Origin of the sequence: Pontimonas sp. (assembly GCF_031581085.1) — a bacterium.
Classification (GTDB): domain Bacteria; phylum Actinomycetota; class Actinomycetes; order Actinomycetales; family Microbacteriaceae; genus Pontimonas.
The window spans coordinates 1-115,343 of sequence record NZ_JAVLBO010000001.1 but is presented as its reverse complement, the minus strand read 5'-3'; the positions used below and the strand labels follow the sequence as shown (position 1 = coordinate 115,343).

The following is a 115,343-nucleotide window of genomic DNA, read 5'->3' as shown; positions in this document are numbered from 1 at the left end:
TTTTGAGAACGAGGCTTTATGCGCATTCACCTCGCAACGGACCACGCCGGGCTCGAATTATTGCGCGATCTCGCGGAGCATTTGGACAGTCTTGGCCACGAGGTGGTCGATCACGGGCCGCAGAGCTTCGATGCACTCGATGACTATCCAGGCTTTTGTATTGCGGCAGCACAAGCGGTCGTGGCCGATCACGAAGCAGGTGTGGACGCCGTCGGAATCGTCCTCGGCGGGTCGGGAAACGGCGAGCAAATTGCCGCGAATAAGGTGCCCGGGGTGCGCGCGGCGTTGATTTGGAATCGCGACACGGCTGTGTTGGCCCGCGAACACAATGACGCCAATGTGGCGGCAATCGGCGCCAGGCAGCACGGTTTCGATGAAGCGGTGATGCTCATCGAGGCTTTTGTGGCGACGCCCTTTAGTGGTGATGAGCGCCACGCCAGACGGATTGGTCAGATTCGCCACTTTGAACACACCGGACACATTCCCGCATCCGGTCAGACCTTTTAGGCCATGCCGGAGGGTCACACCGTTCACCGGGTCGCCGGTCTTTTTCGACGTGTCTTTGTGGGGCAGGTCGTGGCAGCGTCATCGCCCCAAGGGCGCTTCAGTCAGGGTGCCGCCATGCTCGATGGCCTGGTCGTCGATGACGCCTGGGCGGTCGGTAAGCAGTTTTTTGCGGGTTTCGGCGGTGACTGGGTGTTGCGGGTGCACCTGGGAATCTACGGCGCCTGGAGTGTCCACGGCGTTCGGCAGACCGATTCGCTAGGAGCTCCTCGGAAAAAATCTCCCGCCGAGGAGGGTCTTCGCCAATTGGCCGTCGATCAGTTCCCTCCCGAACCGGTGGGGCAGGTGCGGCTGCGGGTGATGAGTGACACCGTCGTCGCGGATTTGCGTGGCCCGACGGCCTGTGAGGTGATCAGCCACGAAGAGGCCGCGACGCTGGCCCAGGCGCTCGGTCCCGACCCACTCGTGGGCGACGACGTAGTCAACCGAGAGCGCTTCATCGAGCGAATGTCGAGAACGGCCACCCCGGTGGGAATCGCCCTGATGAATCAGAAAATTGTCAGTGGAATTGGAAACGTGTACCGGGCGGAGCTTCTTTTTCGCCACCGCCTCGATCCCTTTATCCCGGCGCGCTCAATCAGCACAGACCAGCTCGGAAGCCTCTGGGACGACTGGGCTGTGCTGCTTCGCCGAGGGGTGAAAACCGGTGTGATGGTCACCCGAGATGACCTGAGTCCCGCCGGGGCAAAAAAAGCCCTACGCGATCGAAAGCTTCGCCACTTCGTCTACAAGAGACAGGGTGAGCCGTGTCTGGTGTGTGGCCATGAGGTGGTGATGGCCCCGATGCAGGCGAGGAAGTTGTACTACTGCCCGCACTGCCAAACGGCCCAGTGACCCGGGTTAGGGTTTTTTCATGATTCTTCGCCGCGCCACACTCTTTGACCAACCAGAGCGCGGTCGGGTCGACCTGCTCATCCGCGATGGAGTCATCGAAGAGATTGCCCCGGCGGGCTCACTCACCGTCGACCCGCCGGTGGAGGAATACGACCTCGACGGTCGTGTCCTCGCTCCAGGCCTGTGGGACGAACACGTGCATTTGGGTTCCTGGGCGGAATATCGCCGGCGGGTATCGCTCGAAGCCGCCGAGTCGGCGAGAGAAGCCGCGGAATTAATGGCCGCTGGATCTGGCGCACACGACGCGGCGGGGTCGGCCGAGGTGCTCATCGGAGCGGGATTTCGAGACGGCCTGTGGCCTGATGACAAAACCGCCGGGCTACTCGATGACTATTCGGGTGCCACACCGTGGGTGTTGTGGAGTGTCGATCTGCATTCGGTGTGGCTCAATACCGCCGCTGCCCTGCAGCTGGGACACGAGCACGCCCTCCCCGAGGGCGTGCTGCGAGAACGAGAGGCCTTCGGCTTGGCCGAACAGCTCGCGCGCGGTAGCGGCGATAGTCGCGACCAGTGGGTGAGTGACGCGCTCGATGCCGCCTCTGCGCGGGGGGTAGTGGGAATAGTCGATTTCGATTTCGACGACAACCACGCCAATTGGACACGCCGCCGCACCGGAGAGGACCGGTGGAGTATTCGAGTCCACTACGCGGTGTATCCCCAAGACCTCGACCAGGCCATTGCCCGGGGTGACCACACGGGAAAACAGGTCGCCCCCGGGGTGAACGTGGGCTTTCTGAAGGTGATCACCGACGGGTCGCTCAATACCCGAACGGCCTACTGTTGCGAACCCTACCGAGGGATTTCCGGCGAAGAATACGGCGCGATGAATTATTCGGCGGTGGAGCTGGAAGCGCTGATGGTGCGGGGCACACAGGCGGGTTTTGTGCCGGCCTTTCACGCCATCGGGGATGAAGCCAACCGGGTCGTTCTCGACCTTTTCGAATCGGTGGGGGTCTCTGGCCGGATTGAACACGCCCAGCTGTTGCGCGACGTCGACTTCACACGATTTGCCGCCCTGGAGGTGACCGCCAGCGTTCAGCCCCAACACGCGGTCGACGACCGGGATGTGGCCGAGCACTACTGGAGTGATCGCACCGATCGGGTGATCGCCATTAGGTCGCTACTCGACGCCGGGGCTCGCGTGGTGTTTGGCTCGGATGCCCCGGTGTCACCACTTGACCCACTGGTGCAGATTGCGGCGGCGGTCACCCGGACTGACGATGACCGGCAATCCTGGATTGGCGATCAGCGCATTGGTGTGCGAGAAGCCCTCCGGGCGTCGATGCGAAACGATCTGGTTGTGGGCCAGCCCGCCGACCTCATTGCTCTGGGGGCCGACCCGCTGTGGTTGGAGCGAGCACTCTCCCAGGACCCACACAGGTTGGCCCAGGCGCTTCGCGAACTGCCCGTTGAGCTCACCATTGTCGACGGTCGGGTGACCCATCACGCGCTGTAATCCGCAGTGGGTTTCCTCGCCGTCTCCGCCTCCAGTAGTGTGACTATTAATCAGGTATGTCAGCGTTCGCGGCGGGTAGCCCTCGGGGGTGGACCGGCGACCAATCCACAAGGGGCAACACGATGGTGGCTCGTCGGGCGATGATCGTTGAGGATCACGCGATGACGCGTGGGTTAGTCTCCGACACCCTCACCCACAACGGCTTTGAGGTGGCGGCCGTGGGGAGTGCCGAGGAAGCGGTGGCCCAGTTTGACCAGTGGGATCCAGACGTGCTCCTCGCCGACGTGCACTTGGGCGCGCCGCCCTCCGGGAGTGAGCTCGCACTCATTTTGGCGACCAGAGCGCCCCATTTGGCCGTGGTGTTGATGAGTAATTACCCCGCCTCTCATTTGGTGAGAGAAGCCAAAGCGATTCCCGCCCACACGGTGCTGGCGAGTAAAGCGCAGGTCACCGACCAGAAAACACTGGTCGCTCTCGTCGAGGCGGCGCTTCGCAACAGGCAACCCGATTTACCCGATGCGCCTGTGACACCGTCCTCCAGCGCCGAGGAAGCCAGTCAGCTGACCACACCGCAGATGGAGGTGTGGCGTCTGATTGCCGCGGGGCTGTCCAATGCCGCCATTGCCCAGAAACGCGGCACCACCGTCGCCGCGACCGAGCGAATCGTGACGAGACTGTTCGCCCGGCTCGGTGTCGACGGCAGTGCGGCGCTAAACGCCCGCGTGGCCGCGGCCAGAGAGTACATCGCGCTCTACGGACCCCCCGAACAGGTTCTCTAGCGTGAGGGGCTGGGCCTCCTACCTTTCTCTTCTGGGCGGGCGCGCAGCGCTCTCACCCCTGGGTATCGCCCTGGTCGTCACGGTCATGTTTGGCCTCACCATGATTTCCGGGTGGGGCCCTTTTGCCAACCCCACCGCGGACCTCCATTTCCTGCCGAACCTCCTCGCGCACGTACTGGTCGCGGGAGTCGCCCTGCTGATGTGGTGGTTGCTCTACTTCCTGCCACAGCAGCCCCCGCCGGCTGTGGTGACCCTTGGCCTCTTCGTCGCACTCGCTATTGTCCGCATCTACGCCATCGATTTCTCCTACCTGCTCGTCGGAGTTGAGCCACTGGAGGCGACCCCTGTCCGGTTGGCCCTCAGTATCGGATTGAGCGTTCCGCTCCTGGCCCTCACCGGCGTCGTGACCGAACTGTTGCAGCAGTCTCGAAGCGCCAGGCGGCGCATCGACCAAGCCGAAGAATCGATTAGCAGCCTGGGCCAATCGGGCCAATCGGCGCGGGAATTGACGGTTGCCGAAGTGATGGCGAGAGCCCAAGCCCACGTCGATCAGCTGTTACTGCCCTGGAGGGTCTCAGTACCGAGACGCCCCGCCGTTGTGGCGGGGGAAATCGACCGGCTCGTCCAGGAAGTGATTCGTCCCCTGAGTCACGAGACAAAGCTTCCGGACTCCCGAACCGACCACAACAGTGCCTCCAAGGGCGCACGCACTGTGGAGGCTCTCGCGAGCTCGGCGGATGATCCCGAGGCCCTCCTCCCGAAAGATTTGCGGTGGCGAGAGATCCTCCCCACCAACGGAGCCAGCACGGTTGTGGTCGTTCTTCCCATCGTGGTGTTCTTTATGTGGGAGCGCTTTGGCTGGAGTATCGAGGCCGTGCTCGCAGTGGCGACCCTGCCACTGCTGGGGGGAAGTTTGTGGTTGTTGCGTCGGGTGGTCTCGCGCAGCCAACCGCGAACCGCAACCACCCGCTTTATCTGGATCGTCGCCGGGATGAGTGTCGCCGGGGCTGCCAGCGCGGCGCTGCTGGTCGTCTCCGCCCGGTTTGCGGGCCACCCAGTCGACTTTGTCTTCGCCGCACCAGTGCTTGCGGCCATCCTGGGAATAGGTTTTTCACTCGCCGAGCACCTACTGAGTGTGGCACTGATGCGCGAGCGGGTTCGCGCCAAGTCACTCGCGGCGCTCGCCTCGCGCACCGCGCGCCTCCAGGGCAGTGGCCAGGACGGCCGCGCGCAGGCGGCTGACCTGCTCCACTCCGGAGTGCAAGCAGAACTGGTCGCCTGGGCGGCACTATTTCGCTCAGCAAAGTTTGACCCAAAGCAGTTACCCGCGGCTCTGGAAGAGATGGGCCAGCGCTTAGACCGCCTTTTCGATGACCTGCCAGACGGTGACGTCGAGGCCGCCGAGAGTCGCTTTGATTCGCTGGTGACGGTGTGGTCGGCGGCTCGGCCCATCACCCACACGGTGGCGCCCGAGGTGTGGTCGGTGTTGGATCGGGACCCGGCGCTCGCGGATCACACCTTCTTGGTCCTCTCCGAAGCGCTCTCGAATGCGGTTCGACACGGCGAGGACGGTGACATTGTCCTCACTCTCCGCCAGGAGCGCTCCGGGACGCTGGAGCTTCGGGTGAGTAACCCCGGCGTGCTCTACCGGGTGGGTCCCGCGGCTGTGGCCGGAATGGGCCTGGTGACCATCGGTGAGCATTCGAGGGACGCTCAGTTGGAACAACACGGTGACCGGGTGGTCCTCGCCGTGAGGTTTTCCACCGGTGACTTCTCGAATAGGGACCTCACGAAGAGCGACACCGCGACCCCGTAGAGGCAGGATGGCACCACGAGAGCGGCACCACGAGGCTCTGAGTGGGGCGCTGAATGTGGAGGGGATGACGGGAATCGAACCCGCACCATCAGTTTGGAAGACTGAGGCTCTACCATTGAGCTACATCCCCACGGCGACTCAATGGTAGTGCATTCGCGGCTGGCACGGGCCTAAACACGGCCTGAGCTACACTGTTGGGCGGCGATAGCGCGAACCCTGCACTATCGATTCACTGTGGGCTGACAGGGACTCCTTTCGGGGCGTAGCTCAGCTTGGTAGAGCGCCCGCTTTGGGAGCGGGAGGTCGCAGGTTCAAATCCTGTCGCCCCGACCAGCCCGCGCACGCAACCAATCCGGGAGAGTATTCAAGTGCCGCAGACGACCACCGAAAAACTGGGTCCCACCCGCGTGAAGCTGACCATCGCGGTCAGCCCCGAGGAGCTCAAGCCCAGTATCGATCACGCCTACACTCACATCGCCGAGCAGGTGAACATCCCAGGGTTTCGTAAGGGGAAGGTTCCGCCGCCGATTATCGACCAGCGCATTGGCCGGGGTGAGGTGCTCAACCACGCCGTCAGCGAAGGTCTGGATCGACTCTTCCAAGAGGCCGTGGCGGAAGAAGGCATCGACACCCTGGGTCGGCCAGAGGCCGACGTCACCCAGTGGCCGGAGGAGAAAGATTTCTCTGGAGAGCTCATCATTACCGTCGAGACGGATGTGCGCCCAGAGGTGACCCTCCCGGACTACACCAAGTACACACTCGAGGTGGAAGCCCTCGCCGCGGATAAAAAAGCCGTGGATGAGGAGCTCGACTCGCTGCGCGAGCGTTTTGCGTCGCTCGTCAGCGTCGATCGCCCGATCTCCCAGGGCGACTTCGTGCAACTAGACCTGGTGGCCAAAATTGGTGACAACACCATCGACACGGCGAACTCGATTAGTTACGAAATGGGGTCGGGGCAGCTCATCGACGGAATCGATGAAGCACTGGAGACACTCACCGCGGGGGAGACCACCACGTTTGCCTCGGAGCTCCTCGGTGGCGACCACGCGGGTGAGACAGCAGAAATTGAAGTGAGTGTGTTGTCGGTGAAGGAGCGCGAACTGCCCGAAGCCGATGACGACTTCGCGCAGATCGCGAGCCAGTTCGACACGATTGCCGAGCTTCGGGACGACCTGGCGAAAGAAGTTGAGCGCAAAGGCCGCCTCGCCCAAGCGCAGGAAGCCCGGGACAACCTGGTCGAAAAAATGCTGGAAGAGCTCGATTTGCCCGTTCCCGACGGTGTCGTTGAGGCCGAGGTGCACCGTCACTTGGAGCAGGAAAAGCGCCTGCAGGATGACACCCACCGCGCCGAGGTGACAGAGTCCACGCAGAAATCGCTCAGGACCCAGTTTGTTCTCGATGCACTGATCGCGTCGCTCGATATTCAGCCCACTCAGGAGGAGCTCTCGAGCTACCTGGTGCAGTCAGCGGGCCAATACGGAATGGAGCCGGCCGAGTTCATCCAGGCGCTCAGCGAGCAAAACCAATTGGGGACCATCGCGAACGAAGTGTCTCGCTCTAAGGCCCTTTCGGTGGCGCTGCGCGAGGTGACGATTAAGGATTCCAAGGGCAAAAAAGTTGACCTGACCGATTTCCTCGGTGAGGTCGGCTCCACTGAAACTGACGCCCACGACCACTAAAGTCGCCGTCGTCCTCTGCCGAGGGCGAACACGCGCGGGGTGTTCAGCCCACGCGCACTACTGTCGAAGAGTTAGACCCAACGCAATCCTGTGAGGAGACCATGGCTGAACCGATGATGCAGCAGAGCGTGTTCGATCGCCTGCTCAAAGAACGAATTATTTGGCTCGGTTCAGAAGTGCGGGACGATAACGCCAACGAGATCGCGGCGAAGCTGCTGCTGTTGGCCGCAGAAGACCCGGATAAAGACATCTACTTGTACATCAACTCACCCGGTGGTTCGATCACCGCGGGTATGGCGATCTACGACACGATGCAGTTTGTGCCAAACGACATTGTCACGGTCGGTATCGGAATGGCGGCGTCGATGGGCCAGCTGCTCCTCACCGCCGGCTCCAAGGGCAAGCGTTACATCACCCCCAACGCAAGGGTGTTGCTCCACCAGCCACACGGCGGGTTCGGCGGTACCGCCAGCGACATTCAGACCCAGGCGCAGCTGATCAACGACATGAAGAAGCGCTTGGCGGAAATTACCGCCGAGGCGACCGGTAAAACCGTGGAGCAGATCATGGCCGACGGTGACCGCGACAAGTGGTTCAGCGCCGAAGAAGCGCTGGATTACGGATTCGTCGACCACATTCGGGCTTCGGCTAGCGACGTCTCCGGTGGCGGCGGTACCGAAACAGGCAAGAAAAAGTAGTCGGGTAGAAGGAGATCGCAATGGAAAATCGTTTCATGCCAGAAGCCCGTTACATCCTGCCGAGCTTTGAAGAGCGCACCAGCTACGGCTTCAAACGCCAAGACCCCTACGCGAAGCTGTTTGAAGACCGCATCGTGTTTTTGGGTGTCCAGGTCGACGACGCCTCCGCCGATGACGTCATGGCGCAGCTGCTGGTCTTGGAGAGCCAAGACCCCGAGCGCGACATCGTGATGTACATCAATTCACCCGGTGGTTCCTTCACCGCGATGACCGCGATTTACGACACCATGCAGTACATCCGTCCCGAGGTGCAAACGGTGGTGCTGGGCCAGGCGGCCTCGGCGGCAGCGGTCATCCTCGCCGGGGGAACTCCGGGTAAGCGCCTGGCGCTGCCCAACGCGCGAATCCTCATTCACCAGCCGATGATGGGTGAGGCCGGTCGTGGTCAAGCATCCGACATCGAAATTCAGGCGAACGAAATCGCTCGGCTGCGCGATTGGTTGGAAGAGACGCTCTCGAAGCACTCGAACCACTCCATCGAGCAGGTGCGAAAAGACATCGATCGCGACAAAATTCTCACCGCCGACGAGGCTCTGAGCTACGGACTCATCGACCAGGTTCTCACCAGCCGCAAGGGTGGCATTGTTCCCGTCGGTGGCCCCCAAGCAATTACGGCCGAGTAGACGAGGGACCCGGGGCAGACCTCCCGGGGCAGACCTCCCGGGACAGACCTCCCGGGGCAGGCCTCCGATACACCCGTAGTGGCGGAGGTTTCGTCGGGCTTATCGGCGGAAGTCTCGTCGGGCAAACCAGTAGACCAGTCCCGCGCCAATGGCCAGCGGGATAATAATCGACGCGGCGGTCGCTACCCGGCCCAGCCCGGGTTGCTCCGCTTCGGCGGGCAGGTCTGGACTCTGCTCGACTGCGGGAGGCTGTTCATCGCCTTCGGCGGGGGCGTCGCCTCGATCACCCTCTTGTGTCGTGGACTCCAACGGATAGACCGGTGGCTCACCGCAGACCGGGGCTTCTGCTTGACCGGCGGCGGGAAGATAATCCTCGGGGCGTTCAAAAGTGAAGTCATACTCGCCGGAGAGGGTGTGGCCATCACCGGAGACGTATTGGTAGGTCACGGTGTAGGGCCCGCTGTCGCCCATGTCCACAGAGGTCGAGAGCGACATCCCGTCGATGGTGGTGCAGCCATCCCCATAGAACAGTCCGGCCTGATCGGTGACGAGGAGGGCAAACCCCGCGGAGTTTCCGCCGAGGTCCAGAAGCTCTCCTGACGTGGTGATGGTGATGTCGAGGGGGTGCTCGGACACTGTCTCACCGGCGGCGGGGGTGGTCTCGATGACCTGGTCGTGGGCGAGTGCGGCGCTGGAGGCCACCATCCACGCCCCGACCAGAGCGACCACACCCAGGGGCAGCGCCAGATATTTCCGGGGACTTGTCATTGTGGGCCCAGTGTAAGACCGACGGTTTGTCGGCACTCTCAGGTCGGCACTGCCAGGCCGACACTCTCAGGCCATAAAAGACGGGCCTCGTCAGTGCAAACGGGTAGGCTTTGGGCGAATTGGACTCCACAATTTGAGCGGGGGCGGTCCACGATGGCGCGTGCGGGTGAATCAGGCGAGCTTCTGAAGTGCTCGTTTTGCGGTAAGAGTCAAAAGCAGGTTCAGCAACTCATCGCCGGACCCGGCGTGTACATCTGTGATGAATGCGTCGAGCTCTGTAATGAAATTATTGAAGAGCGCCAGGCGGAGAAGACCGACGAGGGCGTTGTCGACTTTGACCTGCCCAAACCCAAAGAGATTTTTGACTTTCTCGAGGAATACGTCATCGGTCAAGAGCCGGCAAAAAAGTCCCTCTCGGTGGCGGTGTACAACCACTACAAGCGAGTGCGCGCGATCTCCCAGGGCAACGCAGAACCCGAAGACGTGGAGATTCAAAAGTCAAACATTTTGCTCATCGGCCCCACCGGCTGTGGCAAAACCTACCTGGCGCAGACCCTCGCCAAGCGCTTGAACGTGCCGTTCGCGGTGGCCGATGCCACCGCCCTGACCGAAGCCGGATATGTCGGTGAGGATGTCGAAAATATTCTCTTGAAGCTCATCCAAGCCGCCGACTATGACGTGAAGCGGGCCGAAACGGGAATCATCTACATCGACGAAGTCGACAAGATTGCCCGCAAAGCAGAAAACCCCTCCATTACTCGCGATGTCTCGGGCGAGGGCGTGCAGCAGGCACTGCTGAAGATCTTGGAGGGATCGGTTGCTTCAGTACCTCCGCAGGGTGGGCGCAAACACCCGCAGCAGGACTTCATTCAAATCGACACGACCAATGTGCTCTTCATTGTGGCGGGAGCATTCTCCGGATTAGACGAGATTATCTCCCAGCGCATTGGTCGCCACGGCATCGGGTTTGGCGCACCTCTGCACACGAAGGGCGCCGTGGAGGACATGTTCTCCGAAGTGTTGCCCGAAGACCTACACAAATACGGACTGATTCCCGAGTTCATCGGCCGGCTTCCGGTGGTCACCACTGTCTCACCGCTGGATCGCACAGCGCTAATGGACATTCTGGAGACCCCCAAGAACGCTCTGGTGAAGCAGTACAAGAGGATGTTCGCCCTCGACGAGGTCGAGCTGGAATTCGAACAGGGAGCTTTAGAAGAAATCGCCGACCTCGCGGCACTTCGTCAAACGGGGGCGCGCGGTTTGCGCGCCATTTTGGAAGAAGTGCTGGGACCGGTCATGTTTGACGTGCCATCGTCCGAAACGATTGCCCGGGTGGTCATCACTCGCGATGTGGTGCTGAAAAATGCGTCGCCCACCATCGTGCCGAAATCAGCTCGCCGTCAAGAAAAATCGGCCTGAGCGTTCTGATCATCCCCACCCTCGCGGAGGGTGGGGCCGTCATCGAGAGCGAGCACGGGCGAGCCTTCCAACCAGGTGAGCGTCCAGCGTGCTGAGCGGCGCTGCTCGTCAGTGAGCTGCGCTTCGACCCGGTGAATGCGCTCGAGCAGGTCGGGCGAGGCGACCCGCGAAAAGTCGTGACCCACATCGAATCGCCCACCGAGCATCATGAGGTGTGTCCTTCCTGTTCGTAGACAACCCAGTGGGTGAGTGTGGCCACATCGTCGTAGAGACGCCGCGCGGTGTGGTTATTGGTGTCGGTGATCCAGCGAATACGACCGCCGCCGTGAGTAGTCGCATAGCGGTTCACCTCGGCGATGAGCATCCGGGCGATGCCGCGCGAGCGATGCTCGGGGTCGACAAATAAGTCATCGAGGAACCAGCTTGTTGACGCGGTGAACGTATCGCGCTGCTGTTGCAGATGGGCAAAGCCCACAACGCTGCCCCCTGATTCGGCCACAAAGCCCCACAGCGGAGTATCCGGATCCATGAGCCACCGCCACAGGCCCTGATACACAGAGTCGTCCGGGTCGGTGTTATAGAACCTGGCGTAGTCCAGAAAGAGCTTCCGCCACACGGCACTGTCGTCTGAGTGGAGCTCCCGGACGACGGCTGGCGACCCACTCACGCTTCTGCCACCTCACACTCGAGCAGTGCAAGCGTTTCGGCCACGCTGAGTTCGAGGGCTTCGATGTGACCGAGGGCTTGAAGGTCGCTTGCGGCGTGGCTCAGAAGCTCCGGTGCCGCAAGGGCCACCCTCTTCAGGGGGGCGCGCTGGGAGAGTTGCCGGTCGGTCTTGGCACGTCGAATGACGATCAGCGCCTCAGAGGCGAGGGAGTAGACGCCGGGGTGCGTATTGTCACCGAGGCCGAGTTCGCCCACGGAGGGCCAGGGCGCCTGGTGAATACTGCCCTCGTGTTGCCAACTCCAGACTTCCTCGGTGGCGAAGGGAATGACGGGCGCAAAAAGCCTCAACATCGCATCGAGTGCGATGCGCAGTGCGCTGATTGCGCTCTGCTGTGCGGGATTTCCCTGCTCGGCCTCTGCCTCATCGGCGTAGGCGCGGTTTTTGACCAATTCGAGGTAGTCGTCGCAGAAACTCCAAAAGAACGTTTCGGTGACCTCGAGAGCTCTGGCGTGGTCAAACTGCTCGTACGCGGTCGTGGCCTCTTCGATGACTGCGCCCAGCTGGTGGAGCATATCCAGATCCAGGGCTTCGGTCACCGCGCCGCCTTCGCCGGGGAACGAATAGGCGAACTTGGACGCGTTTAACACCTTGATTGCCAAGCGACGGCCAATTTTGATGACCTTCGGGTTGGTGGGGTCAAAGGCGGCGTCGGTGCCGAGCCTCGACGATGCCGCCCAGTAGCGCACGGCGTCGGAGCCGTGATCGTCGAGCATGGCTTGGGGAGTGACCACGTTGCCTTTGGACTTCGACATTTTTTTGCGGTCGGGATCAACAATGAACCCGGAGATTCCAGCGTGCTTCCAAGGGATGCTGCCGTGCTCCAACTCGGCGCGAAGCACGGTGGAAAACAACCACGTGCGGATGATGTCTTGACCCTGGCTTCTCAAGTCGTAGGGGAAGACGAGGTCAAAAAGTTCGGGGTCTTCTTCCCACCCGCCCGCGATTTGCGGTGTCAGGCACGACGTCGCCCACGTATCCATAATGTCGGCCTCGCCCACAAAACCACCGGGCTTACCCCGCTGGTCTTCGGTGTAGCCGGGGGCGGGCATCGACGCGGGGTCGACCGGAAGGCTCGACTCGTCGGGGGTGATGACCTCCTCGCGCTGCACCTCACCGTCGGTATCAATTCGATACCAGACGGGGATGGGCACCCCAAAGAATCGCTGCCGTGAAATGAGCCAGTCACCGCTCAAGCCGCCGACCCAGTTGTCGTATCGCACGCGCATGAAATCGGGGTGAAACTCGACGTCTTTGCCGCGCTGAATCAACCGGGCCTTTAATTGCTCATCGCGGGATCCGTTGGCGATATACCACTGCCTGGTGGTGACAATTTCCAACGGCTTGTCACCTTTTTCAAAAAACTTCACCGGGTGGGTGATCGCCTCTGGCTCTGCCAGGAGGTCCCCGGATTCGCGCAACATTTCGACCATTTGTGCCTTGGCGGAAAAGACCGTCTTACCCACCAGCTGCTCGTAGTGGGCTTTAGCCTCCTCGGCGGTGATCACCGGGGGCATATCTGCCAACACTCGACCATCCGGGCCGAGAATAGGCCGAGTCTCTAGGTCCAATTCCCGCCACCACACCACGTCGGTGACATCACCGAAGGTGCAGACCATCGCGAGACCGGTGCCCTTGTCTTGCTGGGCGAGGTGGTGGGCCTTGACGGGAACCGACACCCCAAATAGTGGGCTGGTGACGCTGTGGCCAAAGAGGTGCTGGTAGCGCTCATCGTCGGGGTGGGCGACCAGTGCGACGCAGGCGGGAATGAGCTCTGGCCGGGTCGTCACGATGGTGACCGAATCACCGGCTTCTGGTCCGTGGAAGCGCACTCGGTGGTAGGCGGCGGGTTGTTCGCGGTCCTCGAGTTCCGCCTGGGCTACCGCGGTGCGGAAGGTGATGTCCCACAGCGTGGGCGCGTCGGACTGGTAGGCCTCCCCGCGTTCGAGGTTTCGAAGGAATGCCCGTTGCGCGGTGCGCTGGGAGTGATCGTCGATTGTTCGGTAGCTCAGCGACCAGTCGACCGAGAGCCCCAGTGCGCGCCAGAGGTCCTCAAATTGCTGTTCGTCCTCAACGGTGAGGGTTTCACACAGCTCGACGAAATTGCGCCGGCTGATGGGTAACTGTTGAGTGTTCTTTCCCGCTTCGCCGCGCTCATACGGCGGGGTGAAGTCGGGGTCGTAGGGCAGGGCGGGGTCGCAGCGCACGCCGTAGTAGTTCTGCACGCGCCGTTCGGTGGGAAGACCGTTGTCGTCCCAGCCCATCGGGTAGAAAATTTCCTTGCCCCGCATGCGCTGGTAGCGCGCCTGCAGGTCCATGTGGGTGTAGCTAAACACGTGACCGATGTGCAGACTGCCGGAGGCTGTCGGCGGGGGAGTGTCGACCGAGAAGACCCCGTCCGAGCCCTTTGCAAGGCCTTGCTCCCGGTCGAAACGGTAGGTGCCCTCACTGTCCCAGTGTGACGACCAGGTCGCTTCGAGGCCTTCGAGTTGTGGCTTTTCGGGAATGGGACGGGCCATATCGAGGACCTTTCACTATGGGCGGCACCGGGTGATCGTGCCTTGCTGGTTCCTCCATGCTACAAAATCTCGGCTCCGCTGCGCTGAGTGTCGGTGCACTATTCACCCTCGGGGGCAAACCCCTCCAGTACCGGCTGAAGTGAGTCCCGCAGGTACACCTGGAGGGAATCTCTCGCGGTGCCGGCAGAAGCCCACTCCTGGGCTGCCGAGATTGCCGCAGCAATGAGGGCATAGGCGGCGGCGCGCGCGCGACCGACCGGGAGGTTGGACTCTGACAAGAACTCGGTAATCAGGCGAGCGATCAGACTGAAGCGATTGAGAGCTGATGCTTGCAACTCGTTGATGCTTCCAATCATTTCGTACTGGGTGAGGGCGAAGGGCACTTCCTCTCGCTGTAGCTGCCCGGCGCAGGACTCCAGAGCATTGACTACCGCAAGCAGCCCACTGCGGGGCGAGAGGGTCTCACCCGGAGCCATCTGGGCGGCCAATAATTCCCGCAACTGGCCGAGCGCCCGGTCCAGCTCGACCCAAAACACGTCGCTCTTCGCGTCGAAGTAATTGAAAAACGTCGCCCGGCTTACCCCCGCCCGTTGCGTGATGTCCGCAATGCTGGTGTCGGCATAGCTTTTTTCGATGAACAGGTCGAAGGCGGCGTCCTGAAGTGTTTCCTGCGAAGAGGCGGGAGGGCGACCCCGAGAGTGCGACGCTGACATGGAGCTTCTCATTCCTGTGAGCAATTTATTTACTCAGTCTATTTAATGTAGCCTGGTGCCACTTGTTTCGTCACAGAAAGCGATGTCATGTCACATTCCTCTCGGGTAGCACCCCCGGTCCTGCCAACCGCCGCGATCGCCGCCCTCGTCATCACCCTCGGGGCCTGCGCCTCGCAGCCGAACGAGGGCGATCAGGCCGTCGAGGCACAGCCTGTGTCCTCGCTGACCTTCGCAATCGAGGGGGGAAACCTCAGCGCGGGCCACATGGATATCCACTCCAGCCAATTAGACGTGGCCGCACTGGTGCTTCGCAATTCATTCGATTCGCTCGTGAGCCAAGAGGCGTCGGGAGATTTTGTTCCGTGGCTCGCGGAGTCCTGGACAATCTCTGACGATGAACGTCGATACACCTTCCAGTTGCGCCAGGACGTGACATTCCACGACGGTGAACCGTTCAACGCGGAAGCCGTGAAAGCGAATTTCGATCACGTGGTTGACCCCGAGACGGCCTCCGCTCAAGCCGCCAGCTTGATTGGCTACGCCGAAGAGGGCGGTTATTACGAGGGGACCGAGGTCCTCGGCGAGTACGAAGTGGCGGTGAACTTTCGCCAGCCCTACGCACCGTTCTTACAGGGTCTGAGCCAACCTCAGTTGGGCTTCTACTCACCTAAGGTTCTCGAGCAGTCAGCCGAAGATCTCAAAGCAGGCGGCCCAGGAATTACCGTCGGAACAGGACCATTCGTGCTCTCCGAATACACCCCAGACCAAGAGCTCGTCTTCACGGCCAATCCCGATTACGACTGGGCTCCGGCGAATTCCGAACACCAAGGTCGGGCGGCATCGGATGTCTTGACTATCGCGATTATCCCCGAGACCGCCTCGCGGGTGGGGGCAATCAATGGAGGCGACGTCGACGTCGCGGCTGATTTCACACCCGACATGGCCGCTCAGGTCGCGGAGGGGGTAGAGACCTACTCGACGGAAATGCCCGGCATCCCCTACTCCCTCTACATCAATGAGGGAAACGGTGTGTTTGCCGACGAAAGGGTGCGCGAAGCGTTCAGTATCGGCTTCGACGCGACCGAAGCCATCGAGGGCATATACCTCGACCAGTTCAGTCGCGCGTGGAGTGCTCTGGGACCCACCACACCGAATGCCTACGACGCATCCCTCGAAGGCTCGTGGCCCTACAACCCGGAAAAAGCCAATCAGCTACTCGATGAGGCCGGTTGGACCGAGCGGGATGACGAGGGCTTTCGCACCAAGGACGGCGAACGCTTGAGCGCTCGTTGGATCGCTTACACGCCGGTTCCCGACGATCGCGCGAGCCTCGCCAACTTCATCCAATCCGACCTGCAAGACATTGGTTTTGACTTGGTCAGAGAAGTACTGGAGCCCGCGCAGTACATGGAGTCTTACGTTCCGCGTGAATTCGACATCGCCGACTGGTCGTTTTCTGGACCGGACGCGGACGTCTTGCGCAGTCACCTCCAGACCGGCGGCTACCAAAACGTCTCGACGGTGAGTAAGCCTGAAATCGACCAGCTGTTGAGCGATGCCGTGGCCACCAGCTCTCCGTCGGAGCGCGAGGGCCTCTACCAGCGCATTCAGCAGTGGAACGCAGAGAATAATCTGATCGTCCCCCTCTACGTCCCCTCGGAAATTACAGCGGCCCACCAATCAGTGCAGGGGTTGGAGTTTGACCTCTACGGCCGCGCGTTGTTCTACGGTGCCAGCACCGGGCAGTGAGTGTGGCTGATGGGCTGACCACCGCCGCATCACGGCGGTGGCGGCCCCCTCTGTTGGCGCTGCTGTGGTCGCTTACTCGCCGGCTGGCTCGGGTATTCCTTGTGGTCTGGGCCGCGGCGAGCGTGGGATTCATCGCGCTGATGGTGGTCCCCGGTGATCCAGTCGACGTAATGCTGGGCGTCCAAGCGCAGGTCTCTGATTCCGTGCGCGAACAAATCAGAGCCGATTGGGGACTGGATCAACCCCCCGTGATTCAGTATCTCGAGTACATGTCTCGCCTGTTTCAGGGCGACTTGGGGCAGTCTTACCAGCTGCGCGCGCCCGTCACGGACGTCCTCGCCCAGCAGATCGGCCCCACCCTGCAACTGAGCGCGGCGGCCGTGTTACTCGCCGCCGTGATGGCTGCTCTGGGCGCTGTGTTCGGGCGTGGTAAGACAATCAAGAGGTTGATCTCGCTGGTGGAACTCGTCGTCATTTCTTCGCCGACGTTCTGGATCGGCCTGCTCTTGCTCGCCGTCTTTGCTTTTCGTCTGGACTGGTTTCCGGTGCTGTCGAGTGCGGGTCTCGCGTCTCTCGTGTTGCCAGCACTCACCCTCGCGCTCCCCGTTGCGGGAATCACCAGCCAAGTGCTCCGCCAAGGCCTGGACTTCGCTGAGGGCCAACCTTTTGCCACCACCGCAAAATCCCGGGGCATTACTCCCGCGAGGTTGGTTTCTCGACACACCCTGCGCCACGCCGCTATGGACACGCTCACCTTGAGTGGCTTTCTTCTGGGTTCACTCTTGGGGGGAACCGTGTTGGTCGAAACCGTTTTTGCCCGTCCGGGGCTCGGGCAAGTCGCCATCCGGGCCATCATCGGTCGTGACCTCCCGGTGATTCTCGGGGTGATCGTCCTGTCAGCGTTTGTTTTTGCCGTGATCAACCTCGCAGTCGATGTGAGCTACCGAGCGCTCGATCCCCGCCTGCGGGCGTCGAAGATGGCGAAGCAGGCATGAGTTTCCTCGCCAACGCAACGGGCGCAAAGAGCCGCTTCCAACGACGCCACTCAGTTCCCGTCACTGTCGTCTTGGCCGCGCTGGCCCTCGCACTGATTGTGCTGGCCGCCGTGTTTCCCACATGGTGGACTGGCCAGTCTCCCCTGGAGACCGATGCCGCGGCGGTGCTGCAGCCGCCCAGTAGCGCCCATTTTTTTGGAACCGACCAATCGGGCCGCGACGTCTTTTCTCGGGTCATCCACGGCGCCAGATATTCCCTGTTTGTGGGCTTTGGAGCGACGGTCATTGCTCTGAGCCTCGGTGTCCTGATTGGTGTGGGGGCCGCTTTGGCGCCCAAGGTGCTGGCCGCAGGGTTATCTCGCGCGATCGACGTGTTGATGGCCTTTCCCGAGTTTCTCCTCGCTTTGCTGGTCATCGCGATAGTTGGAACGGGTGAGGCGAGCATCCCCATTGCCGTGGCACTAGCGGCTCTTCCCGCCTACGCGCGGGTGGCGCGCTCCGAAACACTGGTGGTCGTCGAAGCCGGTTATATTCGAGCAGCCCGATCGCTCGGTGTCTCTCCCGTGGCGGTGTTGGCAAAGCACGTCGTTCCCAACATTCTCGGACCGCTACTCGTGATGGCCACAATCGGGGTCGGCACCGCCATTGTGACGGCGGCTGGCTTGAGTTTCTTGGGACTCGGTCCCCAGCCGCCGACACCGGAGTGGGGCATCATTCTCTCGGAGGGTCGAAACTTCCTCGCCACCGCCTGGTGGATTGCCCTTTTTCCGGGGCTTGCCATCGTGGCGACCGTGATTTCTGTCAGCACTGTGGGGCGTTATCTGCGCTCGGTCAACGAGGTGAGAATTTCATGACCACCCCGCTCGTTCAGCTCGACCGACTCAGCGTGACGTTTCCCGGCAGCACGGCCCCGGCAGTCGCCGAGGTATCGCTTCGGATCAATGCCGGGGAATGTGTAGCACTCGTCGGCGAATCTGGCTCCGGTAAAACCCTCACCGCCCGATCACTGTTGGGCCTTACGCCGCCGGAGGCGACCGTCACTGTGGCAAGTCGCCTGATTGACGGCGTCGAAACCCGGGATTTCACTCAAGCCCAGTGGCGCACACTGCGGGGTACGCGAGTCGGCTTGGTCAGTCAAGACGCCCTGGTGTCACTGGATCCACTCCGAACAATCGGCGCCGAGGTCGGTGAAGTCATCGACGTTGCCGAGCCCCGGCTCGCGCGAGAAGTGCGGCTGCGCCGGGTTATTCACGCGCTCGAGCAGGCAGCGATGCCCGACCCGCAGATGCGGATGGGTCAGTACCCCCACGAACTCTCCGGGGGCCTTCGCCAGCGCGCACTCATTGCCTCCGCAATCGCCGCACAACCGCTCATTCTCATCGCAGATGAGCCAACAACAGCGTTGGATTCGCTCAATCAGGCCCGCATCCTCGAGTTGTTAGCTCGGCTGAAAGCCTCCGGGATTGCCCTGTTAGTGGTCAGTCACGACATCGCAATGGTGCGCCAGATCGCCGATCGTATCGGTGTGATGCGAGGGGGCCAGCTGGTCGAGAGCGGACCGGCCGAATCGGTGTTGCACACCCCAGAACACCGCTACACCCGGCAGTTACTCGAATCGGTTCCCACCCTCGCGCCTGGTGTTGGCTCAGCACCACCGGTCGAGGACTCGACCGCGAGTCAGGTCCTGGTCGCTAGAGGGCTCAGCCGCAGCTACCCGAGGTCCGGTGGCACGCGTTTGTGGGCACTTCACGATGTGTCCCTCCAGCTGTCATCCGGTCGCACCCTGGGGGTTGTGGGGGAGTCGGGGTCTGGCAAAAGCACCCTTGCTCGGATGGTGATGGGCATCGAGCCGCCAGACGAAGGTGTCGTAGAGCTGATGGGTCAACCGTGGTCGGCCGTGTCGGAGCGTGCGCGCAGACCCCGGCGCGGTGCTATCCAGCTCATTGAACAAAATCCTTACGACGCGTTGGATCCGAGGTGGAGTGTCGCAAGAGCGATCGGAGAGGCGATCCGCCTCGACACGACGATGACACACCAGAGCCTACGCACTGAGCGGTTACGGGAGCTGCTCGATCAAGTGGGGCTCTCCCACGAACTCGTGGACAGAAAACCCCACCAGCTTTCCGGCGGTCAGCGTCAGCGGGTGGCCATCGCCCGCGCGCTCGCGAGGCGACCCGACGTGCTCGTCTGCGACGAACCGGTGTCAGCGCTCGATGCGTCGGTTCAAGCCCAGGTGCTCTCGCTCTTGGGCAGGCTGCAACGGCAACTCGACCTCAGTCTGATTGTGATTTCGCACGACCTCGGCGTAATCGCCCAGATCAGCGACGAGGTGATGGTCCTCCACGGAGGCGAAGTGGTGGAGCGAGGAAGCCTGTTCGAGGTGATGACGAATCCCCAGCACCCGTTCACCGCCGAGCTTATCGCTGCCTCCCCGGTGATGATGGCCTAAGCTAGGGGGGCGTTGATCCGGCCATCACCGGGGAGCTACCGGAAGAAACCGCACGTGGTGGGGGAGTAGAACCGGTCGGGAGGGCCCGATAACGCCCAGCAATGAGTGGTCTGTCACCGACAGGCAAGTGGGGTGGTACCGCGCAGAAAGCGCCCCCACAGAAACACACCACGGAAATCGTTGTTGGGAGCACCATGGAGTATCCGCGCCACAGAGACCGCGCCGGCGTCAACCCTTCGCCGCGTTTTCCCGACATCGAACACGATGTGTTGGCTTACTGGGCACGCCAGGACACCTTTCAGCGCTCCATCGACCAGCGGGAAGGCTGCGATGAGTGGGTGTTTTATGACGGTCCACCCTTCGCTAACGGGTTACCCCACTACGGCCACCTGCTCACCGGCTACGCCAAAGACCTCTTCCCGCGGTACTTCACAATGCGCGGCTACCAGGTGCACCGCCGGTTTGGTTGGGACACCCACGGTCTACCCGCCGAATTGGAAGCAGAACGTCAATTAGGCATCACCGACAAATCCCAAATCGAACAAATGGGCATCGCCCAGTTCAACCAGGCGGCCAAAGACTCCGTCCTTCGCTACACCGACCAGTGGCAGGAGTATGTCACCCGACAGGCCCGCTGGGTGGATTTCGACAACGACTACAAAACCCTCGACATCACCTTCATGGAAAGTGTGATGTGGGCGTTTCACACCCTCTACGACAAAGGCCTCGCCTACGAGGGGTATCGGGTATTGCCCTACTGTTGGCGCGACCAAACACCGCTGTCGAACCACGAACTGCGCATGGATGACGATGTCTACCAGCCGCGCCAAGACCAGTCGGTGACGGTGGCTTTCCCCCTCTACGGGGACAAAGCCGAGTCGTTAGGGCTTTCTGGAGTGCGGGCGTTGGCGTGGACGACAACACCGTGGACCCTTCCCACCAATGCGGCGCTCGCCGTCGGTCCAGACGTCGAGTACGTCGTGGTCCCGGCAGGGCCCGAAGGGGCCGCGGACGGTGATGAGGGCGCACGCCGCCAGGATGCGCGCTATCTCCTTGCCAAAGACACCCTTGGTGCATACGCCAAAGACTTGGGCTACGAGTCGGCCGAGTTAGCTCGCGACGCGCTCACCGAAGAGCTCACGGGCAGCCAGTTGGAGGGCCTTCGCTATGAGCGGCTTTTTGACTACTACGCCGATGTCGACACCTGGGGCACCCAGAACGCCTGGCAAATCCTGGTGGCCGACTATGTGGCCACCGGCGAGGGCACCGGAATTGTGCACCAAGCCCCCGCCTACGGCGAAGATGACCAAATCGTCTGTGAGCAGGCGGGAATCCCGCTGATTCTGTCACTCGATGATGCTGGAGTGTTTCTCCCCCCGGTGCGTGACGTCGCCGGTCTGTCGGTTTTCGACGCGAATAAACCACTCACGCAGCTGGTCCGAAAGGCCGGAAAGCTCCTCCAACAGCGAAGCTACGACCACTCCTACCCGCATTGCTGGCGTTGCCGGACCCCGCTGATTTACCGGGCGGTATCGAGTTGGTTTGTGCGAGTCACCGAGATTCGAGACCGAATGGTTGAACTGAACGAGGACATCAACTGGGTACCGGCAAACGTCAAACACGGCCAGTTTGGCAAATGGCTGGAAAACGCGAGGGACTGGTCGATTAGTCGAAATCGGTACTGGGGCTCCCCGATTCCCGTGTGGAAATCAGACAATCCCGATTTCCCCCGAGTCGATGTCTACGGCTCACTCGACGCGCTCGAGGCAGACTTTGGGGTACGCCCCGTCGACTTGCACCGGCCGGCCATCGATGAGCTCGTGCGGCCAAACCCCGATGACCCGAGCGGGCAGTCGATGATGCGTCGAATCCCCGACGTTCTCGACGTCTGGTTCGATTCCGGATCGATGCCCTTCGCTCAAGTGCATTACCCCTTCGACAATGCGGAATGGTTCGATTCGCACAACCCCGCCGATTTCATTGTCGAATACATCGGCCAAACTCGCGGCTGGTTTTACACGATGCACGTCTTGGCCACCGCACTGTTTGACCGGCCGGCGTTTTCTCAGGTCGTGAGCCACGGCATCGTGCTCGGCTCCGACGGCAACAAGATGTCCAAATCGCTTCGCAACTACCCAGACGTCAACGAAGTCTTCGAGCGCGACGGCGCCGACGCGATGCGGTGGTTCTTGATGTCGAGTTCGGTGATTCGAGGCGGGAACCTGGTCGTCACCGAAGAGGGCATTCGGGAGGGTGTGCGTCAGTTCCTGTTGCCGCTGTGGAGCACCTACTACTTCTTCAGCCTGTACGCCGGTGACGTGGAGCCAACCTGGCGGATGGATTCGCCACACACCCTCGATCGCTACATCCTCGCGAAACTCCACGACACCACACAGGTCGTCACCGAACACCTCGACCACCTCGATAGTCCGCTGGCGGCCGCAACACTGCGTGATTTCGCCGACGTGTTAACCAACTGGTATGTCCGCCGCAGTCGCGAGCGCTTCTGGGACGGTAGCGACCAATCCGCAATCGACACCCTCTACACCGTCCTGGAAGTACTCTCGCGCCTGGCCGCCCCGCTGGCGCCACTCGTGACCGAAGAAGTGTGGCGGGGACTCACTGGCGCAGAAAGTGTTCACTTAACCGACTGGCCCGACGCGTCGCTCATTCCCGCCGATGCCTCGCTGGTGGCTCAGATGGACCAGGTGCGACAAATTGCCAGTGCGGGCTTGGCGCTTCGAAAAGCCCACCAGCTACGCGTGCGCTTGCCACTGCAGAAGATTACCGTCGTCGTGGACGATCCGGAGGGAATCCAGGGCTACACCGATGTCTTAGCCGAGGAATTACACGTCAAAGAAGTTGTGGTTGTGACCCGAAGCGACGACACCCTGGAGAGCTTTGGTGTCACCAGGCGGGTGGTGGTCAACGCCAGAGCGCTCGGGCCACGGCTGGGTAAAGACGTTCAACGCGTCATCGCGGCGACCAAAGCCGGCGACTACACGTTTGGCGAAGACGGTCTACACGCCGCCGGACACACCCTCCAGGAGGGAGAATATGACCTGGTGTTGGATGTGGCTGAGGGCGGCCAGGCCGTCGAATTTGTGGGAACCTTCGGATTTGTGTTGCTCGATACCCAGGTCACCGAACCGCTTCGCGAAGAGGGGCTCGCGCGTGATGTCATCCGGGTGGTGCAGCAGGCGAGAAAAGACGCCGGCTTGGATGTGTCCGATCGAATCCACCTCGCGGTGGATGGTGATGAGGCCACTCTCAGTGCTCTCCATGCCCACGGTGATTTGATTGCGGCGGAAACCCTGGCCACAGAAATGACCGTGGGGTCGTCCACTAACTTTTCTCCTGACGACCAGCACCCGGTAGGAGACGATTCCACTGTGTATGTACGAGTCGCCGTAGCAGAGCACGAAGGGCCACTATCGTGACCGAGGGTTTTCGTCAGGAAGCCGACGAGGTAATCGATGCGCTTTATCAGCGCATCGGTGAGCGTGCCCCGCAACCGAGATTGTGGCCCACCCGACGGGCAGTGGAACTCTTGGGTGACCCGCAGCACATGTTTGGTGTGGTCCACATCACCGGATCGAACGGGAAAACCTCCACCGCCCGGATGATCGAGTCTGTGCTTCGCGCCCACGGACTGCGCACCGGGTTGATGACCAGTCCCCACCTGCAGCGGCTAAACGAGCGCATCGTTGTCGATGGCCAGAGCGTCTCCGATGAAGCACTGGTCGTCAACTACCGCGATATTGAGCCCTATCTGGCAATTGTCGACGCCGAATGCGCCGCCAAGGGGGAGCCGGGTCTGACGTTTTTCGAAGCCCTCACCGTATTGACCTTTTCCTGTTTCGCCGATGCACCCGTCGATGTGGCGGTGCTCGAAGTCGGAATGGGCGGTGAGTGGGACTCGACAAACGTCGCCAACGCCGATGTCGCGGTGATTACCCCCATTTCACTCGAACACGTCGAATTTCTGGGTCCCACGCGAGAAGACATCGCCAAGACAAAAGCGGGAATTATCAAACCGGCCAGCCACGTCGTGAGCTCGCCCCAAGAACCGGAAGTCATCGATGTCATTGCCTCGGCGTGCGCGCGCGATGAAGCGCCGCTTCACGTCCTGGGCAGAGATTTTTACGTGCTGGAGAGCGTGCCCGCGGTGGGCGGACAACTGGTCGATATCCGGGTACACAGGGGCGAATATCGCGGTGTTGCGCTACCCCTGTTGGGCTACCACCAGGCGGAAAACGCTGCCCTCGCGGTCGCCGCAGCCGAACAGTTTCTGGGCGGCGGCGAGCACTCCCTGGCCAAGGAGGTCGTGGAAGAAGGGCTCGGCGACTCGAAGAGCCCCGGGCGCTTGGAGGTGGTGGCGACCGGTCCCAGTGTGATCATCGACGCGGCTCATAATCCGGCGGGGGCCGAGTCGCTCACGCGCGCCCTGATGCAGTCGTTTCAGTTTGAGACTCTCGTCGTCGTCCTCGGGGTCTTGAGCGATAAGGACGCCATGGGGATTGTGGAAGCCCTCGACCCCATCGCCGACGTGTTCGTGGTGACCCAATCCGAGTCGGACCGCGCCGTCTCGGCAGAGGCTTTGGCCGAGACCGTTCGCACTGTGGCCGGACCCGACCGCACCTCGTGGCGGGAGCATTTCTCCGAGGCTATTGAGCTGGCCCGCGACCAGGCGGGAGCCACCGGGGGAGTGGTCGTCACAGGGTCAGTCACCCTGATTGCTGAGGCGCAGACGTGGGCCGGCCGGACAGTGCAGGGCGACTCGTGAGCAGGGGGCCCTCTGGCGCGACCGTGTCGTTGATGCGTATCGCCTTGGGTATTGACATCGCGGTGGTGTTTTTCGGTGTGCTCGCTATTCGCGGTGTGGCGGAGTTTGACGAGGGGTTGGTCTGGGCCGGCGGTGGTGTTGCGCTGGTGTGGCTGATTGTCGCGCTGGGGACCATCGGCTCCGCATGGGGCAAATGGTTGGGCCATATTTTTCACATCGCGCTGCTGGGCGCGTTTGCCATCGATGTGGCCATCGGGTTGTCGGTTCTTGTCCCCATCGGGTTTTGGCTCTTCGCCCTCATTCGCGGACCGCAACTCGACGCGCTGGCCGCTGACGCCGATGGGCAAGACTCTTAGACTGAGCCCCACACGCAGACCAACGAAAGGCGCACTGAATGTCCGAGCTCGAGCAAACCCTGGTACTGATTAAGCCCGATGGTGTGGCGCGAAACCTCACCGGTGAAATCCTGCGTCGGATCGAAGCAAAGGGCTACCAGCTGGTCGATCTGCGGCTGGTGCAACCAGAGCGCGACGTGTTGGCCGCCCACTACGCCGAACACGAGGGAAAACCCTTCTACGAACCACTCATTCAGTTCATGGAGTCTGGTCCACTTATCGCCCTGCGCATCTCCGGACACCGCGTCATTGAAGGCTTTCGAGTATTGGCCGGCGCCACCGATCCCACAACGGCGGCGCCGGGCACAATCCGCGGAGACTTGGGTCGCGACTGGGGCCTCAATGTGCAACAAAACCTGGTGCACGGTAGTGATTCGGCCGAGACGGCCGAGCGCGAACTCGCCCTCTGGTTTCCCCAGCACTAGCGCCGTGCGCACAGAGGCCCCGAGGTGGGGCTCGCGTCAGGCCGGCTAAATAAAGAGCAGCGGGAATTGGACGTAAATGGTGAGGGCGATGGTGGCGAATGTCGCCACAATCGGCACCCAACTAAACGGCGCAAGGGTTGCTCCCGCCTTGGTCAGCCAGCGCGCCTGGCCGAAGAGTCCCTCGCGGGCCGCCCACGGAACAAACACCCAAAACAAGATCGTGTGTAATACCCACACGACCATGCAGTAGAGGCAGAGAAAGCCGATCACGAAGACTGCTTGCTGGAACAGCCACATCAGAAATACCCAGGCGCCCAGCATTCCGAGCCCCGCAATGCGCCAGAACCACTTCTGAAAACCGGCGCCCTGGATTAATCCCACACCAATGGTGGCGACGACCGCCCAGCCGGCGATTCCCATCAGCTGGTTGGGTGCGTCCAGGAACACCCGCGCTTGCCAGGACTCCATCACGTTGCCGCAGGAGAAAAACGGGTTGATGTCACAGCTGGGTGTCGTGCCCTCGGCGGCGAGGAGGTAGCCGTCCCGGGCCAGCAAAAACGAGGCGGCGAGTGAAATCAGCCCGGTGAGGAAGAGAAACCACCCCATGGGCCGGCTGCGTTGGGCGGGTAACAGCATGAGAAGAGTATTCCACCTTGTTCTGTGAGGTGCCGCGCGATTGGTCCGCCCCAGCGATGCCCCCAGGTTAGCGAGTTTTCACCGCCGCACTTCCCACGAGAACCCGGGCCCCGCGGGTTCTTGGCTGGGGTGTGCGATACTGGGGGAAGGGTAAACGAGATCGCGGCCGCGCCCCTGGTCTCACCCGAAAAGCTTTTCGAAGCCGGAAGAGATTTCCCAGGCTTCACACCACAGACAGAATTTCTCCGGTAAGCCGGAGACACACGAATTTCGGCCCACGCCACGCGCGGGCGGCCCGGGTCGTACAAGGAGCCACCAGCGATGGTGAACAAATCAACAGAAAAGTCTGGGGACGACAAATCCCCCAAGAAAACCCCCGTCAAAAAGGCCGCTGCGTCCTCGAAGAACACCGCCGCCGGAGTCGAAGAAACCGGCGATACCCCCGCGGCATCGAAGAAAAAAGCCCCGTCTGCGCGCTCAAAGACCGCCGCCGCTCGGGGTGAATCAGCCTCGGGCGACTCAGGAAATGCCACAACTCCGAGTGCCGCCGAGAAAAAGAGTGCGGCCAAGAAGCCCTCGGCAGCCAAAAAGTCTGCGGCTACCGGCGCCACTGAGAAAAAGGCTGACGCGAAAGTGGCCCCACTGACACCGTCTTCACCGACGCAGTTGGTATTCGCTGGGCCCGATCCGGCACTCTTCCCCCAGTTCCAAGACCCCCCAGAGCCCGCTGAGCGCAATGTGCGAAAGCGCCAGCGCTCTGCTCGAGCCAACGCTGAGACGGAGCAGTCGACGCCGCAAAAGTCCCGCGGTCAACGCACAAAAGACGATTCGCCGAGCCAGCCGCAAAAAGTGCGGGGCTCCACTCGAATGGAAGCCAAGCGTCAACGCCGCCGCGAGGGGCGCGATCAGGGCCGCCGTCGCGCCGTCGTGACCGAATCAGAATTTCTCGCACGCCGCGAAAGCGTCGAGCGGGTGATGGTGGTGCGAGAGAAAGACCGCCGCACCCAAATCGCTGTGCTGGAAGACGGCGTGGCCGTCGAGCACTATGTGGCCAGCAATGATGAGGCGAGCCTCATCGGCAACGTGTATCTGGGTCGCGTCCAAAACGTCTTGCCCAGTATGGAAGCGGCCTTCGTGGACATCGGCCGAGGACGAAACGCCGTGCTCTATTCCGGAGAGGTCGACTGGGATGCCGCCACGGAAGAGGGCGCGGAGCGACCGAAAAAGATCGAAGCGGCGCTGAAAACCGGCGACAGCGTGCTCGTTCAAGTCACCAAAGACCCGGTCGGGCACAAGGGCGCCCGGCTCACGAGCCAGGTGAGCCTGCCCGGACGATACCTCGTCTATGTGCCCTCGGGCGGGATGAACGGGATCTCTCGCAAACTGCCCGATACCGAGCGCTCGCGGTTGAAAGCCATTTTGAAAACGGTGGTTCCGGAAACGGCGGGAGTGATTGTGCGCACCGCAGCGGAGGGCGCTACCGAGGAGCAACTGACCTCTGATGTTCAGCGGCTCCAGCAGCAGTGGGATTCGCTGCAGAAGGAAGCCGGGAGCAAGAAAGCCCCGGCGCTTCTCCACAGCGAGCCCGACCTTTTGGTCAAAATCATTCGCGATGTGTTCAACGAGGACTTCCACAAAATTGTCATCTCCGGCAGTGAACAACACCGAGTGATTACCGAATACCTCACCCAGGTCGCCCCCGACCTGATGGAACGCATTGAAGTGTATGAGGGGGGCGGCGACCCCTTCGATGACTACCGGGTGAGCGAAAGTATCCACAAAGCTCTCGAGCGCAAAGTGTGGCTGCCAAGCGGTGGCTCTCTCGTGATCGACCGGACTGAAGCGATGACCGTAGTCGATGTCAATACGGGCAAGTTTGTGGGCTCGGGAGGAAACCTCGAAGAGACGGTGACGAAGAACAACGTCGAGGCGGCCGAAGAAATTGTTCGCCAACTTCGCCTGCGCGACATCGGTGGAATTATCGTCATCGACTTCATCGACATGGTTCTGGAGTCCAACCGCGATTTGGTGTTGCGTCGACTCGTCGAATGTCTCGCGCGCGATCGCACCAAGCATCAGGTCGCCGAGGTGACCAGCCTGGGCCTTGTCCAAATGACCAGAAAACGCCTGGGACTGGGCCTCTTGGAGACCTTCAGCGAAACCTGCGACCACTGTCAAGGCCGCGGCGTCGTCATTGCGTCGGAGCCCGTCGGTAAGGCGAAGCAGTCTGGCTCAGCAGACGCCGGTAACAAGCGACGTAAATCCCAGACGAGCAACAGATCGGCCACGGTCGAGCCCCACCAAATTACCGACGATGCGCGCGCGGCCATCGCCCACATTGCGGCCACCACTGTCGGGGGAGCAGCGTCTGAAGAGGCGTCCGATTCGACGGCGGCGAGCAAGCCCGCAGATCCGAAGGCGTCGAGCGACGCCGCTTCGCTGCAACAAGACGACGTCCTGGGTCTGGCGGAGCTCGCTGAAGCACGGAAAAAACGTCCGAGTCGACGGGTCACACAATCGACTGAGGCGCTCGATGCAGTCTTAAGCGCCCTTCCCGAAGCACCGGCTGCCGGGAAATCGCGTCGCCGCCGGGCGAGCTCCGGCGGCGTGGTGGCCCCGGGCGACGAGACGAGTCGTGACGGTGGCGACACCGAGTAGTTTTCGGGTTGTTGGCGGGGTCGGTCTCGGCCTCGCCGGCCTCGCTGTGCTGTGGCTGTTGCGGGTCTCAACAGCCGACCAGTCGGTGGACTCTGTGCCCGCTCCGGTCATGGACGGTCTGACCCTCGCACTGAGTGTCCTCATTGAGTCTCTGCCGTTCATTGTGCTGGGAATTACCCTCTCGATCGTCGTGCAGCTGTGGATTCCACAGCGGTGGCTTTTTCGAATCCTCCCGGCCAACCGCTTTGGGCGCCGCTTCGTCATTTCCTTGCTGGGCATGTTCTTGCCCGTCTGTGAATGCGGCAACGTGCCGCTGGCGAGGGGACTTGTCGCCCGGGGATACAGCGTCTCCGACTCGATGACGTTCCTGTTGGCCGCGCCGATCATCAACCCGGTCACCATCATCACCACTCACCAGGCTTTCGGCTTTGACGACGGGATCCTGGTCGGGAGAATCCTGGGAGCGATTCTGATCGCCAATGTTCTCGGGTGGGTATTTTCTCTCCACCCCAATCCAGAATCGCTCTTGACCACCCGCTTTGCCGCTCAGTGTGCAGTGGGGCCCAGTGCGACCTCGGCGAGCAGAATGCAGCGAAGCAGTGACATGTTTTTGCGCGAAGCGACCGTGTTGATGCCCGCACTGATTGTCGGTTCGCTGGTCGCCGGGGCCATTCAGGTTCTGGTGCAGCGCGAGACCCTGGTGGCCCTCGGTCAAGACCCGTTACTGTCCGTGCTCGCGATGATGCTGCTGGCGTTTGTCATTTCTATCTGCGCCAACGTGGACTCTTTTTTCATTCTGCCCTTTGCCGATACGTTTCTGCCGGGCTCGATCCTGGCGTTTTTGCTGTTGGGGCCCATCGTGGATATTAAAATGTTGGCCCTGTTGCGTACCACCTACCGAAACAGCACACTGGTGCGGCTGACCGTGCTGACAGCGCTCATCACCGCAGCGGTGGGAACGGCGGTGAACCTTGTGGCGTAAGTTTGCGACCTGGCGGGGCCCGCTGTTCATCGGGGTCACCTCGGCCATGATTTTGTGGCTCTACTTCAGCGGGCAGCTCTCGCTGTATATCCACCCGCGCTATCACCTCTTCACCGCGGTGATGTCGATGATCGCGGTGATTGCTGTGCTCTGGGGTGTGGGTTACGCCTCCGCGTCCCCCTCGCGCCCCCGCCGCGCCTCGGGTGACGCGGAGGGGCTCGACCACGGCCACCCACACGACCACGAACACGAGCACGAAGAGGACTACCTTCCGTCTGGGCGCTGGAGCATGGCAGCGCTGGTGGGCTCGAGTGTGTTGGGTCTGGCCACGATTCTCGCCCTCGTGCTGCTGCCCCCGACAACACTCGGTTCGGTGACGGTCGAAAATCGTGCCATCAATCAAAGCGGCCTGGGTGATAGTGCCTCATCCCTGGAGGCCGCCAGCCAAGGTGATGACGCCTCCTTCGCAGCCTTTACGGTGCGCGAGTGGGCGGGTATTTTGCGTCAAACCAGCGATCCGGCATTCTTCCGGGGCAAACCCGTCGACGTAATCGGGTTTGTCGCTGAGGACCCACAAAACAGTGAGGTGTTCTACCTCACCCGGTTTGTCGTCAGTTGTTGCTCGGTTGATGCGCAACCGGTCGGCATTCCGATCAGCCTTCCCGATTGGCAGAGCGAGTGGCCAGCCGAAGCCTGGGTGCGTGTCACCGGGGAGTTCGTGGTCAACCCGAATCTTGATGAAAGCCACCCCCTCGTGGTTCGGCCAGAAAATATTGAACCCACGGAGCAGCCGCGTGAGCCGTATCTCTTCTGAGGAGGCCGACACGCGCGGTCGTCAGCGCGCGATGACTCGCTATCACCGCTCGGTGTGGGTGGTCTCCGTACTGGCATTAGTCGCCACTGTCGTTGCCCTCACCGTGTATGCCGCTCAGGGGCCACGGTTGCGGGTGGCGAGTGTGGACGTGGTGCGCGCCGTCCAGTTTCCCGGGGCCGTACTGCGTTTGGAATCTGACCGTCCACTCAGGGCCATTGACCCCGAAGACATCACCGTCCAGCCCGATACGAGGGTGTCGGTGGATGTCTCCGGGCCGATCGTGAGTGTCGTGTTTGCCCAAGCGCTGCGCTACGGCACCGACTATCGGGTGAGTATTGCCGGCGTTGCGGGTGAGACCCGAGGGGTCACGGGGCGCTGGGACTACGCGTTTTCGACCCCTTCGGCGAACCTGCACTACCTCGATCGCGGCCAGGCGGGAGCCCTCGACCGGGTGATGCGGGTCGGAACACAGGGCCGACCGCCGGAAGAAGTGTATGCCGCGGCACACATCGATGCCTTTGTCACGATCGGTTCCGCACTGATCACCGCCACACGCGAAGACGATGGCTCCAGTCGCATGGATATTGTCGAGCCGGTCGGTGACGACGTTCAACGCTTGGTTCTGCCAGAAAACACCCAAATCGACCAGCTCATCGCCCCCGCGACGGGAACGAGGTTTCTTTTCACCCTGTCCTCGCGGGACGAATCTGGTCGCTATGACCGGACACTCTTCATCGGAGATGCCGCCGGTGGAGCCAGGCCCGAGCCGCTCACCGGGTTAGATGGCGAAGTACTCCGGGTCACCAAGGCGGCCGTCACCCCCGGCTCCTCTGAGGTGGTGGCCTGGGTGGACGAAGTGCGGGTGGTCCGAATTGACCTCGACTCTGGACTGGTGTTGCCGGTGGCCGAGGAAGCTCAAGAGTTTTGGGGCGTCTCGTCGAATGGTTCCCAAGTGCTCCTCGTGGATTTGGGGGGCACCGTGGCTATTGAGGTGGACTCTTTGGAGGAGGAGCGGATCGTCCCGGGAACGCTCGGCACCAGGGAAGTCTTTGAGGGACAAACCCACCTTCTGGGCGATGGCCGCCGGGTCCAAACCGTGGTGATCGGTAATCAGACGGATACCGAATTCACCAGTCTGGTCGTTCTCGACGACGGCGAGGGCTCATCGACCCCGCTCTATCGAACACCGGATGATTTGGGCAGCATTGGACGCTTTGTCGTCTCGCCCGGTGACCAGTATGTCGCCATTGAAGTCACGCCGAACCGATTAGAGGCCGAACCGGATGGTCGGCTCCTCGAGCCCCGCGATCAACGCGTCACCACGGTCGTGGTCGATATCGATAGCGGCCAGGTGGTGCGCAGCGTTGAGGGCTTTTGGCCAATCTGGTAGCCGTGTTGCCTGGGGCCCCAGTCTCGGGTACTCTAGGGGTTTGGCTCAGACGGCACTGTCTGATGTGGCGTTTAGAGCCTATTCGCTCAAGCAAGGTGGGATAACTCGTGGTCTATGCAGTAGTGCGCGCCGGTGGGCGTCAAGAAAAAGTAGAGGTCGGATCGGTCATTACCGTCGACCGCATTGCCGCCGATGCGAAAAACTCAGTATCGCTCGAGGCGCTGCTGCTGGTCGACGGCGAGAAGGTCACCCACGACCCGAAAGCCCTCGCGAAAGTCAACGTCACCGCCGAGGTCCTCAACGACCTGCGCGGACCCAAAATCACCATTCACAAGTTCAAGAACAAAACGCGCTACCACAAGCGTCAGGGCTTCCGTGCGGAGCTCACGCGCTTGAAGGTAACCGACATTTCAGCCCAGTAGGGCCCTGGGGAAGGATTAGCTATGGCACACAAAAAGGGAGCGTCCTCGACTCGTAACGGTCGTGACTCCAATCCCCAGTATCTCGGTGTGAAGCGTTTTGGTGGACAGGTGGTGAAAGCCGGTGAGATTATTGTCCGTCAGCGTGGCACCCACTTTCACCCCGGCTCCAACGTGGGCCGCGGTAACGACGACACACTGTTTGCCCTGTCGGCGGGTGTCGTGGAGTTTGGCCACAAGGGTGGCCGTCGCGTCGTTCACATCCTCGCCTAGTCGGGTCTTGCGGCGCCGCGAAGCCGGCGCACACGCGTCTCACCCCGAGGGGGTTTCTCGATGGTGAGCGAATTTATCGACCGTGTCGTGTTGCACCTCAGCGCGGGGCGCGGGGGTCGCGGTTGCGTCTCCGTGCGCCGGGAGAAGTTCAAACCGTTGGGCGGCCCCGACGGCGGTAAAGGCGGCCACGGCGGCGATATTGTCCTCTTCGCCGACCCCCAAGTGACCACTCTGCTCGATTATCACCGCAGGCCCCATCGCTCCAGCGAGTCGGGCAGTCCGGGCATGGGTGATTCTCGCCAGGGTGCGAGCGCAGACAACGTGTATTTGGCGGTGCCGCTGGGCACCGTCGTCTCGAGTGCCGAGGGCGAGTTGATCGCTGACCTGCGAGAGCCGGGTGAACAGTGTGTGGTGGCCGAGGGCGGCCGCGGGGGATTGGGTAACTTAGCGCTGGCAAGTCCTGCGCGAAAAGCCCCCGGCTTTGCACTGCTCGGCACCGAGGGGACCCAGCGCGACGTGGTGTTGGAGCTGAAAACGCTCGCCGATGTGGCGCTGGTCGGCTATCCCAGCGCCGGAAAATCGAGCCTCATTGCGGCCATGTCTCAGGCGAGGCCCAAGATTGCCGACTATCCCTTCACCACATTGCAGCCGAACCTCGGAGTGGTGGAATCCGGTGAGACGCGCTACACCATTGCCGATGTTCCCGGTCTGATCGAGGGCGCCAGCGAAGGAAAAGGCTTAGGTCTCGAGTTTCTGCGCCACATTGAGCGCTGCCACGTGGTGGTGCACGTGATCGATATGGCCACCCTGGAGCCCGGCCGCGACCCGCTGAGCGATTTCGACGCGATTGTCCAGGAATTGGCGGCCTATCAGGTGCCCGGCGAGCAGGTCCCTCTCGCCGAACGGCCGGCGATGGTTGTGCTCAACAAAATTGATGTGCCGGACGCCAAAGAAATGGTCCAGTGGGTCGCTCCCGAATTCGAGTCTCGCGGTTACCGCGTCTTTGCGGTGAGTGCCACTAGCCGCGAGGGCCTGCGCGAATGGGGTTTCGCGATGGCACAACTGGTCGCCGAATCGCGCGCGGCGACGCGGGAGCTCGACGTCGAGCGCCCGCGCACGGTTCGCCGGCCCCACGCGGTCGACGAGCGACCCTTCGAGATCATTCGTGAGGGGCGCTCGGACGGCACGCTGTACCGGATTGTGGGGGAAAAGCCCGAACGCTTCGTCCAACAGACCGATTTTGATAACGATGAGGCCGTCGGGTACCTCTCGGACCGGCTCAATGCCCTGCGCATCGACGAGGCACTCTACGAGGCGGGGGCCACTCCGGGTGACGCGGTGGCAATCGGGCCTCACAGTGCCATGGTCTTCGACTGGGAACCCACAATCGCCGCCGCAGGCTATACCGCGACCGCCCCGCGGGGTACCGACGAACGCCTCTTTGGCCCGAGGCGCCGCAGCACCACCGAGCGTCGGGAAGAATATTACGAGCGAATGGATGAGAAGGCGGCGGCCAGAGAGGAGCTCGCCCGGGAGCGTGAGGCGGGAATGTGGAGCGATGATTCGACACAAGAGTGACATTCCCCGCGCGCAGCGCTTAGTGGTCAAAGTGGGCTCGTCGTCGATTACCGGCGAGCAGGCCGACCAGCTCGATGGTCTCGCCACTGCTCTCGCGGCCGCCCAAGCGACCGGTCAAGAAATCGTGTTGGTCTCCTCCGGAGCCATTGCGAGCGGGATGCCCCAGCTCGATCTGGGGGACCGGCCGCTCGATTTGGCCACCCAACAGGCGGCGGCCGCGGTGGGCCAAAACCTTCTGATGCGCCGCTACCAGGACACCTTTGATCGCTTCCGCATCACCAGTGGCCAAGTATTACTCACCGTGGGTGATGTGGAAAACGAACCCCACCGCTCCAACGCCAAGCGCACCATCGAGCGGATGTTGGGGTTGGGGGTAATTCCTATTGTCAACGAGAACGACACGGTCGCGACCCAAGAAATCCGCTTTGGTGATAACGATCGCCTCGCCGCGCAGGTCGCCGAACTGGTCGGTGCGGATGCTCTGATTCTGCTGAGCGATGTGGAAGCGATTTACACCGCCCCTCCCGCCCAGCCGGGTTCACGCCCGGTGGAGGTCGTCGAGGCCGATGACGACCTCTCCTGGTTGGTTCTCGAAAGCGCCGTGGTGAACACGGTGGGAACCGGTGGTGCGGTGACGAAGGTGAGTGCCGCCCGACTGGCCACCGCATCGGGTATTCCCACGCTGGTGACCGGAACCTGGTTGGTCGCCGATGCACTGGCCGGTCAGGGCCCCGGCACCTGGTTTATCGCCGACGTACACTAGGGCCACAGCGGAATCGGGGGAGCGATGAGAGACAATCCTGAGATGAATCCAGACTTTGTGCGCCTGCTGGAGGAAACCCGTGAGGCGTCACAAAGCCTGCGCACGCAGTCCTCTGCGGTGAAAGACGAGGTGCTCACCAGGCTCGCCGAGTCCTTGCGCGAGCGCTCGGACGATATCGTCGCAGCCAATGCCCTCGATGAGCAGAAGGGTGTCGCCGCCGGTGTCGCCAGTGGCCTGCTCGATCGACTGCGATTAACTCCGGAGCGCATTGAGGGGCTTGCCCTCGCGGTGGAAGACATCCGCGGGCTTGCTGACCCGATCGGTCAGGTCCAACGCGGCCACCAACTGCCCAACGGGTTGCGCGTTCAGCAGGTGCGGGTGCCCTTCGGTGTCATCGGAGCCATCTACGAAGCCCGCCCGAACGTCACGGTCGACATCGCGGCACTGTGTATTAAAAGCGGAAACGCCGCGGTACTCCGCGGCGGCAGTCTCGCGGAAGAATCCAATCGAGTTCTCGTCGACATCATCTCTGGGGCCTTAGCGGACTGCGGGCTCCCCCGGGAGGCGATCAGCACCATCGATGAGTTTGGCCGAGAGGGTGCCACCTGGTTGATGCGGGCAAGGGGTCTGATCGACGTTCTGATTCCCCGCGGATCGGCGGCCCTGATCCAGTCGGTGGTGAGCGAATCCCAGGTGCCGGTGATCGAAACCGGTGAAGGCAACGTGCACATTTATGTCGACCATTCGGCTGACCACCAGCAGGCCATCGACATTGTCCTCAACGCCAAGGTTCAACGCCCGAGCGTGTGTAACGCGGTGGAGACGGTACTCATCCACCGCGATGAGGCCGCAGGCCTGATTCCGCCCCTAGTCGACGCGTTGAGCGCGCAGGGGGTAAGAGTTCACGGTTGCGAGGCCACCCAAGCGCTCGCCGCCGTGGAGCCTGCGAGCACCGAGGATTGGTCGAGGGAGTACCTCTCACTCGACCTGGCAATGAAAGTGGTCGACGACGTTGACGAGGCGATTGGTCACATTCGGACCTACTCCACCGGGCACACCGAATCGATCCTGACCGAGAGTGTGACCCGGGCCGAACAGTTTCTGCGCGAAGTAGATTCTGCTGTGGTGATGGTGAACACGTCGACCCGGTTTACCGATGGTGGCGAGTTTGGTTTCGGCGCGGAGGTGGGCATTTCGACCCAAAAACTCCACGCCCGGGGCCCCATGGGGTTGCCGGAGCTCACCAGCACCAAATGGATCGTGCGGGGATTGGGTCACACTCGCGGCTGAGAGTCATGCCCGCGGGGAGATGACACGATAAGTTAGTACTACGAGTTAAGGGAGGGTGTACGAATGGAACACGCCACGGGCGCTGTCGTGCTTGCCGCTGAAGTGGTCAACGAACTGCCGGTTCCGGCCATTGTGTACGGTCTGGGGTTCCTTGTCGCCTTTATCGCGCTTGCTTTTGTGACCTACAGTTACCGCAATGTGGCCAATCGGCACCGAGCCAAGGGCGGTTCACCCCACGGCGGCCAGCACTAGGACCCCATGGCCACTCCTCGACCACCCCGTATCGGGATTATGGGTGGCACGTTTGACCCCATTCACCACGGTCACTTGGTCGCTGCCAGCGAGGTTCAAATGAGTATGAACCTCGACGAGGTCATTTTTGTCCCCACCGGTCGACCCGCGGACAAGTCCGATGTGACGCCGAGCGAGCACCGCTACCTGATGGCGGTGATTGCGACCGCGTCAAACCCCCGGTTCCAGGTGAGCCGGGTCGACATCGATCGGCCGGGGCCGACCTACACAATCGACACTCTTCGGGATATGCGGGCACGATATCCGGATGCTGAGTTGTTCTTCATCACCGGTGCGGATGCAATCACGCAGGTCCTCAGTTGGCGAGACGCCCCCGTGCTGTGGGAGTTGGCTCACTTTGTCGCCGTCACCAGGCCCGGACACGAGTTGAGCGTGGAGGGTATTCCTGGTGGAGTGGTGAGCGTATTAGAGGTTCCCGCGTTGGCTATTTCCTCGACGGATTGCCGAAAGAGGGTGCACGAAGCCAGGCCGCCGTGGTACCTGGTGCCAGACGGCGTGGTTCAATACATCGGCAAGCATGGTTTGTATCGGAGTGACGTATGACACCCCCTGAGGGCAATCCGCTGCCTTCCCGGCGTGCGCTGCGGGAACAGCAGGGGTGGCTGACCGGAGCAATAGACCTTCCCGATGTCACCGAAGATGCACGCCCCGCCGAACCCTTAACTGAGACTTCGCCCCCGGCGAGTGCGGTGCCCACTGCCGGCAGTGCCCCTCCTTCTCCTCCGGAGCCACCGGCCCAGACTCCGCCGCTCACTCGCCGGCAGCGCCGCGAGAGAGAAACAGCGCTCGCGACGGGCTCCATCCCGCTGACGCCAGAGCCGGGACCGCCAGAACCAGCAGCCCCAGCTCCCACCCCGCCAGCTCCTGCTGCACCAGCGCCCGCCGTGCCAGCGCCCGCCGTGCCAGAGCCGACCGCAGTCGAGGCCCCCTTCTCGACCCCTCCGATGAGGGACTACGGTGTTGACAATTACCCTGCTGTAGCGCCAGGTTCTCCACCGGCAGGGGCGTCATCCCCGACGCCCCCCACCACGCCACCTGCACCCGCCATGCCCCCTTCAGGTCCTGCGCGCGGTGCAGAGCCTGACTCGCGCACGCCCCCTGAGCGACTACTCACCCGACGCGAGCGGCGCGAAATGGAACTGCGGGGTGAGCCGGTGCCCGAAACGGGCAAGATTCCGGTACTGCCCGAACCCACTTCGCCAACGCGCGCGGGCGACGGGAGCGCCTCGTTCACCACGGGCCCCACGCCGGGTGTCTCGTTAGAGGCGAGTGAACACGACAGGGTCGGCCAACCACCATCGGTTGAGGCGAAGCCGCTTCCACCCGTATTTGGTCCGGGCATTGTTCAGGAAGACACTCACACAGCGGCGGCCCGCACAGTGGGCGTGGGCGTCGACGCCACGCACGCGCTGATTCTTCCCGTGGCACCGACGATGGACGTCTCAGGCCCGATGGGCGATACGGGTGAGGTCTTGGTCACCGGCAACATGCCACTGCCGCGTCACGTGTCGGAGCAGGCCCTCACGGGCACCCTCGAAATGGAAGAGGACCACAGCCCCTATGACCAAGCCGATGGCAGTAGTTTTACGACGCCGATTCGTGCAACCGACGCCGTGTCGTCGAGAACTATCCAGGTGGATCAACCGATGATTAGACGGCCGCGCTGGGGCGCGGCATCGATTGTTCTGGGTTCTTCGGCCGCCATTTTGGGCGTCACCGCGTTGGGTCTTCTCGCTCTGGCGTTGCTCACCGACATTGTCGAGTCGCCTTTCTAGTGGCGAAGGCGCAGGAGTCTCCCCTCCAGTTGGCCGCCTCGGCGGCCTGGGCAAAGGGCGCCGTAGATCCCGTTGCTCTCGACGTCTCAACCCGACTCGCGCTCAGTGACACGTTTCTCATCGTCAGTGGGCGCAGCGAGAGGAACACGCGGGCCATTGCCGACGGAATTGAAGAGGAGCTCCTGAGCGACGGAGTCAAGCTGTTACGGCGTGAGGGCAAGGCTGACGGGCGCTGGATTTTGTTGGATTTTGGGGGCCTCGTCGTGCACATTTTCCACGACGAAGAGCGCGGCTTTTATGCGCTCGAGCGGCTCTGGAAGGATTGCCCAGTACTCCCACTCGACCTTCCCGCGGAGCCTTCAGCCGCCAGCGAATAAGTGGGCCCAGGAGACCAGCTGGTGTAGTAATCTGGGGGCTTCGGGGCCTGTGGCGCAGCTGGTAGCGCACCTGCATGGCATGCAGGGGGTCAGGGGTTCGAGTCCCCTCAGGTCCACGATGGTGTCCTTCCCCCAGCCCCTTTGCATCTGGGCGCTTTTAGGCTGTGGCCTATGACTGAGCACATCGACCCGCTGGAGCGGCACACCGATTACGGCGAGATTGCCCTGGAGGAGGGGTCGCTCCTGTCGGATCCGATTGCCCAATTTCGGGTGTGGTTGCAGGAGGCAGACGACGAGGGAATCTACGAGCCCAACGCCATGGTGGTCTCCACCATCGACCCGGATGGCACACCCACGATTCGCACTGTGCTGTTGCGCGGGGTGAGTGATGAGGGCTTCGCCTTCTATACCGACTACACCTCGCAAAAGGGCGTCGCACTGGCGGCGAATCCCCAGCTGGCGGCGGTGTTTCCCTGGTACTCCCTGCACCGGCAGGTGAAAATCCGCGGTGTGGCGGAAAAAGTCTCCGAAGAAGATTCGGATGCCTATTTTTCCACTCGCCCCCGGGATTCGAGGATTGGGGCGTGGGCGAGCGACCAGTCGCAGCCGATCGACTCGAGGGCGGCGCTGGAAGAAAAGGTTCAGAAGATGGAAGAGAGCTTTGCGGGAGTAGACGATGTGCCGCGGCCAGAAAAATGGGGTGGCTTCCTCATTCGTCCGCGCTCCATTGAATTCTGGGCCGGCAGGCGCTCTCGCCTGCACGACCGGGTGCGCTTTGTCAGGCACGAGTCTGGGTGGAGTCCAGAGAGACTGCAGCCCTAAACACGGCACTCTCGGGTGTGGGTCTCACACCCCCTGACCGTACGGTCACCTCCCTCCCAGGCGATACTGACCCGGTGTGGGAATACTGTGGGGCACTGGCGCGTTAGCGTGAGTAGGTTTCCGGAAAGAAAGAGGTGTGTCGTGGGTCAGAGCATTGAATTAGGTATCGGCACTTTTGGTGATGTCACGGCCCGAGCTGACGGCAGCACCACGTCCTACGCCCAGGTGTTGAGAGATGTCGTGGAAGAGGCCGTACTGGCCGACGAGTTGGGCATCGACACGATTGATCTGGGTGAGCACCACCGCGATGATTTTGCGATTTCCTCCCCCGAGACCGTGTTGGCGGGCATTGCCACGAAAACCTCCCGCATCAAGTTGTCTTCCGGGGTGACGGTGTTGAGCTCTGATGACCCCATCCGTGTCTTCCAGCGTTTCGCGACCCTGGACGCGCTCTCTGAGGGCCGCGCCGAAATTATTGTGGGCCGCGGCTCGTTTACCGAATCCTTTCCCCTCTTTGGCCTCGAGTTGCACGACTACGAAGTGCTCTTCGAAGAAAAGCTGAACCTGCTCGCCGAGTTACTCAAGGAGACTCCCGTCACCTGGGAGGGAACAATTCGGCCACCGCTGACCAATCAAGACGTCTTCCCGAAGTCTCATTCGGGAGCAATCCGCGCCTGGGTCGGAGTCGGCGGAAGCCCCGAATCGGTGGTGCGCACGGCGCGTTACGGCTTCCCCCTGATGCTGGCGATTATCGGTGGCCCGCACGAGCGTTTCGCTCCGTATGCCGACCTGTACCGGCGCGCCATGGATCAGATGGGCCACGCCCCGCAGCCGATCGGTATTCACACACCGGGCCACATCGCGCAGACCGATGAGCAGGCGATCGAGGAAATGTGGCCCCACTATGAGCAGATGTTCGGTCGAATCGGGCGCGAGCGCGGTTGGGGCCCAATGACTAAAGAGCACTACCTCAATGAAGTCCACCACGGTGCCCTGGTGGTCGGTTCTCCAGAGACGGTGGCGAAGAAAATCGCGGGCGCCCTGACGTCAGTGGGGGCGAGTCGGTTCCACCTTAAATACTCGACGGGTCCGATGTCCCACAGCACCCTGATGCACTCAATCGAACTCTACGGAACACGGGTGATGCCGATGGTGCGCGAAATGGTCCAGGAAGCGGTTCCGGCCTAGTTCCCGGTCAATGACCCGTGACACGTGTGGGGGCCCCGCGACCACGTCGCGGGGCCCCCACACGTTCCTGCGTTGAGCTGCGGTGCCCCCTTACGGAGTGACGACCTCGATGCCGGATGCTTCTGAGGCATCGGCAACGCTTCCGCCGTTGGTCATATCGCTAAAGCCCATCTGGTTCATCTGGGCGATGGCTTGACCGGAGCGATTTCCCGATCGGCAGTAGATGAAGTAGTCCCCGTCTTGGTCGAGTTCCATTACCTGGGCGGCGAAGTCGGGTGACTGCACGTCGATGTTGACGGCACCCTCCAGGTGTCCGCTGGCGAATTCTGCCGGGGTGCGAACGTCAATAATCACGGTGTCCTGGCTCAGTTCGACTGGCTCGGCACTCGAGCAGGCGGCCAAGCTCGCGGTGACGCCCAACAGCACGGCGATGGTGGCAAAAAATCTCTTCACGGCTAACCCTTTCTGAAACGAATAGTGCTCCCAGTCTAGCAATACCCCAGGGGGTATTGCTAGCCATTCGTGTCGTGGGTTTTCAGCTGCGCTTTCACCCCGTCGATGATCGAGTGCGCAGCCATCTGGAAAGGTCTCACCACGGTGACGTGGGGATAGCCCTCGAATGTCTCTGCGGTCCTCGTATCGAGGGCAGTGAGGCAAATGGAGCCGCCAAACTCGAGGCGTTGGAGGGCTTCCAGCACGACCATATTGGTGGTGCGATCCGGCGCGGCACACACCACCGTCCGGGTCTCGTGCAGCGGTAGTGCTTTGATGAAGTCCGGATCGCTGGCATCCCCGTAAAGGGTGTCCACCCCGTAGGCGCCAATGGCTTTGAGTGCCCGAGGGTCGAGGTCGACCACGAGCAGTTCGCTACCCTCGTCGCGCAACCCCCGCACAATGTCTGAACCCAGCCGGCCGGCACCGATCACAATCGCGTCGTAGGGGTGGGACGTGTTCTGTTCCACCCCGGAGCCCTGAAAGCGCCGCTCAATGACCCGGGTGAGCGGCGAGAGCCATACCAGCAGGCGCTCCTGGTAGCTGATGAAGTAGGTGGACATGGTGATGGTGAATATGGCGACCAGGGTAATCAGGCTCAAGAGGTCGTCGTTTACCTGCCCGAGGCTATAGCCCAAGGCGACAAGAATCAGAGAAAACTCACTGATTTGGGCAATGGTGAGCCCCGTTTTGAGCGACACGGTCGCGCGGTAGCCCTGGGCCAGCATGACGGCCAGGACGATGACCGGCTTACCGATCAGGATGAACACCGTGACGATGAGTGCCGGCACAAGCTGGGAAATCGCGCCATCGAGAGTGAGCGAGGAGCCCAGTTCAATGAAGAAGAACAAAATCATAATGTCGCGCAGGCTCACCATCCGGGCGCCCAAACTCTCCCGGTAGGGCGTCGAGGCTAAGGCCACACCGGCGACAAAAGCGCCAATTTCCATGCTCAAACCCAGCCATGAGCTCGCCGCCGCGAGCATGACCGCCCAGGACACCCCAAAGACTAAAGTCAACTCTTGGTTTTTGGCCATCCACTCCAGCAGTCGTGGCAGCACCAGGCGAGACATCAGCGCCACACCCGCGAGAAAGAGAAGGCCGCCGCCGAGAGTCCAGGCAATCTCTGACGCAAGAGCCTGTTCGCCGGGTTGACCGAGCGTGACGATGGCGAGCATGGCGATGACGACCAAAATGTCTTGGACGATCAGGATTCCCACCGCAATGCGCCCGTGGAGCTGATCGAGCTCGCGCCGGTCGCCCAACAGCTTCACCACGATGATCGTCGACGAGAACGTCAAGGCCACCGCGATATAGACCGCGGAAGACGAATCCCAGCCCAGGCCCAGCGCGAGCAGATAGCCCAGTAATCCGGTGAGGAGCACTTGCCCTGCGCCGGTAATGAGGGCCACCGGACCAATGGCTCTAATGAGATGGATGTCGAGTTTGAGGCCGACGAGGAACAGCAAAATGGCGATGCCCAATTTTGCGAGAAGTTTGATTTCGTCTTCTGCGCTGACCAAACCCAAAAACGCGGGCCCACCCAGCACCCCGACGACGATATAGGCGACGATGACCGGTTGCCTCAGTAGTTTGGCCAAGAGACCACCGGCGAGGGCCAACCCGAGGACGGCCGCAATTTGCACAAATGTCTCGTTGACCATATCGCCACGCTACCAGCGGGGGTCCCCGGACCCCGGGGAATGGGGCGTTAACGTGGGGTAGTGCTTTCTCTCCGTTCGCCCAGTCGATGGCGCCACCCCCGACGCCTCTCCGTCATCACCCTGGTGAGTACCCTGCTGCTCTCTGGTTGTACGGGGGCGCTCACCGCGAGTCCCGGAGGAGACAGTCCACTCGGCGAGAGTCTCGCCTCGGACCCACAACCGACCGAAGACGCCTTTAGTTTCCCCGATCTAGACGGCGTGGAGGCCGAGGACCTGGACCCGGTCAGCGCTGTCGATCCGGCCGCGGACATCGTTGCGGGCTGGAGCCTGGAAGAAAAAGTCGCCTCGCTGTTTATGGTCCACGTCCCCGGAGATCGAACGGAGAACCACCAACAGGTGTTCGATACTCTCCCGGTTGGGGGGTTTCTTCTCCTCGGAGACAACATTTCCGGCAGTATCGACCAATCGCGTCCTTTTGTTGACTCCCTGCGGACCATGGCCGAGAGTGACCTGCTGATCGCGGTCGATCAAGAGGGTGGTGCGGTCCAGCGGCTTCGACCCGATGATTTCCCCAGTGCGAGCGAGCTTGGCGCCGAAGACGTTGAGGTCACCACAGAGGTGACCCGCGAGCGTAATCGTCTCGTGTTCGATGTCGGCGCCAACCTCAACCTCGGGGTGGTCGCCGATTTAAGCCCGGGAGAAGATGCCTACATCCACGACCGATCCTTTGGCTCTGAACCCAACGAGGTGAGCGACCGGGTCCACGCCGCCCTCCAGGGGTCAGTTGACGGGGTCGCGGTGGCCGTCAAGCACTTTCCCGGCCACGGGTTGACCGCCGAGGACACTCATCGGACCCTCGGTGTCGCCGAGGAGAGTTTTCAGCAGTGGGGCGATGGTCACGCGGTGCCTTTTCGGGCGGCCGTGGATCAGCAGGTTTCGCTGTTGATGCTCGGCCATTTGGTCATGGAGGACATCGATGATCAGCCGGCATCACTGTCTGCGTCGTGGGTTCAACTGCTGCGCGACCAGTGGGGCTACCGGGGGGTCATCGTGACCGACGATCTCTCGATGCTCGAAGACTCGGGCGACTCGCGCTTTGTGGACCCCGCCGAAAATGCCGTCGCCGCGTTTATGGCAGGCGCCGACATGGTCATTGACAGCGGGGGCCTTACCCTCCAGCAGACGACGAGTCGACTGGAGACCATGGTCGAGGCGGTCGTGGCAGCAGTCGATGACGGCGAGATGAGCGAGTCGCAGATCGACCAGGCGGCGCTTCGAGTTCTGAGGTTACGCGAATCACTCGGGGGAGTGGCTCGGCCACTCGAGGACACCGAGTCGGGCGAGCTCGACGGCTAAACCGGCACCGTTTGACGCGGATACCCACGGGGTGACCTCGGGGTCCAGGGTGCGATTGGTGTGAGAGCGGCCACCCGCGAGGAGGGCTTCTGGCGCCAAGAGCTCCCGAATGGCAATGGCTCGAACCTGGTCCGGGTGATTCATGGCGAAGCGCGAATACAGCTCCTCATCGTGCTGGCCGTCATCACCAATGAGAATCCAGCGCACGTGGGGAAAATCGGCGGCCAAGCGCTCGAGACTCTCTTTCTTGTGGTCGCGACCGCTTCGAAAGATTCGGTCGGTGGTGGGCCCCCAGTCGGTCAAGAGCAGTGAGCCCATCGGATAGAGGTGGCGTTTGAGAAACCGGCTAATGGTGGGTTGGACGTTCCAGGCGCCCGTGGAGAGGTAAATCACGGGGCAGCCCGGGTATTGGCGCACGGTGCGCTCCAGTAAGACGGCCATCCCGGGCACCGGGCGCCTCGCGTGTTCGTCTCGCACAAAAGAGTTCCAGGCGGCCAAAAAAGGTCGGGGTAAGGCCGTGACCATGACCGTGTCATCCACATCACAAATCACGCCGATGTCTTGGTGATCCGCGACGATGAACACTCGGGCGCGTACGGGAAGGCCGTCGCCCACACGCATCCACACGTCGTGCCAGCCTGGGCTGAGGGACACCTCGAGGGTGTGGTCGATTACCCCGCCGCGGTCGGCCTGGACGACGAGGGTTTGGCCGTCGGCTTGAAGGGTGACTTCGGCGAAAGGAATGGGAGCGGACGTAAAGGAACGCCAGCCACGAATTTTTTTGGGACCACTGGCTTCAGGGTCTGGCTTCGCCGCGAGAACCACTCGAGCGAGAACCCTGATCCAGGACGTGCTGCCGTAACCGCGGAAGGGGATGACCTGAGGAACCAGACCGCGTGCCAATCCGGAGCGCACGCGCCGGCGTTGGAACCAGTCTTCGATGCGGGCCGCCCGATGGATCGGGCTCTCAGGGTTGTGCGGAGGCTTGGTCGATCGGTCCTCCGGTCTGGCCACGCCCCCACTGTAGTTGGGAAAGCTGTTGTGGGGAATGTCTGTGGAAAATACAACGAGTTTCGATATTCCTGTTACGGGTTTGTTATTGTGGAGAGCAGTTCTAAAAAAGCGCCGTCGTCGCAGAGGTCTAATTGGCTACTAGCCGGTTAGCTTTTCAGGGCTCATTTAGAAAAAGGCCAGCTGGTACACAGCTATCTAACTGCTCGAGACGCCGAGCACGCGTCCACAAGACGGGAAGCACTGAGGGTGAACACGAAGAAATCGGAAGACAACATCATCGCGGGTTACGGCCCGGTCCGGGTTGCGCCCGTGCAATTGCGCAGCACAAAACGCGTGTCGAACATCTTGGACGCAGCGGCCGCCTACGTCGCCCAAAACGGGTACGAAACCCTCACCACCGCGGCTATTGCGGACACTAGTGGGGCGTCCATCGGCACCATTTACCGCTACTTTCCCGACCGACTGGCGATGCTCCAAACACTCGCCGGGCGAAACCAACAGCGCGCACTCGACGCGCTACGCGAGGCGATTCGAAGCGCCAAGCCCCGCACACTGAGCGCCGGACTGGACGTCGTCGTCGACTGTATGGAGGACCTGTTTCGAAACGAACCGGGTTACCGCTCGATTCGAGCCGGAGACCCCATCGACATCCGCCCGGTCAGTGAAGCGCGGATGGGCAACCAAGAGTTGTCCCAGGTCATGATCGAGGAATTTTCAGAGAGTATCGACATGCCGCTGGACTCGAAAGGGCGCCTCGCGCTGGAGACCGGAGTCGAGGCGCTCGATGCGCTCTTGACCCGAGCATTCCTCCGGGTCGAGCGCGGTGACAAGGCGATCATCGCTGAAGCGAGGCGGATATTTCACCTCATTGTGACCGACGCGGTGAACTGAGCCGACATTACAAGTTCCTGAGAGACTCCCAGAAAAGGGCGAATCTCGTGCCCGCCTCGGTAGTGGCCCTGGTTGACTGAGGGATTACGTCCACGGTCGGCCCAGCACGCGGAGAGTTTCGCCAATGATTGAGTATCGACGCGTGCACAAAACGTTTGCCGGGGGAAACGTCGCCGTGCGGGATTTTTCGCTCACAATCCCCAGTGGGTCACTGACGGTTCTCGTCGGGTCGAGCGGCTGCGGCAAAACGACGCTGCTTCGGATGGTCAACCGCATGGTCGAACCGGATTCGGGCAGCGTGCTCATTGATGACGAGGATGTGCGCCAGCGAGACCCCGTCACCTTGCGCCGCTCGGTCGGCTACGTCATGCAAAGCGGTGGCCTACTGCCCCATAAGAGCGTCCTGGACAATATTCAAACGGTCTCCCGCCTCGTGGGGACCCCCAAGGAGCACTCGAGACAGCGCGCGGGGGAACTGATGGACCTCGTGGGACTCGACTCCACTCTCGCCACGCGCTACCCCCAACAACTCTCCGGCGGCCAACAGCAGCGCGTGGGTGTTGCGAGAGCACTCGCGGTCGATCCCAACATTTTGCTGATGGACGAGCCCTTCGGTGCCGTTGACCCGGTGGTCCGACGCGACCTCCAGCGAGAACTGCTCGATATTCAGGCGAGGCTCGCGAAAACGGTGGTGTTTGTCACCCACGACATCGATGAAGCGTTCCTTGTCGCTGACCAAATGGTAATTCTTCGAGAGGGCGCTGAAGTGGCCCAACAGGGCACCCCGGAAGACATCCTCAGTAACCCGGCAGACGAGTTTGTGGCCTCATTTGTCGGCCACACCACGGCCGCACGGCGGCTCGAGCGCAGCGACAGCCACCCCGATGTCGTTGTGGATACCGAGGGGCGTATTCAGGGACGCCTCGAGCGTTAGGAACTCCTCGTGAGCTGGGTGTGGGACAACACTGACGCGATTGTGCGCCTGACAATCGAGCACGTGTGGCTCTCGACGATTCCGATTGTGCTGGGCGGCCTCCTCTCAGTACCCGTGGGCTGGCTGGCCAATCGCTTTCGGACTCTGCGCGGAGTCATCCTCGCGGTGGTGGGGATTTTGTACACCATCCCTTCGCTGGCGCTATTCGTCCTCATTCCTCCGCTCCTGGGCCTGCCGTTTCTCTCACCGCTGAACGTGATCATCGCGCTGGTCGTCTACGCGGTAGCCATCATGTCCAGAAACGCCGCCGATGCGTTTGCGAGCATCGACCCGTCTGCTCTTCGCGCGGCCACCGCCGTGGGATACGGCCCCTGGCAGCGCTTTTTCCAGGTCGAGCTTCCCCTCGCGGGCCCTGTGTTGGTTGCGGGATTGCGTGTCGTCGCCGTCAGCACCGTGTCGCTGGTCACCGTTGGAGTGTTGGTGGGGGTGCAAAGCCTGGGTTATTTCTTCACCGACGGATTTCAACGTCGTATCGAAGCAGAAATTCTCACCGGAATTGTGATGACCGTGTTCGTTGCTGCCCTGTTTGATGCCGCACTCGTCCTGGCCGGGCGCCTCGGAATGCCGTGGGCACGATTGGCGATGGCTCGAGCCGGCCAGGAGGTGAGCTAATGGACATCTTCAACGACGCGATGCTGTGGCTGACCGACCCGGAAAACTGGGCCGGTGCGGGGTCAATCCCCGTTCGCACGCTCGAGCACCTGACCTTTACCGCGCTCGCCGTGCTGGTCGCCGCGATCATTGCCGTGCCCCTGGGCTACTACATCGGCCACACCGGCCGGGGACGGGTCCTCGCGGTGGGGACTGCGGGTGCCGCCAGAGCGCTGCCCACCTTCGGGTTAATGCTCTACCTGGTGTTGATCTTTGGCGTATCCGAGCGAGCGACCGCCGCCACCGTCGCACTGGTCCTCCTGGCGATACCACCCCTTTTGGCTGGCGCTTATGCGGGTGTGGATCAAATTAACCGGGCCACTATTGACGCCGCCAAAGCCCAAGGAATGACCGACTGGCAGATACTCACCCGAGTCGAAATACCGCTTTCGTTGCCACTACTGATCGGTGGTGTGCGCGGGGCCACGCTTCAAGTGGTCGCCACGGTCACCCTCATCGCGTATGTCGGCCTGGGCGGGCTGGGCTACGACATTATTCAGGGGATCCCGCTTCGCCGGCTAGATCAAATGGTGGGAGCAGCGCTGCTCATCATCGCCCTGGCGCTCGTCATTGACGGGCTGCTGGCAGTTCTCACCCGATTGGCCACCCCGCACGGGGTGAGCACAGGTCGAGGTGTTGATGTCCGGGCGCGCGAAAAACGCGTTGACCGGTCAGGCAGGCTGTCGCCTGCCACCCGTGTGACACAGTGAACAACAAGGAAGAGAGACACACCACACAATGACATTACGACGCAACACACTCCTGATTGGTGGGCTGGTGGCAACCGCTGGCCTGCTCGCGGGTTGTAGCACGGAAGGGTCCACCATCGTGGTGGGTTCGCAGGCTTACTACTCCAACGAAATCGTCGCCGAAGTGTATGCCCAGGCCCTCGAGGCCGATGGGCACACCGTGGAGAGAAACTTCCAAATCGGTCAGCGCGAGGCCTACCTCCCCGCGCTCGAGGCGGGCGAAGTGCAGTTGTTCCCGGAATACACCGGCAACTTGCTGCAGTACTACTCGCCCGATGCAACGGCGACCCAGGCCGATGAGGTCTACTCCCAGTTGCAGGGCGCGCTGCCAGAAAACCTACAGGCGCTCGCGATGTCCCCGGCGACTGACCAGGACTCCTACAACGTCACCGCTGAATTCGCCGAGGCCAACGGTCTTGTCGAAATCGGCGACCTCGCGGGAGTGAGTCCCCTGGTCCTGGGTGGTGCTCCTGAACTCGAAGAGCGCCCCTACGGCCCCGACGGTCTGCTAGAGACCTACGGTGTCGAGGCTGACTTCAGTGCCACCGGTGAAGTCACCCTCGAGGCGTTGCTCTCGGGAGAGGTCCAGGTCGCCAACATTTACACCGGTAACCCCGCGATCGCCGCCGAGAATCTGGTGACCCTGGCCGACCCAGAGGGACTATTCCTCTCGTCGAACCTGGTCCCCATTGCCTCCGAGGATGTCGCGGATTCCATCGCGCCAGTGATCAACCCGATCAGTGAAGCGATGAGCCCCGGTGACCTGGTTGCGATGAACCTGCAGTCAACAGCAGACGGGATGTCTTCAGCAGATATCGCCGCCGAGTGGTTGGCAGAAAACGGCTTCTAGGGAGCCTAAAAAACTGGGGGGCCTGGGACACCAGGCCCCCCAGCTTTTTCTGCCGACTCCGCTGGTCCTGCCCACCCTGAGCAGTCGTCACGCGGCAGTCGTCACGGGGCAGACGACACGGGGCTTAGGGCACGGGCCCGAGGGTGTGCGGGTTTCGATGCTGCGGGTCTCGATGTTGCGGGCCATTCGCTGCCTGCCGCCGGGGCTCCCAGTGGCGGGGTTAGCGCGATGAACCAGCCGAGTCACCGGTAATCTCGGTGACGTCTTCTCCCGCAGAACGGTTCGTGAAGCGCATCAGGAAGTGTTTGACCACCCAGACAAGAAGCGAGAAGACCACGAAAATTCCGATGAAGACCCAGCCGGCCCAGTCAAACTGGTCCTTTAGCTCCCGGTATGTCTCGGCAGCACCCGCTCCTACCGAGACGTAGATAAACGACCAAAGCGTGCAGGCCGGTGTCGTCCAGGCCATAAAACGCCGGTAGCGCATTGTCGACATTCCGGCGACCATCGGAACAACGGAGTGAAAAACGGGGAGGAAGCGCGAAATAAACACCGCAATTCCACCACGACGGTCCACGAAGCGATCCGCCTTCGCCAAACGCTCGGGTCCAAGGCGTGCCCCCAGTGTTCCGCCGCGCAGTTTGGGCCCAAAATAGCGACCAATGGCGAAGCCGATCGATTCGCCCACCAGCGCTCCGGCGATAATCACCACCGCCAGTGACAGGTATTCCAAAATGCCATCGACACCGGTCGATGCGACCAGAACGACCGTGTCGCCGGGGACGATAAGTCCCACCAGAACGCTGGTTTCCAACATGATGGCGACGCCGGCAAGAACAGTCCGAAGCACCGGATCTATGTCTTGGATAAAGCCCAAGAAGCTATCGATTGCCTCGTTCATTGGCTCTGATTCTACTGTTGGAAAGGTGCCAAAGCTTCGGATGTCCTGCCATTGGCAGGCCCATGCGGGTGACGGGCGACTGGGCGCCGCTGTGGCCGACGTCGGGCCAGTTGCCCCGGGGGTGCGGATTGCCTACTTTCTCTCGCCCGAAATCTCCACAGATGCGGGTGCCCCGCGCTGTAACCACTCTCGCTGGTAGTCGTCTCGAATACCGGAAGGAGCCAACAGGCTCGGTCCCTCACGCCAGGACACCGCGTGTCGGATACCGTGCAGGGCGGATAACACCCACACTTCTAGACCGTCTAAGTCGTCTGGCCGAAATCGCTCTTGAACCACGGTGACACCGCGGGTGTGAGCAATATCGGCAACGACCGATTCGGTGACACTCGCGATACGCGGCTCTTGTGGTCCCATCGAGTAAAGAGTTCGCCGGTCTGGCGACCAGGCCATGACGGTGCTGTAAGCGCCCTCACAGACGTAACCGTTTCGGACAATAATCGCCTCATCGGCGCCGCGTTCAGAGGCTTCCCCACGCAGGGCGAGCAGCGCCTCGAGGTCGGGCCCTTTCGTTCGGGGGTATTTCCTGGGGTCGAGCCGCGCTGTGGCCAGCACCGCCCAATCTGTGACGGCTGGCCGAGGGCGAAGTTGGTAGCGAAAGGTCCACTGGTCGCCAGTGCCGATGAGGTCAATGCGGGGAAACCACGAACCCTCGGTGGGTAGTTGCCCCAGTACCGCATCGACAAACTCCCGGGAGGACTCGTGGAGTCGGGTGTGGGGCTCAATTCCGGTAAAAAAGCGCTCGAGGTGTCGATCGAGTGCGACCACTTTGCCGTCTTCTACGCGCCACGAGTCGGCGACCACAACAGATTCGACCGGAGTGGCTTCCGAGGGGATGAGCTGGGCATTTGACCAAAGGAAAGTCTGGTGCCGAGACATAGGCTAAAGGCTATGGCCATTCGGGCATTTCGGCGAGAACTTTCTGCACCGACCACAGCGGAGCAGGTCTTTCACGCGGTGTTCTCCTCCGACGACTGCCTGGTGTGGGTGGATGTCTCGGGCCCGTCCAAACCACCCCACAGTGTGCTCGGGAGGGGTGAACTGCATGAACTCTCGGGCCCAGACGCCCTGGAAGACCTGCGCAGACTCTGGGTAGCCAACGCGCTAGAGCTCGGGAAGGAGCGTGTTCCCCTGGGGCTCATGGTGGTCCTGCCCTACGACCTCAGCGCACTCACACTGCAGCACCCCGGCGAGTGGCGGGTACCAGAAGACTGGGATGAACCCCTGCGGGTCGTCGCCCTGCACCAGAGCATCAGCGTGGACTGGTCGAGCGGTGTTGCAACCGCGTGGATGCGAGGTGATGACGAAGAGGATTTTGACCACGAGGAGTTCGACCACTACGTGCGGCGCGTAGAAAAAGCGCTGGCGTCACGTGCAACACCCACCAGCGATGTGCCTCAGCCGGCGGGTCGTGCACGCTGGCGAGATACACCCCCGGCCTACCGGGGGATGATTGCGAGTGCCCGGGAGGCGATCAGGGACGGTGAGGCTTACCAACTCTGTGTGACCACGCAGGTCACGGTGGACTCAGACCTGTCGGATTGGCAACTCCACAGCCTGCTTCGCCGGGTCTCTCCCGCACCCCACCAGGCGCTGTTGCGCCTCGGGGGAGTCTCCATGGTGTCGGCCTCACCGGAAACGTTTTTACACCTCGATCGTGACCGAACGCTCACCACCCGACCGATTAAAGGCACCCGGCCACGAGGGGAGAGCGAAGAAGATGATCAGCGTTTGATGACCGAGCTTCTGCAGAGCGAAAAAGAACAGGCCGAAAATCTCATGATTGTCGACCTGATGCGAAACGATTTTTTGCAGGTTTGCGCGGTCGATAGTGTCCGGGTCGCAGGCCTTTTCGAGGTGGAAACATTTTCTACCGTGCACCAGTTGGTCTCGACGGTTACCGGTGTTCTCGACGAGGGGTACGACGGAATCGACGCGCTGAGAGCGTGTTTCCCGGCGGGGTCGATGACAGGTGCACCCAAATCGCGCGCCGTGCGCCTGTTGACCGAGTGGGAAAGCGGCCCGCGGGGAATCTATTCGGGGGCGTGGGGCTGGCTGCACCCCGATCTCTCGATGGAATTAGCGATGACTATTCGCACGGCGATCTTCGCCGATGGTGTGGTTCGGATCGGTACAGGCGGGGGAATTACCTGGTCGTCTCAGGTCGACGAAGAAATTGCCGAAGTGGGACACAAAGCAAAAAGCCTCTTGGAGGCGCTCGGTGTGTCCACCATTGCGTATTCTTAACTCAATGACTGAGTCCACACCCCCCGAAACGGGCGAAAGCTTCGATTTTCGTGTTCTCGAAAAGAAGTGGTCGGCCATTTGGGAACAACTCCAACCCTTCACCATCGACGACCCCAATGACCAGAGGCCTCGCAAGTACATCCTCGACATGTTCCCCTACCCGTCGGGGGACCTGCACATGGGCCACGCCGAGGTCTATGCCCTAGGCGACATCGTCGCCCGGTATTGGCGGCTGCGCGGTTTTCAGGTCCTCCACCCCATTGGTTGGGACTCTTTTGGCCTTCCGGCGGAAAATGCTGCCATCCAGCGGGGGGTAGACCCACGGGAGTGGACCTACCAAAACATCGATCAGCAGCGCCAGTCGATGAAGCGCTACGCGACGTCCTTTGACTGGTCTCGGGTGTTCCACACCTCGGATGAGGGCTATTACCGCTGGAACCAGTGGCTGTTCTTGCGCATGTATGAAAAAGGGTTGGCCTACCGAAAAGACTCGTGGGTGAATTGGGACCCGGTCGACCAAACCGTGCTGGCAAACGAACAGGTGCTTCCCGATGGCACGTCCGATCGCAGTGGCGCGGTCGTCGTCAAGAAAAAACTCACCCAGTGGTATTTCAAGATCACCGACTACGCCGATCGGCTCTTGGACGATTTGAATCAGCTGGAGGGTCGCTGGCCCCAAAAGGTCCTCACCATGCAGCGCAACTGGATTGGTCGAAGCCACGGTGCGCAAGTCGACTTTGTGATTGAGGGACACCCGGAGACCATCACCGTGTTCACCACCCGTCCCGACACCCTCTTTGGCGCCACATTCATGGTCGTCGCCCCCGAGTCGGACCTCGCCGGCCAACTCGCCGCGGGAGCCTCGAGCGAGGTTCAAGCACGCTTTGGCGACTATCTCGAAACCGTCCAAAAGTCGTCGGAAATTGAACGACAGGATCAGACTCGGGAGAAAACCGGGGTGTTCTTGGAGCGTTGGGCGATCAACCCCGTCAACGGCGAGCGTATTCCGGTGTGGACGGGCGACTACGTACTCGCCGACTACGGCACCGGCATCATCATGGCCGTTCCCGCCCACGACCAGCGTGACCTCGACTTTGCCACCACCCACGACCTGCCGGTTCGGGTGGTGGTCGATGTCACCGCACCCGTCACGGGCGCGGTGCCGGTGGTGACTCAAGAAATGCTGGATTCCGGTGAAGTACCCGAACTCGACCCTGTGGCCAGTGGGGTCGCACTGGCGGGCAAAGGCCGAATGATTAATTCGGGTCCGCTCAATGGTCTCAGTAACGACAACGCCATCACGCGCATGGTGGAACTGTTGGAAGAAGCGGGAACAGGTCGCGCCACAAAGACTTACCGTCTTCGCGACTGGCTCATTTCCCGGCAGCGCTACTGGGGGACACCGATTCCCATTGTGTACGACGAAGACGGCAACGAGATTGCGCTCACCGACGACCAGCTACCGGTCACCTTGCCGCCCAGTGAGGGCTTGGATTTACGGCCCAAAGGCGCCAGCCCGCTCGGGGCGATCGACGACTGGGTAAACACCCAGTGGAATCAGAAACCGGTCCGACGTGACGCCGACACGATGGACACCTTCGTGGATAGTTCCTGGTACTTCTTGCGCTTTTTGAGTCCCCACGACGACACTCAGGCTTTCGATCCCGCCGAAGTCGATAAATGGGCTCCGGTGGACCAGTACGTGGGTGGCGTGGAACACGCCATCTTGCACCTGCTCTATGCGCGATTCATCACGAAAGTCCTCTTCGATTTGGGGTACTTAACCTTCACCGAACCCTTTACCTCGCTACTCAACCAGGGCATGGTCATTTTGGACGGTGCCAAGATGAGCAAATCGAAGGGTAACGTCGTCTACTTTTCCGAAGAGCTCGACAATTACGGCGTGGACGCGGTGCGCCTGTCGATGGCGTTTGCCGGACCGCCCGAAGACGACATTGACTGGCGAGACGTCTCTCCGGTGGGCTCACAGAAATTCTTGGCACGCGCGTGGCGTCTCGCCAAAGACGTCCAGAGCGCACCGGGAATTGCCTTCGGTAACGGCGACGCGGCGCTGCGTCGGGCGACCCACCACGTGTTACACGACCTGCCCTTTCTGATTGAGTCCTTCAAATTCAATGTTGCGGTGGCACGGTTGATGGAACTGGTCAACGTGGCACGAAAGACCGTCGATCAAGGGCCGGGCGGTAGTGACCCGGCCGTTCGAGAAGCCACTGAAGTCATCGCCATGGCCCTGTCGATGTTCGCGCCGTACACGGCGGAAGAGATGTGGGAAATCCTGGGTTTTGACCCCAGTGTTGCCCACGCCAGCTGGCCAAGCCCCGACAACACTCTCCTGGTCGAAGAGTCCGTCGTCGCCATCGTGCAAATCAACGGCAAAGTCCGCGCACGCCTCGACGTGTCGCCCTCGATCGGCTCGGACGAACTGCGCGAGAGGGCGCTCTCCGATGAGACCATCAGCGGCCTCGTGGAGGGCAGGGAAATGAAGAACCTCGTGGTGCGACCACCGAAGATTGTGAGCATCCAACTCGCCGAATAGCTCTTCGTAGTCCACACCCCCGAGCAGGTGGTGGGGACCCCACGACCTGGAGTGTGAGTTGTCACCCCTCATGCTGTGGCGGGGACACTGGCCGCCATGGCGACATGGGGTGGCACACGCGAGTTTTTCCATACACCCGGGCAGCGCTGGGAATTTCCGCAGGTCGACGATGAGAGCCCGGTAGCCACCGGTACCGCAGCAGACTCCTTGGCAGAGCAGGAGCAGCCCGCCCGATTACCGTCTCGCTATCGCCTGGCCGTGGCCGGAGTAATCGGCGTGGTCATTGTGGGCTGCGCTATTGCCGCGATCGGCGTCCTGAGTCAACGCTCCACTGCCCCGATCGAGCAAAGCCTCCCGTTATCCAGCCAAGAGCAGACCGCCGTCGAAGCGGCACCTCTTCTCGTCCACGTCAGTGGAGCGGTCAAGGCTCCCGGAGTGTTGGAGCTCGAGGGTGGCGCCCGGGTGTTTGACGCAGTCGATGCCGCCGGGGGTGTGACCGGTGACGCCGATGCTGATCAGATCAATTTGGCTCGGCCACTCATGGACGGCGAACACATCATCATTCCTCGAGAGGGTGAGGTCTTAGGCCAAAGCGGAGACACGGCTGGCGGGGAGCCCATTTCTCTCTCCCGCTCCCCAGCGGATGTGCTGATTGAACTGCCCGGTGTGGGTCCCGCGACCGCAGAGAAAATCATCTCCTGGCGGGAAGAACACGGAGGCTTCACGAACGTCGATGATGTCTTGGCCGTCTCCGGGATTGGACCGGCCACCCTGGAAGGTTTTCGCGACCAGGTCGTGCCCTGATGGCGCCCCACTCCCCGCCCCCTCGAGACTACCGATTGCCCGCACTGGCAGTACTGACCTGGTTGCAGATCCTGCTCAGCATTGCCTCACCGGTGTGGGGGGTCGGGCTGGGCCTTTTTGGGGTACTCGCACTGGCTGCTGGCTGGTCAAGGCTGGGAACCCACCGCGGGTATCGACACGTCGCGGTGTTCTGGTTGGTCTCACTGTTGGGGGTAGGTGCCACGCTCGCCCACGAGAGCCTCCGAAATCCCAGTGTCTTAACCGAGAGAGACGGCACTGGCGGCCACCAGCTGGTGGTCGAAAACGAGAACACCCTGAACCCGGGCGATCGCTTTGTGTCCGTTCGGATTCTCCAGGCGGCAGGTCAAGACACCCCTCGGGTCCGAGCGACGCTGTTTGTTGAGCCCTCCACCGAGCGGGTCCCCCCGGGCGCACTCATTGAGGTCACCGGGAGCCTGCTGTCCACGTCGGCAATGGATGCCACCGCGTGGCGGGTTTTTGCCTCGAATCACACGGTGATCCAGCCGAGTAGTTGGTGGCAGGCCGGAGCGGATCGTATGCGCGAGAGATTTCTCGAGCGCTCCCTCGCCCAAGGAGGGGACGGTGGCGCATTACTGCCAGGGCTCGCCCTGGGTGACACGACGGGGGTGTCGGAATCGCTGGAAGCCGATATGCGCACAGTCTCTCTCGCCCACCTGGTTGCGGTGTCCGGGGCCAACTGCGCGCTGGTCGTGGGAATTGCCGTGGCGCTTACCGCTCTCCTCGGAGGAGGGGTGCGCACCAGGTTGGTGGTGGGGGTGTTCACCCTGGTGGGTTTTGTGATCCTGGTCACCCCAGAGCCCAGTGTGATCCGGGCAGCGGTAATGGCCACCATCGCGCTCGCCGCCATTGCCTGGGGGCGACCCAGCCAGGGTATGGCGGTGCTCTCGCTCACGGTCTGGGTGCTCTTACTGGCCGATCCTTGGCGGGCTGTGGAATTTGCGTTCGTGCTCTCGGTGGCAGCAACAGCGGGAATTGTGTTGGGTCTTCGACCGATGGCGGGAGCCCTGACTCGAGTGATGCCGGCGTGGTTGGCCTGGTGGGTGGCGCTCCCTCTCGTGGCGCAGCTCGCCGTCCAGCCCATCATCGTCCTTCTTCGTCCCACCCTTCCGCTCTACGCCATCCCGGCCAACGTGTTAGCCGCGCCTTTTGTGCCGGCCGTGACGATCTCTGGACTGGTCGGCAGTGTGTCATCGGGTGCATGGCCGTGGCTCTCCTGGCAGGCGGCGGCCATCGGCTGGTGGCCCTCCTCGGCGATTGCCGCCATTGCCCGCTCCACTGCCAGGGCCCCGGTGGCCGAACTGCCGTGGTTCCACGGGGTGGCCGGGGTACTCGCCGCAGCGGCCCTCTCCACGGTGGTGTGGTGGGCGATTTGGCGAAGACGAATCGCCGTCGCGGGACTGGGCGCGATGATTGTCATCATCGCCACCGTGGTCACCTCCAGTGCGCCGCAGATTGTGGCGAGGCTCGCCAGGCCCGCTCAGTGGCAAATTGCCCAGTGCGACGTGGGCCAGGGAGACGCCCTCGCGCTTCGCACGTCGCGGGGCGTGTTGGTGATCGACACCGGTGATGACGAACACCTGCTTCGAGCCTGCCTCGCCGTGTTGGGGGTATCGAAGGTGGAATGGTTACTGCTCAGCCATTTCGACAGAGACCATGTGGGCCAATCGGCCGTGTTCCACTCCCGGGCCGACACGGTGCTGACCGGTTCACCAGACAACGCTGAAGACCTCTCACGGCTTGCCGACCTCGAACAATCGGGTGCGACGATTCGACACCTCCGTGCAGGCCAACGCGTTGACCTGGGCGACTACACCCTGCACGTGCTGTGGCCATCGGATCAGCCCCTCGCCCAGCCGGGAAATGATTCGAGCCTCGTGGTGTGGTTAGAGCCACACCAACCAGAGGGAGTATCGATGGTGGCGCTTGGTGATCTGGGTGAAAAAACCCAATCCATGCTCCGCTCGCGCCTGCCCGAAGACCCCATCGATGTCGTGAAGGTCAGCCACCACGGTTCCGCAGACCAGTCTCGTGGCCTCTACCGCGACGTCGGGGCGCCCATCGCCCTGATCGGGGTGGGCGCGGATAACGACTATGGACACCCCGCCAGTTCGTTGACGGGCTTTCTCGATTCGCTGGGCACCCACGTGTTGCGCAGTGATCAGCGTGGCACTCTCACCCTGCACCGTGGCGAATCGGGTGTCATCGAGCTGTGGTCTGAGCGCGGTGGCTAGGCTGTCGCTCCAGGGGGAGTGATGGCAGCGAAAACAGCAGAGGTGCCGTGGTCGGGTATCCGCGAGGCACCGGTCATTTTGTTGGCTGGTCCCGAGGCGTTTCTCGCTGATCGCGCCGTGCGAGCGCTCGCGGAGCGCCTGCGCTCAACCCATCCCGACCTCGAAGTTGTCGATATCGATGCCTCGGCGGCAGGCTCGGGCGAAGTGAGCCTCGGTGTGAGCCCCTCACTGTTTGGTGAACCGCGAATGGTTCGAGTGTGGGGTTTTGAAAAAGCCACCGACGCAGTACTCGAAGACGTACTGGATTACCTCCAGTCTCCCGACCCGTCAGTGACGTTTGTTGTTCGTCACGCGTCGGGAAACCGGGGAAAAAAAGCCCTCGATGTGATGAAAGCCCACGGTGGTGACTGGCTCGTGGTGAGCGCACAGGAGCTGAAATCCGATAGGGATCGGGCACAGTTTCTTCGCCAGGAAGCCAAAAGCCTCCGGGTTCGACTGGAACCCGAAGCCGAACAACTGCTCATTGATTCGCTGGGTAGTGACTTGGCCGAACTGCACGCGGCGCTCAGTCAACTCGCCGGCGACTTGGGTGAAGAGGCGGTCATTAGTCGGGAGGTCGTCAGTCGCTACTACGGCGGCCGAGTAGAAACCACCAGTTTCGAACTCGCAGAACTCGCGATCGGAGGCCGCCGCGGCGATGCCCTCATCGCCCTGCGCCAGGCCCTTCACGCTGGAGTCGAGCCGGTGCTGATCATTGCGGCTCTCGCCCACAGCCTTCGACAGATGGCTCGCGTGGGCGGAACGCGGGGTTCAGTCGCCGAGGTCGCCAAAGAACTGGGAGTTCAGAGTTGGCAGGTACAGCGCGCGCGCACACAGCTCCAGGGTTGGGATGAGGTGGGACTGGGCGTCGCGATTATGGAGGTCGCCCACACCGACGCGGCGGTGAAGGGCGTGGGCCTACAGCCCGACTATGCCCTCGAACGCGTCGTCGACATCGTCGCCCGACGCGGCCAGTAGCGGTGTAGCCGCGGGGGAACTTAGGCCAGCTTGGAGGCTTTCGAGGCGATGGCCGATTTGCGGTTCGCGGCCTGGTTCTTGTGAATCACGCCTTTGCTTACGGCTTTGTCCAGTTTGCGCGTTGCCACCTTCACGGCCTGCGCTGCCTGCTCTTTGTCACCGGTGTCAATCGCCTTGCGGGCGTGGCGAACCGCAGTTTTGATCTCGCTTTTCACCGCGCGGTTTCGCTCCTGAGCCTTCAGGTTGGTCTTGTTGCGCTTCATTTGCGACTTGATGTTCGCCACGTGCTACTTCACTTTCGTCGAAAGGTCTGGATACCACTGCGTGAGGCAGGGAAAACCGTGAATGGGCGGCCAACACATCGAAATAATCGGCCAGCCTCACACGATACCACTGCAAAGGGTGAGTGGCCAAGCCCGGGGCATGGGACAATCGTGAGTAATGTCTCAAGCCCCCGCGCCGCTCGTACCCGCGGCGACCGAACCTGGTCGCCTGCGCAATTTCTGCATCATCGCCCACATCGATCACGGCAAGTCCACCCTGGCCGATCGGATGCTGCAACTCACCGGCATTGTCGATCAGCGGGCGATGCGCGAGCAGTACCTCGACCGGATGGACATTGAACGCGAGAGAGGCATCACCATCAAAAGCCAAGCGGTGCGCATGCCGTGGGTTGTTGACGGCGAGATGTTTGCCCTCAACATGATCGACACTCCCGGACACGTCGACTTCTCCTACGAAGTCTCGCGCTCCCTGGCCGCCTGCGAAGGAGCCATCCTGCTAGTCGATGCCGCGCAGGGTATCGAAGCTCAAACATTGGCGAACCTCTACCTCGCCTTGGCCAATGACCTCGAAATCATTCCGGTCCTGAACAAAATTGACCTCCCGGCCGCCGAACCCGATCGCTATGCCCAAGAGCTTGCCCAACTCATTGGGTGTGACCCCAGTGATGTCTTGCGGGTGAGTGGGAAAACGGGCGACGGTGTGGCCGAATTACTCGACCGCGTCGTTGAGACCGTTCCTGGACCCACCGGTGATGCGGACGCACCGGCTCGAGCATTGATTTTCGATTCGGTCTACGACGCCTACCGGGGTGTGGTGACCTACGTGCGAATGATCGATGGCCACCTGGCACCCAAAGACCGCATTGTGATGTTCTCCACCAGAGCCCAACACGAACTGTTGGAAATTGGGGTGAGCTCGCCGGAGCCGACCGCGTCGAAAGGTCTCGGGGTGGGCGAAGTGGGGTACTTGATTACCGGTGTGAAGGATGTCCGCCAGTCCAAAGTGGGCGACACGGTCACCCTCGCCAAAAACGGCGCCCTCGAAGCTCTCCCCGGTTACGTGGAGCCCAAGCCGATGGTGTTCTCGGGGCTCTATCCCGTCGATGGCGGTGACTACCCGGACCTGCGCGAAGCGCTCGATCGGCTGAAACTCTCTGACGCAGCCCTCGTTTACGAGCCAGAAACGTCGGTGGCTCTCGGCTTCGGTTTCCGTTGTGGCTTTTTGGGGCTGTTGCACTTGGAGATTGTTCGCGAGCGTCTCGAGCGCGAGTTTGGAATCGAACTGATTGTGACGGCGCCGTCGGTGATCTACGAAGTGGCGTTGGAAACGGGCGAAGCCATGCAGGTCACCAACCCTTCAGAGTTTCCGACCGGAAAAATCGCCACTGTGGAAGAGCCCGTCGTCAATGCCGCGGTGTTGGCGCCGAAAGACTACGTCGGCACCATCATGGAGCTGTGCCAGTCGCGCAGAGGCTCCCTGCAGGGGATGGAATACCTCGGTGAGGACCGGGTCGAAATTCGCTATGTGATGCCTTTGGCCGAGATTGTCTTTGACTTTTTCGATCAGTTGAAGTCCAAAACAGCCGGCTACGCATCGTTTGATTACGAACCCTCGGGCCTGCAGGAAGCCGAACTGGTAAAGGTCGATATTTTGCTCCAGGGTGACCGCGTCGACGCGTTTAGCGCCATCGTCCACAAAGACAAGGCGTATGCCTACGGGGTGATGATGACCGGACGCCTGCGGGACTTGATTCCCCGGCAGCAGTACGAAGTGCCCATCCAAGCGGCCATTGGTGCGCGTATCATCGCCCGAGAGACGATCCGGGCGATGAGAAAAGATGTCCTCGCCAAGTGTTACGGCGGCGACATCACCCGGAAGCGCAAACTCTTGGAAAAGCAAAAAGAGGGTAAAAAGCGAATGAAAATGGTGGGGCGCGTCGAAGTCCCCCAGGATGCCTTCATTCAAGCGCTCTCGGGCGAGACGGAAAAGAAAAAGGATTAGTCGGTGGTCGATCGGGCAACGACACGCGGAGGAGTCTTCACGACCCTCGCGTCGCTGTATATCGTGCTGACACTGGCGGCGCTTGGTCGCTCGGGATACCAAATCGCGACCAAGTTTTCTGACGCCCCCTTGGCCTACCTGCTCAGTGCCGTCGCCGCCGCGGTCTACCTGGTGGCGACCCTCGCTCTGATCGCCTCGACCACCCGAGCACCCCACACGGTGCGGGTGGGGCGGCTCGTCGCGCTCGTGGCTCTCAGCGTCGAAGTGCTCGGGGTCCTGGGTATTGGCACGCTCAGCCTGTTTCGTCCCGAACTATTTCCGGCCGATACCGTCTGGTCGCAGTACGGAGCCGGTTATCTCTACATCCCCCTCGTGCTGCCCTTCCTCGGCCTCTGGTGGCTTCGCTCTTCCCGGGAGACCCCATGACGATGTCTGAGCCCGCCGTATCCTGGTCACTGGAGCAACTACCGGGTGCGGACACCGCGCGTGTGGTCACCATCGGGAAATTCGATGGCGTGCACATCGGCCATCGTGAAGTGATCGCCGAGTTGAGTCGCATCGCCCCTCAGGCCGAAGTCACCGTGGTGACTTTTGATCGCCACCCCAAGGCACTTCTCACCCCGGATGCGTCGCCACTACCGCTGGTGAGCACACCGCAAAAAGTGGAGTTTTTGGGCGGTGCCGGAGCCACACGCGTGGCCGTGATTCCCTTCACCCGAGAATTTGCCGACCTCAGTCCCGAAGATTTTGCGCGCAGTGTGCTCGCCGACGGTTTGGGGGCAACGGCGGTGCTGGTCGGAGGTGACTTTCGTTATGGCCACCTGGGAGCCGGCGACGTGGACACCCTCCGAGACGAGGGCAAAAGCTTGGGCTTTAGCGTCCACACGGTGGCCGATGTCGTCCACGATAAGGGGGAGCGGATTTCCTCCACGCGTATTCGTCGTTTGCTCGATGATGGCGATGTCGCCGGTGCCGCCCAGTTGTTGGGCCGATACCACCAGCTGCGAAGCGCCGTCGTTCAAGGCCACCAGCGCGGGCGGGAATTGGGCTATCCGACCGCGAACCTCGACAACCCCCCGGAGGGTTTTATTCCCCGGGATGGCGTGTATGCCACCTGGGTAGATGTCGATGGGGTGTCCTACCAGGCGGCCACATCGATCGGCGTGAACCCCACCTTTGGCGACGTCGCCCAACGCATGGTTGAATCACACCTTTTTGACTTCGATGGCGTGCTCTACGGGTCGCGCGTGACGGTGCATTTTGTGGAATTCATCCGGGCGATGAATAAGTTCCCGGACGCTCAGAGCCTCGCCGATCAGATGGCTGCGGACGCGACACAGATTAAAGTCATTCTCTCTCGATGAGTTCATCGACAACCTCAGCACTCCACCCACGCAGTATTACCTGGTGGGGGATTGCGGGTGTGCTCATTATGGCTCTCGGTGCACGAACCGGGGTGGCGGCCCTTTCGCCACTGGCGGGCGAAGTGGAACTCGATGTCCCCCTCAACGGCTTGTGGCTCGGGCTGTTGGGGACTATTCCGCCGCTGGCCTACGCACTCTCTGGAGTGTTCACCCCGCGCCTTGCCAGGCGGCTGTCGCTCGAAGGGGTCGCGGTGTTGGTCTCGGGTGTGACGGCACTCGCCCATATTTCCCGAGGGTTCACTCCGAACTATGTCGGATTATTCATCGCGACCGTGGTGCTCATGCTCGGGGTGGGCTCGATCAATGTGATCCTCCCGGGTTTGGTGAAGCTCTACGCCCCACGACACATCGGTCAGCTCACCTCGCTGTATTCCACCGCGATGGCGCTGTCTACTGCCGGCCCCGCCGGGGTGGGACTGTGGCTGGCTGAGGCTTTTGACTGGCGGTGGTCGCTCGCGAGTTGGGCCCTGTTGAGTGTGCTCGCCATGGTGCCCTGGTTGGTGCTGCTGCGTTTCGCCTGGACCCGGCGGGCGGCAGAAGCCGCGGTGCTGAGCGACCTGCCCGAACTGCCGTCACTGGGCGCACTGTGGAAATCACCCACTGCGCGGGCAATCGCCCTCATCTTTTCCATCTCGGGACTGACCGCGTATTCGATATTTGCCCTGCTTCCCCCGGTGCTCATCGACCAGGCGGGTGCCACCCCGGCCGAGGCTGCCTTGGCTCTCACCCTGTTTTCGCTCACCGGGATCCCCATGTCGCTGACCATCCCGTTGCTCGCCGTGCGAAAAGGATGGCCGTCGCGACTGGTGGTCCTTGCTGCCAGCAGCGGCGTCAGCGGGTTTTTGGGGCTCGCACTCATTCCCCAGGTGGCGCCACTTCTGTGGAGTGTTCTGGCCGCGTTGGGGACACTGTCTTTTTCCATGTCCCTGGCGCTCATCGGGGCGAGGACTGCGACCCACCAATTGGCGACCAACTTGAGCGGGTTTGTCAACACGGTGGGCTACCTCGTGGCGGGGGTCGGCCCCGTGGTGACTGGCCTGCTCCATGAGATCACCGGGCAGTGGGGGGCGAGTTTATTTTTCTTGGCGGCACTGTCGCTGTTTTCTTTGCCGGCAGCGGCCGTGTTTGCCAGAGAACACACCGTGGAGGAAGAACTTGCCGGTTCGGCCCAAAATTAGAGGTACTACGCTCGAGGCATACCCGAGCACGTGTCACGCTGTGACAGTGCAGACGATCAGGAGTAAAGAGTGTCCGCGCTAACGCCTTCCAGCGCTCTATCGCCCACCAGCAGAGCAACAGCGGTGCTGGGTGGTGAACTGAGTGAAGTAGCGCTGCGGCGCTATTTGGCGGGATTGCCCGCGGTGGACACCGTGGGAGCCACCCAAAGAGCTGCCCATTTCCAGTCCCGTTCGATTAAAACCGAGAGCAAAATCTGGGGACTCGACACGGCGATCTCGATGGTGGATCTCACCACACTTGAGGGTGCGGATACTCCGGGTAAGGTCCACACGCTCGCCCATAAAGCGCTCTTCACCGACCCCCAAGATTCTCAGTCGCCGCGGGTCGCCGCAGTCTGTGTCTACGGCGACCGCGTCGGCGACGTCATTGAGGCTCTAGGTTCTGCCCACGTCAGTAAGGACCCCCAGGGTGTCGCGGTCGCCGCTGTGGCGACCGCTTTTCCCAGCGGCCGGGCCAGTATGCGCGTCAAAATTGCCGACACGGAGGACGCGGTCGCGGCGGGGGCGGACGAAATCGACATGGTGATCGATCGCGGAGCGTTTCTCTCCGGTCGGTTGGGCGAAGTCTTCGACCAAATCGTGCGGGTGAAAGAGGCCACCAAGAAACCTGACGGTACTCACGCCCACTTGAAAGTGATCCTGGAAACCGGCGAGCTGGCCACTCTCGATAACGTTCGGCGCGCCAGTCAGCTCGCCATTTTGGCCGGCGCCGATTTCATCAAAACCTCGACGGGTAAAGTCTCGCCGGCGGCGACACTGCCGGTCTCGGTAGTGATGTTGGAAGCGGTACGAGACTGGCACGCGGCGACCGGCGAATATGTGGGCTTTAAGCCGGCCGGGGGTATTCGCACCGCCAAGGACGCGCTTCGCTACCTGTCGGCGGTGGCAGAAATCGCGGGTGAGGCGTGGCTGAGCCCCGACCTGTTTAGATTTGGGGCATCGAGTTTGCTCAATGATCTCGTTCTACAACGACAGAAAATGACCACCGGTCACTACAGTGGCCCCGACTATGTGAGCGTGGACTAATGAGTTTTCTGGACTACTCAGCCGCCCCCGAATCGACGGGCATCGTCTCGCTGGCCAGCGAGTACGGGCTCTTCATCAACGGCGACTTCCGCCCGGGACGCGGTCAAGTCTTCGAGAGCATCGCTCCGGCAACCGAGGAAGTCCTCACCCGTTTTGCCGAGGCGACTCCAGAGGACGTCGACGTCGCGGTGGCTCAGGCGCGCACGGCCTTCGACAAAGTGTGGTCGAAAATGCCCGGTCGTGAGCGGGCCAAATATTTGTTTCGAATTGCCCGCATCGTTCAGGAGCGCTCGCGGGAGCTCGCGGTCGCCGAAACGATGGATAACGGCAAACCGATCAAAGAAACCAGAGATGTCGACATTCCCCTGGTCGCCGCGTGGTTTTTCTACTACGCCGGCTGGGCCGACAAGCTCGAAGAGGCCACCGGTTCCGACACCCCCACACCCTGGGGCGTAGTGGGGCAAGTCATTCCGTGGAACTTCCCGCTGATGATGCTCTCCTGGAAGATTGCGCCCGCGCTCGCTGCCGGCAACACCGTCGTGCTCAAACCCGCGGAGACGACGTCGCTCACCGCCATGCTGTTCGCCGAAATTTGCCAGCAGGCCGGTCTGCCGCCAGGCGTGGTCAACATCGTCACCGGTGCCGGCGCTACCGGGCGCGCTCTGGTCTCACACCCGGGCATCGACAAAGTGGCCTTTACCGGCTCGACCGGTGTCGGCCGCGAAATCGCCAAAGGATTGGCGGGTCGCTCGACCGCTCTCACTCTCGAACTGGGCGGCAAGGGGGCGAACATTGTCTTCGAAGACGCGGCGATGGACGAGGCCGTCGAGGGAATTATTTCCGGGATTTTCTTTAACCAGGGGCATGTCTGCTGCGCAGGCTCGCGGTTGTTAGTTCAAGAAAATGTCCACGACGAGCTCGTCTCCCGGCTCACCCGACGCATCCAGACGCTGCGCTTGGGTGACCCGTTGGACAAAAATACCGACATTGGTGCGATTAACTCACGCGCGCAACTCGACACCATCACGGCCCTCACACAGAGCGGAGTCGATGAAGGCGCGGGCCTGTGGCAGAGCGACTGTGTGTTGCCCGAGCGCGGGTTCTGGTTCCCGCCGACCGTGTTCACCGACGTATCGACGAGCCACCGCATCGCCCAGGACGAGATTTTCGGTCCGGTGTTATCCGTTTTGACCTTCCGCACTCCGGATGAAGCGGTAGCTAAAGCCAATAACACCCCCTACGGGTTGAGCGCCGGAGTGTGGACGGAGAAGGCCAGTCGAATGCTCGCCATCGTCGACCAGTTGAAGGCTGGAGTGGTGTGGTCGAACACCTTCAACAAGTTCGATCCGGCCAGCCCCTTCGGTGGCTACAAAGAATCCGGTTACGGCCGCGAGGGCGGTCTACCCGGTTTGCTCAGCTACCTTCGCCCGCACTCCTCGTCTGCTGGAGGTAAATGATGACCAGGCTCGACGTGAAAAAAACCTACAAGCTCTACATCGGCGGGGCGTTCCCCCGCAGTGAGTCAGGCCACACCCTCCAGGTCAACACGCACAAAGACGAGCACCTCGCCAATGTGGCCCAGGCGAGCCGGAAAGACGCCCGAGATGCGGTCGTCGCGGCGCGGGGCGCACAGCGTGGCTGGGCGGGGGCGACCAGTTACAACCGCGGCCAGGTGCTCTACCGCATTGCCGAAATGTTGGAGGGCCGGCGCGAGCAATTCGTCGAAGACATTCGAGCCTGTGAAGGCGTCAGTCAGCGCCAGGCGAGCAGCCAGGTGGACCAGGCGATCGATGCGTGGGTCTGGTACGCGGGTTGGGCGGATAAGTACGCCCAGCTGGTCGGTAACGCAAACCCCGTGGCGGGGCCCTACTTCAACCTCTCGGTGCCAGAGCCCACCGGCGTGGTCGCGGCATTTGCCCCCGCGGAGGCAAAAAACACGAGCCTGCTGGGTCTCGTGCGCACCGTCGCGCCCATTGTGGTCTCCGGTAACGCGGTCGTGGTCTGGACGCACCCTCGCCAGCCGATCCCGGCCATGACGTTTGCCGAAGTCCTGCACACCAGCGATGTTCCGGCAGGAGTGGTGAATATTCTCACCGGGTTGCGCGAGTCCGCCGCCCCGTGGCTGGCCAGTCACGCCGATGTGGGAGCACTGGATCTGATGGGAGCCACCGACGTGGATTGGGCCGCACTCGAAGCAGAGGCGAGTGCCACACTCAAGAGGGTGCTGACCCCGGCGAAGAGTGTCGGCGAGGAGAGCCTTGCGCGGATTCGGGCGTTTACCGAGATGAAAACCATTTGGCACACCAAGGCGCTGGGGTAAATGCTCCAAGGCCTTGTCCTCGTCGATAAGCCCGAAGGTCCGACGAGTCACACTGTGGTCGCCATCGCCCGGCGGCGCCTTGGCCTCAAAAAAGTGGGTCACGCGGGAACTCTTGACCCGATGGCGACCGGGTTGTTGGTGCTGGGGGTGGGCCCGGGAACGAAACTGTTGACCTACTGCGTGGGGATGGATAAGACCTACCGGGCCACCATCAGGCTCGGCCAATCGACCCACACCGACGATGCGGAGGGGGAGGCGCTGGGAGACGACGCCGATCAGGCGCTCCTCGACGCGCTCGATGAGCAGCAGATTGCTGATGCTCTCGGCCAGTGTGTCGGAGAAATCGACCAGGTTCCCTCCGCGGTCAGCGCCATCAAAGTCGACGGACAGAGGGCCTACGACCGGGTGCGTGCAGGAGAAGACGTGAGGCTTGCCCCCCGGCGGGTCACGATCAGTGACATCGAGGTCACGGCGATTCGACGGGAAGGCGCGATGTGGGATGTCGATGTCGCTATCGAGTGCTCGTCGGGAACCTACATCCGGGCCATTGCCCGAGACGTGGGCCGGCTCCTCGCCGTCGGCGGTCACCTGGTTGCCCTTCGCCGCACGCGGGTTGGTCCCTTCGACGTGGCGGACGCGATTGCTCCCGACGACATCGAGCCGTCAACCCTCATGCCACTGGGTGCTGCGGCGGGCCAGATTGCGCCGGTGTGTGCGCTGGGCGCCGCGCAGAGCGTGGAAATGCGACACGGTAAAAAAATCTTTCTCGAGCCACCAGAGTCGGCCCTCGACGGCGAGCCCGTCGCCTGCGTGGGCCCCGGGGGTGATCTGGTGGCAATGTGTCGAATTGAGAACCAGGTCGCGCATATCCTGGTGGGGTTTGGGCAGCCGGAGGGTGGGTCATGATCGAGTGGTTTAGCTACAGCCTGATCGCCCTCGCGTTGGTGTCCACCCTGGTCTCCGTGGGATTCGCCATTGCCGGCTCGCCACCCAACGACTACACCCTCGGGCTTACCGCCCTTCTGGGCCTCGGCGTGTTGGCCCAGGTGGTGATCACCATTGGGGTGCAGCTCGCGGGCGCCAGCCCCACCGGAGACATCATCGAATACTGGGCGTATTTGGCCACGGCCGTCGTGTTGGCGCCCGCGGCGATTGCCTGGGGCCTGATCGAACGCTCCCGCTGGGCCACGATTGCGCTCGCCGTGGTGGGCTTCTCGCTGGCCGTCATGGTCTACCGGATGCACGAAATCTGGTTTGTTCAGGTGATCTAGGTGGGCGTGCTCTCGGAGGGGGATGCTCCCCCCGCTGATGGCCTATTACCCGAGCACGCGCGACGAGGTGCCGAGGCCAGAGACTTTGGTATCTACATTCACATCCCGTTTTGTACGGTGCGCTGTGGCTACTGCGACTTCAACACCTACACCCCGGGTGAGCTTCCTGGCCTCAGCCAGGACGACTACCCCCACCGAGTATTCGAAGAGCTCGACCTGGCGGCCAAGGTCCTCGAGGCCTCTGGTGTGCACAGCCGAACAGTGGACACCGTGTTTATCGGTGGGGGAACACCGACCCTGCTCGCCCCCCACACCCTGGGTCAGATGCTGCGCAGGGTGGAGAGTCACTGGGGTCTGTCCGATCAGGTCGAGGTGACTGTCGAGGCCAACCCGGACACGCTGAGTGCGAAAAGCCTTGCCGATCTCGCCGCACAGGGGGTGACCAGGGTGTCGGTGGGTGTGCAGTCATTTGTCCCCCACGTTCTCTCCACCCTCGATCGCACCCACACTCCAGAGAGCGTGCCCGCGGTGGTGAGGGCCGCTGCTGATGCGGGCCTGCAGGTGTCGCTCGACCTCATTTATGCAACGCCGGGGGAGTCGGCAGCCGACTGGCAGGAGAGTCTCGATCGGGCACTCGAGCTTGAGCCCGATCACATTTCCGCCTACTCGCTCATCGTGGAGCCGGGAACAGCCCTCGCGCGACGGATTCGACGGGGTGAGTGTGAACAGATCGACGACGACACTCAGGCGGAGTTTTACGAACAGGCTGATGCGACACTGAGTGCGGCCGGATACCAGTGGTACGAAGTGAGTAACTGGTCACGCCGGCCCGATGCACTCTCTCGCCACAACCTCAATTACTGGTTGGGCGGCGACTGGTGGGGCATTGGACCAGGAGCCCATTCCCACGTGGGTGGGGTGCGCTGGTGGAACGTGAAACACCCCCTCGCCTACCAGGAGCGCGTAGACCGCGGGGAGTCTCCCGCGCAAGGACGAGAAGTCTTGGATGAGCACACGAGGTGGGTCGAATCGGTCATGCTGGGTCTTCGCACAAGGAAAGGATTGTCCACCAAGGCGCTGAGCGACCATTACCCGCCAGCGCGGCAGATTCTCCGCGACGCGCTCGAGGCCGGTTGGTTAGACGCCGACGCCTTCGCAGTTGATCGAGTGGAGCTCACGCGCGCGGGCCGACTTTTCGCCGATGGTCTCTCCGCGCGGCTGACGGGCGGCTAGGACAGTTTTCAGGACTCGCCAGTGACCGGCAGTATCATGAGCAGTTCAGTAAGGCGACTGCTAACGAAGGAGGTGGCTGGTGGTTTCTGACCGTGCTCTCAACGTCTTGCGCGTCATCGTCCAGGATTTCATCGACTCCAGCGAACCCGTTGCGTCGAAAGCAATCGCCGAGCGTCCCGGTTTTGGGGTGTCGGCGGCGACCATCCGAAACGATATGGCGCTGTTGGAAGAAGAGGACCTGATTGCCGCACCCCACACGTCAGCGGGTCGTATTCCCACCGATAAGGGCTACCGAGTGTTTGTCGATAGCCTCACCCACCACCGGCCGCTCACATCGGCCCAGCGCTCCGCCATTGAACGATTCCTTGACCAGTCAGTCGATCTCGATGACACCCTGACGCGGACAGTCCGGATGCTCTCCCAGCTGACTAACCAGGTGGCCCTGATCCAGTATCCGAGCTTTGGTAATGCACGTGTGCGTCACGTCGAACTACTCCCAATGGACTCTGAGCGGGTCATGGTGATTTTGATTACCGATTCGGGCCACGTCGATCAAAGTGTTGTCAACTGGACAGAGACGCCCGATGACGCCGTGGTGGGGGAAATTAGAGCCACCATCAACGAAGCGGTGATGGGTAAAAGCCTGGACGACGTTCAACTCGCTCTCCAGATGTTGCCGGGTCAGGCCAGTCCCGAGCGGCGAGAAATCGTAGAGCGACTCGTCGATGGCCTCTGTCGCACCCTGGAGGCCCACCGGACCAACAGACTGTTGGTGGCGGGGGCGGCGAATCTCGTGCGCACCGAAACCGATTTTTCGGACAGCGTCTACCCGGTATTGGAAGCGATTGAAGAGCAGGTGACCGTGTTGAAACTCTTCACCGAAATGCAGCAGGGTGGTGACGACGTGTTTGCCAGAATTGGTCGCGAAATGTCCGCACCGCTCTCAGAGACCTCCGTCGTCGCCGGTTCCTATCAGTCGGGGGAGACCGATTTGGGGGTGGTGGGCGTGTTGGGGCCCACGAGGATGGACTACCCCGGAAATATGGCGGCCGTTCAAGCCGTTGCTCGTTACTTGACCAGACTGCTCGACGTGCAGTCAGGAAGCGGAGAAAAATAGCGTGGCTGTTGACCACTATGAAGTCTTGGGTGTCGCTCGCGACGCCTCGGCAGAGGACATTCGCAAGGCCTACCGCCGTCTGGCGAGGGAGCTACACCCCGATGTGAATCAGGATGAAGGCGCCGAAGACCGGTTTAAGCAGGTCACCCACGCCTACGAAGTGCTCTCAGACACCCAATCCCGGCAGCGCTACGACCGCGGCGGTGACGAGCAGGGTGGCTTTGGCCCCTTCGGCGACATCTTTGAGACCTTTTTCGGCGGAGGTGGGGGCACGCGGGGGCCGAGACCGCGCACGGAACGAGGCCAAGACGCCCTCCTCCGCGTCGAAGTGGACCTCATCGATGTGATCTTTGGGACCACGACGACCCTAGAAATTGACACTGCCGTCGTCTGCGAGAGCTGTCAGGGCTCGTGTTGTGCGCCGGGGACGCAGCCGCGCACCTGCGACATCTGTCAGGGCTCGGGCCAAGTCCAGCGGACCGTGCGCAGCCTGCTGGGCAATATGGTCACCCAGAGCCCCTGTGGGTCGTGTCGGGGTTATGGCAGCGTCATCGACCAGCCGTGTCCGAGCTGTGCCGGGCAGGGCCGGGTGCGCTCCAGCCAGTCACTCGAGGTGGAAATTCCTGCCGGAATCGAGACCGGTCAGCGCATTCATATGGCGGGGGCAGGCGAAGTGGGTCACGGCGGTGGCCCAGCCGGTGACCTCTACCTCGAAATCCAAGTGCGCGCCCACGACACCTTTGAGCGCCACGGTGATGACCTTGTCGCCACGCTCGATGTCGACCTCATCGACGCCATCTTGGGATCAGAAACCACTATCGACGCCCTCGATGGCCCGGTGGAGATCACCATTCGCCCCGGTGTCCAAAGCGAAGACGTCCTCACGATTAAGGGGCGCGGGGTGACGAAACTGCGCGGAGCCGGCCGCGGTGATTTGAAACTTCCCGTCCACGTGGTCACCCCCACAAAACTGGCCGGCAAAGAAATTGACCTGGTGAAGAAGCTTCGGGAGCTGAGAAAACCGCAGCCGCCGACTCTTAAAGCCAACCAATCGGGGACGTTCCAGCGCCTGCGTGAGCGCTTCTTCGGCGCGTAAACGCCGTGGCACACCTCTACTTCGTCGACCACCAGCAGCGGCTGATTGCCGGCGAGCGGGTGGAGCTGGTCGATGCGGAAGCCCGGCATGCCGCAAAAGTGGCGAGGCTTCGAGTGGGCGAACAGATCACCCTCGGCGATACCCGCGGAGTGTTGGCCCGAGCTGAAGCAACCGCCGTGAGCGCCGAATCGGTTGCCCTGGTGGTCCTCGATGTGACCCACACCGATTCCTGGCAACCCGAATTATGGCTCGGCCAATCTCTCGCCAAATCGGGTCGCGATGAACAGGCAATCGAGCAGGCGGTCGAAGTGGGGGTCAATCGCGTCATTCCCCTCACCGCCGATCGCTGCGTCGTGCGCTGGGATTCTGAAAAGGCCGAGCGTGGTGTGACGCGCTGGCAGAAAATTGTGACCGAAGCCAGTAAGCAGGCTCTGCAACCCCGAGTGGCCAGTGTGGTGCCCCCGCACAGCCTGAGCGAGCTCATCGATGCTTCTGACCAGTACCAGCTCATCGCCTTGGACCATCGGGCTCAGTCCACGCTTCTCGATGTTGCACTGGAAGGTACCCCCGACTCCCCACCCATCGTGGTGTTGGTGGGGCCTGAGGGAGGGTGGAGTGACGACGAGTTCGCCCGGCTTGAGGCCGCGGGGATTTCACTGGCGAGGCTTGGCCCCGGCGTGCTGCGCACCTCCAGTGCGGGACCGATAGCCCTGGCGCTACTGCATGCCAGGCTGCAGCACTGGTAAACCCCGGAACACTCGGGCAGAGCTTTGTAGACTGTGGCTATGAGTGAGACCACGCCCAGTGTCTTTAGCAAAATTGTCGCGCGGGAAATCCCGGCGGATATTGTCCGTGAGAGCGACGACATCATCGCGTTTCGAGATATTCAACCCCAAGCCCCCGTCCATGTCCTGGTGGTGCCCAAAACGGCCCAGTACTCGCAGGTCTCCGAGTTGGCGGCAAGTGATCCTGCGCTTCTCGCCCAGATGGTGAGTGTGGCCCAGGATATTGCTGAGGAGATGTGCGACGGGCAGTTTCGACTCGTCTTCAATTCCGGCGAAGCCGCCGGCCAAACCGTATTTCACGTCCACGCCCACGTCCTGGGAGGCAATCTCGCTGAGGGGTCTCTTGCCGAGCGATAACGCAGATTTCGTGCCCACAGAACCCGTGACACTGCGCGTCGACGTGGACGATGTGTCGATGATTCGCGTACTGGGAGTCCACGACCGGGTGCTCGCCCAGGTGGAGCGGGAATTTCCTGACGTCTCGGTTCACGCGCTGGGAAACCAAATCACCATTGAGGGGGAGGCGCAAAAAGCCCATCAGGCGATGGCGCTCATCGAATCGCTGGTGAACCTCGCCCGCACCGGCGAGGAAGTGGATGGCCAGCAGGTCTCCCGAAGTGCCCGCATGGCTCGAGAGTCCCGCGACGCGGCGACCGATGTTCTCGCCGCTCCCATCCTCTCTCGAGGCGGCCGCACGATTCGTCCCAAAACCCTCGGTCAAAAACGCTACGTGGAGGCGATGGACGACCACACGATTGTGTTTGGAATTGGCCCGGCTGGAACGGGAAAAACGTATCTCGCAATGGCCAAAGCGGTGGCCGCTCTGGAGAGCAAAGCGGTGGACCGGATCATCCTCACCCGGCCCGCAGTCGAAGCCGGTGAGCGTTTGGGATTTTTGCCGGGAACACTGTCGGAAAAAATCGACCCCTATCTGCGCCCACTTTTTGACGCTCTGCAGGAGATGATGAATCCCGAACTGGTGCCGAAACTCCTCGCCAGCGGCACCCTCGAAGTCGCGCCGCTGGCCTATATGCGCGGGCGCACCCTGAACAAGTCCTTCATTGTGTTGGACGAGGCCCAAAACACGACGGCTGAGCAGATGAAGATGTTTCTCACCCGTTTGGGCTTCGATTCCCAGATGGTCATTACCGGGGATATCACCCAGGTGGATGTCCCCGGCGGACATTCCGGGCTTCGCGCCGTGGTCGATATCCTCAAAGATGTCGAGGGCATTCACTTCCACACCCTCGGGGCAACAGACATTGTGCGCCACCAACTCGTGAGCGACATTGTGGACGCGTATGCGCGCTATGACGCGGCGAAGGAGAAGCCTTGAGCGTCGAAATAACCAACGAGTCGGGGCGTGATGTGCCGCTCGAGATCCTGCAGGATCTGGTGCGTTTTGTGCTCACCCAACTGCGCGTCCACCGAGAAGCGGAGGTCGCGCTAATCGCTGTGGACGAGACGGCGATGGCCGAGCTGCACCAGCAGTGGATGGGAGAACCCGGCCCCACCGACGTGTTGAGTTTTCCGATGGACGAGTTGCGCCCGCCCAAACCGGGCGACGATGCGCCCACAGGAATTTTGGGCGACATCGTGCTCTGTCCCAGTGTGGCCGAGAGGCAAGCCACAACGGCCGGTCACAGCGTGATGGCCGAACTGCAACTGCTCACCGTGCACGGGCTGCTCCACCTGTTAGGTTTCGATCACGCGGAACCCGACGAGGAGCGCGAAATGTTTGGGCTACAAAACAGGCTTCTGGAGCAATTTCGCGGTGAGGGGTCGGCGCTTGCCAGCGGGGGTGCCACCTCGTGACCGTGGCGTTTGTCATCACCGCCGTGCTGTTGATTCTGATTGGTGGGTTACTGACGGCGCTGGATGGTGCGCTTCACGTTCTCTCCCGAAGCGACATTCTCGACGAAGCAGAAGGGGCGAAGCGCCGCGTCGCCCTGCAACGCATCGCGACCGATGTGGCCGCCCACATCACCGCCCTCGGCTTCGTGCGGGTAGTGGTCGATACCGCGGCCACCATTCTGGTGACTCTGGCGGTGTTGGACCTCGTGGACGAATGGTGGCAGGTCCTACTCTTCGCGGGCATCATCCTGATCGCGGTGTCTTTCGTGGTGGTGGGCTCGTCGCCTCGCAGCGTCGGAATGGCTCACCCGCGCGCAATGCTGACCACTTTTGCCCTCCTGATTCGGGGGATCCGGATGGGTCTTGGCCCACTCGCCGAGGGGTTAATCGTCCTCGGGCGGTTGGTGACCCCCGGTCGCCCGGCCGGTGGGCCCCTCACCAGTGAAGAACAGTTGCGCAGCCTGGTCGATGAAGCGGCCCACCAAGACGTCCTGGAGGCCGAAGATCGCGAACTGCTGCATTCTGTTTTCGAGTTTGGCGACACGATTGTGCGAGAGGTGATGGTGGCCCGCACCGACATGGTGACCGCTGAGGCCAGCTGGACCCTGCGCGAAGCCCTCGATGTCTTTTTCGACAAAGGGGTCTCCCGAATGCCCGTCGTGGGGAAAGACTCCGATGATGTGGTCGGTGTCATCTATTTGCGCGATGTGGCGAATGTCCAGCACGAGAACTCGCGCAAAATGGCCGCAACCCGAGTCTCTGCTTTGGCCAAGCAAGCGTTGTTTGTGCCGGAGACGAAAAAAGCCGACGACACTCTTCGCTACCTTCAAGCAGAGCGGAACCACATGGCCTTGGTCGTCGACGAGTACGGCGGTGTCGCGGGCCTGGTGACCCTGGAGGACTTGATTGAGGAACTCGTCGGTGACATCACCGATGAATACGACACCGAATCCAGTGAGTGGAGCCTGCTGGGAGAAGACCGCTACCGCGTGGCCACGCGGCTCGCTCTCGACGACCTGTCGGACCTGTTCGACATCGACATCGACGAGGACGACATCGATACGGTCGGGGGTCTGATGACGAAATATTTGGGGCGTTTGCCAGAGGGTGGCAGCGAAACCCAGGCACACGATCTGCATTTGGTCGCGGAGGTGCCGGCCAGCCAAAAGACCGGTGTTGAGTGGATCGTGGTGGAGCCCACCAGTCAATTGCGGGAGGCCCTCGCGGAGCGTCGTGCGCTGGATCAAGCCCTCACCGGCGATATTCCCCTCCCATGAGTGAGGACGGGTTTCGCGCCGGCTTTGTGACCCTGGTGGGCCGTCCCAACGTGGGGAAGTCCACTCTGACGAATGCCCTGGCAGGGCATAAAGTCGCCATCACGTCGTCAAAACCCCAAACGACAAGGCGCACGATTCGGGGAATCGTGCACCGGCCCGAGGGTCAAATTGTGTTGGTCGACACCCCGGGTATCCACCGGCCGCGCACACTGCTGGGTAAGCGACTAAACGAACTGGTCGAATCCACGCTCGCCGAAGTCGACCTCATCGCCCACCTGATTCCCGCAACCGAAAAGGTCGGCCCCGGCGATCGACACATCCGAGAGACGATTTCGACTTTCCCGCGCGCCAAAAAGGTCGCCGTGGTGACCAAAACCGACCAGGCCAGCAGGGATCAGATCGGTGAGCGACTCATCGAAGTGGACGCCATGGGTGAGTGGGATCTCATCATTCCGGTCTCCGCGGTGACCGGGGAGCAGTTGGACGTGTTGGTGCGCGAACTACTGGCCCTCTTGCCCCACTCACCGGCGCTCTACCCGGCAGAGGACCTGTACGACGACGACCAAAACACCCGTATTGCCGAGCTGATTAGAGAAGCAGCCCTGGAAGATGTCCGCGACGAACTGCCCCACTCGCTGGCGGTCACCATTGAAGAGCGGGTGCGCGAAGAGGGTGCGATCGAAAAGATTTTTGCGAACGTTGTGGTGGAGCGAGACAGTCAAAAGCGCATCATCATTGGCACCGGGGGTGAACGGTTGAAGCGCATCGGAAGCGATGCGAGGGCGGAAATCGAGGCCGAACTGGGCCACCGGGTCTACCTGTCACTGCACGTTCGAGTGGAAAAAGAGTGGCAGCGGGATGCGAAAAAACTGGGTCGTTTGGGTTTTTAGCCCGGATAGTGTTCCGCCGAGAGAAGCAGTGTGCACCAGCTGCCTGGCGTCTGGCCACCGAGGAGTGTTACCCTGGCGGCGTGGGTTACACGCTTCTTCTTATTCGCCGCGGTGGGGTCTCGCTCTAAGGCCACCCTCCCCGCGGAGTAGGCGCGGCCTTTTCCCCCCGCACACCCGGTTCTCGGGATAAGAAGGATTAACGATGAAAAACCGTCAACAACCCAGTTCACTGCCCATCCACCGCTACCGACCCTATTCGGAGAGTTTTGCGGTGGCCCTTGCCGATCGCACCTGGCCCGATGCCAGCATCACGCAGGCCCCGCGCTGGTGCGCGGTGGATCTGCGCGATGGAAACCAAGCGCTGATCGACCCGATGAGCCCCGAGCGCAAAAAGGTCATGTTCCTGATGCTCGTGAAAATGGGGTTCAAAGAAATCGAAGTCGGTTTCCCCTCTGCCAGCCAAACCGATTTTGACTTTGTCCGAAGCCTCATCGAAGACGGCCTAATCCCCGAGGATGTCACCATTCAGGTGTTGACTCAGGCGAGGGAACACCTCATTCAGCGCACCTACGAGTCGCTCAAAGGCGCGAAGAGAGCGATTGTTCACCTCTACAACTCCACCAGTGTGCTCCAGCGTGAGGTCGTTTTTCACACCGACAAGCAGGGCATTATCGATATCGCTCTGCAGGGTGCGAAATGGTGCGTGGAGGCTGAATCCCTGATTCCCGACACCGAAGTGTTTTACGAGTACTCACCCGAGAGCTACACCGGTACCGAACTAGAGTTCGCCGCAGAGGTGTGTAATCGCGTGATGGACGTCCTGCGTCCCTCCCCGGAGCGAAAACTCATCATTAACTTGCCGGCCACCGTCGAGATGGCCACCCCCAATCTTTATGCCGACTCGATCGAGTGGATGTCGAGAAACCTGCACCACCGTGACAACGTCATCCTGAGCCTGCACCCCCACAACGACCGTGGGACGGCGATCGCGGCCGCTGAGCTCGGCTACATGGCCGGCGCCGATCGGATTGAGGGCTGTCTGTTTGGAAACGGTGAGCGAACCGGGAACGTCGACCTCATTGCCCTGGGGATGAACCTGTTTAGTCAGGGCATTGACCCGCAAATCGACCTCTCTGACTTGGATGAGCTCAAGCGCACCGCCGAGTACTGCAACCAGCTCGCAGTGCACGAGAGAAGTCCGTGGGCTGGTGACCTGGTCTACACGGCGTTTTCTGGCTCCCACCAAGACGCCATCAAGAAAGGCCTGGAGGCGATGCAGACCCAGGCTGATGCGTCGGGTGTCTCAGTCGACGAGATGGAATGGGCGGTGCCCTACCTACCGATTGACCCCAAGGACGTCGGTCGCAGTTACGAAGCCGTGATTCGGGTGAACTCGCAGTCGGGTAAAGGTGGTGTGTCCTATCTGATGAAGACTGACCACCACCTCGATTTGCCCCGACGTTTGCAGATTGAGTTCAGCCAAGTCGTCCAGCAGCGCACCGACACCGAAGGTGGCGAAGTCTCGAGCGAAGAAATCTGGAGCATCTTCCAGGACGAGTATCTGCCCGTCGACCAGGATGACGCCAAATGGGGCCGTTTTGAAATCTTCTCTACCGCGAGCAGTAGTGACCTCGGCGGCGAAGTGTCTTTGACGGTGCGGATGCGAGATGGTGAGAGCGTAGGCGAGTTTCACGGCGCCGGAAACGGCCCGATTGCGGCATTTTTAAGCATCTTGGGCGCCGAAGGCGTCGCGGTGCGACTCTTTGACTACGTGGAGCACACGATGGCGGCTAGCGGTGACGCGCGAGCGGCCGCCTACGTCGAACTCGACGTCAATGGCCGCACGCTGTGGGGTGTGGGAATCGATCCAGATATTTCCACCTCTTCGCTAAAAGCCATTGTCTCTGCGGTGAACCGCGCGCTGCGCCTCGAAATGGGATCTCCCGCTCTGGTCGCGGCGAGCGCCTGAGTCACTAAACGACAGCGGGCCTCCGGCTCGACATACTGGTAGGTATGCCCAGTATCCGCGATCACGCCGTGGTGTTGCGCAATCAACTCATTGGTGAATCGGATCGAATCATCACCCTGTTGTGTCGCGAGGAGGGCAAAGTCCGCGCGGTGGCCAAGGGCGTGCGCAAGACGACTAGTCGAATCGGCTCACGTTTGGCACCGTTTATGGTCGTCGATGTTCAGTGGTCGACGGGCAAATCGTTGGGCATCATCCAGCAGGTCGAAAGCGTCGGCTCCTACGCCAGTGGACTGGCGACCGACTACGAGGCCTACACCGCAGCCACCGCAATGGTCGAAACGGCGGACCAACTGACCCACCACGAAGCCACTCGGCAACAGTTTTTATTGCTCGTGGGCGGACTGCGCGCCCTCTCCGAGCGCGCCCACCCCACGTCTCTGATCTTGGATAGCTACCTCCTGCGCGCCTTGAGCCTCGCCGGCTGGTCACCGAGCGTCGATTCGTGCGCTCAAACCGGAGCTCCTGGCCCGCACCAGCACTTTGTGCCGGCACTGGGCGGGATGGTGGCCGCCGACGTCGCTCCCCCCGGAGCCCTTCGGGTCGGACCCCAGGTTGTTCAATTACTCGCCGCCCTATTGGAGGGCCAGTGGGATGTGGCAGAAGCCAGTGGCGCTTCCACTCGGGACGAGGCCTCCGCCATTGTGTCGGCATTTACCCAATACCACCTTGAGCGCGGTATTCGCTCACTCGGTGAAACCTCCAGGCTTCGAAGCGAGCGCACCGCGGAGGCCAGACAGTGAGCGAATTTCTCCCCGTGGATTGGACCGGACAACAACCACCCGCGTGGAATGAAGCGCGCATTCCCCAACACGTCGCGGTGGTGATGGACGGCAACGGACGGTGGGCAAATGCGCGGGGGCTCACCAGGATTGAAGGCCACCGGGCGGGTGAGGTCGCGCTGTTGGATGTGGTGGCCGGTGCGATTCAGGCCGGGGTGTCACACCTTTCGGTGTATGCCTTTTCGACCGAAAACTGGAACCGCTCGCCCGAAGAGGTGCGGTTTTTGATGGGGTTTAACCGGGAGGTCCTTCGTCGGCGGCGAGACCAGCTGGACGCCTGGGGGGTGCGTATTCGTTGGTCCGGGCGGACACCCAAACTCTGGTCGAGCGTGATTAAGGATCTGACGGAGGCCGAGCGGCGCACTCGAGATAACACCGGGCTCACCCTGTCGATGTGTGTCAACTACGGCGGCCGGGCAGAACTGGTCGATGCGGTCCGGGCGGTGGCGGCCGAGGTGAAAACGGGGAGTCTGAAGCCTGCTGGTATCCGTGAATCCAGCATCACCAAGCACCTCTACGTTCCCGAGGCGCCCGATGTGGATTTGTTTGTGCGCACGTCGGGTGAGCAGCGCACCAGCAATTTTCAGCTCTGGCAGTCCGCTTACGCCGAAATGGTCTTTCTCGACACCCTGTGGCCGGATATGACCCGACTGGAGCTGTGGGCGGCCATCGAGGAGTACCAGCGCCGGCAGCGGCGCTTTGGCGGCGCGGTCGATAGCCCCACGCAGCCTGGTTCCACCCCGGCCAGCTAGTCTAGATAGTTGCTGATTCCCCCGCCCGTTCGCCCAGGAGAGAAGGACAATGGCTCAGTCGTCGAAACTGGACAAAGTAATCGCGTTGGCCAAACGCCGAGGCTTTGTCTTCCAAGCCGGCGAAATTTATGGCGGGTCTCGCTCCGCCTGGGACTACGGCCCGCTGGGTACTGCCCTGAAAGACAACATCAAGCGCCAGTGGTGGCGCTCGATGGTGCAGCGTCGTGACGATGTGGTGGGGCTTGACTCCTCGGTGATCCTGCCGAAGAAGGTGTGGGAGGCCTCCGGTCACGTCGATGTGTTTAGTGACCCTCTGGTGGAGTGCACCAGCTGCCACAAACGCTTTCGTGAAGATCACCTCATCGAAGAGTTCGAAGAAAAGAAGGGTCGCCCACCGGAGGGAGGCCTGGCAGGAATTAACTGCCCGAACTGTGGAAATAAGGGCCAGTGGACAGAGCCTCGAGCTTTTAGTGGCCTGTTGAAAACCTACCTCGGCCCCGTCGACGATGAGGCAGGGTTGCACTATCTACGACCCGAGACCGCTCAGGGAATCTTTGTGAACTTCGCCAACGTCATGCAGTCCTCACGAATGAAGCCCCCTTTTGGTATCGCCCAGGTCGGCAAAAGCTTCCGCAACGAAATCACGCCCGGAAACTTTGTCTTTCGCACTCGCGAGTTCGAGCAGATGGAAATGGAATTCTTCGTGGAGCCGGGCACCGATGACGACTGGCACCAGTATTGGATCGACCTGCGCCACCAGTGGTACACCGATTTAGGTATCGATCCGGACAACCTGCGCCTCTATGAGCACCCCCAAGAGAAGCTCTCCCACTATTCCAAGCGCACCGTCGACATCGAATACCGCTTTGGCTTCCCGTCTGGAGAATTTGGCGAACTCGAGGGTGTCGCCAACCGCACCGATTTTGACCTCTCCACGCACTCGGAGCACTCCGGAGTGGACCTGTCGTTTTTTGATCAGGGCAAAGATTCACGCTGGGTGCCCTACGTGATCGAACCGGCGGCTGGCCTCACCAGGTCTCTCATGGCCTTCCTCGTCGACGCCTATTACGAAGACGAGGCGCCCAACTCGAAGGGCGGTGTGGATACCAGGACGGTCCTGAGACTGGACCCGCGCTTGGCCCCAATCAAAGTGGCCATTTTGCCGCTCTCTCGCGATGAAAAGCTCTCCCCGGTGGCCAAGCAGTTAGCGCAGACGCTCCGGGAGAATTGGATGGTTGACTTCGACGATGCCGGAGCCATCGGACGGCGCTACCGTCGACACGACGAAATTGGAACGCCCTACGCCGTCACGGTTGATTTTGATTCGCTCGAGGATCATTCGGTGACCATTCGCGAACGCGACTCGATGTCGCAAGAGCGCGTCGCCATCGCTGATCTTCCCGGCTATTTCGCCGAAGCCCTGGTGGGAGCGTAGCGAGGGTGTCGGGTCCCGCACAGACCCTCGAGGCGTCGCCGGAGGCGACGCCCGCGATGCGCATTGGCGATATCGGCTTGGCCGTGCCGGTCGTTCTTGCGCCGATGGCGGGAATTACGAACACCGCGTTTCGCCGCCTGTGTCGAGAGTTTGGCGCCGGGCTTTACGTCAGTGAGATGATCACTTCGCGCGCACTCGTGGAGCGCACCGAGGCGAGTATGCGCCTGATTACCCACCACCCGTCGGAACAGCCGCGCAGTATTCAGCTCTACGGGGTCGATCCGGCGACAATCGGTGAAGCCGTCACCATGCTGGTCGCCGAAGACCGAGCCGACCACATCGATCTCAATTTTGGGTGTCCGGTGCCGAAGGTGACCAAAAAGGGCGGCGGAGCCGCACTGCCCTGGAAAGTGGAGCTGTTTCGGGCCATTGTGGAGCGCGCCGTGAAATCCGCGGGCGATATTCCCGTCACCGTGAAAATGCGAAAAGGAATCGATTCCGACCACCTGACCTACTTAGAGGCCGCTCGAGCCGCCGAGGGGGCCGGGGTTTCGGCCGTCGCCCTGCACGCGAGAACCGCGGACCAGTTCTACTCCGGCCACGCCGATTGGGATGCCATTGGCACCCTGAAGCAGACGATTAATTCGATTCCGGTACTGGGAAACGGCGATATTTGGTCGGCAGAGGACGCACTCAACATGGTGGCTCACACCGACTGCGACGGCGTTGTGGTGGGTCGAGGGTGTCTGGGTAAACCGTGGCTTTTTGGTGACCTGGCGGCGGGCTTTCGGGGCGAGCCGCTTCGACACCGACCGGGCCTTCGAGAAGTTGCCGGCGCTTTTCGTCGCCACGCCCAATTGTTGGTCGAGTTTTTTGACGGTGAAGAAATCCGGGCCTGCCGCGATATTCGCAAACACGTGGCCTGGTATTTCAAGGGCTACCCGGTGGGCGGGGAGCTTCGCGCTGCTCTGGCCCGGGTGGAATCCCTGCAAGAAATTGACGACCTGGTGGGCCAGATGGACCTCGATCAGGAGTACCCGGGAGACGGCGCTGAGGGGCCTCGCGGTCGCGCCGGGTCACCCAAGCGCACCGCGCTTCCAGACGGGTGGTTGGACTCCACCGAATTGAGCGCCTCACAGCGCCACACCCTGCTGGAAGCCGAAGTTGATAGCAGCGGTGGGTAGTAGGTCGTGGTGAGTATCGACTACGGTCTGGAAGATCGCGAGCGTTTCGTCGCCGAGTCGCACTCGTCGACCAGGGGAGACTTTCAACGCGATCGCGGCCGGATTATCCACTCGTCGAGTTTCCGCAGGCTGTCTCAAAAGACCCAGGTGCTCTCTCCGACGTCGGGCGTCGATTTTGCGAGAAACCGGCTCACGCACTCTCTCGAAGTCGCCCAGGTCGGCAGAGAAATTGGGGGACGTTTGGGGCTCGATCCGGATGTGGTCGATGCGGCCTGCTTGGCTCACGATTTAGGCCACCCTCCCTTCGGCCACAATGGTGAGTCGGCTATTGCCCACTGGGCGCGGGATATTGGTGGTTTTGAAGGTAACGCACAGACCTTTCGCTCACTGACCCGGTTGGAATCGAAAGTGTTCGATGCGGGTGGGGCGCCTCGCGGTCTGAACCTCACCAGGGCGAGTCTCGACGCGGCCAGTAAATATCCGTGGCCAGACGCTCACGCACGAGTCGAGGGGGACGGTCGGCGCAAATTTGGGGTCTATGACGACGACCGGGAAGTCTTTCAATGGCTTCGAGCGGGGATGCCCGATCAGGCGGTCTCGCTCGAGGCCCAAGTCATGGATCTCGCGGATGACGTGGCCTATTCGGTCCACGATTTTGAAGACGCCATTGTGGGAGGGTTTATCCAACCCCAGCAATTGGTCGACCAATGGTCGGACTCAGCCGGCTTAGCCGTGGGGACCAGTTGGTCGGGATCGGATGTCGACTCCGAGCTCATGCAGGACGCCTTTGCCAGGCTTCGGGGTTTAGAACAGTGGCCCCAGGCGTTTGCGGGAGAGCGCGCAGATTTCGCGCGGTTGAAAAACTTCACCAGCAGCATGATTGGCCGCTTTGCCCAGAGTGTGACCCTGGGCAATGCCGACCGTGGCACGGATCTGCCCTTTCGCTACCGCTACCGGCTCAATGTTCCCGGGGACACTCTGGCCGAAATTGCGCTGCTGAAAGGCATTGTGGCGACCGCGGTGATGCGCCACGAAACACGCCAGCCGCTCTATCGCCACCAACGAGAGGTCCTCACCGATCTGTTGGAGGCCATTTGGTCTGATCCGATGCGCTACTTGGAGCCGACGTTCCAGCACGATTTTCTCGCCCAGGTCGGCCACGTGGGACAAAAGAGGGTTGTCATCGATCAGGTGGCCGCCCTGAGTGATGCGTCGGCGCTGGCCTGGCACGAGCGTCTCCACCGGGCGTAGTGGGGAAAGCTCCGGCGCGGTCACATCGAGTCGAACTAGACTCGAGGGGTGGCTGGTCGAATCCGGCGCGCTGATATTGATGAGGTGCGCCAGCGGGTAAATATCGCCGATGTCGTCGGCGATTACGTGAGCCTGAAATCAGCCGGTGTCGGATCGATGAAAGGCCTGTGTCCCTTTCACGACGAGCGCAGTCCCAGCTTCCACGTTCGACCTCAGGCAGGTTTTTACCACTGTTTTGGGTGCGGTGAAGGCGGCGATGTCTACACCTTCATCCAAAAACTCGACGCGCTCAGTTTCACGGAAGCCGTCGAGCGGTTGGCCGCCCGGGTGGGTTTTGCCCTCAGCTATGAAGACGGAGGGGCGGTCGAAGACGGCCAAAAGCGCAGCCGTCTGCTGCAGGTGAATAAGGAGGCAGAAGAGTTCTTTCGTGCCCAGATTCACAGCCCTCAGGCCGAAGCCGGGCGCACCTTTCTCGCCGAGAAAGGCTTCGACCAGTTGGCGGCGGAGCGCTTCGGGGTGGGCTATGCCCCCGATTCGTTCGATGCCCTCTCGAGCCACCTCACCGGCAAGGGCTTTAGCGTCCCGGAATTGATTGAGGCGGGAGTGGTGAGTAAGAGCGAACGCGGGGTGTATGACCGTTTTCGTGGCCGAGTCGTCTGGCCCATTAGGGACGTCACCGGTCAAACGGTCGGTTTTGGTGCCCGGCGGCTGAGCGATGACGATAAGGGGCCAAAGTATCTCAACACCCCCGAAACCCCGGTTTATCACAAGTCGAAAGTCCTCTACGGGCTTGATCTGGCGAAACGTCAGATCGCCAAAAAGCACCAAGTGGTCATCGTCGAGGGCTACACCGACGTCATGGCGTGCCATTTGGCGGGCATTGACACTGCCGTGGCCACTTGCGGTACGGCATTTGGTGCCGACCACATTCCCCTCATTCGGCGGGTGCTGGGCGACTCTGAACACAGCGTCGACCAGAGCCGAGGCGAAGTCATCTTCACCTTTGACCCCGATGAGGCCGGCCAAAAAGCGGCATCAAAAGCCTTTGCCGATCAGGGAAAATTTGCCGCCCAAACCTATGTCGCCGTCCCGCCCCACGGCTTAGACCCCTGTGATGTCCGCATTGAGCGAGGCGATGACGCCCTGCGCGATGTGATTGAGAGTCGCCGGCCGATGTACGAATTCATGATCAAACGAGTGATGGACGGCGTGGACTTGAACACCGTGGAGGGGCGTGCCCACGCGTTGAGGCAAGCGCTGCAGGTCGTCACCACGATCCGAGATGGCATTGTGCGCCAGGGTTATGTGCGCGAACTCGCGGGCTGGCTGGGAATGGAACCCGCTGAGGTGTCACGTGAGCTACAGCAGACCACTCGAAAGGCCCCGGCTACCCCCGGGCCGGTCGCCGTGTCAGACGACGCACCGATTTACCAGCTGGGCTCTCTGTCATCTGATCCGGTGACGACTATTGAGCGCGATGCACTGATGGCCCTGTTGCAACACCCCGAGGTGATTCCCCTGGAGCGCGCGAGCCAGGTGCTCCAGGCACACTTTTCCCACGGCGCACTCGCCCTCGTGCGCGATGCACTCCTCGCCGTGTTCGACCATTACGGCGAACCCGGCTGGGTCGGCCGAGTACAAGCAGAAATCCCCGAGTCGCTGCAGGTGTTTGTCCAACAAATGGCCGTGCACCCGCTACCCGAACGCGATGATGAGGCGGGTCGCTACGCGCTGGGAGTCACCGCCACGCTGCTGGATAAAGACTTGCTTCGGCGAAAAGGTCAACTATTGTCCTCGCTGCAGCGAAGCACACCGGGCAGCGACGATTATGCGGCCCTGCAGCGCCAGCTGGTAGATCTCGAGGCGACACGGCGCGGCCTTCAGGAGGGGGAATAGGTGCAGCAGCGTCACCAGCAACACGATGAGGGGCGGTACCTAACCCCGCACGCACCCCACCGCGCCCTCCACCCCGGCCCCATTGCCGTGGCTCCCACTCGGGGAGAAGCGTTTGTGGACGCTGTGCGGGCAGGAGGTGGGGATGTCCAACCACTCGATGAACACACGAGGGGGTTGGTGTGGTTGTCCCAAACACGCTCGGCGGAGTTAGCCGAGATTATTCACAACCACCCCGGCATTGAATGGCTGCAGCTGCCGTGGGCGGGGGTGGACGCCTTCTCCTCACTACTCGGTGAGCTGGCGGCCAAAGATGAACACAGCAGGCCGGTGGTGACCAGCGCCAAAGGCGCCTATTCCGAACCGGTAGCCGAACACGCACTGGCTCTGGTCCTCGCCGCCCTGCGCGAAGTGCCCCAAAAGGCCCGCGCCGCGCGCTGGCAAGAACAACGCACCGGTCTTTCCGTTTTCGGTAATCGGGTGTTACTGGTGGGAGCAGGGGGAGTGGCGCGCGCCTTTCTCGATCTTCTCGCTGCCTTTCGGTGTGACGTCACGGTGGTCCGCAGGGATCCCACCCAGCACGTCGAGGGCGCCGGGTCAATCGTGGGTCACGATGGCTGGCGAGAGTTGCTGCCGGAAATCGATGTCGTCGTTGTGGCCGCGGCGCACACTGAGTCGACCACCCGGATGTGGGGAGCGACCGAGTTTGCGGCGCTGCCCGAGCACGCGGTGTTCGTCAACATCGCGCGGGGCGCGCTTGTCGACATTGACGCGCTGGTCGTGGCTTTGCAGGAGGGCCAGATTGCGGGCGCCGGGTTAGATGTGACTGATCCTGAGCCACTGCCCGACGGGCATCCGATTTTTGACATTCCCCAGTGCGTCATTACCTCGCATTCGGCGGATACTCCCGACATGACGAAACCACTCCTGGCCGCACGGGTGGCCCACAACACGCAGGCGTTTCTGTCGGGAGTCGCCCTGCGCGGAGTGGTCTCCGTGGAGGAGGGGTATTGACACTGTGCGCGGCGGGGGCAAGGCCCGCTCTGCTACGCTATGGGCCGGTCAATCCTCGATAGCTCAATTGGCAGAGCGACCGGCTGTTAACCGGTAGGTTCTTGGTTCGAGTCCAAGTCGAGGAGCAATTAACTGCTCTACTGGACGCGCATCCCCGCGCGGCAGTGGGGGGCAATGTCGACACTGACGCGATGGGGTGAAGATGGCAGGAGCGAGCGTGGTGGTCCCACTCTGGCTTGTCTGGACACTCTCCGGTGTGTTGGTCCTGGTGGCAGTTTTTGGCCTGGGTATGTGGTTGCTGTGGTGGCGCCAAAAACAGCGAGTCGATACCCGCGCCGGGTCTCGCGTGGAGGCTGAGAATCAGCGCATCGATGCGGAACTTCGGGTCGCCGAATTGGCCGATCGCATTCAGTTGATGACCGAAATTCACGATCAGGCTGCGGCCACCATCACGTCAGTGATTTCTCAGGCCGAGGGCGCGCGAATGGTCGCCCAAGCCGACCCGGAAGTGGCCAATCGCGTCGCCTCCGCGATTGCCGACCAGTCGCGCAGTGCTTTAACCGATTTACGCCGGGTGGCCAATGTCGGTCGCCAGGGCAACGACCATGCCGGCTTGGCGCCCACGATTGGTTCCATCGAAGAGCTTTTCCAAGGCATGGACGACTCGGGACTGATCGTGAAGTTCGAGGAATCGGGAAAAGCCTTCGACGTAAGCGCGAGCGCTGAAATTGCGATCTATCGCATCGTTCAAGAAGCACTGAACAACTCCCGGCAACACGGTGGACCGGGGGTGACAGTCAAAGTCTCGATGACCTGGAGTAGCAACGGTCTCCAGTTACGCATCGACGACGACGGAATTCGGGTCAAAAACACTCAGCGCCAGCAGTGGGGAGACGGCGCTGGCTACAGCATCGCCGATGATCAGCGGGCGCTCGTGGAAATGTTGGACGGTCGGGGCATGAAGGACATGAAATCCCGCACCGAGGCCTTCGGCGGGGTGTTTTCGGCTCACCGAGTGCCGGGTGTGGGCTTTAGCCTTTCGGCGGCGTTTCCCACCCTGCGTTTTCACAATGCGGTGAGCTCGATACCGGGCGGCCCCTCGTCGAGTGCGTACAGCGCCTCCAGCGGAGTCGGTGATGACAGCGAGCGATAGCTCGACTGCTCGGGCGAGAGCGCAGGGGCTGCAAGTGGCCCTCGCCGTGTCCCTCTACGGAGTGTCGTTTGGCGCTCTCGCGGTCACGTCGGGATTTTCGCTGTGGCAAACGATGGTGTTGAGTCTGGTGATGTTTTCGGGAGCGTCGCAATTCGCCCTCATTGGCATCATCGCCACCGGCGGCGCAGCCGCCGGCCTCGCCGCGGTCCTATCTGCCGGGTTACTGGGCATTCGAAACAGTCTTTATGCCCTCCGGATGTCGCCGCTCGTGGGGGCAAGGGGTGGTCTTCGGGTCATCGCTGCCCACCTCACAATCGATGAGTCCACCGCGGTCGGCAGTGCTCAAACGAGTGTGGCTGCGGGCCGAGTGGGCTTTTGGACAACGGGTGTCGGCCTCTTTATCGGCTGGAATCTCATGACCCTGCTCGGGGCGCTCCTGGGCAACGTGTTGGGCGATGTGCGCACCTACGGTTTAGATGCCGCCGCGGCGGCGGCCTTTTTGGGCTTGGTGTGGCCGTGGCTTACCCGCGGTGAACCAGTGGTCGCCGCGGTCGCGGCGGCCGTGTTGACCGTGGCTCTCGTTCCCGCTCTTCCCACCGGTGTTCCCGTGCTCGTTGTGGCATTAACCGCCATCGCTTTTGGTCTCTACCGACACCGTGTCGCCCCGCAGGCCCCGCCACGAGAGGAGGTTACGCCGTGAGTGCCATCTGGTGGAGTGTAATCGCCGCGTCCCTGCTGGTGTTTGCGCTGAAATTTGCGGGCTATCTCGTGCCACAAAAAGTGGTTGCTGGTCCAGTGGTGTCTCGTGTGGCGGGCGTCGTGACCATCGCCCTGTTGAGTTCGTTGGTGGCCTCCCAAACCCTCGCCGGTGACGGCGGCATCGTCCTCGATGCGCGAATCCCGGCCGTTGCGGTGGCCGGCCTCCTGCTGTGGTTTCGAGCCCCATTCATTGTGGTCATTGTCGCCGCTGCGCTGGTGGCTGCGGGACTGCGTCTTATCGGTTGGATGCCGTAGGAAGACCCAGGGTGACTCCTCGGGCGCGAGTGGTGGTCGGGGGAGGACTAGTGACGGCCCCCGCCGAGGGAATGCTCGGTCAGGCCCGGTCGGCGTCGCCCCCGGGGAGGCCGTCCCCGGCGGTCTCGGCGTGGTCTCTGTCGGGGTGGTCTCTGTCGGGGTTGTCGAAAAAGTCTTCCTCGGTGCCCTCCAGACCCGGCGTCCAGCTCGTGGCGTGGCCGATGACTCTTGATTCTGCGATGTCCGAGTCAGCTTCCCGGCGCCACGGCCTGGAGAGTCGGTCTCGATAGAGGACGCCCTGGAGATGGTCGTATTCGTGTTGAAAAATACGCGCCAACCATCCGGTAGCCGCAATATCGACCGCGTTGCCCTCGAGGTCGCTTCCCCGCAGGCGCGCGCGCTCGGCTCGAGCGAGCGGGTATCGAAGCCCCGGAATGGAGAGACAGCCCTCTTCGGCGGGTTCGCCGCGAAACCGCCCCCTCCAGGGGCCCCGGAGGGTGATACTCGGGTTCAGCACATGGCCCTGGTGGAGCCCCTCATCAGACTCCCAATGCCAGACGAAAACCTGTCGCCTCACACCCACTTGCGGGGCAGCGAGACCCACACCGGGGGCGGCGTGCATGGTCTCGGTCATGTCCCGCACGAGGGCTCGAATGTCGTCGGTCACGCCCTCGACCAGGGAGGCTTTTTCGCGTAACGGCTGTGACGGGGTGATGAATATCGGCAATATAGCCACGGGGATAGGCTACTGCTCGCGCTGTGACAGACTGGGAGCATAACTTCTCACTGCACACCGCTGTGGGAAAAAATTTTGTGCGAGTGAAAAGGACAACCCATGACGACACGTGCCCTCGCGGCAATGGCTGCCGGAGTCGACTTAGTACCCTTCGAGTTTGACCGACGAGAGGTCGGACCGGGCGATGTTCGCATCGAGATCACCCATTCCGGTGTCTGTCACTCCGATATTCATATGGTGGGTGGTGAATGGGGCGACCAGCAGTTTCCGATCGTGCCCGGTCACGAAATCGTGGGGCGGGTCGCCGCGGTCGGTTCCGATGTGACCGAGTTCGCCCCGGGCGATCTCGCGGGTGTCGGTGTCTACGTCGATTCGTGTCGTGAGTGTCCCAACTGTCTGGCCGGAGAATCAAACAGCTGCCACCAGGGCATGACCGGTACCTACGCGGTTCCCGACCGCCGTCACGGCGGTTACACCCAGGGCGGTTACGCCTCTGACATCGTTGTCGACCACGGCTACGTCGTCCACGTGCCAGAAAGCCTTGACCCTGCCGGAGCGGCGCCGTTGCTGTGCGCGGGTATTACGCTGTTCGCCCCGCTCAGCCGCTTTAAGGCAGGCCCCGGCAAGCGCGTAGGCATTATCGGTTTGGGTGGCCTCGGTCACATGGGGGTCAAGTTTGCTCACGCCATGGGTGCCGAAGTGACCGTGATTTCGCACAGCCCCGGGAAAGAAGCCGACGCGAAGAAGCTGGGTGCTGATCACTTCCTGCTCTCCACCGACCAGGAGCAGATGGATGCCCACCGCTATGGTTTTGACCTGTTGATCAACACGGTGTCGGTGCCCATTAACGTGAACTCTTACCTGGAACTGCTGGACTTCCGAGGCACTCTGGTGATGGTGGGTCTCGCCGGTGAGCCCTACTGTTTTGACGCTCCGGTGATTTTGAACCAGGGCCGCTCGATTACGGGCAGCATGATTGGTCCGGTCAGCCAGCTCCAAGAGATGTTGAACTTCTCGGCAGAGCACGGCATTCACTCCGAGATCGAAATGATCACCGCGGACTACATCAATACGGCTTACAAGAGAGTGATCGACTCTGATGTGCGCTACCGCTTCGTCATCGACGCGTCCACGATCTAAGGGCACACGGTGAGCAACCGCTGTGTGGTCGTTGCGGTGATTCGACCGCGTGAGGGCCAGATCGGCACAGTGCGCGAGCACTTGCAGGCCGTCATTCCGGCCGTGCACGGGGAGTCGGGGTGTGAGTTTTACGCTCTTCACGAGGGCACCGACGACACGTTGGTCTTTGTTGAAGCGTGGGATTCACGAGAACAGTGGCTGCAGCACATGGAGGGTCCGGCGGTGCGAGAAATCACGGAGCGTTTAGAGGGACTGCTCGCGGCGCCGACCGAAGTCCACGAGGTCTACGGTGTTCCGGTCGGCGAGCTCGAGAAGGGCCTCATCCCGACTGCAGCGGCGTCCCGGTAGGCTCGCGCGACCGCTGGTCAGCCCTCGGCGGGGTGGCCCTGGGTAATCCGGCTTGGGTAATCCGGGGCGGTGTGTTGAGAAGGTGTGTTGAGAAAAAGTCCTCTCATTGGTTACTGGGGCACCGTGGGGGCTGGTCGAGTCAGATCTGCCGAGTCCCCTCGAAGCGGTAACACTGGGTGAAAACCGGCGCTACTCAGAATGTCCTCTGAGGCGCCGACGACCGTGTCGACCAGGTGGGAATCTGCAGTGGTGCCGGGGTCTAGCCAGTGTGACCAGAGGTCCTCTGGTAGTGCCACCGGAGCTCTGTGGTGGATGGACTCCAGGTGGCGCGGCGCCTCGCGAGTGAGCATCGTGGCGGTCACGACCCGCTGGTCTCCCACACCCCAGAGCGAATACAGTCCCGCAAAGGCGAAAAGGCGCCCCTGGGTCGGATAAATGTAGTGGGGCGTTTTGACCCGCCCGTTGGTCTGCCACTCGAAATAACCGGACGCGGGAATGAGCGCCCTGGTGTGGGCGAATGCCCGGCGGAAGGTGGGTTTTTCTGCCACACTCTCGCTGCGCGCGTTGAAGGTGGGGTAGGGCGTCTCGAGGGTGTCACTCCACGAGGGGGTCAGCGACCAACGCGCCGGCCCCAGAACACGCTCTGCCGGGTGCGAGTCGACGGCCCGCTCGATCACTATGGGAATCGTGCTGGTGGGGGCAATATTCCACGATGGCTCCCAGTCCTGAAGCCTGGTCGAGGTCACCTGGAAAAAGTCGACGAGCTCGTCGTCTACAACCCCTAGAGCGTAGCGACCACACATTCTCCCATTGTCCCTCTTAGGCTAGAGGGATGAAACCGTGGGATGTCATTGTGGTGGGTGCCGGTGTGACCGGTATGACGATTGCCAGGATGCTCAGCGACCAAGGCCAGCAGGTGTTGGTCCTCGACAAGTCCCATCGACCCGGGGGGCGACTGGCGACGAAAAATGTGGGCGGGATGGCGCTGGATTCCGGTGCCATTTCTATGGAGGCGGCGGACCCGGAGGTCCAGAACCTGTTGACTGGCTGGCTCGGAGCCAAATGGGCACCGCACAACCGCGAGACGGGTACGACGCAGTGGGAGTTCAACCATTCGGCCCGGGATACTGCCGAAGCCTGGGCGTATGGCCTGAAAGTCCAACGCACCCACGTCACGCACCTCATCAGCAATCAGCCTGGGGCGGTGGGCGTTGTTCGACACGGGTTCGGCGATGCGATCTGGGGTCGCTCCGTGGTGTTGACCGCACCGATACCGCAGTCCCAGGCAATCATTGCCTACAGCGATTTGGTCTTGGACTACTCGCTGGACAGCGTTGAGTACCGAAAGCGCCAGGTTCTCCTGGCTGCCCTGGAAGGTGACGGCCTCGATCCGGATTCGCACTGGTCGACCGACATCATCGAATCGGTGCGTCTTCGCCCGCACCCGGAGGGTCTACTGGGGATTGAAGCCTACGCACGACAGGCGTGGTCGGAGGCGACGTGGGACGAAGACGCCACCATTTCGCAGGGTCGCCTGCTGCTCGAGCTCGGATTACTGGTCGGCCACGCGCGAGTTGTCGACACGCAGGTGATGCGTTGGCGCTATGCGATGACCGATGTGCCACACCCGGCACCCTATTGGCGCCACCCCGATCAGCCGGCCATTTGGATGGCCGGCGACGGATTTGGTGACGCCACAGGCCCCCACCGCGGCATCGAACGCGCCATTCATTCCGCTCAGGCGGTCGTCGCGGGCCTCAGTCAGTAACTGCGACCGCGTGTGCGTTGAACACTAGGCGAGCTCGCCAAACGAGGTCGCGACCTCCGGAAGCGACGAGTCGTTTCCGAACATAAAATGTTTACTCATGTCCGGTGAGTATTTGGCGAGGTAGCTTTCTTTGCCCACCCGCTGGCTCAGCTCGCGGTGGTGAATCACGCTTCCGCCGCAACACAGTCCAATGACTTTCACGCCCAGCGAGTGGGCGTATGCGCCAAACTCCGCGGTTTCGTAACGGTTCGAGTTTTGTGCCTCCAGGGCATCAGGAAACGTGCGCTCGTGGGGGAGTGTCGCCGTATTTCCCGCGTCGGGGAGGTTAAAGAATGTCGTGTGCTCGTCGGTGGTGCGAAACGTCCCGGGCATTGCGCAGACGTTGTGGTTGCCGACCGCGTCCACAATGTCTTTGACGATGGGGCGAATGGTCTGGGGACCCTGAAAACAGTTGGTGCCCACGACATCTGCGCCCTGGTCGGCGAGACGCTTTGCGGCCTCACCCGGTGTCACCCCGTCGCGCAATTCACCGGTGGCGAAGACGGCGACGTTCACAATGGCGGGAAGTCCGACCGCTTTGATTTCTTCCAGGGCAATGCGGGCCTCTTCGTAGAAATACATGGTCTCGGCGAGAATCAGATCGGCACCCTCTTCTTTCGCCCAGGTCACCATCTCCCGATACATCGCCCGGACCTGATCCGCAGTGGCTGGGTCGTCGGGGTCGAAGATGTTGGAGTTAGAGATGTTGCCGGCGACGAAAATGTCTCGGCCTAACTCTTCGCGCTCTTCGGCTGCCACTCTCACCGCGATCCGCATGGCTTCGCGGTTCAGCGGCTCCAGCAGGTGTTCTTCACCGATGATGCGCATTTTTTCGCGGTGGCCGTTGTAGGTGAAGGCCAGTGCGATATCGCTCCCGGCGCGAAGGAAATCCCGGGTGACCTGTTCCAGTACTTCGGGATGTTCGAGTGCCACCTTCGGCACAAATTCCCCCGCGGTGATGTACCCGCGGCGTTCCACTTCGAATAGATAACCTCCGGCGAGGACCAGGGGTTCATCCTCGGTGAGGCGTTGACTAAATGATTGAGTGTTCATTGGAAGCTCCCGCAAAATCGACTGGTGAGGGTTTGCTGGGGGCTCCCGCAAATGATGAGCATCAGTCTAAGGCCTCGGGGTGAAGGTTGCGAAAAGTGACATGAGGTAGCGACCCGCGGCGGGGTTTACAGGGCCCGAACGGGCCTCGGGCGCCGTGCCAGCGCGCCACGCAAAAGCCTGCTTGGGCCGAGAGAGGTCTCGGCTTGAAGGCGTCTAGGCGTCCTGGCGCTTGAGCCTCGACGCCGTTCGAGCGCGCATTGTCTGGTCGAGCTCAACTTTGCGAATGCGCACAATTTCGGGGGTTACTTCGACGCATTCGTCTTCTCGGGAGAACTCCAGGGACTCCTCGAGGGAGAGCTGGCGTGGGGGAGTGAGGCGCTCTAATTCTTCGGCCGTCGAGGAGCGGATGTTGTTGAGCTTTTTCTCTTTCGTGATGTTCACGTCCATGTCGTCGGCGCGAGAGTTTTCTCCCACCACCATCCCCTCGTAGACGGCATCACCGGGTTTCACAAAGAAGCTCATGCGCTCCTGCAGGGCCATCATCGCGTTCGATGTCGCCACCCCCTGTCGGTCGGCGACAATCGAACCCGAGCTTCGCATCACAATGGGTCCGGCCCAGGGTCCGTAACCGGCGGAAATGGCGTTGGCGATACCTTGGCCGCGGGTGAGGGTCAAAAATTCGGTGCGGAAGCCAATGAGACCCCTCGAGGGGACGGTGAAGTCAATGCGCACCCACCCGGAGCCGTGGTTGGCCATATTGTCCATGCGGCCCTTTCGAGCCGCCAACAGCTGGGTGATGGCCCCGACGAATTCTTCCGGGGCGTCGATCGTGAGCGCTTCCAGGGGTTCGTGGGTGCGGCCGTCAATCATCCTGGTGACCACTTGTGGCTTCCCCACCGTGAGCTCAAAGCCCTCTCGGCGCATGTTCTCCACCAGGATGGCCAGGGCCAACTCGCCGCGGCCCTGAACCTCCCAGGCGTCGGGGCGACCGACGTCGACGACTTTGATTGAGACGTTACCAATGAGTTCCCGATCGAGACGGTCTTTGACCATCCTCGCGGTGAGCTTGTGACCTTTGATCAGTCCGGCCAGCGGCGACGTGTTGGTCCCGATCGTCATCGAGATGGCCGGTTCGTCGACCGTAATGGCGGGAAGGGGCCGTACGTCTTCAGGGTCAGCGATTGTTTCGCCGATGGTGATGTCTTCAATGCCGGCCACGGCGACAATATCGCCGGCCATAGCACTCTCAGCGGGGTAGCGCTCCAGGGCACGGGTCTTCATCAATTCGGTGATGCGCACGTTGTGGACGGTGCCATCGTGTTTCACCCACGCAACGTTTTGACCCTTTTTCATAGTCCCGTTGAAAATACGCAGAAGCGCGATGCGTCCCAAAAAGGGCGAGGCATCGAGGTTGGTGACGTGGGCCTGAAGTGGGTGTTCGTCGTCGTATGTGGGGGCAGGGATGTGGGTGAGAATGGCACTAAAGAGGGGTTCTAAGTCGGGGTTATCCGGTAGTGAACCATCGGCGGGTTGATTCAGGCTCGCCGCACCGTCTCGCCCGGCTGCGTAAATGACGGGCAGCTCGAGTAGGGCATCGACGTCGACATCAGGAACCTCGTCGCTGAGGTCAGAGGCCAAACCCAAGAGGAGGTCTTGGGTTTCTGCCACGACGTCGTCGATTCGCGAGTCTGGGCGGTCGGTCTTGTTGACCAGCAAGATCACGGGAAGTTTGGCCGCGAGGGCTTTTCGCAGGACGAAGCGGGTTTGCGGCAGCGGACCTTCAGAGGCGTCAACGAGCAGCACGACACCGTCGACCATGCTGAGGCCACGTTCCACCTCACCGCCAAAGTCGGCGTGGCCGGGGGTGTCAATCACGTTAATCGTGATGTCTTTGCCGCCCGAGTGAATACCGGAGTAGGTCACCGCCGTGTTCTTGGCGAGGATGGTGATGCCTTTTTCCTTCTCCAAATCGCCGGAGTCCATGGCGCGTTCGGTGACTTCACCGTGGGCAGCGAAGGAGTTCGTCTGGCCGAGCATGGCGTCGACGAGAGTGGTCTTTCCGTGGTCAACGTGGGCGACGATGGCGACATTTCGCACGTCGTCGCGTGTAGTGAGAGCGATGAGAGTGTCCTTAGGGCTAAGTGGTGCAGAAGTTTCCAACCGAAGCCCTGCGACACCATCTTAACGGCGATGCTCGATCTGTGTTGGGGGTGGGCTCAGACTTGCGTGCTTCGCCGTTTCTGCTGCCGCACGTCTTAGACTTGAGCCCGAGGGGCGGTAGCTCAGCTGGTTAGAGCAGCGGACTCATAATCCGTCGGTCACGGGTTCAAGTCCCGTCCGCCCTACCACCATTCTGACTCAGTATGCGGCTTCTCCCGCCGAGGGCCCACTACTGGCAATTTGATCGGAGAGCTTGCTGAGAAAGCTCGGCCAGTCCGTGCTCCCCTCGTCGCGCCCCATCCGGACAATGACAGTGTTGTCGTCGGGAGAGACAAAAACGTATTGTCCGCGGTGTCCCTGTGCAAAGTACCTGCCGTCGGGTAGCACCCACCAGAAATAGTTGTAGTTCTGCTCGAGGAAATCGTTGTCACCGATGGACACGTTTGTCGGAGCGGTGGCCTCGTCCACCCAGTCCCGCGGCACAACCTGCTCCCCGTCCACCACGCCTTCGTTGGCGAACATCAGACCGAAGCGCGCGAGGTCACGAGGACGCGCGTTGAAGCCGTGGGCCGACTGCTCAAAGCGGTTGTAGAAGCTATCAACGCTCCAGGACGCATCCGCTTCAGCACCCATTGGCCCCCACCAGGACTGGCTCATGTATTCGCTGATGGTCGTGCCGGTGGCGCGCTCCAGTGCCATCCCCAGAAGCTGGGGGTTGTAGTTGTTGTACAACCAGGTCTGACCCGGCTCCTCAACAATGATCGGATTAGTGATCGCTGATCGCCGAAGATCGGTGCCGAAGTAGGTGTTGACTTCATCGGCATAGGGGCTTCGACCCTCTTCGTCGTAGGCGATGCCCGAAGTCATGGTGATCAAGTGGCGCAAGGTGATGTCGCCGAATCGCGGATCCTGCTGCAGTAGCTCGGGTACGTAGTCAGTGATGGGGTCGTTGATGGATGATATATGGCCGTCCTCAATGGCCATTCCAATGGTGGTCGACATTACTGATTTGGTGACCGAAAAAGAGTTGTGGAGTGCGTCTGGGTCACGATCCTCGGCATACCATTCAGTGACGAGGACACCATCTCGCACAATCAAAAACGCGGTGGTTTTACTGTCAGTCAGAAATTGGTCGAAATCGTCTTCTGAGCTCAGGATGAGTGGGGCCTGAAGTGGCTGGTCTAAAATGTAGGGCCGCAAGTCAAGGCCTTCCAGGGCCTTGAGCGCAGTGTCATCTGCTCCGTGAGGCAGTTCTGACGCGCTTGAGGATGGAATGTCGTTGGCCGGAAAAACCCGGATGTGTTCGATATCAGCCCCGTCCCAAAAGACGATCCCAAACATGACCCCTCGAGCGACCTGGGAAAATGGAGTGGCGGCAAGCACCAAGGCGAAAATAGTGACGGGAACCATCACTATTACACCGAGCACCCATCGCCACCGATGGTGTGCTTTTCGCCGGGGTATTGGCTGTGACATCGCTGGAGCCTAGCAGGTGCAGCGTTTCTTCATCCAGGGAGCTAAAGCGCCAACGCTCCAGACGAAGGGTTTATCTGAAGGGTGCAACACGTCGATGAGGGGGTATTTCTCCTGCCCCGATGGAGGGCGACTAGAGCCCGAGCTCGCGGTCTCGGGTTCAAGTTTCGTCCGGCCCGCCGTCGTGCACATTGAGTGCACGTCTTTATCTCGCCCACTCCAAACCCAGCCACGCTAAACCCCACCTGTTGACTGGTATCCGCAACGTCGGCAATCGCCTTCTCACCCCAGCTCATTCGTCGGCACGGAACTCATAATCCGTCGGTCACGGGTTCAAGTCCCGTCCGCCCTACAGAATGGAATTTGCGTCCCCGATGTGGGCTTTTCGCCCCGCTCCCTCATCGATCTTGGACCGGAGCTCGGTCTGTCTGCCGGGCCCGCGACTGGTGAGCAGATAGCGCAGATAATTCTGCAGCAATAGCGAAAAGGTCGCGGGTAGCATGAGCCCTATGACCCTCACCCGAACCCTGACAATCAATGTGTTGGGCCTCGGTGTTGCGTCAGTCCTGATCGTGGCTTTATGGGGTCAGCAGCTCGGCATTGCCGGTGTTCTGCTCCTCAGCATTGTGCTGCTCGGTGGGGTGATCTCTGCGGTCCACCACGTGGACGTGATCGCAGCGTATGTCGGCAGAGTTTTCGGAGCCGTCATATTGGCTCTTGCGGTCACGATTATTGAAGTGTCCTTGATTGTGTCCGTGCTCGTCGCCTCCGGAGAATCAGCTGCGAGTTTAGGCAGAGACACGGTTTTTGCTGCGGTCATGATTGCAACGAATGGAATCATCGGGCTTTCAGTAGTCGCGGCCACCCTTCGATCCTCCACGTCATCGTTCAACTCTGAAGGTAGTGGCGCGGCGCTCGGTGCGATTGCGGTGATCGCGACACTTAGCCTGGTGGTCCCTTCATTCACCACCGGCTCATTCGGTCCGACCTTCACCACACCGCAGTTAGTGTTTGTCGGTCTGGCAGCGCTTGGTGTCTATGTTCTCTTTCTCTACATCCTTACTGTGCGCAACCGCGAACACTTTGAGGACCCGGCAAGCCCCCCGACTCAGTCGTTAACAGTGGTTCCTACGCGGGTGGCTTTTGCTCTCAGTGTGATTTTTCTTGCACTGGCCCTCGTGGGCGTGGTGCTTCTGGCCCAGGTACTCTCTCCCTCGGTCGAGAGCGCCGTGACCGGGGCGGGTTTCCCATTGACTTTTGTCGCCGTCATTATCGCTCTGGTGATTTTGTTACCCGAGGGCACAGCGGCTTTTCGGTTCGCCCGCGTGGGACACCTCCAGGCAAGTTTTAACATTGGCTACGGTTCAGCGTTAGCGAGCATTGGGCTCACAATCCCAGCGTTAGTGGTGGTGTCGTTTCTTCTGGACTTTGACCTCGTTTTCGGGCTGAGACCAGTGGATATTGTGTTGTTCATCCTGACCCTGGTGGTGAGCACCGTCACAGTGGCGTCGCACAGGGTCACCCTATTCCAAGGGGGCCTTCACCTGGCGATTTTCTCGGCTTTTTTATTTCTTGCGATCAGCCCTTGAGCTTTCCAGCGAGTGGGAATGCGTATGAAGGACACATCACCATCTCACCCACTCCACCACCAGTCACGCTAAACCGCAGCTGTTAACTGGTATCCGCAACCCCAGCTAATGCCCTCTAACCCCAGCTAAAACGAAGGTGTCGAATTCGTCATCGGTCGGTCACGGGTTCACGTCTCTTCCGCGCTACCGGGTGGCCTGTCCCCAGACAGCCATCAATCGCCGAAGACTAGTGACCGCAACGGGAAACCACACTGGGGGTCGGGTCAAAGTGTCACCAAAACGTGCACCAGGCCCCAGCGGCGAGGCCTCCCGCGCTAGTGTGACCTCGGCATCTGTCCTGCCACCCGGACCACAATCTCGGGGCAGGTCATCCTCCTCGCCGACTGGATCAGCATTCGCCGACTCCAGACGTGATCCCGGCGTACGCTGGCGTGGACGTGTTAACGACGAGCGTCAGCAGGATTTAACGAACTAGCGGGGAATCCGCAGACTTGCCATCCCACCGTCGACCGCGAGGATGGTACCTGTGGTGGAACCTGAGCGAGGGTCGGCCAGGTAGGCGATGGCGTGAGCGACCTCGTCGGCACTGACAAGTCGTCCGATGGGTTGTCGTGCTTCTAATCGAGAACGCTCGCCTTGAGGGTCCGCGGTCTGATCGAGCAACCTTTGCACCCAGGGCGTGTCTGCGGTTCCCGGATTGACTCCGTTCACACGAATGCCATCTTCCAGAAAATCCGCCGCGCACGCTCGGGTGAGGCTCTCGAGTGCTCCCTTCGACGCCGCGTAGACGGCGCGTTTCGGAATGCCGGTGGTGGACGCAACCGAGCAGGTGTTGACCACGACCGGAGATTTTCCCTTCGCGAGAAGGGGGTGCAGGTGGCGCGTGACGCGGGCGGTACCAAACACATTGACACCGAAGACTTTGTCCCACTCCTCCGGAGTGGATTCCAGTACCGACCCGACGGCGCCAACTCCCGCATTATTGACCAGAACGTCGATACTGCTGGTGTGGCCGAGTAGCTCGGCCACCGCCGTGCTGACAGAGTCTTCCTGGGATACGTCACAGTAGATAAAAGTGCCGACATCGGCGAGACCACCCTCCTGGAGGTCGAAGCCGTAGACGGTTACTCCCTCCTCGGCGAGTCTGTGGGCAACGCTGAGGCCAATTCCAGATCCCGCCCCGGTGACGACGGCGGTGCGCCCAGGAGCAGAGGTGTCGAGAGCGGTCATAATGTCCTCCTCAGTAGGGAAATGAGGTCAATTGTGCAGATGCTACGAGACATTTCTGCGACAGATGACGTGACGCTGGTGTCGCTCGCCTTCCCAGAATAGATGAGTTTCGCGCACACTTCGTGCCATTCACCTCCCCCCGAAATCCCCCACAGGGCAGCTGTGGATTCATCTGGAGTATCGACCCTCGTGCAGGGCCATCGGGGGAGACACCCTGGCCGGAGATACCCTGGCCGGAGATACCGTGCCCGTGTCTCCGGGGAGAATCTGAGCGCCCCGGTGGCCGGGGGCGCTAGGCGATGCGCCAAGGGCGCTGGCGCGGGCACCGGCAAGACAGTTCACGCCTTGAACGCGCGGCTTGATTTCGCCCCGCTGTGTGCTACTCGGATGGCCAGGCAACACCCGAGGATTCGCCGAGCTGAGTGAGTTCAGCGACGACACCCTCGCTCAGCGGAATACCCGACTCGAGGCGGGTCTGGGCCGTGAGCAGCTCTGGTTCACCGGGGACGAGCACTGGACGGTCGGGGGAGACCGGTTCAGTGTCATGAGCGAGAGCAATCAATTTCTCAGCGCGGCGCTCAAAATCTGCTCGGGGCATGAAGTCACCAATCGAGATGGCCAGAAAGAAGTGGCCAACATTTTGGGTTTTGCTGAAGTCTTCGTACATGTTGCCCACTTCATGACCAATGGCCGCTCCGGAGAGGACGGCAGAGAGCATTTCCACGAAGAAACCCAGCGCATATCCTTTCGGGCCAGCGGCAGGAAGCAACGCTTGAACAGCGTGGGGGTCGGTGGTGGGTTGGCCGTCTTCGTCGACCCCCCAGTTGCCGGGGATGGGGGTGTCCGCGAGGCGAGCTCCGTACACCTTTCCCATGGCCGCTTCGCTGGTGGCCATATCAACGCTCACGACACCCGATTCGGTGGGAGCGGCGAGAGCGAGAGGGTTGGTTCCCAGCAGGGATCGTCGACCTCCGAAGGGCACGACGATGGGCTCAGAATTCGACATCACCATGCCGAACAGGCCCTGTTCGGCAAGTTCGCGGGCAAAAAAGCCCGCCGCCCCGAAGTGCGCGCTCTCCGACACGGTCACCGCCGCCACACCCAGCTCTTTGGCGATGGAGGCAGCGGTGGATGACGCTTCCCGCGCGGCTAGTTGCCCGGCCACTCGGTCTGCTCGCACACGAGCGGTCGCTCCGCGCACCGTACTCTCGCACGAGGCCTTGGGGTCGATGAGGCCGTGGCTAATACGCTCGTGATAGGCCGTGAGACGCATCACACCGTGGGAGTCGACCCCTCGGAGGTTTGCGTCGACGAGGGTGTGCGCGATGTATTGCGCGTCGGCGGCCGAGTATCCCCAGGAGGCGATGAGATCGGTCGTCCATCGGGTCAGAGTCTCGGAAGTGATGTTGTGGGACATGGGGACCGTTTTCTGGAGGCGTCTCATGGAGACCAGTAGCCTCCCATTAATCTGGGGAGGAGCGTCCCCGCGAGTCTACATCGTCGCGCTCCGGTGGTCTGGTTGCCAGATGCGCCCTGCGGTGCACCCACCACAGTGTGCCCTGGGACAAATTGCCCTAGCATTTCTCTATGGAACCGCGGAAAGCGCTTGTCACGGGCGCGAGCTCAGGAATAGGGGAGTCGACTGCCCGGCAACTGGCCTCGGAAGGCTATTCCCTCTGGCTCACGTACGGCTCCCGGGTGACAGAGACCGAGGCCGTCGCCGAACAGTGTCGGCAGCTTGGCGCCCCTGATGTGCGCGTCTCTCAATTTGACCAGCGTGACTCGGAATCGATTGCCTCACTCGTCGACGACATTTCAGAGGGCTGGGGAAGCCTCGATGTGTTAGTCAATAACGGGGGTGTCCTTCCGTACACGACGATTGAGGACATCACGGAAGAAGAGTGGGATTTTGTCCTGCAAACCAATGCGCGAGGCACATTTTTTCTCACGCGGGCGTGCCTGCCTCTCATGCGGGAGGCGACGGGAGACAGGGCCATTGTCAATCTGTCGTCTCTGGCGGGCCAGGTCGGCGGCATTCTGGCACCGGTTCATTACGCCACGAGCAAGGCAGCGATTCTTGCGATCTCGAAGAGCTTTGCCCGACTGTTGGCGCCGGAGGGAATCCGGGTTAACTGCGTAAGCCCGGGCTTCATCACCACACCAATGACGATGCAGCTAGACGATGACATGCGTGAGGGTCTGGGTGCTCAAGTGCCGCTGGGCTCGTTTGGGGCACCGGGAGACGTTGCCTGGATTATTTCTTCGCTGGTGTCGCCGAGAGCGCGATTTATTACCGGAGCGACATACGACGTCAACGGGGGCGTCCGCATGGAATGAGCGGGAGACGCTCCAGGCCCCGCCCCTGTGGCGCCTGGTGACTCGGGCTGGTGACTCGGGCTGGCACGTGGTTACAGTGACTCCAGTAAGCAAATGCTACTGTCAAGGCCACAGAGGAGACGTGGAGACCCCGTAGCTCTGGCTTAGAGAGCGAGGAGTTGCATGAAAATCGCGTCCATCTCCGTTTATTCCGCTGATTTGACCTATGCCGGCGACGCCTACTCCTTTGCGGGTGGGCGATCACACCAGGTTTTTCCGAGTGTTGTGGTGGCAATCACGACCGACGTCGGCGTTGTTGGGTATGGCGAAGTGTCGCCGTGCGGACCCAATTACATGCCCGCCTACGCCGAAGGAATTCCGTCAGCCATCGAGCTTCTCGCGCCACACATTATCGGCCTCGACCCTCGAGATACTTCGGTCGTGTACCGGAAAATGAACCTGGAACTTTCTGGCCAGCAGGTAGCCAAAGCCGCGCTCGACATGGCGTGTTGGGATATTCTCGGCAAAGCCACGGGGCTTCCGGTATACACCCTGCTGGGTGGCTTGCAGGCGGAGTCCATGCCAGTCCACCGCATTGTTCCGCTGGCTGACTTTTCTCAAATGCAAGAGTCACTCGAGCAATTCCGCAGTGAGGGGTTCAGGAGCATTCAAATCAAACTGGGCCACGACGTCGACCAAGACGTGGCCATGATTCGGCAGTTATCCGATGACCGTCCCTCCGATGAATTGTGGGTGGGTGACATTAACGGAGCATGGCGTCGAGACGAAGCGATACGGTTCTCACACGCCGTCAGTGACGTGGATCTCTATCTCGAACAACCCTCGCGAAGCTTCGATGAAGTTCTCTCGGTGCGCGGGCGCCTTATTCACCCCCTCAAGCTGGATGAAAGTCTCAATTCTGTTGAGGATCTCCAGCGGGCGATCCGAGAGGATGCCATGGATGCAATATCCCTGAAAGTGAGTAAATTTGGTGGACTCACAGTCTCCCGGGTCATTCGCGATATCTGTGTAGACGCAGGCATTCCGATGACCATTGAAGATGCGTGGGGCAGCTCGATTGCCACCGCGGCATTCGCTCACCTTGCCGCGAGCACACCCGCAAAACAACTGCTCAACACCACCGATCTTGATAATTACAACACCACCAAATTGGCGGAGGGTGGACCGGTGGTGAGAAACGGTCGGATGTTTATGAATGATCGACCGGGCCTGGGAGTAGAGCCCGATTTTGAGATGCTGACGCCGGTCGCGGCACACGAATAGTCTCCGCGATGGCTGGCAGCTGTATTGGTTGCCGCGCCAGAGCGCTGTGCTCTGTTGCCGAGGTCCCCGTGTGCGAGGCTGTTATCGAGACCCGCCCTCCGCGTCGACCAGGGTCACCCTTTTCCCGGGAGTCTTAGCGCTGTTGTGAGCGCCGGGTGTCGGTGTTCGGCCGGCCACCCCCAGTGCGGCCTGTGCGACCTGCCTGAGTGCTGCGGCCACGAGCTGGTTGGCTCACCCCACCACGACGCGCTCTTTTACGCTGTGCGTTGGCACCAGTAGAAGTCCCATTACCCCGGTGGGCGCCACCGTGCTGTTGGTGTTCTGCGGGTGTGGGCTTCACATACGGTGCGACGTCACCCACAAGGGCAAGTACCTCCGGTGACTGTGACGTGACGCTGATCGGGCTGACGGCAATGCCGGCCTTGCGTAACAGGGTGGCGAGGTCACTTTTTTGTGTGGGAAGACACAGCGTGATCACATCGCCCTGTGCTCCAGCACGGGCGGTCCGCCCAGAGCGGTGCAAATACGCTTTGTGTTCCATCGGTGGGTCCACGTGGATGACCAAATCCACGTTGTCGACGTGGACGCCCCGGGCGGCAACGTCTGTGGCGACGAGAACATTGACGGAGCCGTCACTAAAAGCCGCGAGGTTTCGATCCCTGGCGGGCTGGGACAGGTTGCCGTGGAGATCAACCGCGGGGATACCCGCCTGGGTGAGGGCTTTGGCGAGTTTTTTTGCGTGGTGCTTGGTGCGCATAAACAACAGTCGCCGCCCCGTTCCTGACGCCAGGGTGTAGAGAAGCTCTTTTTTCGCCTCGACGCTTGATGTGTCGAAGACGTGATGGGTCATTTGGGTGACGGGGGAGTTCGCCTCGTCCACGGCGTGCATGACTTCATTGTGGAGAAAGCGGTCGACGAGCTTATTGACCCCGTTATCGAGCGTCGCGGAGAAGAGTAAACGCTGACCAGTATTGGGTGTCGCATTGAGAACCCTGGTCACCACGGGCAAGAAGCCGAGATCGGCCATATGGTCGGCCTCATCTAAGACCGTCATCTCGATGGCATCCAGGTGCAGGAGGCCTTGACCCATCAAATCCTCTAGTCGACCCGGTGTCGCGACCACAATGTCGACCCCATCGCGAAGGGCCTGAACCTGGCGGGTTTGGGACACTCCGCCAAAAATGGTGGTCACTCGAAGATTCACCGCGTCGGCCAGGGGTCGTAAGGCGTTGGTGATTTGGGTGGCGAGCTCCCGGGTGGGAGCGAGCACCAACCCGAGTGGGCGGCCTGCCCGCCGGTTTCCTCCGGCGAGTTCGCCGGAGAGTCGTGCGACCATCGGGATGCAAAAGGCCAGGGTCTTGCCGGAGCCTGTTTTGCCTCGACCCAACACGTCTTTGCCGGCCAGGGTGTCGGGAAGGGTGTCGATCTGGATGGGAAAAGGGCTGTCAATCCCGGCTCGGCTGAGCGCGGTGACGATGTTGGCGGGCACGCCAAGTGAGGAAAAACTGTTCGTATTCATAGTAATGAGGAACTTTCTGGTGATGATGTTCATCACGTAGTGCCAGGCAGAGCCTGACGGGGGGCGAGTGCATCGAGTGATGCATCCGATCGCCGCGAGAAAATTATCAACCACCAGGTGGTGAGGGAGCGTTCTACGACGCAGGGAACAAAATCACTGTTCACCGTTACCCACACTCTAGCGCAGTGTGTGGACCACACCGCCCCCTTGGGTGGGGCGAGCTCACACACGGCCCAGAACACGACAGCCGGTCACCGAGCAGAAGGCTGCCTTAGGCGGTTGGCCCCGGCGCCTTATGCGTCGTCTTGCGCGCCAGGGCGTTGGTGGCCCAGAGTGCCCACAGGATAAGCAGTGGTTGGAAAAAAAGCCTGGTGAACCGAGCGGTATCGCTGTTGAGCCCAAATGCGTCGGTTTCGCTGAGGTACTGGGAGACATTTCCCGGAAAAATCACCACAAAGAATGCGGCGGTGACCCAGCCCACCTGTCGTCGATAGCGCCGGGCCACGACGAGCAGCACCCCCAAAGTGATTTCTACAACACCGGAAGCCACCACCACGAAGTCGGCTTCGAAGGGTAGCCAGGGGGGAACTTGAGCCTGAAATTCTGCCCGCCCAAAAGTGAGGTGGCCTAATCCGGCGAAGATGAGGGCTGCGCCCAAGACAATACGGGCAATGATTCGTGCAGAGTTCATGCCCGAAGCTTAAGCGGGTCGGTGCGCACGAAGGGTTTTGCGCAGTTGATTGCTGGGAGGAGTCATCATGTTGGATGGGTAGCCTCCAGCTTCATGGACTTCCCCGTGGTGGCTGTGACTGAGGACCCCCTAGAGGTGATCCGTCGGGATTTCTCGGGGCTGTATTCCGGTCCGGCGAAGTTAAGTTCGATTCCTGGTGGCCAAAGTGCCGCCGATCAGGCCTTGGCTAACCTGGACATCACAGGTTATGCCGCCAATCGCTCTGAAGTGCTGCCACGGGCGCGACGTGGTGCTTCCGTGCTTTCGCCCTATATTCGACACAACCTGTTGACCTTGGGGCAGGTCTATCGGGCCGTGAAAGACGCCCCGCCTCGCGATCGTGAGAAGTTTCGAGACGAACTGTTGTGGCAGGAATACGCGCGCCACCTCTACGCTCGCGTGGGCACGAGGCTTTTTTCGAACCTGCGCTTTGAGGCCAATTGGGATGCGCCGGGGGATGGCTGGAATCGCGATATGGCGTGCGTGGATGAGGTGGTCTCCGAGCTGGAAACCGATGGCTGGTTGGTGAACCAAACCCGAATGTGGCTGGCCTCACAGTGGAGTGTCCGAAACGGCGCGGGCTGGCTTCACGGCCAAGAGCGCATGCACCGTGAGTTGATCGACGGGTCGAGAGCGGCCAACCTTTTGGGTTGGCAGTGGACGGTCGGTGCCGGCACGGGCAAGCCCTATGGGTTTGCGCGTTGGCAGGTCGAAAAACGGGCACCCGAACTGTGTGGTCGGTGCCCGCTGTCGTCGAATTGTCCGATTGAGAATTTCCCGGATACCGAGGCGCCCCGCGAGCTGCCGGATGAGCCGCTACTGAGTGTGGACCCTGACCCGGAGGCCACAGCGGGGCCGAAAACACCCCTCACGCGCGAGACGCCCGAGTACGTTCTGCTCACTATCGACTCCCTGGGAGACGATGATCCGGCGCTTCAGGCACACCCGGACCTTCCCGCCGTCTTCGTCTTCAACACACCCGCGCTCTCGACCCTGCAGCTGAGTGCAAAGCGGCTGGGCTTCTACCTGGAGACCTTGGCAGATCTCGCCACACGGCGGGATCTCCGCGTGTTCCTCGGGGACCCCTACGAGTTCAGCCAGGAGCACCGGGTGGCGGTCACTTTCGCCCCGGTACCGTCTTTTAAGAAATTTGCCCACCTCGCGGAGGTCCACCCCTACCCGTGGTTGCGCAGGCCTCACGCCGGATCGGTGCGAAGCTTTTCGTCCTGGCGGCGAAAACTCTCTAAGGCGTGACTCTGGGGGTGTCTGCGGGGTGAGAAATGGCCCGCAGACACCCCCCAGAGTGTGTCTCTTAACCCGGTCGCTTAGTGCGTCGAGGGCTTCTCGATCTTTACGCCGGTCAGGCTTCGCACTTCGAGCTCTGCGTACTTTGCGACATCGCGTTCGCTCGAGGTGACTGTTCCTAACCAGCCCATGAAGAAACCAAAGGGGATGGAAATGAGCCCAGGGTTTCGAAGCGGGAAGACGTTGATGTCAAACCCTGTGGCCAACGGAATAAAGCTGTTGGCCGCTCCCGAAAAGTTGGGCGAGAGGACCAGCAGCAGCAGCGCTGCTCCCAGACCACCGTAAATGGCGAACACCGCACCCCTGGTGTTGAACTTCTTCCAGAACATGGTCAACAACACCGCGGGGAGGTTTCCACTTGCCGCGATGGCAAAAGCCAACCCCACGAGGAAGGCCACATTGAGACCCTGGGAGGAGATTGCCAACACAATGGCCAACACCCCGATCACGAGCGCCGCAATGCGCGCCACCCGAACCTCTTCAGCCGGCGTGGCTTTGCCCTTGCGAATCACGTTGGCGTAGAGGTCGTGGGCGAACGAGGACGAGCTCGCGAGAGTGAGTCCTGACACGGTGGCGAGGATGACCGCGAAGGCAATCGCTCCAATAAACGCGACCATGAAGGCCCCGCCGAGGCTGCCGTCGCCGCCCCCCAATTCGAGGGCGAGCTGGGGTGCGGCCACGTTGCCACTGGTGTTGACCAGCGACCCGTCAGAATTCACCCCCATACCCAGAACCTCTCGAGGGACCAGGGCGGCCGCGCCAAATCCGAGCGCGATGGTCATCAGGTAAAACGCGCCGATGTTTCCAATCGCCCAGTTCACACTCTTTCTCGCCACTTTGGCGCTCGGCACCGTGTAGAAGCGGATGAGAATGTGGGGAAGCCCGGAGGTGCCGAGCACCAGGGCGAGGGCGAGCGAAATCAGGTCGATTTTCCCGATTAATGTGGCGACGGGGTCGCCAACAATATCCGGACCGAACCGGCCACCCGGCTCCAGAAAAGCGATGCCCTGACCGCTCATCTCAGCAGCTTTGTCCAGAAGAGCATTCAGGTCGAAGCTGAAGTTTGCAAACACCATGACGGTCATCGCGGTGGCGCCGGTGATGAGCAGGAACGCCTGAGTGATTTGGACATACGAGGTGCCTCGCATTCCGCCGACCGTGACGTAGACAATCATCAGCAGTCCCACGCCCACGATGATCCAGTTCTTCGCCTCCGGGTTGGTGAAACCCAGAAGGAGGGCGACGAGCGCGCCCGCCCCCACCATCTGCGCGAGGAGGTAGAAGACGCTGACAATCACCGTCGAGGTCGCCGCTGCGGTGCGAACCGGTGCTTGGCGCATCCGGAAGGCCACCACATCGCCCATCGTGAATCGACCGGAATTGCGCAGTGGCTCCGCCACCAGAAGCAACGCGAGCAGCCACGCCACCAAGAACCCAATCGAATACAAGAATCCGTCGAATCCGAAGAGCGAGATGAGCCCAGCGATGCCGAGGAAGCTCGCCGCAGACATGTAGTCCGCGGAGATCGCCAGGCCGTTTTGGAAGCCATTCAAGCGCCCACCGGCGTTGTAAAAGTCGGTGACTTCGCGGCGCTGTTTCGTGGCACGGTAGACCAGATACAGGGTCCCGACAACGAAGAGTGCGAACAGTGTCGAGGCAAGAACGGAGCTGTCGATCAGCATTGGGCCAACTCACTTTCAACGCGTCTTTTGAGATCCCGCCCGGGGCCGTCCAAGCGCCGAGTGGCATAGCGGTCATAAAGCCACGCAATGAAGAACGTGGTGACGAACTGCAGAATTGCCAGCACGAAGGCGACGTTAACGCTGCCCCACACCGGAGTGGAGACAAAGTCGCGGGCAAAGGTGGTCAACAGAATGAATCCGAAGTACCACACGAGAAAACCCACCGCGAAGGGAAAGACAAACGATCGATACCGCTTGCGGTGGGCGCGGAACTCGGCGGACTGCTGGGCGTCAACCCAGACATCCTCCTCAGTGCGTGTAGCCATAGAACTCCCTTGTTCTGATCAATCGGCACCGTTGCCGACTGATATGACGAAGCAAGACGAGATAGTAGCAAATCAATATTTCCTCACAACCTCAGAGTGTGGGGTTGCAATACCTCCGAGAGTGACGTGATAAATCTGTTGTCCCAGGGCACGGCTCGACCTAGGATGAAGACGATGGTTTTTCAACAAAATCCCACACTTGGCGGACGCCGTCCGGGCCGACCACGTGCGGATTCGCTTGATAAACCGATTAAAGATCAGTTAATCCGCGCCACGGTTCAGATCGTGGGGCAAAATGGCACGACCGATACCAGTTCAGTTCACATCGCCCGCGAGGTGGGCGTTCAGCCCAGCACCATCAACTACAACTTTGCGAGCTGGGCCCACCTCATCGCTCACGCCGGACGCGCGGCCTACCTGGAGCACGGTGAGACCCTCTGGGCCCGAGCCATCGACGCCCCCTCCACACCGGAAGACAGACTCCGGGCGTTTGTCACCGCGCAAACGGACTGGGCGCAGGCGTATCCCGGTTGGTCCGCGTTTTTTCATTTCCCGCACTCCGCGAAGCGCGCCTCCGCCCACATGTTTGATCTTTTCGGGGACGAGCTCCGCGACTGTTTTTCACTGAGCTATGCGCGGCTTTACCGCCTCGCGGCGGATGTGCGCGAGGGGGTGGTCACGCCCGATAATTCGTGGGCGGAAACGGCTGACCCGGAGCGCATCATGTCGGACACCGAGAACCTCGCCGAAGCGCTCATGGTGGGTTGGACATCGATTGGCATGGTGGTGTGGGGTGCGAGGGAAAACATCGAGCGAATGGGTGGTGAACCGGTGAAAAAACTCAACGGATACGCCAAAAACCGCGCCCTGGACGCCATTATCGAGCGACTCCAGGCACACCGTCGCGAGAAGAAGAGTTCGCTCTAACGGCCGATCATGTGGGGAGCGGGGCAGTCAAAGGGGTCCCTGGCCTGGAGGCCCACTCGGTTCAGATAGGCCACCACTGTGCCGTATGAGCGCCACAGTGTGGTCTCCGTGTAGGAAATCGAGTGCTCTTTGCAGTAGTCCTTCACCATGGCGGCTGCCTTTGCCAGCGACGGACGGGGCATGTTGGGAAAGAGGTGGTGCTCCACCTGGTAGTTCAAACCCCCCATGAACACATCCATCATCCGACCGCCTCGAATGTTGCGGCTGGTGAGGACCTGACGTCGCAGAAAGTCGACCTTTTCACCACGGGGGATGATCGGCATGCCCTTGTGATTGGGGGCAAAGGAGGCACCCATGTAGACACCGAATACGGCCAGCTGAGTGGCCAAGAAAACCAGCGCCACACCCCAGGGCATCACCAGGAAGACGAGCGCAAAGAGTAAGCCGTGGCGCACCAGAAGCATCGTGATTTCACTGGCTCGTCCCTGGAGAGGTTCTTTGGAAAATGCGCGTTTGAACCCTTGAACGTGCAGGTTTAAGCCCTCGAGGGTCAGTAGGGGGAAAAACAACCAGCCTTGGCGCTTCGTGATTGCGCGCTGCAGGCCTTTGGTCTTTGAGGCGTGCTCCTCTTGGAAGACGATGACATCGGATTCGATGTCCGGATCTTTTCCGACCGTATTGGGGTTGGCGTGGTGGCGCGAGTGTTTGTTCATCCACCAGGAGTAGCTGATGCCCACCACCAAATTGGCGAGAATCTTGCCACCGCGATCGTTGGTGGCACCCTTTTCATAGACCTGCTTGTGCGCCATCTCGTGGGCGAGGAACGCAAACTGGGTGAACACGATGGCCATGACCGGGGCGAGGGCAACCTGCCACCAGCTGGCGCCGATCCACACCATTGCGGCCACGGTCACCAGCATCAGCACGCTCAGGGCGATGATGATGCGGGTGTAATAGGCGCTCTGGCGTGCCAGCAGGCCGGCTTCTCGCACCCTCGAAATCAGGCCGGAAAAATCGGACGTGTAGGGGTGTTCTGCGGGGTCAGTGCGTTGGCCTCCGCGGGCGGGTGTGGTGATTACCACAGACATGAATCCTCGTCTCAACACGGGTGTGACTTCTCAGCCGGGGAGACGAATATTCCGCCTAGATACGCACAATCTAACCCATCGGCCTGTGCGCCAGCAGAAGAAACGCGTGGGGTCAGTGCCGGGGTTAAATCGCCTCTGGCGAGTGTCCTGAGCGCCGCTGTGACAGGGTCGACTCCAGTCCGGCGTCGACGAAGGTTTCCAACAGACGGGCCTCGGTGAGGAACTCTCCGCCTTCGGCGATTCTCCCCGCTGCGGCGGAGACTGCACCGTAGATCATTCCGCACAGCGACTGTGCGTCGTCAACCCCAAGCGCTTCAAGCGGGCGCACCAGCTGTTCCATAAAGAACCCGTGCATGGCTTTAATCACGCCGAGGTGTTCTTCGGGAAGTGACGACCGGCCGATCGTCATGATGGCTTGGTGCTCCCCGGTGGACAAATACGCCAGGCAGTAGTGAATCCAGGCCCGAATTTGCTCGGTCGGCTCTTCCACGGCCCCGACGATTCGCTCCACTTCATTGCTCAGATCCGCCATGTCGTTGAGCACCAGCTCACCAAGCACATGGGCGCTGGAGGAAAAATACTGATAGATCGCCGGGCGCGAGAGACCACTTCCTTCGGCGAGACCACTCATCGTCACCGCTTCCGGACCGCGTCCCACGACAATCTCCCGGGCGACATCGACGATCATCGCCTGCTTTGCGTCGTAGGTGGGGGAGTGCATCACCCCAAAATTATACGAACTCCGGCAGGGGTCTGGCTGGAAACACCGCGCAGGGGAGTCACTCCAGGGGAAATTCTCAGGAGCCCCTGGATGCTCCCGCGGCGGCCTTCGCCGCGGGTACTAGCGCGTCGGCCACAATCTGAAGGTCATCCTGGTCGTGGGCGGCAGAAATAAACCAGGCTTCGAACGCCGAGGGCGGGATGCTGACCCCGTTGTCGAGAAGCGAGTGGAAAAACCGGGCAAAGGCTTCGGTGTCTTGAGCCTTCGCATCAGCAAAGTTGTGCACCTCATCGGGGGTGAAAAACACCGAAAACAGGTTGCCCGCACGCTGGAGACGGTGAGCCACGCCCTCCGCACTAAGCGCTTCAGACACAACCTCACCCAGTTGGTGGGCAAACGAGTCGAGGTGGTTGTACACGTCTGGTTGGCACAGTTGCAGTGTCGTGAGACCCGCGATGCTCGCCACCGGGTTACCACTGAGGGTTCCCGCCTGGTAGACCGGACCGGTGGGGGCGAGCAGTTCCATCACATCGCGTCGACCCCCCACGGCTGCCAACGGGAATCCTCCGCCGATGACTTTTCCAAATGTCACGAGGTCTGGAACTCGACCGGCGGGACCATCGACAAGACCCCACCATCCGGCAGGCGATACGCGAAAACCGGTCATGACTTCGTCGAGGATCACCAGTGCGCCGTGTTCCTGAGCGAGGGTAAACACGGCATCCGAAAATTCAGTCGTGGGCGGAACCACGCCCATGTTGGCAGCCGCCGATTCGGTGATTACCGCGGCGATATTCTCGCCGTGTGCGTCGAAGACCTGCCGCAGAGCTTCAGCGTCGTTGTAGGCGACCACGATGGTGTCTTCGACGTGTCCGGGAGGCACCCCGGGAGAATTGGCCATGGCGAGCGTGGCGACACCGGAGCCCGCTTGGACCAACAAACTATCCATGTGGCCGTGGTAGCAGCCCGCAAACTTCACGATGAGGTTTCTTCCGGTCGCCGCCCGCGCGATTCGAAGCGCAGTCATCACTGCTTCGGTGCCGGAGGAGACAAAGCGCACCCGTTCGACGGGAGCCACACGACGGATAATTTCTTCGGCGAGTTGAACCTCGTGTTGGTGGGGTGCTCCAAAACTGGAGGAATCGGCTGCGACTTCGCCGACCCGCTGGACCACTTCGGGGTGGGCGTGGCCCATGATCATCGGACCCCACGACCCGATGCAGTCAACGTATGAGTTGTCGTCGATATCGATTACACGGGAGCCCACGCCGCGTTTCATGTACATCGGTGTCCCCCCGACCGCGGAAAAAGCACGGACCGGTGAACTCACGCCGCCGGGAATGCTGAGCTGGGCGCGTTCGTGCCAGCGCTGTGATTCGGTGCGTGGGGTCATCGTGGGCGTCCGTTCTCTGTGGGGTTCGACGTCTTTGCGGGGTTCGATGGGTGATGGCGGCGTGCGTAATCCAGCGCCCAGTAGGTGCACACAATGCTCGCGCCGGCGCGCCGCACCGAGGTGAGGGCCTCATCGATTGCCGCCTCGCGCTCGAGAATTCCCTGTTCGCCGGCCCATTCGATCATCGCGGTCTCGCCAGAGACCACGTAGGCGGCGACCGGGACAGTGGACACGGCTGCGGCGTCGGAAATGACATCCAAGTAGGACAGTGCGGGCTTGACCATCACGATGTCTGCCCCTTCGTCGAGGTCCAGGTGAACTTCGCGCCTCGCCTCGAGCCGATTGCGCGGGTCTTGCTGGTAGCTCGCTCGATCGCCCTCCAGAGTGGACTCGACGGCGTCTCGGAAGGGGCCGTAAAACGCCGAGGCGTATTTGGCCGAATAGGCCAACACTGCAGTGTCGGTGTGGCCGGCCTCATCGAGGCCAGCCCTCACCGCGGCAACTTGGCCATCCATCATTCCGCTGAGGCCCAGCATGTGGGCACCGACTTCGGCCAGAGACACCGCCATGGATTGGTAGCGCACGAGGGTGCGGTCGTTATCGACCGCACCGGATTCGTCGAGCACCCCGCAGTGTCCGTGGGAGGTGAACTCGTCGAGGCAGAGGTCTGCGGTGATGACGAGGTTTCCCGCCGCTGCCTCCACTGCGGCTGATACGCCGCGGTGGAGGATGCTGGAGGGGTCGTCGCACTGGCTCGCCTCCGGATCCCTCGTGGTGGGAACGCCAAAAACCATCACACCGCCAAGCCCGGCCGCCACGGCTTCACCCACCACCTCCCGAAGGCTCTCCACGGTGTGTTGCATCACTCCGGGGAGGCTGGCGATGGG

At 61.5% G+C, this 115,343-nt stretch carries 106 protein-coding genes, 5 tRNA genes and 1 pseudogene; 84 read left to right on the top strand and 28 right to left on the bottom strand.

Annotated elements, in window-relative coordinates; all coding sequences use genetic code 11:
* The first annotated feature begins 18 nt into the window (after positions 1–18).
* From RI518_RS00560 to RI518_RS00540, 5 genes are all read left to right on the top strand, one after another.
* A complete protein-coding gene (locus RI518_RS00560) occupies positions 19–507 on the top strand; it encodes a ribose-5-phosphate isomerase (protein WP_310671154.1) in 489 nt (162 codons plus the stop codon).
* Between the two features lie 3 nt (positions 508–510).
* The gene (locus tag RI518_RS00555; RefSeq protein ID WP_310671155.1) at positions 511–1,398 is read left to right on the top strand and encodes a DNA-formamidopyrimidine glycosylase family protein; all 888 of its coding nucleotides are present in this window, start codon (positions 511–513) and stop codon (positions 1,396–1,398) included.
* A 19-nt stretch (positions 1,399–1,417) separates the two neighbouring features.
* Entirely contained in the window at positions 1,418–2,914 is a 1,497-nt protein-coding gene (locus tag RI518_RS00550; RefSeq protein WP_310671156.1) for an amidohydrolase family protein, read from the top strand.
* A 122-nt stretch (positions 2,915–3,036) separates the two neighbouring features.
* Positions 3,037–3,693: a response regulator gene (locus RI518_RS00545; protein ID WP_310671157.1), complete on the top strand. Its 657-nt coding sequence runs from the start codon at positions 3,037–3,039 to the stop codon at positions 3,691–3,693.
* Between the two features lies 1 nt (position 3,694).
* The gene (locus tag RI518_RS00540; protein WP_310689112.1) at positions 3,695–5,509 is read left to right on the top strand and encodes a hypothetical protein; all 1,815 of its coding nucleotides are present in this window, start codon (positions 3,695–3,697) and stop codon (positions 5,507–5,509) included.
* 56 nt (positions 5,510–5,565) lie between these two features.
* On the opposite strand, the gene RI518_RS00535 is transcribed toward RI518_RS00540, so the two are convergent.
* Positions 5,566–5,639 (bottom strand) — tRNA-Gly (locus RI518_RS00535).
* Between the two features lie 126 nt (positions 5,640–5,765).
* On the opposite strand from RI518_RS00535, the gene RI518_RS00530 reads away from it, so the two are divergent.
* The 4 genes and pseudogenes from RI518_RS00530 (at position 5,766) to RI518_RS00515 (ending at position 8,569) form a co-directional block, all read left to right on the top strand.
* Positions 5,766–5,842: transfer RNA gene (locus RI518_RS00530), tRNA-Pro, on the top strand.
* 35 nt (positions 5,843–5,877) lie between these two features.
* Positions 5,878–7,188, top strand: a complete 1,311-nt coding sequence (gene tig / locus RI518_RS00525; protein WP_310689111.1) for a trigger factor — start codon at positions 5,878–5,880, stop codon at positions 7,186–7,188.
* A gap of 92 nt (positions 7,189–7,280) precedes the next feature.
* A pseudogene (locus RI518_RS00520) lies at positions 7,281–7,886 on the top strand (ATP-dependent Clp protease proteolytic subunit); the annotation flags it as partial.
* A 20-nt stretch (positions 7,887–7,906) separates the two neighbouring features.
* Positions 7,907–8,569, top strand: coding sequence for an ATP-dependent Clp protease proteolytic subunit (locus RI518_RS00515; RefSeq protein WP_310671160.1), 663 nt, complete (start codon positions 7,907–7,909; stop codon positions 8,567–8,569).
* A 99-nt stretch (positions 8,570–8,668) separates the two neighbouring features.
* On the opposite strand, the gene RI518_RS00510 is transcribed toward RI518_RS00515, so the two are convergent.
* Entirely contained in the window at positions 8,669–9,337 is a 669-nt protein-coding gene (locus tag RI518_RS00510) for a copper resistance protein CopC (protein ID WP_310689110.1), read from the bottom strand.
* A 153-nt stretch (positions 9,338–9,490) separates the two neighbouring features.
* Between RI518_RS00510 and clpX the strand changes: the two genes are divergently transcribed.
* Positions 9,491–10,759 (top strand): ATP-dependent Clp protease ATP-binding subunit ClpX, encoded by a 1,269-nt coding sequence (gene clpX, locus RI518_RS00505; RefSeq protein WP_310671162.1) that lies wholly within the window; start codon positions 9,491–9,493, stop codon positions 10,757–10,759.
* On the opposite strand, the gene RI518_RS00500 is transcribed toward clpX, so the two are convergent.
* The 4 genes from RI518_RS00500 to RI518_RS00485 all read right to left on the bottom strand — a co-directional run bounded on the left by RI518_RS00500 (position 10,741) and on the right by RI518_RS00485 (position 14,715).
* Positions 10,741–10,968, bottom strand: coding sequence for a hypothetical protein (locus tag RI518_RS00500; protein WP_310689109.1), 228 nt, complete (start codon positions 10,966–10,968; stop codon positions 10,741–10,743). The genes clpX and RI518_RS00500 overlap by 19 nt on opposite strands.
* Positions 10,965–11,426, bottom strand: coding sequence for a GNAT family N-acetyltransferase (locus tag RI518_RS00495; protein ID WP_310671164.1), 462 nt, complete (start codon positions 11,424–11,426; stop codon positions 10,965–10,967). Before RI518_RS00495 ends, RI518_RS00500 begins: the two co-directional genes overlap by 4 nt.
* Positions 11,423–14,002: a valine--tRNA ligase gene (gene valS, locus RI518_RS00490; protein ID WP_310671165.1), complete on the bottom strand. Its 2,580-nt coding sequence runs from the start codon at positions 14,000–14,002 to the stop codon at positions 11,423–11,425. The genes RI518_RS00495 and valS overlap by 4 nt, the downstream gene beginning before the upstream one ends.
* A 98-nt stretch (positions 14,003–14,100) precedes the next feature.
* Positions 14,101–14,715 (bottom strand): TetR/AcrR family transcriptional regulator, encoded by a 615-nt coding sequence (locus RI518_RS00485; RefSeq protein ID WP_310689108.1) that lies wholly within the window; start codon positions 14,713–14,715, stop codon positions 14,101–14,103.
* Positions 14,716–14,802: 87 nt separating this feature from the next.
* Between RI518_RS00485 and RI518_RS00480 the strand changes: the two genes are divergently transcribed.
* The 8 genes from RI518_RS00480 (at position 14,803) to ndk (ending at position 25,514) form a co-directional block, all read left to right on the top strand.
* Positions 14,803–16,464: an ABC transporter substrate-binding protein gene (locus tag RI518_RS00480; RefSeq protein WP_310689107.1), complete on the top strand. Its 1,662-nt coding sequence runs from the start codon at positions 14,803–14,805 to the stop codon at positions 16,462–16,464.
* The gene (locus tag RI518_RS00475; protein ID WP_310689106.1) at positions 16,461–17,459 is read left to right on the top strand and encodes an ABC transporter permease; all 999 of its coding nucleotides are present in this window, start codon (positions 16,461–16,463) and stop codon (positions 17,457–17,459) included. Before RI518_RS00480 ends, RI518_RS00475 begins: the two co-directional genes overlap by 4 nt.
* Positions 17,456–18,313, top strand: a complete 858-nt coding sequence (locus tag RI518_RS00470) for an ABC transporter permease (protein WP_310671170.1) — start codon at positions 17,456–17,458, stop codon at positions 18,311–18,313. Before RI518_RS00475 ends, RI518_RS00470 begins: the two co-directional genes overlap by 4 nt.
* Entirely contained in the window at positions 18,310–19,908 is a 1,599-nt protein-coding gene (locus tag RI518_RS00465) for an ABC transporter ATP-binding protein (protein WP_310671171.1), read from the top strand. The genes RI518_RS00470 and RI518_RS00465 overlap by 4 nt, the downstream gene beginning before the upstream one ends.
* A 194-nt stretch (positions 19,909–20,102) precedes the next feature.
* Entirely contained in the window at positions 20,103–23,348 is a 3,246-nt protein-coding gene (ileS, locus tag RI518_RS00460) for an isoleucine--tRNA ligase (RefSeq protein WP_310689105.1), read from the top strand.
* A complete protein-coding gene (locus RI518_RS00455) occupies positions 23,345–24,694 on the top strand; it encodes a folylpolyglutamate synthase/dihydrofolate synthase family protein (protein WP_310671173.1) in 1,350 nt (449 codons plus the stop codon). Before ileS ends, RI518_RS00455 begins: the two co-directional genes overlap by 4 nt.
* Positions 24,691–25,050: a DUF4233 domain-containing protein gene (locus RI518_RS00450; protein WP_310671174.1), complete on the top strand. Its 360-nt coding sequence runs from the start codon at positions 24,691–24,693 to the stop codon at positions 25,048–25,050. Before RI518_RS00455 ends, RI518_RS00450 begins: the two co-directional genes overlap by 4 nt.
* 38 nt (positions 25,051–25,088) lie before the next feature.
* Positions 25,089–25,514: a nucleoside-diphosphate kinase gene (gene ndk, locus RI518_RS00445; RefSeq protein ID WP_310689104.1), complete on the top strand. Its 426-nt coding sequence runs from the start codon at positions 25,089–25,091 to the stop codon at positions 25,512–25,514.
* Between the two features lie 45 nt (positions 25,515–25,559).
* Here the strand turns inward: ndk and RI518_RS00440 are convergent, their stop codons facing one another.
* Positions 25,560–26,150, bottom strand: a complete 591-nt coding sequence (locus RI518_RS00440; RefSeq protein ID WP_310671176.1) for a vitamin K epoxide reductase family protein — start codon at positions 26,148–26,150, stop codon at positions 25,560–25,562.
* A gap of 321 nt (positions 26,151–26,471) precedes the next feature.
* On the opposite strand from RI518_RS00440, the gene RI518_RS00435 reads away from it, so the two are divergent.
* The 16 genes from RI518_RS00435 (at position 26,472) to RI518_RS00360 (ending at position 40,791) form a co-directional block, all read left to right on the top strand.
* Entirely contained in the window at positions 26,472–28,808 is a 2,337-nt protein-coding gene (locus RI518_RS00435) for an Rne/Rng family ribonuclease (RefSeq protein WP_310671177.1), read from the top strand.
* Positions 28,792–29,790, top strand: a complete 999-nt coding sequence (locus RI518_RS00430) for a permease (RefSeq protein ID WP_310671178.1) — start codon at positions 28,792–28,794, stop codon at positions 29,788–29,790. Before RI518_RS00435 ends, RI518_RS00430 begins: the two co-directional genes overlap by 17 nt.
* Positions 29,780–30,604, top strand: a complete 825-nt coding sequence (locus RI518_RS00425) for a TIGR03943 family putative permease subunit (RefSeq protein WP_310671179.1) — start codon at positions 29,780–29,782, stop codon at positions 30,602–30,604. Before RI518_RS00430 ends, RI518_RS00425 begins: the two co-directional genes overlap by 11 nt.
* Positions 30,585–31,994 carry a hypothetical protein gene (locus tag RI518_RS00420; protein ID WP_310689103.1) on the top strand — a complete coding sequence of 470 codons (1,410 nt, stop codon included), beginning with the start codon at positions 30,585–30,587 and terminating at the stop codon, positions 31,992–31,994. Before RI518_RS00425 ends, RI518_RS00420 begins: the two co-directional genes overlap by 20 nt.
* Positions 31,995–32,101: 107 nt before the next feature.
* Positions 32,102–32,416 carry a 50S ribosomal protein L21 gene (gene rplU, locus RI518_RS00415; RefSeq protein ID WP_310671182.1) on the top strand — a complete coding sequence of 105 codons (315 nt, stop codon included), beginning with the start codon at positions 32,102–32,104 and terminating at the stop codon, positions 32,414–32,416.
* A gap of 21 nt (positions 32,417–32,437) precedes the next feature.
* On the top strand, positions 32,438–32,686 hold the full coding sequence (gene rpmA, locus RI518_RS00410; RefSeq protein ID WP_310671183.1) for a 50S ribosomal protein L27: 249 nt from the start codon (positions 32,438–32,440) through the stop codon (positions 32,684–32,686).
* Positions 32,687–32,749: 63 nt separating this feature from the next.
* The gene (gene obgE / locus RI518_RS00405; protein ID WP_397428151.1) at positions 32,750–34,264 is read left to right on the top strand and encodes a GTPase ObgE; all 1,515 of its coding nucleotides are present in this window, start codon (positions 32,750–32,752) and stop codon (positions 34,262–34,264) included.
* Positions 34,245–35,027, top strand: coding sequence for a glutamate 5-kinase (gene proB / locus RI518_RS00400; RefSeq protein ID WP_310671186.1), 783 nt, complete (start codon positions 34,245–34,247; stop codon positions 35,025–35,027). The genes obgE and proB overlap by 20 nt, the downstream gene beginning before the upstream one ends.
* A gap of 24 nt (positions 35,028–35,051) precedes the next feature.
* A complete protein-coding gene (locus RI518_RS00395; protein ID WP_310689101.1) occupies positions 35,052–36,317 on the top strand; it encodes a glutamate-5-semialdehyde dehydrogenase in 1,266 nt (421 codons plus the stop codon).
* Between the two features lie 63 nt (positions 36,318–36,380).
* A complete protein-coding gene (locus tag RI518_RS00390) occupies positions 36,381–36,569 on the top strand; it encodes a hypothetical protein (protein WP_310671188.1) in 189 nt (62 codons plus the stop codon).
* A 6-nt stretch (positions 36,570–36,575) separates the two neighbouring features.
* Positions 36,576–37,172, top strand: coding sequence for a nicotinate-nucleotide adenylyltransferase (gene nadD / locus RI518_RS00385; RefSeq protein ID WP_310671189.1), 597 nt, complete (start codon positions 36,576–36,578; stop codon positions 37,170–37,172).
* Positions 37,173–37,762: 590 nt separating this feature from the next.
* Complete coding sequence (locus RI518_RS00380) at positions 37,763–38,404, top strand: hypothetical protein (RefSeq protein ID WP_310689100.1); 642 nt, start codon at positions 37,763–37,765, stop codon at positions 38,402–38,404.
* Positions 38,404–38,781 (top strand): ribosome silencing factor, encoded by a 378-nt coding sequence (gene rsfS / locus RI518_RS00375; protein ID WP_310671191.1) that lies wholly within the window; start codon positions 38,404–38,406, stop codon positions 38,779–38,781. Before RI518_RS00380 ends, rsfS begins: the two co-directional genes overlap by 1 nt.
* A 43-nt stretch (positions 38,782–38,824) precedes the next feature.
* Positions 38,825–38,897, top strand: a tRNA-Ala gene (locus RI518_RS00370).
* A gap of 55 nt (positions 38,898–38,952) precedes the next feature.
* Positions 38,953–39,603 (top strand): pyridoxamine 5'-phosphate oxidase, encoded by a 651-nt coding sequence (gene pdxH, locus RI518_RS00365; RefSeq protein WP_310689099.1) that lies wholly within the window; start codon positions 38,953–38,955, stop codon positions 39,601–39,603.
* Between the two features lie 141 nt (positions 39,604–39,744).
* Positions 39,745–40,791, top strand: coding sequence for an LLM class flavin-dependent oxidoreductase (locus tag RI518_RS00360; RefSeq protein ID WP_310671193.1), 1,047 nt, complete (start codon positions 39,745–39,747; stop codon positions 40,789–40,791).
* 90 nt (positions 40,792–40,881) lie between these two features.
* On the opposite strand, the gene RI518_RS00355 is transcribed toward RI518_RS00360, so the two are convergent.
* Both RI518_RS00355 and RI518_RS00350 read right to left on the bottom strand, forming a co-directional pair.
* Positions 40,882–41,244, bottom strand: a complete 363-nt coding sequence (locus RI518_RS00355; RefSeq protein ID WP_310671194.1) for a rhodanese-like domain-containing protein — start codon at positions 41,242–41,244, stop codon at positions 40,882–40,884.
* A gap of 59 nt (positions 41,245–41,303) precedes the next feature.
* Entirely contained in the window at positions 41,304–42,947 is a 1,644-nt protein-coding gene (locus tag RI518_RS00350; RefSeq protein ID WP_310689098.1) for a cation:proton antiporter, read from the bottom strand.
* 60 nt (positions 42,948–43,007) lie between these two features.
* Between RI518_RS00350 and RI518_RS00345 the strand changes: the two genes are divergently transcribed.
* Complete coding sequence (locus RI518_RS00345) at positions 43,008–44,303, top strand: glycoside hydrolase family 3 N-terminal domain-containing protein (protein WP_310689097.1); 1,296 nt, start codon at positions 43,008–43,010, stop codon at positions 44,301–44,303.
* On the opposite strand, the gene RI518_RS00340 is transcribed toward RI518_RS00345, so the two are convergent.
* On the bottom strand, positions 44,244–45,317 hold the full coding sequence (locus RI518_RS00340; RefSeq protein ID WP_310689096.1) for a phosphatase domain-containing protein: 1,074 nt from the start codon (positions 45,315–45,317) through the stop codon (positions 44,244–44,246). The two genes, RI518_RS00345 and RI518_RS00340, sit on opposite strands and share 60 nt — an antisense overlap.
* A gap of 246 nt (positions 45,318–45,563) precedes the next feature.
* On the opposite strand from RI518_RS00340, the gene RI518_RS00335 reads away from it, so the two are divergent.
* The 5 genes from RI518_RS00335 to RI518_RS00315 all read left to right on the top strand — a co-directional run bounded on the left by RI518_RS00335 (position 45,564) and on the right by RI518_RS00315 (position 49,452).
* Entirely contained in the window at positions 45,564–46,208 is a 645-nt protein-coding gene (locus RI518_RS00335; protein ID WP_310671198.1) for a TetR/AcrR family transcriptional regulator, read from the top strand.
* Between the two features lie 124 nt (positions 46,209–46,332).
* Positions 46,333–47,142 carry an ATP-binding cassette domain-containing protein gene (locus RI518_RS00330; RefSeq protein ID WP_310671200.1) on the top strand — a complete coding sequence of 270 codons (810 nt, stop codon included), beginning with the start codon at positions 46,333–46,335 and terminating at the stop codon, positions 47,140–47,142.
* A 9-nt stretch (positions 47,143–47,151) separates the two neighbouring features.
* Positions 47,152–47,814, top strand: coding sequence for an ABC transporter permease (locus RI518_RS00325; RefSeq protein ID WP_310671201.1), 663 nt, complete (start codon positions 47,152–47,154; stop codon positions 47,812–47,814).
* Positions 47,814–48,563 (top strand): ABC transporter permease, encoded by a 750-nt coding sequence (locus RI518_RS00320; protein WP_310671202.1) that lies wholly within the window; start codon positions 47,814–47,816, stop codon positions 48,561–48,563. Before RI518_RS00325 ends, RI518_RS00320 begins: the two co-directional genes overlap by 1 nt.
* Before the next feature lie 28 nt (positions 48,564–48,591).
* On the top strand, positions 48,592–49,452 hold the full coding sequence (locus tag RI518_RS00315; RefSeq protein WP_310689095.1) for an ABC transporter substrate-binding protein: 861 nt from the start codon (positions 48,592–48,594) through the stop codon (positions 49,450–49,452).
* A 220-nt stretch (positions 49,453–49,672) separates the two neighbouring features.
* Here RI518_RS00315 and RI518_RS00310 read toward each other — a convergent pair whose 3' ends face one another.
* Both RI518_RS00310 and RI518_RS00305 read right to left on the bottom strand, forming a co-directional pair.
* Complete coding sequence (locus RI518_RS00310; protein WP_310671204.1) at positions 49,673–50,353, bottom strand: DedA family protein; 681 nt, start codon at positions 50,351–50,353, stop codon at positions 49,673–49,675.
* A 132-nt stretch (positions 50,354–50,485) separates the two neighbouring features.
* Positions 50,486–51,289 (bottom strand): aminotransferase class IV, encoded by an 804-nt coding sequence (locus RI518_RS00305; RefSeq protein WP_310671205.1) that lies wholly within the window; start codon positions 51,287–51,289, stop codon positions 50,486–50,488.
* Between the two features lie 12 nt (positions 51,290–51,301).
* Between RI518_RS00305 and RI518_RS00300 the strand changes: the two genes are divergently transcribed.
* The 5 genes from RI518_RS00300 (at position 51,302) to holA (ending at position 59,308) form a co-directional block, all read left to right on the top strand.
* On the top strand, positions 51,302–52,657 hold the full coding sequence (locus RI518_RS00300; RefSeq protein WP_310689094.1) for an anthranilate synthase component I family protein: 1,356 nt from the start codon (positions 51,302–51,304) through the stop codon (positions 52,655–52,657).
* Positions 52,658–52,661: 4 nt separating this feature from the next.
* Positions 52,662–55,214 carry a leucine--tRNA ligase gene (gene leuS, locus RI518_RS00295; RefSeq protein ID WP_310689093.1) on the top strand — a complete coding sequence of 851 codons (2,553 nt, stop codon included), beginning with the start codon at positions 52,662–52,664 and terminating at the stop codon, positions 55,212–55,214.
* Positions 55,215–55,310: 96 nt separating this feature from the next.
* The gene (locus RI518_RS00290; protein WP_310689092.1) at positions 55,311–56,018 is read left to right on the top strand and encodes an SLBB domain-containing protein; all 708 of its coding nucleotides are present in this window, start codon (positions 55,311–55,313) and stop codon (positions 56,016–56,018) included.
* A 35-nt stretch (positions 56,019–56,053) separates the two neighbouring features.
* Positions 56,054–58,291, top strand: a complete 2,238-nt coding sequence (locus RI518_RS00285; RefSeq protein ID WP_310689091.1) for a ComEC/Rec2 family competence protein — start codon at positions 56,054–56,056, stop codon at positions 58,289–58,291.
* A gap of 21 nt (positions 58,292–58,312) precedes the next feature.
* Positions 58,313–59,308, top strand: a complete 996-nt coding sequence (gene holA, locus RI518_RS00280) for a DNA polymerase III subunit delta (protein ID WP_310671211.1) — start codon at positions 58,313–58,315, stop codon at positions 59,306–59,308.
* A 20-nt stretch (positions 59,309–59,328) separates the two neighbouring features.
* On the opposite strand, the gene rpsT is transcribed toward holA, so the two are convergent.
* Positions 59,329–59,592, bottom strand: a complete 264-nt coding sequence (gene rpsT / locus RI518_RS00275; protein ID WP_310671212.1) for a 30S ribosomal protein S20 — start codon at positions 59,590–59,592, stop codon at positions 59,329–59,331.
* 157 nt (positions 59,593–59,749) lie between these two features.
* Here rpsT and lepA point away from each other — a divergent pair, with 157 nt between their 5' ends.
* The 30 genes from lepA (at position 59,750) to RI518_RS00125 (ending at position 89,629) form a co-directional block, all read left to right on the top strand.
* Positions 59,750–61,594, top strand: a complete 1,845-nt coding sequence (gene lepA, locus RI518_RS00270; protein WP_310671213.1) for a translation elongation factor 4 — start codon at positions 59,750–59,752, stop codon at positions 61,592–61,594.
* A gap of 3 nt (positions 61,595–61,597) precedes the next feature.
* The gene (locus RI518_RS00265; protein ID WP_310671214.1) at positions 61,598–62,020 is read left to right on the top strand and encodes a hypothetical protein; all 423 of its coding nucleotides are present in this window, start codon (positions 61,598–61,600) and stop codon (positions 62,018–62,020) included.
* The gene (locus RI518_RS00260; protein WP_310671215.1) at positions 62,017–62,958 is read left to right on the top strand and encodes a bifunctional riboflavin kinase/FAD synthetase; all 942 of its coding nucleotides are present in this window, start codon (positions 62,017–62,019) and stop codon (positions 62,956–62,958) included. Before RI518_RS00265 ends, RI518_RS00260 begins: the two co-directional genes overlap by 4 nt.
* Positions 62,955–64,196: an MFS transporter gene (locus tag RI518_RS00255; protein WP_310671216.1), complete on the top strand. Its 1,242-nt coding sequence runs from the start codon at positions 62,955–62,957 to the stop codon at positions 64,194–64,196. The genes RI518_RS00260 and RI518_RS00255 overlap by 4 nt, the downstream gene beginning before the upstream one ends.
* A 69-nt stretch (positions 64,197–64,265) precedes the next feature.
* The gene (gene deoC / locus RI518_RS00250; RefSeq protein WP_397428119.1) at positions 64,266–65,282 is read left to right on the top strand and encodes a deoxyribose-phosphate aldolase; all 1,017 of its coding nucleotides are present in this window, start codon (positions 64,266–64,268) and stop codon (positions 65,280–65,282) included.
* Positions 65,282–66,739, top strand: coding sequence for an aldehyde dehydrogenase family protein (locus RI518_RS00245; RefSeq protein ID WP_310671217.1), 1,458 nt, complete (start codon positions 65,282–65,284; stop codon positions 66,737–66,739). The genes deoC and RI518_RS00245 overlap by 1 nt, the downstream gene beginning before the upstream one ends.
* Positions 66,739–67,602 carry an aldehyde dehydrogenase family protein gene (locus RI518_RS00240; RefSeq protein ID WP_310671219.1) on the top strand — a complete coding sequence of 288 codons (864 nt, stop codon included), beginning with the start codon at positions 66,739–66,741 and terminating at the stop codon, positions 67,600–67,602. The genes RI518_RS00245 and RI518_RS00240 overlap by 1 nt, the downstream gene beginning before the upstream one ends.
* A complete protein-coding gene (gene truB, locus RI518_RS00235; protein ID WP_310671220.1) occupies positions 67,603–68,508 on the top strand; it encodes a tRNA pseudouridine(55) synthase TruB in 906 nt (301 codons plus the stop codon).
* The gene (locus RI518_RS00230; RefSeq protein ID WP_310671221.1) at positions 68,505–68,873 is read left to right on the top strand and encodes a hypothetical protein; all 369 of its coding nucleotides are present in this window, start codon (positions 68,505–68,507) and stop codon (positions 68,871–68,873) included. The genes truB and RI518_RS00230 overlap by 4 nt, the downstream gene beginning before the upstream one ends.
* Entirely contained in the window at positions 68,874–70,106 is a 1,233-nt protein-coding gene (gene hemW, locus RI518_RS00225; RefSeq protein WP_310689090.1) for a radical SAM family heme chaperone HemW, read from the top strand.
* Positions 70,107–70,185: 79 nt separating this feature from the next.
* Positions 70,186–71,223 carry a heat-inducible transcriptional repressor HrcA gene (gene hrcA, locus RI518_RS00220; RefSeq protein WP_310671223.1) on the top strand — a complete coding sequence of 346 codons (1,038 nt, stop codon included), beginning with the start codon at positions 70,186–70,188 and terminating at the stop codon, positions 71,221–71,223.
* Between the two features lies 1 nt (position 71,224).
* The gene (dnaJ, locus tag RI518_RS00215) at positions 71,225–72,319 is read left to right on the top strand and encodes a molecular chaperone DnaJ (protein ID WP_310671224.1); all 1,095 of its coding nucleotides are present in this window, start codon (positions 71,225–71,227) and stop codon (positions 72,317–72,319) included.
* Between the two features lie 5 nt (positions 72,320–72,324).
* Complete coding sequence (locus RI518_RS00210) at positions 72,325–73,065, top strand: 16S rRNA (uracil(1498)-N(3))-methyltransferase (RefSeq protein ID WP_310689089.1); 741 nt, start codon at positions 72,325–72,327, stop codon at positions 73,063–73,065.
* A gap of 39 nt (positions 73,066–73,104) precedes the next feature.
* Positions 73,105–73,461, top strand: a complete 357-nt coding sequence (locus RI518_RS00205) for a histidine triad nucleotide-binding protein (protein WP_310689088.1) — start codon at positions 73,105–73,107, stop codon at positions 73,459–73,461.
* Complete coding sequence (locus RI518_RS00200; protein ID WP_397428120.1) at positions 73,448–74,440, top strand: PhoH family protein; 993 nt, start codon at positions 73,448–73,450, stop codon at positions 74,438–74,440. Before RI518_RS00205 ends, RI518_RS00200 begins: the two co-directional genes overlap by 14 nt.
* Positions 74,437–74,919, top strand: a complete 483-nt coding sequence (gene ybeY / locus RI518_RS00195) for an rRNA maturation RNase YbeY (RefSeq protein ID WP_310671227.1) — start codon at positions 74,437–74,439, stop codon at positions 74,917–74,919. The genes RI518_RS00200 and ybeY overlap by 4 nt, the downstream gene beginning before the upstream one ends.
* Positions 74,916–76,235, top strand: coding sequence for a hemolysin family protein (locus RI518_RS00190; protein WP_310689087.1), 1,320 nt, complete (start codon positions 74,916–74,918; stop codon positions 76,233–76,235). The genes ybeY and RI518_RS00190 overlap by 4 nt, the downstream gene beginning before the upstream one ends.
* Complete coding sequence (gene era / locus RI518_RS00185) at positions 76,232–77,125, top strand: GTPase Era (RefSeq protein WP_310671230.1); 894 nt, start codon at positions 76,232–76,234, stop codon at positions 77,123–77,125. Before RI518_RS00190 ends, era begins: the two co-directional genes overlap by 4 nt.
* A gap of 202 nt (positions 77,126–77,327) precedes the next feature.
* The gene (leuA, locus tag RI518_RS00180) at positions 77,328–79,094 is read left to right on the top strand and encodes a 2-isopropylmalate synthase (RefSeq protein ID WP_310689086.1); all 1,767 of its coding nucleotides are present in this window, start codon (positions 77,328–77,330) and stop codon (positions 79,092–79,094) included.
* Positions 79,095–79,138: 44 nt separating this feature from the next.
* A complete protein-coding gene (gene recO, locus RI518_RS00175; protein ID WP_310689085.1) occupies positions 79,139–79,894 on the top strand; it encodes a DNA repair protein RecO in 756 nt (251 codons plus the stop codon).
* Complete coding sequence (locus tag RI518_RS00170; RefSeq protein ID WP_310671233.1) at positions 79,891–80,685, top strand: isoprenyl transferase; 795 nt, start codon at positions 79,891–79,893, stop codon at positions 80,683–80,685. Before recO ends, RI518_RS00170 begins: the two co-directional genes overlap by 4 nt.
* A 49-nt stretch (positions 80,686–80,734) precedes the next feature.
* A complete protein-coding gene (locus RI518_RS00165; RefSeq protein WP_310689084.1) occupies positions 80,735–82,120 on the top strand; it encodes a glycine--tRNA ligase in 1,386 nt (461 codons plus the stop codon).
* A gap of 56 nt (positions 82,121–82,176) precedes the next feature.
* A complete protein-coding gene (gene dusB / locus RI518_RS00160; protein WP_310671251.1) occupies positions 82,177–83,304 on the top strand; it encodes a tRNA dihydrouridine synthase DusB in 1,128 nt (375 codons plus the stop codon).
* A gap of 9 nt (positions 83,305–83,313) precedes the next feature.
* Positions 83,314–84,555, top strand: coding sequence for a deoxyguanosinetriphosphate triphosphohydrolase (locus RI518_RS00155; protein WP_310689083.1), 1,242 nt, complete (start codon positions 83,314–83,316; stop codon positions 84,553–84,555).
* A 48-nt stretch (positions 84,556–84,603) separates the two neighbouring features.
* A complete protein-coding gene (gene dnaG / locus RI518_RS00150) occupies positions 84,604–86,451 on the top strand; it encodes a DNA primase (RefSeq protein WP_310689082.1) in 1,848 nt (615 codons plus the stop codon).
* The gene (locus tag RI518_RS00145) at positions 86,452–87,462 is read left to right on the top strand and encodes an NAD(P)-dependent oxidoreductase (RefSeq protein WP_310689081.1); all 1,011 of its coding nucleotides are present in this window, start codon (positions 86,452–86,454) and stop codon (positions 87,460–87,462) included.
* Positions 87,463–87,514: 52 nt separating this feature from the next.
* Positions 87,515–87,587, top strand: a tRNA-Asn gene (locus RI518_RS00140).
* A 77-nt stretch (positions 87,588–87,664) separates the two neighbouring features.
* On the top strand, positions 87,665–88,615 hold the full coding sequence (locus RI518_RS00135) for a histidine kinase (protein WP_310689080.1): 951 nt from the start codon (positions 87,665–87,667) through the stop codon (positions 88,613–88,615).
* Positions 88,599–89,315: an AzlC family ABC transporter permease gene (locus tag RI518_RS00130; RefSeq protein ID WP_310671239.1), complete on the top strand. Its 717-nt coding sequence runs from the start codon at positions 88,599–88,601 to the stop codon at positions 89,313–89,315. The genes RI518_RS00135 and RI518_RS00130 overlap by 17 nt, the downstream gene beginning before the upstream one ends.
* Positions 89,312–89,629: an AzlD domain-containing protein gene (locus RI518_RS00125; protein ID WP_310689079.1), complete on the top strand. Its 318-nt coding sequence runs from the start codon at positions 89,312–89,314 to the stop codon at positions 89,627–89,629. Before RI518_RS00130 ends, RI518_RS00125 begins: the two co-directional genes overlap by 4 nt.
* 79 nt (positions 89,630–89,708) lie before the next feature.
* Here RI518_RS00125 and def read toward each other — a convergent pair whose 3' ends face one another.
* Positions 89,709–90,365, bottom strand: coding sequence for a peptide deformylase (def, locus tag RI518_RS00120; RefSeq protein ID WP_310689078.1), 657 nt, complete (start codon positions 90,363–90,365; stop codon positions 89,709–89,711).
* A 99-nt stretch (positions 90,366–90,464) separates the two neighbouring features.
* Between def and RI518_RS00115 the strand changes: the two genes are divergently transcribed.
* Positions 90,465–91,505: an NAD(P)-dependent alcohol dehydrogenase gene (locus tag RI518_RS00115; protein WP_310689077.1), complete on the top strand. Its 1,041-nt coding sequence runs from the start codon at positions 90,465–90,467 to the stop codon at positions 91,503–91,505.
* A 9-nt stretch (positions 91,506–91,514) separates the two neighbouring features.
* Complete coding sequence (locus RI518_RS00110) at positions 91,515–91,853, top strand: putative quinol monooxygenase (protein ID WP_310689076.1); 339 nt, start codon at positions 91,515–91,517, stop codon at positions 91,851–91,853.
* 110 nt (positions 91,854–91,963) lie between these two features.
* Here the strand turns inward: RI518_RS00110 and RI518_RS00105 are convergent, their stop codons facing one another.
* On the bottom strand, positions 91,964–92,656 hold the full coding sequence (locus RI518_RS00105; RefSeq protein ID WP_310671244.1) for an SOS response-associated peptidase: 693 nt from the start codon (positions 92,654–92,656) through the stop codon (positions 91,964–91,966).
* Positions 92,657–92,685: 29 nt separating this feature from the next.
* Between RI518_RS00105 and RI518_RS00100 the strand changes: the two genes are divergently transcribed.
* Positions 92,686–93,621, top strand: coding sequence for an FAD-dependent oxidoreductase (locus RI518_RS00100; RefSeq protein WP_310671245.1), 936 nt, complete (start codon positions 92,686–92,688; stop codon positions 93,619–93,621).
* A gap of 24 nt (positions 93,622–93,645) precedes the next feature.
* On the opposite strand, the gene RI518_RS00095 is transcribed toward RI518_RS00100, so the two are convergent.
* Together RI518_RS00095 and typA are read right to left on the bottom strand one after the other, a co-directional pair.
* Entirely contained in the window at positions 93,646–94,713 is a 1,068-nt protein-coding gene (locus RI518_RS00095) for a homocysteine S-methyltransferase family protein (RefSeq protein ID WP_310671246.1), read from the bottom strand.
* Between the two features lie 213 nt (positions 94,714–94,926).
* Complete coding sequence (typA, locus tag RI518_RS00090) at positions 94,927–96,834, bottom strand: translational GTPase TypA (protein WP_310671252.1); 1,908 nt, start codon at positions 96,832–96,834, stop codon at positions 94,927–94,929.
* Positions 96,835–96,984: 150 nt separating this feature from the next.
* Here typA and RI518_RS00085 point away from each other — a divergent pair.
* Positions 96,985–97,061 (top strand) — tRNA-Ile (locus RI518_RS00085).
* Positions 97,062–97,071: 10 nt separating this feature from the next.
* On the opposite strand, the gene RI518_RS00080 is transcribed toward RI518_RS00085, so the two are convergent.
* Positions 97,072–98,283 (bottom strand): serine hydrolase, encoded by a 1,212-nt coding sequence (locus tag RI518_RS00080; RefSeq protein ID WP_310689075.1) that lies wholly within the window; start codon positions 98,281–98,283, stop codon positions 97,072–97,074.
* A 572-nt stretch (positions 98,284–98,855) separates the two neighbouring features.
* Between RI518_RS00080 and RI518_RS00075 the strand changes: the two genes are divergently transcribed.
* Entirely contained in the window at positions 98,856–99,935 is a 1,080-nt protein-coding gene (locus tag RI518_RS00075; protein WP_310689074.1) for an ionic transporter y4hA, read from the top strand.
* A gap of 471 nt (positions 99,936–100,406) precedes the next feature.
* On the opposite strand, the gene RI518_RS00070 is transcribed toward RI518_RS00075, so the two are convergent.
* Positions 100,407–101,165: an SDR family oxidoreductase gene (locus tag RI518_RS00070; RefSeq protein ID WP_310689073.1), complete on the bottom strand. Its 759-nt coding sequence runs from the start codon at positions 101,163–101,165 to the stop codon at positions 100,407–100,409.
* 379 nt (positions 101,166–101,544) lie between these two features.
* On the bottom strand, positions 101,545–102,582 hold the full coding sequence (locus tag RI518_RS00065; RefSeq protein WP_310671752.1) for an Ldh family oxidoreductase: 1,038 nt from the start codon (positions 102,580–102,582) through the stop codon (positions 101,545–101,547).
* 170 nt (positions 102,583–102,752) lie between these two features.
* Here RI518_RS00065 and RI518_RS00060 point away from each other — a divergent pair, with 170 nt between their 5' ends.
* Entirely contained in the window at positions 102,753–103,502 is a 750-nt protein-coding gene (locus RI518_RS00060) for an SDR family oxidoreductase (protein WP_310671753.1), read from the top strand.
* 162 nt (positions 103,503–103,664) lie between these two features.
* On the top strand, positions 103,665–104,765 hold the full coding sequence (locus RI518_RS00055) for a mandelate racemase/muconate lactonizing enzyme family protein (RefSeq protein ID WP_310671754.1): 1,101 nt from the start codon (positions 103,665–103,667) through the stop codon (positions 104,763–104,765).
* A 133-nt stretch (positions 104,766–104,898) separates the two neighbouring features.
* On the opposite strand, the gene RI518_RS00050 is transcribed toward RI518_RS00055, so the two are convergent.
* Complete coding sequence (locus RI518_RS00050; protein ID WP_310689153.1) at positions 104,899–106,284, bottom strand: DEAD/DEAH box helicase; 1,386 nt, start codon at positions 106,282–106,284, stop codon at positions 104,899–104,901.
* A gap of 271 nt (positions 106,285–106,555) precedes the next feature.
* Positions 106,556–106,975 (bottom strand): DoxX family membrane protein, encoded by a 420-nt coding sequence (locus RI518_RS00045; RefSeq protein ID WP_310671756.1) that lies wholly within the window; start codon positions 106,973–106,975, stop codon positions 106,556–106,558.
* Positions 106,976–107,083: 108 nt separating this feature from the next.
* Between RI518_RS00045 and RI518_RS00040 the strand changes: the two genes are divergently transcribed.
* The gene (locus RI518_RS00040) at positions 107,084–108,268 is read left to right on the top strand and encodes an FAD-binding domain-containing protein (RefSeq protein ID WP_310671757.1); all 1,185 of its coding nucleotides are present in this window, start codon (positions 107,084–107,086) and stop codon (positions 108,266–108,268) included.
* Between the two features lie 71 nt (positions 108,269–108,339).
* Here RI518_RS00040 and RI518_RS00035 read toward each other — a convergent pair whose 3' ends face one another.
* Together RI518_RS00035 and RI518_RS00030 are read right to left on the bottom strand one after the other, a co-directional pair.
* Positions 108,340–110,001 (bottom strand): cation acetate symporter, encoded by a 1,662-nt coding sequence (locus RI518_RS00035; RefSeq protein WP_310689072.1) that lies wholly within the window; start codon positions 109,999–110,001, stop codon positions 108,340–108,342.
* Positions 109,995–110,327: a DUF485 domain-containing protein gene (locus RI518_RS00030; protein WP_310671759.1), complete on the bottom strand. Its 333-nt coding sequence runs from the start codon at positions 110,325–110,327 to the stop codon at positions 109,995–109,997. Before RI518_RS00030 ends, RI518_RS00035 begins: the two co-directional genes overlap by 7 nt.
* Positions 110,328–110,501: 174 nt before the next feature.
* On the opposite strand from RI518_RS00030, the gene RI518_RS00025 reads away from it, so the two are divergent.
* Entirely contained in the window at positions 110,502–111,254 is a 753-nt protein-coding gene (locus tag RI518_RS00025) for a TetR/AcrR family transcriptional regulator (RefSeq protein ID WP_310689071.1), read from the top strand.
* Here the strand turns inward: RI518_RS00025 and RI518_RS00020 are convergent.
* The 4 genes from RI518_RS00020 to hemB all read right to left on the bottom strand — a co-directional run.
* Positions 111,251–112,342, bottom strand: coding sequence for an acyl-CoA desaturase (locus RI518_RS00020; protein ID WP_310689070.1), 1,092 nt, complete (start codon positions 112,340–112,342; stop codon positions 111,251–111,253). The two genes, RI518_RS00025 and RI518_RS00020, sit on opposite strands and share 4 nt — an antisense overlap.
* A gap of 124 nt (positions 112,343–112,466) precedes the next feature.
* Positions 112,467–113,063 carry a TetR/AcrR family transcriptional regulator gene (locus tag RI518_RS00015; RefSeq protein ID WP_310671820.1) on the bottom strand — a complete coding sequence of 199 codons (597 nt, stop codon included), beginning with the start codon at positions 113,061–113,063 and terminating at the stop codon, positions 112,467–112,469.
* Between the two features lie 76 nt (positions 113,064–113,139).
* The gene (gene hemL, locus RI518_RS00010) at positions 113,140–114,456 is read right to left on the bottom strand and encodes a glutamate-1-semialdehyde 2,1-aminomutase (RefSeq protein ID WP_310671762.1); all 1,317 of its coding nucleotides are present in this window, start codon (positions 114,454–114,456) and stop codon (positions 113,140–113,142) included.
* Positions 114,453–115,343 (bottom strand): porphobilinogen synthase (gene hemB / locus RI518_RS00005; protein ID WP_310689069.1); only part of this gene is annotated, 891 nt, incomplete at its 5' end. The genes hemL and hemB, both read right to left, overlap by 4 nt.

Excerpts from the sequence above, each read along its gene's own strand:
- RI518_RS00435 (WP_310671177.1), top strand. The coding sequence starts at position 26,472 with ATGGTGAACAAATCAACAGAAAAGTCTGGGGACGACAAATCCCCCAAG.
- RI518_RS00555 (WP_310671155.1), top strand. The coding sequence starts at position 511 with ATGCCGGAGGGTCACACCGTTCACCGGGTCGCCGGTCTTTTTCGACGT.
- RI518_RS00025 (WP_310689071.1), top strand. The coding sequence starts at position 110,502 with ATGGTTTTTCAACAAAATCCCACACTTGGCGGACGCCGTCCGGGCCGA.
- pdxH (WP_310689099.1), top strand. The coding sequence starts at position 38,953 with ATGACTGAGCACATCGACCCGCTGGAGCGGCACACCGATTACGGCGAG.
- RI518_RS00240 (WP_310671219.1), top strand. The coding sequence starts at position 66,739 with ATGACCAGGCTCGACGTGAAAAAAACCTACAAGCTCTACATCGGCGGG.
- recO (WP_310689085.1), top strand. The coding sequence starts at position 79,139 with ATGCCCAGTATCCGCGATCACGCCGTGGTGTTGCGCAATCAACTCATT.
- RI518_RS00260 (WP_310671215.1), top strand. The coding sequence starts at position 62,017 with ATGACGATGTCTGAGCCCGCCGTATCCTGGTCACTGGAGCAACTACCG.
- RI518_RS00100 (WP_310671245.1), top strand. The coding sequence starts at position 92,686 with ATGAAACCGTGGGATGTCATTGTGGTGGGTGCCGGTGTGACCGGTATG.
- holA (WP_310671211.1), top strand. The coding sequence starts at position 58,313 with ATGGCAGCGAAAACAGCAGAGGTGCCGTGGTCGGGTATCCGCGAGGCA.
- dusB (WP_310671251.1), top strand. The coding sequence starts at position 82,177 with ATGCGCATTGGCGATATCGGCTTGGCCGTGCCGGTCGTTCTTGCGCCG.
- nadD (WP_310671189.1), top strand. The coding sequence starts at position 36,576 with ATGGCCACTCCTCGACCACCCCGTATCGGGATTATGGGTGGCACGTTT.
- ileS (WP_310689105.1), top strand. The coding sequence starts at position 20,103 with ATGGAGTATCCGCGCCACAGAGACCGCGCCGGCGTCAACCCTTCGCCG.
- RI518_RS00055 (WP_310671754.1), top strand. The coding sequence starts at position 103,665 with ATGAAAATCGCGTCCATCTCCGTTTATTCCGCTGATTTGACCTATGCC.
- RI518_RS00290 (WP_310689092.1), top strand. The coding sequence starts at position 55,311 with ATGGCGACATGGGGTGGCACACGCGAGTTTTTCCATACACCCGGGCAG.
- RI518_RS00095 (WP_310671246.1), bottom strand. The coding sequence starts at position 94,713 with ATGAACACTCAATCATTTAGTCAACGCCTCACCGAGGATGAACCCCTG.
- RI518_RS00070 (WP_310689073.1), bottom strand. The coding sequence starts at position 101,165 with ATGACCGCTCTCGACACCTCTGCTCCTGGGCGCACCGCCGTCGTCACC.
- RI518_RS00310 (WP_310671204.1), bottom strand. The coding sequence starts at position 50,353 with ATGAACGAGGCAATCGATAGCTTCTTGGGCTTTATCCAAGACATAGAT.
- RI518_RS00060 (WP_310671753.1), top strand. The coding sequence starts at position 102,753 with ATGGAACCGCGGAAAGCGCTTGTCACGGGCGCGAGCTCAGGAATAGGG.
- lepA (WP_310671213.1), top strand. The coding sequence starts at position 59,750 with ATGTCTCAAGCCCCCGCGCCGCTCGTACCCGCGGCGACCGAACCTGGT.
- RI518_RS00230 (WP_310671221.1), top strand. The coding sequence starts at position 68,505 with ATGATCGAGTGGTTTAGCTACAGCCTGATCGCCCTCGCGTTGGTGTCC.
- RI518_RS00080 (WP_310689075.1), bottom strand. The coding sequence starts at position 98,283 with ATGGTTCCCGTCACTATTTTCGCCTTGGTGCTTGCCGCCACTCCATTT.
- RI518_RS00515 (WP_310671160.1), top strand. The coding sequence starts at position 7,907 with ATGGAAAATCGTTTCATGCCAGAAGCCCGTTACATCCTGCCGAGCTTT.
- RI518_RS00315 (WP_310689095.1), top strand. The coding sequence starts at position 48,592 with ATGACATTACGACGCAACACACTCCTGATTGGTGGGCTGGTGGCAACC.
- ndk (WP_310689104.1), top strand. The coding sequence starts at position 25,089 with ATGTCCGAGCTCGAGCAAACCCTGGTACTGATTAAGCCCGATGGTGTG.
- RI518_RS00510 (WP_310689110.1), bottom strand. The coding sequence starts at position 9,337 with ATGACAAGTCCCCGGAAATATCTGGCGCTGCCCCTGGGTGTGGTCGCT.
- RI518_RS00115 (WP_310689077.1), top strand. The coding sequence starts at position 90,465 with ATGACGACACGTGCCCTCGCGGCAATGGCTGCCGGAGTCGACTTAGTA.
- truB (WP_310671220.1), top strand. The coding sequence starts at position 67,603 with ATGCTCCAAGGCCTTGTCCTCGTCGATAAGCCCGAAGGTCCGACGAGT.
- RI518_RS00045 (WP_310671756.1), bottom strand. The coding sequence starts at position 106,975 with ATGAACTCTGCACGAATCATTGCCCGTATTGTCTTGGGCGCAGCCCTC.
- RI518_RS00470 (WP_310671170.1), top strand. The coding sequence starts at position 17,456 with ATGAGTTTCCTCGCCAACGCAACGGGCGCAAAGAGCCGCTTCCAACGA.
- RI518_RS00305 (WP_310671205.1), bottom strand. The coding sequence starts at position 51,289 with ATGTCTCGGCACCAGACTTTCCTTTGGTCAAATGCCCAGCTCATCCCC.
- RI518_RS00050 (WP_310689153.1), bottom strand. The coding sequence starts at position 106,284 with ATGAATACGAACAGTTTTTCCTCACTTGGCGTGCCCGCCAACATCGTC.
- RI518_RS00245 (WP_310671217.1), top strand. The coding sequence starts at position 65,282 with ATGAGTTTTCTGGACTACTCAGCCGCCCCCGAATCGACGGGCATCGTC.
- RI518_RS00395 (WP_310689101.1), top strand. The coding sequence starts at position 35,052 with ATGAGAGACAATCCTGAGATGAATCCAGACTTTGTGCGCCTGCTGGAG.
- RI518_RS00380 (WP_310689100.1), top strand. The coding sequence starts at position 37,763 with ATGGAACTGCGGGGTGAGCCGGTGCCCGAAACGGGCAAGATTCCGGTA.
- leuS (WP_310689093.1), top strand. The coding sequence starts at position 52,662 with ATGACTGAGTCCACACCCCCCGAAACGGGCGAAAGCTTCGATTTTCGT.
- RI518_RS00545 (WP_310671157.1), top strand. The coding sequence starts at position 3,037 with ATGGTGGCTCGTCGGGCGATGATCGTTGAGGATCACGCGATGACGCGT.
- hemL (WP_310671762.1), bottom strand. The coding sequence starts at position 114,456 with ATGACCCCACGCACCGAATCACAGCGCTGGCACGAACGCGCCCAGCTC.
- RI518_RS00165 (WP_310689084.1), top strand. The coding sequence starts at position 80,735 with ATGGCTCAGTCGTCGAAACTGGACAAAGTAATCGCGTTGGCCAAACGC.
- RI518_RS00500 (WP_310689109.1), bottom strand. The coding sequence starts at position 10,968 with ATGATGCTCGGTGGGCGATTCGATGTGGGTCACGACTTTTCGCGGGTC.
- era (WP_310671230.1), top strand. The coding sequence starts at position 76,232 with ATGAGTGAGGACGGGTTTCGCGCCGGCTTTGTGACCCTGGTGGGCCGT.
- proB (WP_310671186.1), top strand. The coding sequence starts at position 34,245 with ATGATTCGACACAAGAGTGACATTCCCCGCGCGCAGCGCTTAGTGGTC.
- RI518_RS00550 (WP_310671156.1), top strand. The coding sequence starts at position 1,418 with ATGATTCTTCGCCGCGCCACACTCTTTGACCAACCAGAGCGCGGTCGG.
- RI518_RS00300 (WP_310689094.1), top strand. The coding sequence starts at position 51,302 with ATGGCCATTCGGGCATTTCGGCGAGAACTTTCTGCACCGACCACAGCG.
- RI518_RS00440 (WP_310671176.1), bottom strand. The coding sequence starts at position 26,150 with ATGCTGTTACCCGCCCAACGCAGCCGGCCCATGGGGTGGTTTCTCTTC.
- RI518_RS00320 (WP_310671202.1), top strand. The coding sequence starts at position 47,814 with ATGGACATCTTCAACGACGCGATGCTGTGGCTGACCGACCCGGAAAAC.
- clpX (WP_310671162.1), top strand. The coding sequence starts at position 9,491 with ATGGCGCGTGCGGGTGAATCAGGCGAGCTTCTGAAGTGCTCGTTTTGC.
- RI518_RS00350 (WP_310689098.1), bottom strand. The coding sequence starts at position 42,947 with ATGGTCAACGAGACATTTGTGCAAATTGCGGCCGTCCTCGGGTTGGCC.
- RI518_RS00255 (WP_310671216.1), top strand. The coding sequence starts at position 62,955 with ATGAGTTCATCGACAACCTCAGCACTCCACCCACGCAGTATTACCTGG.
- RI518_RS00035 (WP_310689072.1), bottom strand. The coding sequence starts at position 110,001 with ATGCTGATCGACAGCTCCGTTCTTGCCTCGACACTGTTCGCACTCTTC.
- RI518_RS00075 (WP_310689074.1), top strand. The coding sequence starts at position 98,856 with ATGACCCTCACCCGAACCCTGACAATCAATGTGTTGGGCCTCGGTGTT.
- valS (WP_310671165.1), bottom strand. The coding sequence starts at position 14,002 with ATGGCCCGTCCCATTCCCGAAAAGCCACAACTCGAAGGCCTCGAAGCG.
- RI518_RS00330 (WP_310671200.1), top strand. The coding sequence starts at position 46,333 with ATGATTGAGTATCGACGCGTGCACAAAACGTTTGCCGGGGGAAACGTC.
- RI518_RS00465 (WP_310671171.1), top strand. The coding sequence starts at position 18,310 with ATGACCACCCCGCTCGTTCAGCTCGACCGACTCAGCGTGACGTTTCCC.
- RI518_RS00485 (WP_310689108.1), bottom strand. The coding sequence starts at position 14,715 with ATGTCAGCGTCGCACTCTCGGGGTCGCCCTCCCGCCTCTTCGCAGGAA.
- RI518_RS00030 (WP_310671759.1), bottom strand. The coding sequence starts at position 110,327 with ATGGCTACACGCACTGAGGAGGATGTCTGGGTTGACGCCCAGCAGTCC.
- RI518_RS00065 (WP_310671752.1), bottom strand. The coding sequence starts at position 102,582 with ATGTCCCACAACATCACTTCCGAGACTCTGACCCGATGGACGACCGAT.
- rpmA (WP_310671183.1), top strand. The coding sequence starts at position 32,438 with ATGGCACACAAAAAGGGAGCGTCCTCGACTCGTAACGGTCGTGACTCC.
- RI518_RS00015 (WP_310671820.1), bottom strand. The coding sequence starts at position 113,063 with ATGCACTCCCCCACCTACGACGCAAAGCAGGCGATGATCGTCGATGTC.
- RI518_RS00205 (WP_310689088.1), top strand. The coding sequence starts at position 73,105 with ATGAGTGAGACCACGCCCAGTGTCTTTAGCAAAATTGTCGCGCGGGAA.
- RI518_RS00560 (WP_310671154.1), top strand. The coding sequence starts at position 19 with ATGCGCATTCACCTCGCAACGGACCACGCCGGGCTCGAATTATTGCGC.
- RI518_RS00130 (WP_310671239.1), top strand. The coding sequence starts at position 88,599 with ATGACAGCGAGCGATAGCTCGACTGCTCGGGCGAGAGCGCAGGGGCTG.
- RI518_RS00480 (WP_310689107.1), top strand. The coding sequence starts at position 14,803 with ATGTCACATTCCTCTCGGGTAGCACCCCCGGTCCTGCCAACCGCCGCG.
- RI518_RS00105 (WP_310671244.1), bottom strand. The coding sequence starts at position 92,656 with ATGTGTGGTCGCTACGCTCTAGGGGTTGTAGACGACGAGCTCGTCGAC.
- RI518_RS00390 (WP_310671188.1), top strand. The coding sequence starts at position 36,381 with ATGGAACACGCCACGGGCGCTGTCGTGCTTGCCGCTGAAGTGGTCAAC.
- leuA (WP_310689086.1), top strand. The coding sequence starts at position 77,328 with ATGAAAAACCGTCAACAACCCAGTTCACTGCCCATCCACCGCTACCGA.
- RI518_RS00135 (WP_310689080.1), top strand. The coding sequence starts at position 87,665 with ATGGCAGGAGCGAGCGTGGTGGTCCCACTCTGGCTTGTCTGGACACTC.
- RI518_RS00020 (WP_310689070.1), bottom strand. The coding sequence starts at position 112,342 with ATGTCTGTGGTAATCACCACACCCGCCCGCGGAGGCCAACGCACTGAC.